Annotated in this window: 126 protein-coding genes, 1 rRNA gene, 1 other RNA gene, 2 pseudogenes, 1 riboswitch and 1 other annotated feature (1 of these 132 only partly in view); of the genes and pseudogenes, 50 read left to right on the top strand and 80 right to left on the bottom strand. The window is 49.2% G+C overall.

The window, feature by feature from the left end; all coding sequences use genetic code 11:
• Window positions 1-3,140: the 5' portion of a BapA/Bap/LapF family large adhesin gene (locus tag OTG14_RS17530; protein ID WP_267215516.1), read on the bottom strand. 6,961 nt of this gene lie to the left of the window's left edge; the window shows 3,140 of its 10,101 coding nt (coding positions 1-3,140); it begins with the start codon at window positions 3,138-3,140; its stop codon lies beyond the left edge, outside the window.
• A 756-nt stretch (window positions 3,141-3,896) separates the two neighbouring features.
• Here OTG14_RS17530 and OTG14_RS17525 point away from each other — a divergent pair.
• From OTG14_RS17525 to OTG14_RS17515, 3 genes are read left to right on the top strand one after another with little or no spacing between them, the layout of a single operon-like run.
• Window positions 3,897-4,424, top strand: coding sequence for a tetratricopeptide repeat protein (locus OTG14_RS17525; RefSeq protein ID WP_024908319.1), 528 nt, complete (start codon window positions 3,897-3,899; stop codon window positions 4,422-4,424).
• Between the two features lie 7 nt (window positions 4,425-4,431).
• The gene (locus tag OTG14_RS17520; protein ID WP_024908320.1) at window positions 4,432-4,962 is read left to right on the top strand and encodes an RNA polymerase sigma factor; all 531 of its coding nucleotides are present in this window, start codon (window positions 4,432-4,434) and stop codon (window positions 4,960-4,962) included.
• The gene (locus tag OTG14_RS17515; protein ID WP_048992703.1) at window positions 4,959-5,750 is read left to right on the top strand and encodes an anti-sigma factor family protein; all 792 of its coding nucleotides are present in this window, start codon (window positions 4,959-4,961) and stop codon (window positions 5,748-5,750) included. The genes OTG14_RS17520 and OTG14_RS17515 overlap by 4 nt, the downstream gene beginning before the upstream one ends.
• Here the strand turns inward: OTG14_RS17515 and OTG14_RS17510 are convergent.
• From OTG14_RS17510 to OTG14_RS17500, 3 genes are all read right to left on the bottom strand, one after another.
• Window positions 5,742-6,299: a YceI family protein gene (locus OTG14_RS17510; protein WP_032645317.1), complete on the bottom strand. Its 558-nt coding sequence runs from the start codon at window positions 6,297-6,299 to the stop codon at window positions 5,742-5,744. The two genes, OTG14_RS17515 and OTG14_RS17510, sit on opposite strands and share 9 nt — an antisense overlap.
• Window positions 6,300-6,367: 68 nt before the next feature.
• Window positions 6,368-6,712 (bottom strand): cupin domain-containing protein, encoded by a 345-nt coding sequence (locus tag OTG14_RS17505; protein ID WP_024908323.1) that lies wholly within the window; start codon window positions 6,710-6,712, stop codon window positions 6,368-6,370.
• 87 nt (window positions 6,713-6,799) lie between these two features.
• A complete protein-coding gene (locus tag OTG14_RS17500; RefSeq protein ID WP_047348115.1) occupies window positions 6,800-7,156 on the bottom strand; it encodes a hypothetical protein in 357 nt (118 codons plus the stop codon).
• Window positions 7,157-7,766: 610 nt separating this feature from the next.
• On the opposite strand from OTG14_RS17500, the gene OTG14_RS17495 reads away from it, so the two are divergent.
• A complete protein-coding gene (locus OTG14_RS17495) occupies window positions 7,767-8,663 on the top strand; it encodes a LysR family transcriptional regulator (protein WP_248272307.1) in 897 nt (298 codons plus the stop codon).
• A gap of 42 nt (window positions 8,664-8,705) precedes the next feature.
• Here the strand turns inward: OTG14_RS17495 and OTG14_RS17490 are convergent, their stop codons facing one another.
• Genes OTG14_RS17490 through OTG14_RS17480 form a run of 3 tightly spaced genes read right to left on the bottom strand, consistent with a single transcriptional unit; the run spans window position 8,706 to window position 11,298 of the window.
• Window positions 8,706-8,852, bottom strand: coding sequence for a DUF2474 domain-containing protein (locus OTG14_RS17490; RefSeq protein WP_179154459.1), 147 nt, complete (start codon window positions 8,850-8,852; stop codon window positions 8,706-8,708).
• A 26-nt stretch (window positions 8,853-8,878) separates the two neighbouring features.
• On the bottom strand, window positions 8,879-9,889 hold the full coding sequence (cydB, locus tag OTG14_RS17485) for a cytochrome d ubiquinol oxidase subunit II (RefSeq protein ID WP_179154460.1): 1,011 nt from the start codon (window positions 9,887-9,889) through the stop codon (window positions 8,879-8,881).
• Window positions 9,889-11,298, bottom strand: a complete 1,410-nt coding sequence (locus tag OTG14_RS17480) for a cytochrome ubiquinol oxidase subunit I (protein WP_179154461.1) — start codon at window positions 11,296-11,298, stop codon at window positions 9,889-9,891. Before OTG14_RS17480 ends, cydB begins: the two co-directional genes overlap by 1 nt.
• Window positions 11,299-11,781: 483 nt before the next feature.
• On the opposite strand from OTG14_RS17480, the gene OTG14_RS17475 reads away from it, so the two are divergent.
• From OTG14_RS17475 to OTG14_RS17460, 4 genes are all read left to right on the top strand, one after another.
• Window positions 11,782-14,094: an FdhF/YdeP family oxidoreductase gene (locus OTG14_RS17475; protein ID WP_267215515.1), complete on the top strand. Its 2,313-nt coding sequence runs from the start codon at window positions 11,782-11,784 to the stop codon at window positions 14,092-14,094.
• Between the two features lie 255 nt (window positions 14,095-14,349).
• Complete coding sequence (locus OTG14_RS17470; RefSeq protein ID WP_267215514.1) at window positions 14,350-14,928, top strand: hypothetical protein; 579 nt, start codon at window positions 14,350-14,352, stop codon at window positions 14,926-14,928.
• Window positions 14,929-14,981: 53 nt separating this feature from the next.
• Entirely contained in the window at window positions 14,982-15,806 is an 825-nt protein-coding gene (gene fdhD / locus OTG14_RS17465) for a formate dehydrogenase accessory sulfurtransferase FdhD (protein ID WP_267215513.1), read from the top strand.
• A gap of 94 nt (window positions 15,807-15,900) precedes the next feature.
• Window positions 15,901-16,122: a hypothetical protein gene (locus tag OTG14_RS17460; protein ID WP_267215512.1), complete on the top strand. Its 222-nt coding sequence runs from the start codon at window positions 15,901-15,903 to the stop codon at window positions 16,120-16,122.
• A gap of 151 nt (window positions 16,123-16,273) precedes the next feature.
• On the opposite strand, the gene OTG14_RS17455 is transcribed toward OTG14_RS17460, so the two are convergent.
• The 9 genes from OTG14_RS17455 to OTG14_RS17415 all read right to left on the bottom strand — a co-directional run bounded on the left by OTG14_RS17455 (window position 16,274) and on the right by OTG14_RS17415 (window position 25,042).
• Entirely contained in the window at window positions 16,274-16,870 is a 597-nt protein-coding gene (locus tag OTG14_RS17455) for a DUF2913 family protein (protein ID WP_267215511.1), read from the bottom strand.
• A 79-nt stretch (window positions 16,871-16,949) separates the two neighbouring features.
• Window positions 16,950-17,402, bottom strand: a complete 453-nt coding sequence (gene moaE / locus OTG14_RS17450; RefSeq protein WP_267215510.1) for a molybdopterin synthase catalytic subunit MoaE — start codon at window positions 17,400-17,402, stop codon at window positions 16,950-16,952.
• Window position 17,403: 1 nt separating this feature from the next.
• A complete protein-coding gene (gene moaD / locus OTG14_RS17445; protein ID WP_267215509.1) occupies window positions 17,404-17,649 on the bottom strand; it encodes a molybdopterin synthase sulfur carrier subunit in 246 nt (81 codons plus the stop codon).
• Window positions 17,642-18,127 (bottom strand): cyclic pyranopterin monophosphate synthase MoaC, encoded by a 486-nt coding sequence (moaC, locus tag OTG14_RS17440; RefSeq protein WP_267215508.1) that lies wholly within the window; start codon window positions 18,125-18,127, stop codon window positions 17,642-17,644. The genes moaD and moaC overlap by 8 nt, the downstream gene beginning before the upstream one ends.
• A 3-nt stretch (window positions 18,128-18,130) precedes the next feature.
• Complete coding sequence (gene moaB / locus OTG14_RS17435; protein WP_024908761.1) at window positions 18,131-18,643, bottom strand: molybdenum cofactor biosynthesis protein B; 513 nt, start codon at window positions 18,641-18,643, stop codon at window positions 18,131-18,133.
• A gap of 24 nt (window positions 18,644-18,667) precedes the next feature.
• Entirely contained in the window at window positions 18,668-19,657 is a 990-nt protein-coding gene (gene moaA / locus OTG14_RS17430) for a GTP 3',8-cyclase MoaA (RefSeq protein WP_267215507.1), read from the bottom strand.
• Window positions 19,645-19,782: riboswitch (molybdenum cofactor riboswitch) on the bottom strand. It overlaps the preceding gene by 13 nt.
• A 297-nt stretch (window positions 19,783-20,079) precedes the next feature.
• Entirely contained in the window at window positions 20,080-20,997 is a 918-nt protein-coding gene (locus OTG14_RS17425; RefSeq protein ID WP_267215506.1) for a bestrophin family protein, read from the bottom strand.
• A 75-nt stretch (window positions 20,998-21,072) separates the two neighbouring features.
• On the bottom strand, window positions 21,073-23,811 hold the full coding sequence (locus OTG14_RS17420) for an ATP-dependent Clp protease ATP-binding subunit (RefSeq protein WP_267215505.1): 2,739 nt from the start codon (window positions 23,809-23,811) through the stop codon (window positions 21,073-21,075).
• An 85-nt stretch (window positions 23,812-23,896) separates the two neighbouring features.
• Complete coding sequence (locus OTG14_RS17415) at window positions 23,897-25,042, bottom strand: mechanosensitive ion channel family protein (protein WP_267215504.1); 1,146 nt, start codon at window positions 25,040-25,042, stop codon at window positions 23,897-23,899.
• Between the two features lie 237 nt (window positions 25,043-25,279).
• Between OTG14_RS17415 and rpoH the strand changes: the two genes are divergently transcribed.
• Window positions 25,280-26,137, top strand: coding sequence for an RNA polymerase sigma factor RpoH (gene rpoH / locus OTG14_RS17410; RefSeq protein WP_267215503.1), 858 nt, complete (start codon window positions 25,280-25,282; stop codon window positions 26,135-26,137).
• A gap of 185 nt (window positions 26,138-26,322) precedes the next feature.
• Here rpoH and OTG14_RS17405 read toward each other — a convergent pair whose 3' ends face one another.
• Window positions 26,323-27,294: a Dyp-type peroxidase gene (locus OTG14_RS17405; RefSeq protein WP_267215502.1), complete on the bottom strand. Its 972-nt coding sequence runs from the start codon at window positions 27,292-27,294 to the stop codon at window positions 26,323-26,325.
• 27 nt (window positions 27,295-27,321) lie between these two features.
• Here OTG14_RS17405 and OTG14_RS23845 point away from each other — a divergent pair, with 27 nt between their 5' ends.
• The 12 genes and pseudogenes from OTG14_RS23845 (at window position 27,322) to OTG14_RS17350 (ending at window position 37,302) form a co-directional block, all read left to right on the top strand.
• Entirely contained in the window at window positions 27,322-27,531 is a 210-nt protein-coding gene (locus OTG14_RS23845; RefSeq protein ID WP_425340245.1) for a glucose-6-phosphate isomerase family protein, read from the top strand.
• Window positions 27,510-27,635 (top strand): annotated as a pseudogene (locus tag OTG14_RS17400) (nucleotidyltransferase domain-containing protein); the annotation flags it as partial. The gene OTG14_RS23845 and the pseudogene OTG14_RS17400, both read left to right, overlap by 22 nt.
• Window positions 27,636-27,817: 182 nt before the next feature.
• On the top strand, window positions 27,818-28,594 hold the full coding sequence (locus tag OTG14_RS17395) for an isocitrate lyase/PEP mutase family protein (protein ID WP_267215501.1): 777 nt from the start codon (window positions 27,818-27,820) through the stop codon (window positions 28,592-28,594).
• Complete coding sequence (locus OTG14_RS17390; RefSeq protein ID WP_267215561.1) at window positions 28,578-29,624, top strand: bifunctional transcriptional activator/DNA repair enzyme AdaA; 1,047 nt, start codon at window positions 28,578-28,580, stop codon at window positions 29,622-29,624. The genes OTG14_RS17395 and OTG14_RS17390 overlap by 17 nt, the downstream gene beginning before the upstream one ends.
• A gap of 437 nt (window positions 29,625-30,061) precedes the next feature.
• A complete protein-coding gene (locus OTG14_RS17385) occupies window positions 30,062-30,907 on the top strand; it encodes a DUF6387 family protein (protein ID WP_001067212.1) in 846 nt (281 codons plus the stop codon).
• 279 nt (window positions 30,908-31,186) lie between these two features.
• Entirely contained in the window at window positions 31,187-31,393 is a 207-nt protein-coding gene (locus OTG14_RS17380; RefSeq protein WP_000795663.1) for a helix-turn-helix transcriptional regulator, read from the top strand.
• A gap of 20 nt (window positions 31,394-31,413) precedes the next feature.
• Window positions 31,414-31,713, top strand: coding sequence for a hypothetical protein (locus OTG14_RS17375; protein ID WP_001019190.1), 300 nt, complete (start codon window positions 31,414-31,416; stop codon window positions 31,711-31,713).
• Window positions 31,714-32,008: 295 nt separating this feature from the next.
• On the top strand, window positions 32,009-33,211 hold the full coding sequence (locus OTG14_RS17370; protein WP_008322898.1) for a tyrosine-type recombinase/integrase: 1,203 nt from the start codon (window positions 32,009-32,011) through the stop codon (window positions 33,209-33,211).
• The gene (locus OTG14_RS17365; RefSeq protein ID WP_047718536.1) at window positions 33,204-34,508 is read left to right on the top strand and encodes a tyrosine-type recombinase/integrase; all 1,305 of its coding nucleotides are present in this window, start codon (window positions 33,204-33,206) and stop codon (window positions 34,506-34,508) included. The genes OTG14_RS17370 and OTG14_RS17365 overlap by 8 nt, the downstream gene beginning before the upstream one ends.
• Window positions 34,505-36,379, top strand: a complete 1,875-nt coding sequence (locus OTG14_RS17360) for a DNA-binding protein (protein WP_049108374.1) — start codon at window positions 34,505-34,507, stop codon at window positions 36,377-36,379. Before OTG14_RS17365 ends, OTG14_RS17360 begins: the two co-directional genes overlap by 4 nt.
• A 14-nt stretch (window positions 36,380-36,393) precedes the next feature.
• On the top strand, window positions 36,394-36,780 hold the full coding sequence (locus OTG14_RS17355) for a hypothetical protein (protein ID WP_001062150.1): 387 nt from the start codon (window positions 36,394-36,396) through the stop codon (window positions 36,778-36,780).
• Window positions 36,781-36,876: 96 nt separating this feature from the next.
• Window positions 36,877-37,302, top strand: a complete 426-nt coding sequence (locus OTG14_RS17350) for a hypothetical protein (RefSeq protein WP_000360018.1) — start codon at window positions 36,877-36,879, stop codon at window positions 37,300-37,302.
• A gap of 50 nt (window positions 37,303-37,352) precedes the next feature.
• Here the strand turns inward: OTG14_RS17350 and OTG14_RS17345 are convergent, their stop codons facing one another.
• From OTG14_RS17345 to OTG14_RS17320, 6 genes are all read right to left on the bottom strand, one after another.
• Window positions 37,353-37,667: a hypothetical protein gene (locus OTG14_RS17345; RefSeq protein ID WP_000708681.1), complete on the bottom strand. Its 315-nt coding sequence runs from the start codon at window positions 37,665-37,667 to the stop codon at window positions 37,353-37,355.
• A gap of 19 nt (window positions 37,668-37,686) precedes the next feature.
• Window positions 37,687-38,073, bottom strand: coding sequence for a hypothetical protein (locus OTG14_RS17340; RefSeq protein WP_001078959.1), 387 nt, complete (start codon window positions 38,071-38,073; stop codon window positions 37,687-37,689).
• Between the two features lie 41 nt (window positions 38,074-38,114).
• Window positions 38,115-38,387 (bottom strand): hypothetical protein, encoded by a 273-nt coding sequence (locus tag OTG14_RS17335; protein ID WP_007666384.1) that lies wholly within the window; start codon window positions 38,385-38,387, stop codon window positions 38,115-38,117.
• A 224-nt stretch (window positions 38,388-38,611) separates the two neighbouring features.
• On the bottom strand, window positions 38,612-39,775 hold the full coding sequence (locus OTG14_RS17330) for a relaxase/mobilization nuclease domain-containing protein (RefSeq protein ID WP_047718530.1): 1,164 nt from the start codon (window positions 39,773-39,775) through the stop codon (window positions 38,612-38,614).
• Entirely contained in the window at window positions 39,744-40,181 is a 438-nt protein-coding gene (locus OTG14_RS17325) for a hypothetical protein (RefSeq protein ID WP_001549549.1), read from the bottom strand. Before OTG14_RS17325 ends, OTG14_RS17330 begins: the two co-directional genes overlap by 32 nt.
• A gap of 407 nt (window positions 40,182-40,588) precedes the next feature.
• Window positions 40,589-41,149, bottom strand: coding sequence for a hypothetical protein (locus OTG14_RS17320; RefSeq protein WP_003845893.1), 561 nt, complete (start codon window positions 41,147-41,149; stop codon window positions 40,589-40,591).
• Window positions 41,150-42,202: 1,053 nt separating this feature from the next.
• Here OTG14_RS17320 and hxsD point away from each other — a divergent pair.
• Genes hxsD through OTG14_RS17295 form a run of 5 tightly spaced genes read left to right on the top strand, consistent with a single transcriptional unit; the run spans window position 42,203 to window position 47,226 of the window.
• Window positions 42,203-42,475, top strand: coding sequence for a His-Xaa-Ser system protein HxsD (gene hxsD, locus OTG14_RS17315; RefSeq protein ID WP_047718528.1), 273 nt, complete (start codon window positions 42,203-42,205; stop codon window positions 42,473-42,475).
• Window positions 42,475-43,863, top strand: coding sequence for a His-Xaa-Ser system radical SAM maturase HxsB (gene hxsB / locus OTG14_RS17310; RefSeq protein WP_047718527.1), 1,389 nt, complete (start codon window positions 42,475-42,477; stop codon window positions 43,861-43,863). Before hxsD ends, hxsB begins: the two co-directional genes overlap by 1 nt.
• The gene (gene hxsC, locus OTG14_RS17305) at window positions 43,856-44,968 is read left to right on the top strand and encodes a His-Xaa-Ser system radical SAM maturase HxsC (protein ID WP_023323122.1); all 1,113 of its coding nucleotides are present in this window, start codon (window positions 43,856-43,858) and stop codon (window positions 44,966-44,968) included. Before hxsB ends, hxsC begins: the two co-directional genes overlap by 8 nt.
• Window positions 44,965-45,600, top strand: a complete 636-nt coding sequence (gene hxsA, locus OTG14_RS17300) for a His-Xaa-Ser repeat protein HxsA (protein ID WP_001624497.1) — start codon at window positions 44,965-44,967, stop codon at window positions 45,598-45,600. Before hxsC ends, hxsA begins: the two co-directional genes overlap by 4 nt.
• An 18-nt stretch (window positions 45,601-45,618) precedes the next feature.
• Window positions 45,619-47,226 carry a TIGR04141 family sporadically distributed protein gene (locus OTG14_RS17295; protein WP_047718521.1) on the top strand — a complete coding sequence of 536 codons (1,608 nt, stop codon included), beginning with the start codon at window positions 45,619-45,621 and terminating at the stop codon, window positions 47,224-47,226.
• Window positions 47,227-47,382: 156 nt separating this feature from the next.
• Here the strand turns inward: OTG14_RS17295 and OTG14_RS17290 are convergent.
• The 7 genes and pseudogenes from OTG14_RS17290 to smpB form a co-directional block, all read right to left on the bottom strand.
• Window positions 47,383-47,607 (bottom strand): annotated as a pseudogene (locus OTG14_RS17290) (integrase); the annotation flags it as partial.
• Window positions 47,608-47,722: 115 nt separating this feature from the next.
• Window positions 47,723-48,619 carry a ParB/RepB/Spo0J family partition protein gene (locus tag OTG14_RS17285; RefSeq protein ID WP_047718520.1) on the bottom strand — a complete coding sequence of 299 codons (897 nt, stop codon included), beginning with the start codon at window positions 48,617-48,619 and terminating at the stop codon, window positions 47,723-47,725.
• On the bottom strand, window positions 48,616-49,512 hold the full coding sequence (locus OTG14_RS17280) for a ParB/RepB/Spo0J family partition protein (protein WP_045351110.1): 897 nt from the start codon (window positions 49,510-49,512) through the stop codon (window positions 48,616-48,618). Before OTG14_RS17280 ends, OTG14_RS17285 begins: the two co-directional genes overlap by 4 nt.
• On the bottom strand, window positions 49,502-51,058 hold the full coding sequence (locus OTG14_RS17275; RefSeq protein ID WP_047718515.1) for a recombinase family protein: 1,557 nt from the start codon (window positions 51,056-51,058) through the stop codon (window positions 49,502-49,504). Before OTG14_RS17275 ends, OTG14_RS17280 begins: the two co-directional genes overlap by 11 nt.
• Before the next feature lie 282 nt (window positions 51,059-51,340).
• Window positions 51,341-52,570, bottom strand: coding sequence for an integrase domain-containing protein (locus OTG14_RS17270; protein ID WP_048249317.1), 1,230 nt, complete (start codon window positions 52,568-52,570; stop codon window positions 51,341-51,343).
• Window positions 52,571-52,734: 164 nt separating this feature from the next.
• Window positions 52,735-53,098: a transfer-messenger RNA gene (gene ssrA / locus OTG14_RS17265) on the bottom strand.
• 89 nt (window positions 53,099-53,187) lie between these two features.
• The gene (gene smpB, locus OTG14_RS17260) at window positions 53,188-53,670 is read right to left on the bottom strand and encodes an SsrA-binding protein SmpB (protein WP_024908331.1); all 483 of its coding nucleotides are present in this window, start codon (window positions 53,668-53,670) and stop codon (window positions 53,188-53,190) included.
• Window positions 53,671-53,826: 156 nt separating this feature from the next.
• Between smpB and OTG14_RS17255 the strand changes: the two genes are divergently transcribed.
• Window positions 53,827-54,264, top strand: a complete 438-nt coding sequence (locus OTG14_RS17255; protein ID WP_024908332.1) for a type II toxin-antitoxin system RatA family toxin — start codon at window positions 53,827-53,829, stop codon at window positions 54,262-54,264.
• A complete protein-coding gene (locus OTG14_RS17250; RefSeq protein WP_023308884.1) occupies window positions 54,254-54,541 on the top strand; it encodes an RnfH family protein in 288 nt (95 codons plus the stop codon). The genes OTG14_RS17255 and OTG14_RS17250 overlap by 11 nt, the downstream gene beginning before the upstream one ends.
• Window positions 54,542-54,644: 103 nt before the next feature.
• Here OTG14_RS17250 and bamE read toward each other — a convergent pair whose 3' ends face one another.
• The 3 genes from bamE to nadK all read right to left on the bottom strand — a co-directional run bounded on the left by bamE (window position 54,645) and on the right by nadK (window position 57,747).
• Window positions 54,645-54,983 (bottom strand): outer membrane protein assembly factor BamE, encoded by a 339-nt coding sequence (gene bamE / locus OTG14_RS17245; protein ID WP_023308883.1) that lies wholly within the window; start codon window positions 54,981-54,983, stop codon window positions 54,645-54,647.
• Between the two features lie 138 nt (window positions 54,984-55,121).
• Complete coding sequence (recN, locus tag OTG14_RS17240; protein WP_090418274.1) at window positions 55,122-56,783, bottom strand: DNA repair protein RecN; 1,662 nt, start codon at window positions 56,781-56,783, stop codon at window positions 55,122-55,124.
• Window positions 56,784-56,868: 85 nt separating this feature from the next.
• Window positions 56,869-57,747 carry an NAD(+) kinase gene (gene nadK, locus OTG14_RS17235; RefSeq protein WP_008502500.1) on the bottom strand — a complete coding sequence of 293 codons (879 nt, stop codon included), beginning with the start codon at window positions 57,745-57,747 and terminating at the stop codon, window positions 56,869-56,871.
• Window positions 57,748-57,869: 122 nt separating this feature from the next.
• Here nadK and grpE point away from each other — a divergent pair, with 122 nt between their 5' ends.
• Window positions 57,870-58,463, top strand: coding sequence for a nucleotide exchange factor GrpE (gene grpE, locus OTG14_RS17230; protein WP_032646909.1), 594 nt, complete (start codon window positions 57,870-57,872; stop codon window positions 58,461-58,463).
• A 52-nt stretch (window positions 58,464-58,515) separates the two neighbouring features.
• Here grpE and OTG14_RS17225 read toward each other — a convergent pair whose 3' ends face one another.
• Window positions 58,516-59,802, bottom strand: a complete 1,287-nt coding sequence (locus tag OTG14_RS17225; protein ID WP_032646908.1) for an HlyC/CorC family transporter — start codon at window positions 59,800-59,802, stop codon at window positions 58,516-58,518.
• 18 nt (window positions 59,803-59,820) lie between these two features.
• A complete protein-coding gene (locus tag OTG14_RS17220; RefSeq protein WP_014884879.1) occupies window positions 59,821-60,612 on the bottom strand; it encodes a cytochrome C assembly family protein in 792 nt (263 codons plus the stop codon).
• 166 nt (window positions 60,613-60,778) lie between these two features.
• Between OTG14_RS17220 and ffh the strand changes: the two genes are divergently transcribed.
• The 5 genes from ffh to rplS all read left to right on the top strand — a co-directional run bounded on the left by ffh (window position 60,779) and on the right by rplS (window position 64,250).
• Window positions 60,779-62,140, top strand: coding sequence for a signal recognition particle protein (gene ffh / locus OTG14_RS17215; protein WP_014884878.1), 1,362 nt, complete (start codon window positions 60,779-60,781; stop codon window positions 62,138-62,140).
• A 116-nt stretch (window positions 62,141-62,256) separates the two neighbouring features.
• Window positions 62,257-62,505 (top strand): 30S ribosomal protein S16, encoded by a 249-nt coding sequence (gene rpsP, locus OTG14_RS17210; protein ID WP_003863133.1) that lies wholly within the window; start codon window positions 62,257-62,259, stop codon window positions 62,503-62,505.
• A 15-nt stretch (window positions 62,506-62,520) separates the two neighbouring features.
• Window positions 62,521-63,060 carry a ribosome maturation factor RimM gene (gene rimM, locus OTG14_RS17205; RefSeq protein WP_032645319.1) on the top strand — a complete coding sequence of 180 codons (540 nt, stop codon included), beginning with the start codon at window positions 62,521-62,523 and terminating at the stop codon, window positions 63,058-63,060.
• Between the two features lie 31 nt (window positions 63,061-63,091).
• Entirely contained in the window at window positions 63,092-63,859 is a 768-nt protein-coding gene (gene trmD, locus OTG14_RS17200) for a tRNA (guanosine(37)-N1)-methyltransferase TrmD (RefSeq protein WP_008502493.1), read from the top strand.
• 43 nt (window positions 63,860-63,902) lie between these two features.
• Complete coding sequence (gene rplS / locus OTG14_RS17195) at window positions 63,903-64,250, top strand: 50S ribosomal protein L19 (RefSeq protein WP_002914145.1); 348 nt, start codon at window positions 63,903-63,905, stop codon at window positions 64,248-64,250.
• A 144-nt stretch (window positions 64,251-64,394) separates the two neighbouring features.
• Here rplS and OTG14_RS17190 read toward each other — a convergent pair whose 3' ends face one another.
• From OTG14_RS17190 to OTG14_RS17065, 26 genes are all read right to left on the bottom strand, one after another.
• Window positions 64,395-64,613, bottom strand: a complete 219-nt coding sequence (locus OTG14_RS17190; protein WP_072056585.1) for a DNA-binding transcriptional regulator — start codon at window positions 64,611-64,613, stop codon at window positions 64,395-64,397.
• Window positions 64,614-64,687: 74 nt separating this feature from the next.
• The gene (locus OTG14_RS17185; protein ID WP_257122593.1) at window positions 64,688-65,857 is read right to left on the bottom strand and encodes a phage late control D family protein; all 1,170 of its coding nucleotides are present in this window, start codon (window positions 65,855-65,857) and stop codon (window positions 64,688-64,690) included.
• The gene (locus OTG14_RS17180) at window positions 65,854-66,339 is read right to left on the bottom strand and encodes a phage tail protein (protein ID WP_257122592.1); all 486 of its coding nucleotides are present in this window, start codon (window positions 66,337-66,339) and stop codon (window positions 65,854-65,856) included. Before OTG14_RS17180 ends, OTG14_RS17185 begins: the two co-directional genes overlap by 4 nt.
• 11 nt (window positions 66,340-66,350) lie before the next feature.
• Window positions 66,351-68,792 carry a phage tail tape measure protein gene (locus tag OTG14_RS17175; RefSeq protein ID WP_267215481.1) on the bottom strand — a complete coding sequence of 814 codons (2,442 nt, stop codon included), beginning with the start codon at window positions 68,790-68,792 and terminating at the stop codon, window positions 66,351-66,353.
• Window positions 68,785-68,904 (bottom strand): GpE family phage tail protein, encoded by a 120-nt coding sequence (locus OTG14_RS17170; protein WP_000763323.1) that lies wholly within the window; start codon window positions 68,902-68,904, stop codon window positions 68,785-68,787. The genes OTG14_RS17175 and OTG14_RS17170 overlap by 8 nt, the downstream gene beginning before the upstream one ends.
• Window positions 68,905-68,936: 32 nt before the next feature.
• The gene (locus OTG14_RS17165) at window positions 68,937-69,272 is read right to left on the bottom strand and encodes a phage tail assembly protein (protein WP_257122590.1); all 336 of its coding nucleotides are present in this window, start codon (window positions 69,270-69,272) and stop codon (window positions 68,937-68,939) included.
• A 63-nt stretch (window positions 69,273-69,335) separates the two neighbouring features.
• Window positions 69,336-69,854: a phage major tail tube protein gene (locus tag OTG14_RS17160; RefSeq protein ID WP_257122589.1), complete on the bottom strand. Its 519-nt coding sequence runs from the start codon at window positions 69,852-69,854 to the stop codon at window positions 69,336-69,338.
• Window positions 69,855-69,869: 15 nt separating this feature from the next.
• The gene (locus tag OTG14_RS17155) at window positions 69,870-71,048 is read right to left on the bottom strand and encodes a phage tail sheath protein (RefSeq protein ID WP_257122588.1); all 1,179 of its coding nucleotides are present in this window, start codon (window positions 71,046-71,048) and stop codon (window positions 69,870-69,872) included.
• Window positions 71,049-71,179: 131 nt separating this feature from the next.
• Window positions 71,180-71,605, bottom strand: a complete 426-nt coding sequence (locus OTG14_RS17150; protein ID WP_257122587.1) for a tail fiber assembly protein — start codon at window positions 71,603-71,605, stop codon at window positions 71,180-71,182.
• 1 nt (window position 71,606) lies between these two features.
• Entirely contained in the window at window positions 71,607-72,785 is a 1,179-nt protein-coding gene (locus tag OTG14_RS17145; RefSeq protein ID WP_267215476.1) for a phage tail protein, read from the bottom strand.
• The gene (locus tag OTG14_RS17140) at window positions 72,782-73,390 is read right to left on the bottom strand and encodes a phage tail protein I (protein ID WP_073001373.1); all 609 of its coding nucleotides are present in this window, start codon (window positions 73,388-73,390) and stop codon (window positions 72,782-72,784) included. The genes OTG14_RS17145 and OTG14_RS17140 overlap by 4 nt, the downstream gene beginning before the upstream one ends.
• A complete protein-coding gene (locus OTG14_RS17135) occupies window positions 73,383-74,291 on the bottom strand; it encodes a baseplate assembly protein (protein ID WP_257122584.1) in 909 nt (302 codons plus the stop codon). Before OTG14_RS17135 ends, OTG14_RS17140 begins: the two co-directional genes overlap by 8 nt.
• A gap of 6 nt (window positions 74,292-74,297) precedes the next feature.
• Complete coding sequence (locus OTG14_RS17130; RefSeq protein WP_257122583.1) at window positions 74,298-74,645, bottom strand: GPW/gp25 family protein; 348 nt, start codon at window positions 74,643-74,645, stop codon at window positions 74,298-74,300.
• Complete coding sequence (locus OTG14_RS17125) at window positions 74,642-75,277, bottom strand: phage baseplate assembly protein V (RefSeq protein WP_267215474.1); 636 nt, start codon at window positions 75,275-75,277, stop codon at window positions 74,642-74,644. The genes OTG14_RS17130 and OTG14_RS17125 overlap by 4 nt, the downstream gene beginning before the upstream one ends.
• Window positions 75,278-75,345: 68 nt before the next feature.
• Window positions 75,346-75,795 (bottom strand): phage virion morphogenesis protein, encoded by a 450-nt coding sequence (locus OTG14_RS17120; RefSeq protein ID WP_257122581.1) that lies wholly within the window; start codon window positions 75,793-75,795, stop codon window positions 75,346-75,348.
• A complete protein-coding gene (locus OTG14_RS17115; protein WP_267215472.1) occupies window positions 75,788-76,255 on the bottom strand; it encodes a phage tail protein in 468 nt (155 codons plus the stop codon). Before OTG14_RS17115 ends, OTG14_RS17120 begins: the two co-directional genes overlap by 8 nt.
• The gene (lysC, locus tag OTG14_RS17110; RefSeq protein WP_229045982.1) at window positions 76,218-76,463 is read right to left on the bottom strand and encodes an Rz1-like lysis system protein LysC; all 246 of its coding nucleotides are present in this window, start codon (window positions 76,461-76,463) and stop codon (window positions 76,218-76,220) included. The genes OTG14_RS17115 and lysC overlap by 38 nt, the downstream gene beginning before the upstream one ends.
• A complete protein-coding gene (gene lysB, locus OTG14_RS17105; RefSeq protein ID WP_182410284.1) occupies window positions 76,363-76,773 on the bottom strand; it encodes an Rz-like lysis system protein LysB in 411 nt (136 codons plus the stop codon). Before lysB ends, lysC begins: the two co-directional genes overlap by 101 nt.
• Window positions 76,773-77,204, bottom strand: coding sequence for a DNZ54_00345 family protein (locus tag OTG14_RS17100; RefSeq protein WP_257122579.1), 432 nt, complete (start codon window positions 77,202-77,204; stop codon window positions 76,773-76,775). The genes lysB and OTG14_RS17100 overlap by 1 nt, the downstream gene beginning before the upstream one ends.
• Entirely contained in the window at window positions 77,201-77,713 is a 513-nt protein-coding gene (locus OTG14_RS17095) for a lysozyme (RefSeq protein ID WP_267215467.1), read from the bottom strand. The genes OTG14_RS17100 and OTG14_RS17095 overlap by 4 nt, the downstream gene beginning before the upstream one ends.
• Window positions 77,697-77,918, bottom strand: coding sequence for a phage holin family protein (locus OTG14_RS17090; RefSeq protein ID WP_001437784.1), 222 nt, complete (start codon window positions 77,916-77,918; stop codon window positions 77,697-77,699). The genes OTG14_RS17095 and OTG14_RS17090 overlap by 17 nt, the downstream gene beginning before the upstream one ends.
• On the bottom strand, window positions 77,909-78,112 hold the full coding sequence (locus OTG14_RS17085; protein WP_267215464.1) for a tail protein X: 204 nt from the start codon (window positions 78,110-78,112) through the stop codon (window positions 77,909-77,911). Before OTG14_RS17085 ends, OTG14_RS17090 begins: the two co-directional genes overlap by 10 nt.
• A complete protein-coding gene (locus OTG14_RS17080; protein WP_267215463.1) occupies window positions 78,112-78,621 on the bottom strand; it encodes a head completion/stabilization protein in 510 nt (169 codons plus the stop codon). Before OTG14_RS17080 ends, OTG14_RS17085 begins: the two co-directional genes overlap by 1 nt.
• Before the next feature lie 93 nt (window positions 78,622-78,714).
• Window positions 78,715-79,464, bottom strand: a complete 750-nt coding sequence (locus OTG14_RS17075; protein ID WP_267215461.1) for a phage terminase small subunit — start codon at window positions 79,462-79,464, stop codon at window positions 78,715-78,717.
• Window positions 79,465-79,468: 4 nt separating this feature from the next.
• Complete coding sequence (locus OTG14_RS17070) at window positions 79,469-80,536, bottom strand: phage major capsid protein, P2 family (RefSeq protein ID WP_257122576.1); 1,068 nt, start codon at window positions 80,534-80,536, stop codon at window positions 79,469-79,471.
• Between the two features lie 75 nt (window positions 80,537-80,611).
• Window positions 80,612-81,466, bottom strand: coding sequence for a GPO family capsid scaffolding protein (locus OTG14_RS17065; protein WP_267215459.1), 855 nt, complete (start codon window positions 81,464-81,466; stop codon window positions 80,612-80,614).
• Between the two features lie 165 nt (window positions 81,467-81,631).
• Here OTG14_RS17065 and OTG14_RS17060 point away from each other — a divergent pair, with 165 nt between their 5' ends.
• The 4 genes from OTG14_RS17060 to OTG14_RS17045 all read left to right on the top strand — a co-directional run bounded on the left by OTG14_RS17060 (window position 81,632) and on the right by OTG14_RS17045 (window position 85,783).
• The gene (locus tag OTG14_RS17060; RefSeq protein ID WP_159126060.1) at window positions 81,632-83,401 is read left to right on the top strand and encodes a terminase ATPase subunit family protein; all 1,770 of its coding nucleotides are present in this window, start codon (window positions 81,632-81,634) and stop codon (window positions 83,399-83,401) included.
• Window positions 83,401-84,447 (top strand): phage portal protein, encoded by a 1,047-nt coding sequence (locus OTG14_RS17055; RefSeq protein WP_072617345.1) that lies wholly within the window; start codon window positions 83,401-83,403, stop codon window positions 84,445-84,447. The genes OTG14_RS17060 and OTG14_RS17055 overlap by 1 nt, the downstream gene beginning before the upstream one ends.
• A gap of 19 nt (window positions 84,448-84,466) precedes the next feature.
• Complete coding sequence (locus OTG14_RS17050) at window positions 84,467-84,667, top strand: hypothetical protein (RefSeq protein WP_257122573.1); 201 nt, start codon at window positions 84,467-84,469, stop codon at window positions 84,665-84,667.
• Between the two features lie 216 nt (window positions 84,668-84,883).
• A complete protein-coding gene (locus OTG14_RS17045; RefSeq protein ID WP_257122572.1) occupies window positions 84,884-85,783 on the top strand; it encodes an SIR2 family protein in 900 nt (299 codons plus the stop codon).
• 66 nt (window positions 85,784-85,849) lie between these two features.
• Here the strand turns inward: OTG14_RS17045 and OTG14_RS17040 are convergent, their stop codons facing one another.
• The 11 genes from OTG14_RS17040 to OTG14_RS16990 form a co-directional block, all read right to left on the bottom strand.
• Window positions 85,850-86,083: a DinI family protein gene (locus tag OTG14_RS17040; protein WP_257122571.1), complete on the bottom strand. Its 234-nt coding sequence runs from the start codon at window positions 86,081-86,083 to the stop codon at window positions 85,850-85,852.
• Window positions 86,084-86,086: 3 nt separating this feature from the next.
• Complete coding sequence (locus OTG14_RS17035) at window positions 86,087-86,269, bottom strand: hypothetical protein (RefSeq protein ID WP_000232650.1); 183 nt, start codon at window positions 86,267-86,269, stop codon at window positions 86,087-86,089.
• A gap of 120 nt (window positions 86,270-86,389) precedes the next feature.
• The gene (locus tag OTG14_RS17030; protein ID WP_267215454.1) at window positions 86,390-88,603 is read right to left on the bottom strand and encodes a replication endonuclease; all 2,214 of its coding nucleotides are present in this window, start codon (window positions 88,601-88,603) and stop codon (window positions 86,390-86,392) included.
• Window positions 88,600-89,430 (bottom strand): hypothetical protein, encoded by an 831-nt coding sequence (locus OTG14_RS17025; RefSeq protein WP_073001341.1) that lies wholly within the window; start codon window positions 89,428-89,430, stop codon window positions 88,600-88,602. Before OTG14_RS17025 ends, OTG14_RS17030 begins: the two co-directional genes overlap by 4 nt.
• Before the next feature lie 3 nt (window positions 89,431-89,433).
• Window positions 89,434-89,712 (bottom strand): DUF5405 family protein, encoded by a 279-nt coding sequence (locus OTG14_RS17020; RefSeq protein ID WP_073001339.1) that lies wholly within the window; start codon window positions 89,710-89,712, stop codon window positions 89,434-89,436.
• Window positions 89,713-89,934 (bottom strand): TraR/DksA family transcriptional regulator, encoded by a 222-nt coding sequence (locus OTG14_RS17015; protein ID WP_073001337.1) that lies wholly within the window; start codon window positions 89,932-89,934, stop codon window positions 89,713-89,715. It lies immediately after the preceding gene.
• A complete protein-coding gene (locus tag OTG14_RS17010; RefSeq protein WP_267215451.1) occupies window positions 89,934-90,161 on the bottom strand; it encodes a DUF2732 domain-containing protein in 228 nt (75 codons plus the stop codon). The genes OTG14_RS17015 and OTG14_RS17010 overlap by 1 nt, the downstream gene beginning before the upstream one ends.
• 67 nt (window positions 90,162-90,228) lie before the next feature.
• Window positions 90,229-90,567 (bottom strand): DUF5347 domain-containing protein, encoded by a 339-nt coding sequence (locus OTG14_RS17005; RefSeq protein WP_000963462.1) that lies wholly within the window; start codon window positions 90,565-90,567, stop codon window positions 90,229-90,231.
• Window positions 90,531-90,731, bottom strand: coding sequence for a phage filamentation protein Fil family protein (locus OTG14_RS17000; protein ID WP_073001335.1), 201 nt, complete (start codon window positions 90,729-90,731; stop codon window positions 90,531-90,533). Before OTG14_RS17000 ends, OTG14_RS17005 begins: the two co-directional genes overlap by 37 nt.
• Before the next feature lie 7 nt (window positions 90,732-90,738).
• Window positions 90,739-91,248 (bottom strand): phage regulatory CII family protein, encoded by a 510-nt coding sequence (locus tag OTG14_RS16995; RefSeq protein WP_023333087.1) that lies wholly within the window; start codon window positions 91,246-91,248, stop codon window positions 90,739-90,741.
• 32 nt (window positions 91,249-91,280) lie between these two features.
• Window positions 91,281-91,652: a Cro/Cl family transcriptional regulator gene (locus OTG14_RS16990; RefSeq protein ID WP_267215447.1), complete on the bottom strand. Its 372-nt coding sequence runs from the start codon at window positions 91,650-91,652 to the stop codon at window positions 91,281-91,283.
• Between the two features lie 120 nt (window positions 91,653-91,772).
• Between OTG14_RS16990 and OTG14_RS16985 the strand changes: the two genes are divergently transcribed.
• From OTG14_RS16985 to OTG14_RS16965, 5 genes are all read left to right on the top strand, one after another.
• Window positions 91,773-92,609 carry a phage repressor protein CI gene (locus OTG14_RS16985; RefSeq protein WP_062856922.1) on the top strand — a complete coding sequence of 279 codons (837 nt, stop codon included), beginning with the start codon at window positions 91,773-91,775 and terminating at the stop codon, window positions 92,607-92,609.
• A gap of 8 nt (window positions 92,610-92,617) precedes the next feature.
• Entirely contained in the window at window positions 92,618-92,956 is a 339-nt protein-coding gene (locus OTG14_RS16980) for a DUF2511 domain-containing protein (RefSeq protein WP_073001333.1), read from the top strand.
• 22 nt (window positions 92,957-92,978) lie between these two features.
• Complete coding sequence (locus OTG14_RS16975) at window positions 92,979-94,028, top strand: site-specific integrase (RefSeq protein WP_073001331.1); 1,050 nt, start codon at window positions 92,979-92,981, stop codon at window positions 94,026-94,028.
• A gap of 228 nt (window positions 94,029-94,256) precedes the next feature.
• On the top strand, window positions 94,257-94,661 hold the full coding sequence (locus OTG14_RS16970; protein ID WP_024908337.1) for a DUF2946 domain-containing protein: 405 nt from the start codon (window positions 94,257-94,259) through the stop codon (window positions 94,659-94,661).
• 39 nt (window positions 94,662-94,700) lie between these two features.
• A complete protein-coding gene (locus OTG14_RS16965) occupies window positions 94,701-96,071 on the top strand; it encodes a PepSY-associated TM helix domain-containing protein (RefSeq protein ID WP_267215444.1) in 1,371 nt (456 codons plus the stop codon).
• Window positions 96,072-96,073: 2 nt separating this feature from the next.
• On the opposite strand, the gene OTG14_RS16960 is transcribed toward OTG14_RS16965, so the two are convergent.
• The 4 genes from OTG14_RS16960 to OTG14_RS16945 form a co-directional block, all read right to left on the bottom strand.
• Window positions 96,074-96,559 (bottom strand): OmpA family protein, encoded by a 486-nt coding sequence (locus OTG14_RS16960; protein ID WP_024908339.1) that lies wholly within the window; start codon window positions 96,557-96,559, stop codon window positions 96,074-96,076.
• A gap of 12 nt (window positions 96,560-96,571) precedes the next feature.
• The gene (dgcN, locus tag OTG14_RS16955) at window positions 96,572-97,792 is read right to left on the bottom strand and encodes a diguanylate cyclase DgcN/YfiN (protein WP_061714603.1); all 1,221 of its coding nucleotides are present in this window, start codon (window positions 97,790-97,792) and stop codon (window positions 96,572-96,574) included.
• The gene (gene yfiR, locus OTG14_RS16950; protein ID WP_244319927.1) at window positions 97,785-98,336 is read right to left on the bottom strand and encodes a regulatory sequestration protein YfiR; all 552 of its coding nucleotides are present in this window, start codon (window positions 98,334-98,336) and stop codon (window positions 97,785-97,787) included. Before yfiR ends, dgcN begins: the two co-directional genes overlap by 8 nt.
• Before the next feature lie 138 nt (window positions 98,337-98,474).
• Window positions 98,475-98,849 carry a DUF2799 domain-containing protein gene (locus OTG14_RS16945; RefSeq protein ID WP_248272278.1) on the bottom strand — a complete coding sequence of 125 codons (375 nt, stop codon included), beginning with the start codon at window positions 98,847-98,849 and terminating at the stop codon, window positions 98,475-98,477.
• 214 nt (window positions 98,850-99,063) lie between these two features.
• Between OTG14_RS16945 and aroF the strand changes: the two genes are divergently transcribed.
• From aroF to OTG14_RS16930, 3 genes are read left to right on the top strand one after another with little or no spacing between them, the layout of a single operon-like run.
• Window positions 99,064-100,134, top strand: coding sequence for a 3-deoxy-7-phosphoheptulonate synthase AroF (aroF, locus tag OTG14_RS16940; protein ID WP_024908343.1), 1,071 nt, complete (start codon window positions 99,064-99,066; stop codon window positions 100,132-100,134).
• An 11-nt stretch (window positions 100,135-100,145) separates the two neighbouring features.
• On the top strand, window positions 100,146-101,267 hold the full coding sequence (gene tyrA, locus OTG14_RS16935; RefSeq protein ID WP_024908344.1) for a bifunctional chorismate mutase/prephenate dehydrogenase: 1,122 nt from the start codon (window positions 100,146-100,148) through the stop codon (window positions 101,265-101,267).
• Window positions 101,268-101,327: 60 nt separating this feature from the next.
• Window positions 101,328-102,200 (top strand): SMP-30/gluconolactonase/LRE family protein, encoded by an 873-nt coding sequence (locus tag OTG14_RS16930; RefSeq protein ID WP_048992676.1) that lies wholly within the window; start codon window positions 101,328-101,330, stop codon window positions 102,198-102,200.
• On the opposite strand, the gene pheA is transcribed toward OTG14_RS16930, so the two are convergent.
• From pheA to bamD, 4 genes are all read right to left on the bottom strand, one after another.
• Entirely contained in the window at window positions 102,197-103,357 is a 1,161-nt protein-coding gene (gene pheA / locus OTG14_RS16925) for a bifunctional chorismate mutase/prephenate dehydratase (protein ID WP_021242003.1), read from the bottom strand. The two genes, OTG14_RS16930 and pheA, sit on opposite strands and share 4 nt — an antisense overlap.
• Window positions 103,358-103,387: 30 nt before the next feature.
• Window positions 103,388-103,513 (bottom strand) — a sequence feature (Phe leader region).
• Complete coding sequence (pheL, locus tag OTG14_RS16920; RefSeq protein WP_100249759.1) at window positions 103,465-103,512, bottom strand: pheA operon leader peptide PheL; 48 nt, start codon at window positions 103,510-103,512, stop codon at window positions 103,465-103,467. (Overlaps the previous feature by 48 nt.)
• A 110-nt stretch (window positions 103,514-103,623) precedes the next feature.
• Window positions 103,624-103,965 carry a ribosome-associated translation inhibitor RaiA gene (gene raiA, locus OTG14_RS16915; protein ID WP_003863162.1) on the bottom strand — a complete coding sequence of 114 codons (342 nt, stop codon included), beginning with the start codon at window positions 103,963-103,965 and terminating at the stop codon, window positions 103,624-103,626.
• A gap of 268 nt (window positions 103,966-104,233) precedes the next feature.
• Window positions 104,234-104,971 (bottom strand): outer membrane protein assembly factor BamD, encoded by a 738-nt coding sequence (gene bamD, locus OTG14_RS16910; protein WP_023308867.1) that lies wholly within the window; start codon window positions 104,969-104,971, stop codon window positions 104,234-104,236.
• A 131-nt stretch (window positions 104,972-105,102) separates the two neighbouring features.
• Between bamD and rluD the strand changes: the two genes are divergently transcribed.
• The 4 genes from rluD to OTG14_RS16890 form a co-directional block, all read left to right on the top strand.
• Complete coding sequence (gene rluD, locus OTG14_RS16905) at window positions 105,103-106,083, top strand: 23S rRNA pseudouridine(1911/1915/1917) synthase RluD (RefSeq protein WP_023308866.1); 981 nt, start codon at window positions 105,103-105,105, stop codon at window positions 106,081-106,083.
• A complete protein-coding gene (gene yfiH / locus OTG14_RS16900; RefSeq protein WP_267215438.1) occupies window positions 106,080-106,811 on the top strand; it encodes a purine nucleoside phosphorylase YfiH in 732 nt (243 codons plus the stop codon). Before rluD ends, yfiH begins: the two co-directional genes overlap by 4 nt.
• A gap of 129 nt (window positions 106,812-106,940) precedes the next feature.
• The gene (clpB, locus tag OTG14_RS16895) at window positions 106,941-109,514 is read left to right on the top strand and encodes an ATP-dependent chaperone ClpB (RefSeq protein WP_024908347.1); all 2,574 of its coding nucleotides are present in this window, start codon (window positions 106,941-106,943) and stop codon (window positions 109,512-109,514) included.
• Window positions 109,515-109,941: 427 nt separating this feature from the next.
• A 16S ribosomal RNA gene (locus tag OTG14_RS16890) occupies window positions 109,942-110,217 on the top strand; the annotation flags it as partial.

The raw sequence follows: 110,217 nt of genomic DNA, 5'->3' as shown, positions 1-110,217 counted from the left end.
TCCACGTTGGTGACGGTCAGGGTGATGTCATAGGTGCCGCCGGGCAGCGGGGATGGCGGCGTCCAGGACCAGTTGCCGGCACTGTCCACGACAGCGTCGCCGATTTTGACGCCGTTGCCGTAGATCGTCACGGTATCGCCCGCCGTGCCGGTACCGCTCAGGGTCGGCGTGGTGTCGCGGGTGATTTCTCCCGGGTTCAGCGGCGTTTGCGTTGTGCCGCCGTCAGGATTGACGGTAATTGCCGGGATATCCGGCGTGGCAGGTGCGACGGTATCCACCGTCAATACAAACGGGCTGGAGATAGTGGTATTGCCGGCGGCATCCGTGGCGTGAACCGTCAGGGAATGCGGGCCGTCGGTGAGCGGGGTGACCGGCGTAAAGCTCCAGCCGCCGCTGCCGTCGAGGGAAGCGGTGCCGAGCAGGGTTGTGCCGTCATAGACGGTGATCACCGCATCCGCCGGAGCGGAGCCCTGCAGCAGCGGCTGGGTGTCGTCGGTGGTATCGCCGCTGGTGAGCGGGCCCTGAACGCCGCCGACGTCATCGGTCACGGTGGCAATGGTGGCAGCCGTTGGCGGTGTGGTATCGACGGTCAGGGTGAAGCCGCTTGACGGCTGGCTGGTGTTGCCCGCCGCATCGGTGGCGACAACGGTAAAGGTATGAGGCCCCTCCCCAAGCGGCACGGTGGGGGTATAGGTCCACACGCCGTTGTTGTCGACCGGGGCCGTGCCAAGAACGGTGCCATCCAGGCGGATGGTGACCGTCGAGCCTGGTTCAGCCGTGCCGTTGAGCGTCGGCGTGGTGTCGTTGGTGCTGTCGTTGGGGTTGAGCGCGCCGAGGCGCTCCGGCACATCATCCAGCACCTGGGTAATAACCGGGGCAGCAGGCGCGACGCTGTCAATTGTCAGCGTCCAGGTGTTGGAGACGCCGCTGGTGTTACCTGCCGCGTCGGTCGAGACGGCGGTCAGGGCGTGCGGACCCTCACCGATTGGCGAGGACGGCGTAAAGGTCCATGCGCCGAGACCATCGGCAACGGTTGTGCCAATTTCAACACCGTCCACGCGCAGGCTGATCGTCGCGTTTGCTTCGGCGGTACCGCTGAGCGTCGGGGTGGCGTCGTTGGTCGTGGCATTTGGGCCGAGTAAGCCAACAATTCCACCGGGCACATCGTCCACGACTTGTGAAATCACCGGGGCGTCAGGTGCCGTCCCGTCGACATTAATTGTCCACGCGGTTGATATTCCGCTCGGGTTACCGGCGGGATCCGTCGCCGTTGCCGTCAGCACGTACGTGCCATCGGTCAGCGGTGTGGGCGGCGTAAAGCTCCACTGGCCAGAGGAGGGAACAACCGTCGTACCGAGGACATCGCTGCCGTTATAAATCGTGATGGTCGAACCCGCCTCGCCCGTTCCGTTCACGGTCGGCGCCCGGTCGTTGGTAATCCCGTTCGGGCCCACGGGGCCTGTGGTGGCCTGCACGTCATCAATCACAGACACGATAATTGGTGCCTGCGGTGGGGTAGTATCCGGTGACGCGGCGGCGGTTGCGGGTCCCGTGTTGCCTGCGGCGTCGGTGGCGTCAGCGGTCAGGATTTCGCCGTTGAGCTTCGGTGGGGTCAGCGGCAGGCTGAAGTTACCCTGGCTATCGGCAACAACGGTACCGAGGGTGACATCGCCTTCACGGATGGTCACCGTGCTGCCTGCTTCCGCGATGCCGCTGATGGTGCCGCCATCATTCGAAACGACGAGGTTTCCAGGGGCTGACGGCGGGGTAGTATCCACAGTAAAGGTGACAGGTGCTGATGCCGTACTCTGGTTTCCGGCCGCATCGGTTTCAGTGACGGTTATGGAGTGTGTCCCGTCCGGCAGCGGAGCGTTTGGCGTAACGCTCCAGGTACCGTTGGGCTGCACCGTCGTTGTGCCAATCGCCACGCCGTTATCATAAATGGTGATGGTTCCACCTGGCTCGCCCGTTCCCGCCAGGAGCGGCAGTGAAGCATCCGTAGGCGCGCCCGACGTAATGGTCCCCCTGATAAGACCTGTATCGTCGGTCAGCACAATCGCGGTCGGGGCGTCCGGCGGAGTAAGATCCACCGTAAGAGTAAACACCGGTGAGGCTGGCCCGGTGTTGCCGGCGGCGTCGGTTGCCTTCACGGTAATCTGGTGAGTGCTTTCACTCAGGTCAACTGACGGGGTAAAGGTCCAGGTGCCGTTGCTGGCGACGATTGCCGTACCAATAGCGACTCCGCCGTCATAAATCGTCACGGTCGAGCCCGCCTCGCCGGTGCCGGTAAGCTGTGGGCGCTGATCGTTGGTGCTGCCGCCGTTGGTCACCGTCCCCGTCTGCGGGGCGATATCGTCGATTACACTGCCAATCGTTGGTGCATCGGGCGCGGTTATGTCCGGCGCGTTGAGCGTTGTGCCCGGGCTGGTATTCCCGGCGTTATCCGTCGCGGTGGCAGTCACCTGCTCGCCGTTGGTCAGCGGTGTTCCGAGGGAGACGGTAAAATTGCCGTCGCTGCCCGTTTTTCCGGTGCCAACGACATTGCCGTTCGCGTCTTTCAGCGTGATAGTGCTGCCCGGTTCGGCGGTACCGGTAACGGTCTTGCCATCTGAAGAGAACTTAATACCGGAAGGTGCATTCGGCGGCGTTGTGTCCGGATCGGCAGGATCGACGGGGGTGTTGGGGTTGGTGCTATTGTTATTACCGCCATCTCCACCACCGCCGCCGGTACTTGCCGCAGCCGCGATACCGCCTGCAGCGACAATGCCGCCGAGGGCCCATGGCCAGAAGGCGGCACCACCGGCATCACTTCCTGACGCCGCAAGCAGTACGTTCGTAGACGCGATAGATTCGTACGTCGCGGCCCCGGCCGGATCTTCAATCCACCATAATGCGCCGTTGCTGTCCTGCAGTACCAGCTGGCTCACGCCCTGCGCGTCCGTGACGTAGAAATTTTTTACAGTGATCACCTCGCCGGAGTGCAGCGTAACCAGCAGATCGTTACCACTTCGCGCGAAGTGGGAGACACTCGCTCGCTCGACGTGAAGCTCAACGATGGAGGAATGGCTCAGCGTGACCTGTGTGCCTTCCATTTTCGTTTCTACGCCAGTAAGTTTCGAGATAACAGAGATTTGGCTCATTTAGTTATTACTCCAGCAGATGTGTCATAAACGGCGAGCAAGACGAGCCATCTCTGCAGAAGGTAAAGGGCGCCCCCGGCGCAGTCGCTGTTATAACGCAGCACTGACCGTTTTTTTAGCGCGCACGATGCCCGCCAGGATTCAGAGTGGCAACATCAGAGCGAATCTAATTTTTTATGAAAGAGAACCGTTTTATTCGTGTTTTATGTTTTGTAAAACCCTGTAATTAATAGAGGAATTATTTTTGAGGATATAAAATTGATATAGACAGAAAACATGGGTTGTGCAAATTAAGCTTTCGCAAATAAGTGCGAAAACAAGGTGGAAGGCATTGGTATATTGATGTTGTCAATAATTATGATGGTGCAATCCTTTGTTTTATATGACTTTAATTTTAGTGTGTAATGTTTTTTTTAGCGTGGTTTACGCACTGCGATAATTGGTAGGGAATGTTTTGAATATAATGTAAAACTATATTGTTTAGGTTTGCTTAATGTTCATTTAAGTTAGGGTAATGTTTTTGATATAAAATATATTATGTCACTTGCACTATAAAATATATTCTTATGCGAGGTTAAAACTCTGCTATTACGCGAAATAATAACGTTAAGGAGAGGATGAGATAACCTGATTTATTTTCATTGGGCTACAACGTCAGCATGATTTTGCGACAGCAAAAAATTTACGGGGAGAATGAATAAAACTCATCAGTCGGACGTTTACTGACGTCACTCCCCACTCACCCTGGAGCTTTATATGAACACGACCTCGTTTCGTTTGATCCCGGTGCTGATTTTTTCCCTGCTGTCCCCACTGGCGCTGGCGATGGGCAATAATAGTACCGAGAGCAAAACGCCCGACTGTCCTGCCGGACAGGTGTATGACAGCGCTACTCAGAAATGCGTGCCGGACAAGAGCAGCAGCCTCAGCGACCAGGACAAAACCAACTATGCGTACCATCTCGCGAAGAAAGGAGAGTACCAGGCGGCGCTGAATCTGCTTGATTCGCTGAAAAATGGCAATACGGCTGAAGCGTGGAACTATCGCGGGTTCGCCACGCGCAAACTTGGCCGTACGGACGAAGGCATTGGTTACTATCAGCGTGCGCTGGCTATCGCCCCGGATTATGCCAAAGCCCGGGAATATCTCGGTGAAGCGTGGATGGTAAAAGGACGTCCTGACCTCGCGAAAGAACAGCTGAAGGTCATTGCCGGTATTTGTGGCCAGTCCTGTGAGGAGTACCGTGACCTGCAGGCCGCCATTAACGGACATCCGGAATCCTGATTTTCTCGTGGAGGGAAAGCCCATCGCTACCAGTGAGGTTCGTCAACAGTTAGCCGCACATCTGTCGCGTCTCTGGCGCTATGGGCTGGTGCTGTCGCGAAACAGGGATATCGCCGAAGAGCTGGTTCAGTCCACCTGCGTGCGTGCGCTTGAAAGGAGCAGCCAGTATACGCCTGGCACGCGCATCGACAGGTGGCTGTTCGCGATACTGCACTCCATCTGGATCTCTGAGCTTCGGGCTCGACACGTGCGTCAGGGACAGGGATTTGTGGCCAGCGACGAGCTTCTGGCACCGGACACCCGCGAACAGGATGAGACGCGTCTGCATTACCTTAAGGTGATGCAGCGCGTCAACACGCTGCCTGAAGCCCAGCGCAACGCGGTATTTTTGGTTTATGTCGAAGGATTTACCTACCAGGAGGCGGCGGACACCCTGGCGGTGCCGATCGGTACCGTGATGAGCCGGCTGGCAACGGCACGGGCGGCGCTTGCCAGGTCCGCTGACGCACTGCCTCCGGTAAAGGAGAAACGCTATTGAACGCGCACCGTTTTGCACCGCCCTATAACGACGACGCTATCGTGGCATGGATAGATGGCGAGATGTGCCGCGCCGACGCGCAGCATTTTGAAGAACAGTTGAAACGTGATGAACGCCTCGCCGGGCGAACCAACGAACTGATGAAAAGCAGCCAGGATTACGCCGGGGCGTTTGCCTCCCTGCTGGATGACGCGCCTCTGGAGACAATGCAGGCGCGTCTGGCTGCTATTCCCGAACCACAGTCCTCCACGGCGCCTGGCGTTAGCAGGCGGTCGCTGATTGCCGCATCGATCAGCTTTTTGATGATCGGCTCCGGGCTGGGCTATCTGCTGCGGCCCGCTTCCGCGCCAGCGGATGAGAACGCCCATATTCGCGACCTCGAAGCGCAATATATGTCCCTGTACAGCGTCGAGACGCTGCTGGATATGGACAGCGCAACGCCGATCCTGCAGCGTGGGCTGGAACGGGCCGCACAGGATATCGGCATAAAGCTGCACATGTCGCAGCTAGTCCTGCAGGGGGCAGAGTTGAAGATGGTGCGAATGCTGCGCTATGAAACCACCTCTATCGCGCAGATTGCCTGGATCAACGCCGACTTCGGCCCGATGGCGCTCTGTATTTCTCCTGTTGACGAGAAGACCAGGGCCTCTCTGCGCCAGGAGCAGCGGCACAGCATGAACCTGGCGTGGTGGCAGGAGGCGGGCTACCAGTTTGTCCTGATTGGTCGCAATCCGCCGTCTCACCTGCGGGGAAATGCGGAGCAGCTACAGCGGCTCATTTCAGGATGACGGCACGTCGTTTGTCTTAATCGCAATGGCGATGGCAATACGATCGTCCACGACCAGCGCAAACTTATCCATCCCGTAGGACGCGCGCGAGATCGCCGTGGTGGCATCCAGGGTGAGGACTTGCGCATGCGGGTCTTTCACCACGGCCTCCAGGAGCACCGGGCGGGCAATGTTACGCACGGTCAGCGTGCCGAACACCCTGAACCGTCCGTCACCCAGGGCGACCACGCGAGAGCTGATGAACTCGATAGTCGGGTAGTGCTCAGAATCAAAAAACATATCGCTTTTCAGCTGCCAGGTAAGCAGCTTGTTTGATGCCACCAGAGTTGCTACGGGAATGGTGACGTGAATATGATCGTCGACGTCGTTTTCCGGGTTGAGCGTCACGGCGCCCGTCACGCCGCTGAACGTCGCCCAGGAGAGGATGCCGCCGAAGGCATGCCACGATAGCCGAATGGCGGTGTTATCGGTGTCGATAATGTAGCTTTTTGGGGCAGCTAATGCCCACGGACAAAACAAAATCAGCACTATCACCAGGCGTCGCAGCATCTCAGGATCTCTTTTAAGGGGGCAGGGAGTAAACGCGTCACCCCCGGGATCTATTCGACTTTTGTGCGTCAGGGTGTTTTAACGATATCCACCGAGATTTCGACGGCGGCGATCGGGCCCCGGTTTTCCAGCCAGTGGACCGTATTATGGTCTTCCGGCCAACCGACGCCGGGACCGTAATCGGTGGCGATACCGTTACGATGATCGGTGATGGTCCCCTCAAGGATAAAAACGGTACCGGGGCGATCGATATGATCGTGCACCGGACCAAAGACCGCGCCGGGGGCGAGCGTCACCCTGCGCATGCGAAGCTGTCGACCGTCCATGCCTGCGATCTCCGGGCCCAGATCGACGATGGAAAGCAGTTCAACGGTAACGCCCTGGGTTTCTGGTGCGGTTTCTTTGTGGCTCATGACGGTGCCCTCCTGAAACAAGTTTAGCCTTCAGGAAGCAGGGTGGGAGGGAATAAAAAAGGCCGCGTATGCGGCCTTTCGAAGGGATTACTCAGTGACTTTCTTTTCCAGCTCGCTGGCACCTTCTTTAGTTTTGTTCCAGCCTTTCTCAGCGCCTTCTTTGGTGGCATCCCACCCTTTCTCGGTGCCTTGTTTGGTTTTATGCCAGGCCTTCTGGGAATCTTCGCTGACCTTGCTGCCAAAGCTTTCGCTTTTACCTTCCGCAGCGTGCTTCTGTTTCAGCTTCAGCTCTTCACCTTTATTCTGCTCTTCGTGCAGTTTTTGCTTCGCCTCGTTGGCGTTTGCGTTCGCCGCAGCGACGGTATCGTCAGTTGCATGTGTGGTCGCAGCAAATACTGGGGAAGCCAGCAGAACGGCAGATAATGCGATAATTGTTTTTTTCATAATATCCTCATTTAACGTTATCGGTTATGAGCGTGATTCAGCATGGCACAGGCGAAGCGGGATGGCTTTAGGAAAAAACTGTAATGAGATCAATGTGCCCTGATGAGGGGGATTTCGCCTGAGGATTATCCAAAGGATAAAAAGCCTATTTCAACAAGGGCGGCGAGGGCCAGGAGAATAAAGATTATGACGGTTATGGGTTTGTACATGTTGGGGTTCCTTCCGGGTTGGGGCGGCTAATCCGTAGCGCTGGGTGGGGTGTTTTTTTTATTCTCCATAGGAGGAGGGGAGGTGTTGTTGATGTTGGTCAAAGGGGAAGGGAGAACAGTGAGAATGGGGCACAAAAAAGCCCGTAGGATATGCATCCTGAACAGCCTTTTAAGCGAAAGAAATTCGGAATGAGCCACCCCGCATCTTTATCTCAGTTATTTGTCTTCAGGCTACGCCTGATGCCCTTTCCGTGAGGATAGATTTTGGTTTCCTGCGTGCAAAGCGAGCAACTTGAAATAATCACGCTACACAAGTAACATTTAAGTAACATTTGCTGTTGCAGCTGGGTTCTGCATCTCGTCCACGAGTCACCAGCGGGCGTCTTTTTCTGGAAACTAAGATGGACATTAAACAACTGAAGTACTTGATCGCGCTTGATCAGACTCGGCATTTTGGCCATGCGGCAACGGCCTGCCATATCACCCAACCAACGCTTTCTATGCGCATTCGCAATCTGGAAGAAGAACTTAATTTAACCTTGATTAAGCGAGGCCAGCGTTTTGAAGGTTTCACCCCGGAAGGGGTGCGTATTCTGGCATGGGCGAGGGCTCTACTGGCAGCATATGATGGGCTTGAGGAAGAAGCAGCGATTTGTCGTGGGCAGATCATTGGTCAGCTTCGTGTGGGTATGGTGCCGCTGGCCAGTCTCAATCCCATGCAGTTGATTAAGCCACTGGCAGATAAATATCCTGAACTGCAGTTCAGTCTGTTGTCTATGACTTCGGAACAAATCATAGACGGAGTGAGCCGTAATCAACTCGATCTCGGAATTTGCTATTTACATCATTTAGATAGCGATTTACTCAATGTGGCGTGGCTACCACAAACGCGGATGGGGTTGCTGCACGATAAGAAACATTTTCAGTTTGACGAATCAATACCCGATTGGGAAACCCTGGCCGAACTGCCGTTGGGTTTCCTGACCAAAGGAATGTACTATCGCGAATCGATAGAGATCAACTTCAAAGCTAAAGGGTTAACACCGAAATATGTCTTTGAGAGCGACTCAACCTTCCAGATCATCCAGGCCGTGCAGGCGGGGCTATGCTGCGCCATTATGCCTCTCAATAATGGGTTAGAAGAACTGGGTGATAATCTGGCTATTCTCCCCATACAAGCAACCGATGTTGATTCGAGGCTGGCACTTCTCATGCGTAACCAGCAACCGATCTCTTCGTTAGCGGAGAGATGCTTTGCCGATGCGCAGGAAATTTTAAGCCAATCTCTTGAGTCTTAGGGATGAAAAAATCGGGCTACCACTGGTAGCCCGAAGAGAACGTTAATGGGTTTTCATTCCAGCTGCGGTCATGAGCAGCTTAAATATCGTCGCAACCACACCCAAAGCCATTACACTGGCCGCCCAGATAATGACCAGCCACATCAATTTTTTCCAGAATGGGCGTGGTGTCTCATCAACGGTTTTCATTGAAGTTTTCTCCAGTGTTATTGCCATTAATGATAACCCTCACCTGTTTTGACTTTCCCTCGGAATACGTAGTAACTCCAGCTGGTGTACATCAGGATGACCGGGATAATCAACAAGCCACCAATCAGCATAAAGCCCTGGCTCTGCGGAGGAGAGGCTGCCTGCCAGATTGTTATTGATGGCGGTATGATATTTGGCCACATACTGATCCCCAGACCGCTGAAACCGAGGAATATCAATCCTAGCGTCAGCATGAAGGGGCCAAAACTTGCCCGACGGTTATAAGCACTACGAACAATACCCCAGCAACAAACGAGAACCAGTAAGGGTACCGGCAGGAAAAAGATGACATTTGGCATGCTGAACCAGCGAGAGGCAATCTCAGGATGAGCCAAAGGAGTCCAGACACTGATAATCGCGATGACGGCTAACAAGGCAATGGTTAAAGGAATGGCGAGCTCTGACATTCGACGATGCAGCGAACCTTCCGTTTTCATAATCAGCCATGTACAGCCGAGCAGAGCATAGGCCAGCACCAGCCCGACCCCACAGAACAGTGGGAAAGGTGCGAGCCAAACCAGAGCAGAGCCGCTGAATGCACGTCCGGAGACACTTAAGCCATTTAATAAGGTCCCAACGGCGACACCCTGACTGAATGTCGCCAGTACAGAACCGACAATAAATGCTTTGTCCCAGAGAGGCCTGTGTTCCGGCGTTGCTTTGAAACGGAATTCGAAAGCCACACCGCGGAAAATAAGGCCAAGTAACATTGCAGTAAGCGGAATACTGAGCGCATCAATGATGACTGCGTAAGCCAGAGGGAATGCGCCGTACAATGCCGCTCCCCCCAGTACCATCCAGGTTTCGTTGCCATCCCATACCGGTGCAACGGTATTCATCATCGTATCGCGATCGACATCGTGTTTATGGAACGGGAATAAAATACCGATCCCCAGATCAAACCCATCCATCACGATGTACATCAACGTTGCGAACACGATGATGACAAACCAGATAATTGACAGATCAATACCCATTATTTGTCTCTCCCACGTGTGACCAGGCTCTCACTGACTGCCGACAGAGGACGGGCAGGTGTGCCATCTGTTGTTTCCTGATGCTCATCAGCATGTACCGGACCTTTCTTGATGAGACGTACGAGGTACATATAACCGACACCAAAGACCGAGGTATAAACAACGATAAAAGCAAGCAGGCTGATAGACATATGTAAATCGCCATGCGAAGAAACGGCATCTCGCGTTCGCTGCACGCCGTAGACAACCCAGGGCTGGCGGCCAATTTCTGTAGTGAACCATCCAGCAAGCAATGCAATCAGCCCTGATGGACCCATGAATAGTGCGAAATAAAGGAACGGCTTAGAAGTATAGAGACGCCCTCTCCAGCGCAGCCAGGCACTGACGACCCCGAGAAGAACCATTAACATCCCTAAACCTGCCATCACGCGGAAAGACCAGAAAATGATGGTCGAGTTAGGACGGTCCTCTTTCGGGAAACTCTTCAGGGCGGGAACCTGCTTATCAAGACTATGCGTAAGGATTATGCTGCCAAGGTAAGGGATCTCGATTTTATACTTCGTTTCTTCTGCGTCCATGTCTGGCAGGCCAAACAGTACCAGAGGGGTTGCCTCCCCAGGTTTATTCTCCCAGTGACCTTCAATCGCAGCAATTTTTGCAGGCTGGTGTTCGAGGGTATTCAGACCATGTGCATCTCCGATAACAGCCTGGATTGGGGAAACAATTAAGGCCATCCACAACGCCATGGAGAACATTTTACGAATGGCTGGCGTATCATTGCCCTTCAACAGATGCCATGCCGCTGACGCTCCGACGAAAAATGCACTTGCCAGGAATGCCGCAGTGGACATATGCATGAGGCGGAACGGGAAGGAGGGGTTAAAGATAATTTTCAGCCAGTCAACGGGTATCACCACACCATTCTCAATGGCATAACCCTGAGGGGTATGCATCCAGCTGTTGGATGACAGGATCCAGAAAGTGGAAAAGAGTGTCCCCAGCGCCACCATACAGGTTGCAAAAAAGTGCAGCCCGCGCCCAACGCGATTCCAGCCAAAGAGCATGACACCAAGGAAACCGGCTTCAAGGAAGAATGCAGTCAGAACTTCATAGGTCAGTAATGGACCGGTGATACTTCCTGCAAACTGAGAGAAACCGCTCCAGTTGGTGCCAAACTGGTAAGCCATGACCAGGCCGGAAACCACCCCCATACCGAAGTTTACGGCAAAAATTTTTGACCAGAAGTGATAGAGCTCCTTGTAAGTGTCATTTCGTGTCTTTAGCCATAATCCTTCGAGCACGGCCAGAAAACTGGCCAGACCAATGGTTATCGCTGGAAAAAGTATGTGGAAGGATACAGTGAATGCAAACTGTATCCTGGCCAAATGGAAGGCATCTAATCCGAACATAGTTCACCTTAACCCCAATAATGCTGCAGGTACTTAATTGTTCCTTAGCAAATGAAAGATTTGCTAAGGAGCTTAGTTTGATGAAAAGCAATCATTTTTTGTATGAAGTGAAAACAATATGCTTGTTTGCGATGTAAGTAACATACTTGCAATTATATTGTTAATTACATGATTAAATATGTCCAATAGGTTGCAAATATGGGGTGATAGATAGAATCAATTACACAAATGTTGAAATTGCGTTATTGTTTTAGGAGTGATGTGTAGCTCATCAGAAAGTATTAATTGAGTTGAGAATTTTTCTTAATAGCAGAATTGGCTGTGTTTTAATTCTGTGAAAAATAAAGGAATAGTGCTTTGGTAAAGCAACAGGATAACGTCCCCGGTCCATCGCGTTAATAACTCCGTGGGTGGTTTTTTTAATCAACTAATAAACGCTCAGTTATAAGAGCGATGAATATTAAGACAATATTGGAGCTAAATATGAAAGTTAAAAAAAGATCTGTTCCCGGAGTTCACCCATACGATGGTCCAGCGGGGGGCTGGGGCGCCCTGAAAGCAACTGCGATTGCGGTACGTACTCAAATGGATACGCTGGAAGCGCCTCCTACATTGTTGCGTACCAACCAGCCGGACGGCTTTGATTGTCCGGGGTGTGCATGGCCTGATAAAGAACATAAATCCACTTTCCAGTTCTGTGAAAACGGTGCTAAGGCTGTCACCTGGGAAGCAACCAGCAAACGTGTAACGCCTGAATTCCTGGCGGCGAACACGGTGGCGAAACTCTTTGAGAAAAATGATTATGAACTGGAAGGATATGGTCGTCTGACCCATCCGCTCGCCTATGACGCAGCCAGTGATACTTTCCGCCCGGTATCATGGGAAGCGGCATTTGCCCGTATTGGGGAGATACTCCGTAGCTTGTCCCCGGAGGAAGTGGAATTTTATACCTCAGGCCGTGCATCCAATGAAGCGGCCTATCTGTTCCAGCTTCTCGCACGTGAATATGGAACGAACAATTTCCCGGATTGTTCGAATATGTGTCACGAAGCCACTAGTGTCGGTCTGCCACAATCCATTGGTATTGGTAAAGGTACGGTTTCTCTCGAAGATTTCGATAGTGCCGAAATGGTTATCTCAATTGGTCATAACCCAGGAACAAACCACCCTCGAATGATGGGTACTCTGCATGAACTTGCCAGAAAAGATGTGCCTATTGTGGTGTTCAACCCGCTTCGTGAAAGAGCGCTGGAACGTTTTGCCGATCCGCAAAGCGTCATTGAAATGGCAACTTACAGCTCCACAAACATTGCGTCATCTTACTACCAGGTAAAAGCTGGCGGGGATGCGGCTGCACTTAAAGGTGTGGCCAAAACGCTGCTTGAAATGCAGGAAGCGAAAGGTGATGTGCTGGATCTGGAATTTATCGAAAAGCATACAGAAGGTTTTAAAGAATTCGCTGATGATCTTAATGCGACCTCCTGGGAATCGATTGAAGCGGAATCCGGACTGAAACAGGCAGATCTTGAGCGTGTAGCCATTGCGTATGATAAATCAAAGGCCACCATCATCACTTACGGTATGGGGATCACTCAGCATAACAAGGGGACGGAGAATGTTCGTCTGATTGTCAACCTGCTGTTGATGAAAGGTAACATTGGTAAGCCTGGTGCGGGTGTATGCCCCCTTCGTGGACATTCCAATGTTCAGGGCAACAGGACTGTGGGGATCACGGAAAAGCCTTCTGAAGAATTTCTGGAAAAGTTGGAAGAAGTCTTCGGATTTGTTCCTCCCAAACATCATGGGCATGATGCCGTTCAGGCAATGCAGTCGATGATTGAGGGTAAGTCAAAAGCCATTATATGCCTCGGTGGTAATTTCGCGGTGGCATTACCGGATCACCGTCGTGGTTTCCCGGCCATGAAAGGTCTGGATCTCAGTGTTCATATCGGAACCAAGTTAAACCGCACGCATTTGTTGGTGTCAAAAGAGACGTTTATTTTGCCTTGCCTCGGTCGCACGGAGCTGGATGTCCAGGAGACCGGTCGTCAGGCTATTACGGTTGAAGACTCTATGTCCATGGTCCATGCTTCTTCCGGCAAACTTAAACCTGCATCAGAGTTTTTACGTTCTGAGCCTGCAATTATCGCGGGTATCGCGGAAGCAACATTGCCTGACACCAAGGTGGAGTGGGCTAATTTAGTCGCTGATTATGACAAGATCCGTGTCCTGATTGAGCAGACGATTCCGGGCTTTGATCATTACAACGAGCGGATAAGAAATCCGGGTGGTTTTCGTATGCCACTTCCACCAACGGAGCGAGTCTGGCCAACGCCGTCAGGGAAAGCGGTATTCTCCGTCTATCATGGCGTGCACGAAAATATTCGTGTAGACGGTAATGATATATTCAGAATGATTACGTTACGCAGTCATGACCAATACAATACGACGATTTATGCAATGGATGACCGTTATCGTGGTATTTTTGGTCGCCGTGATGTTCTGTTTATGAATGAGCAGGACATGGCGGATCAGGGGCTTGAACATGGCGATCGTGTCGATATAGAGACCGCTCTGGATGATTTGCCGGCACCTTTACGCCTGGAAGATATCACCGTTGTTGCTTATAAAATTGCACAAGGATCAGTAGGAGCTTACTATCCTGAGGCAAATGTCCTGGTTCCATTGGATTATATTGACCAGGAATGTGGCACACCGTCTTATAAATCAGTACCGGTAAAAATAACGCTTCGTACTAAAGAGGTGTTAAAAACACCTAATCTTTACGTGAAATAATCTATGAGCCCTCCAGATTATGGAGGGCTTTCTAAAGATGATTTGTCCTGTGCCGGAGTAACGCCAAAAGAGGTGTGGGTATTTTAACTATTCCTCCAATTTTACTGATTACGTTGTATAATTTACAGTGATGTAAATATTATCATGATCAGGCTTCCTGATAATATTTTCTCTCCTGTTGACGTAATTGATAATGTTGCTCGAACCAACCTTCGGCCTGTCTATCCGAGCAGGCCTTTTTTTTGGTAAAAGTAAATGGTCTTAGATTACACTTCTTTTTATATTTCTGCTGGTAGTTATGGAAGACTACTTCGGTACGATGTGATAGCAATGGATTATGAATCGTATTTAGTTAAGGTTTTCGATGAAAAAGACGACGCTGATTCACAGCAAAAAGCTCTCATTAAAATTGATGAATTTATATTAAGACGTAGCGATTTCAATCGCGAATTTGAAAAGAATGGTTTTGAAATATCGTTTAAATACAATCGCGCACCAAGTTTTGAAAGTTATCTCTATGTTAGTTGTCAGATACATAGAGAAAGAATAGAGAGTTCTACGGCGAAAGTTTTCCCCAAAAAAAAGATTACAAAATTGATAAAGAGAAAACCAATGCCTAAAATGCTTGGGGAACAGTCAGTATCATTGCTGATCAATTATTTAGATGTCACTACGCGGTTGCAGAAGAAAATAGAAAGCTTTCAAAGCGAAAAGGATCATGATGTCAGAATTGTTGATATTTGGGATCGTTTGAACGAAAGCGAGAAAAATGAGCTGCTTGCCGCAATCAGAATATTTACTGGGCAGCCTGATAGCGATGAAAATGAGGTTTAGGGTGTAGACGATCTCAATGAGTAAAAGTTATAGTATTCAAAGGTATCATATTAATGCATAAGATAATTTCTGATAACAATGATAACTCGCATGCCTTTCGCAATGTGTCACTCTGGAAGCGAGAAAACCTTTCTTTTGTCCAACAAGATGTTCTGGCAGAAGAGGTACCGGTTGCATTGGTTTATAACGGAATCTCGCATGTCGTAATGATGGCTACACCCAAAGACCTGGAATATTTTGCGCTTGGTTTCTCTTTATCTGAAGGCATCATTGAACAACCGAATGAAATTTATGGTGTAGAGATTGAGCCTGTTTGTAATGGTATTGAAGTCCGGGTAGAGTTGGCCAGCAGATGTTTTATGGCGTTGAAGGAACGTCGACGTTCTCTGGCGGGCAGGACCGGGTGTGGAATATGTGGTGTTGAACAACTCGGCGATATCGGAAAACCACTCATTCCCTTACCTTTTACACAAAAAATAAGTCTCTCTCATCTGGATTTAGCTCTGGGAACATTATCGTTATATCAACCGGTTGGATCTTTAACTGGTTGTACTCATGCTGCTGCGTGGATGTCGACATCGGGAATTCTTGATGGTGGGTATGAAGATGTAGGAAGACATGTGGCACTCGATAAACTACTCGGCAGTCGATCAATGAAGAATGGGGAGTGGCAAAATGGCGCGGCACTGGTTTCCAGTCGGGCTAGCTATGAAATGGTACAGAAAGCTGCTGCATGTGGGGTAGAAATACTTTTCGCTGTCTCTGCAGCAACCTCTCTTGCGGTCGAAGTGGCTGAACGTTGTAACCTTACGCTTGTCGGATTTTGCCGTCCAGGTAAGGCAACCATCTACACGCATCCACAACGACTGACATTATAAAATTCTCTTAATGTCGTATTTGTATGCTACTCAGTTGTATCCTAATCTTTAAATAGATATATGTTATTTTTTATTGTGATAATGGAGGGGTATTTTGTTCACACATGTAACAGTAACACACAATCAACAGAATCGCGGTTTAAGTGAAGATTTTTTTGAAATTGATGAAAAATGGGAGTTATATATTAATTCGCACCACATCGTTGATTTCTATAGAAAGGCCGGGAGTTCTTATACCCTTATTACACTCATCAATGGCGATGTGTATGGAGTTCAACAAACACCAGAAGAATTATATGCTATTTTGAAAGCTTGAGTTGTAAATGTCCTGTCTCATTAGTCTGGTGAGATAATGTTTAGTAAGGTCCTCTTTAGTATTCTGTAAAGAGGTGCTGTGTGTAAATACTAATGGTTCAGGGTATTTTTTTAACTATTCTGAACCATACTTTTTACCTTAAAGGGGGCTTTCAGTCTGGTAGTAGGGTAAAAACCGTGCAACCCTCTGATTTTATGGGGTCTTCTGCTTTAAGCAAGTATTTACTTAACAGTGACTGAATTAACAATGTATTTCCTGCAGCGCTGAGTTGAAGCGGCTTTATGAGCACGCCATGCTTGTTAAATGAATCAGCTAACGCTGCCTGGCCTACATAGATAACAGACTCTGTTATATCGATATTGGGCTGATTTTTTTCTTCACACTCAGGCAGTACATAACCACGCCATCCGTTATCTTTTAACTCGTCGAAGAATTGCGTAAAGCGAAATAAATGGCTGTATTTTTCATTCTCAATTGATTGTATTGCCAGAACACTTGCCGCTTTTTTATATAACTCCGCTTTCTGGCCATAACGTTTTCCCTGATTCAGAAACCAAAGGATATCCTGTGCAAATGGTTTCGAAAATAACTTATACTTTTGGGCGTTTAAAAGCCAGTTCATGATAAACATATGCTCTTGAGAAGGGGTTATGATTTTCCTTTCCTGATGGGCAAGTTTAACAGCGATAATAATACACCACGAAAGATGTGCTAATTCATAGCTGGCGGTATTTTTGTAGCTGATCAAAAGTCTTTCCTTATTGCCAGAAAAGCTAGCAAGAAGTATAAATGTCTAAAAAATCATGTTGCATCCAGTAAATATTTACTCACCAGTGCTCTGCTGCCTGGCGATCGCTATCCCGAGCATCAACCCAGCGATCGCCTTCCGGCGTGGCTTCGCGCTTCCAGAACGGCGCTCTGGTTTTGAGGTAATCCATAATGAATTCCCCTGCCGCAAACGCGCTGCCGCGGTGCGCGCTGGTCACCCCGACGAAGACAATCTCCTCGCCAGGCCACATCTCGCCGATGCGGTGAATTACCGTGATGCGGCCGAGCGGCCAGCGGCCCCGCGCCTCGTCAACAATCTCCGCCAGCGACTTCTCTGTCATGCCGGGATAATGCTCCAGCGTCAGCGCCTTCACGCTGTCGCCGAGGTTGTGGTTGCGCACTTTGCCAGTGAAGGTGACAACTGCGCCGTCTTCATCGCGTTCCGCCAGCCAGCTGTATTCGGTCCCCACGTTAAAACGCCCGGGGCTCACCAGAATTCGGGTGTCAGCCATCTTAGCCCCCCGTTACCGGCGGGAAGAAGGCCACTTCATCCCCTTCGGCCAGCGGGTGGGTGAATTCCACCAGCGTCTGGTTAACGGCGGCCAGCAGCTTGCCTTCCTCCAGCGCCAGCGCCCAGCGGTCGCTCTGTGCCGCGAGATGCGCCCGCAGGGCAGCAACGTTTTCAAAAGACGCATCCAGCGTCAGGCTGTCGGTATTCACCAGCTCGCGCACCTGCGCAAAAAAGAGCACCTTAATCATGGCTGTCCACCTTAAAATCACCGGATTTTCCGCCGCTTTTTGCCAGCAGGCGAACCGGGCCAATCACCATATCTTTCTGCACCGCTTTGCACATGTCGTAGATGGTCAGCGCGGCGACGGAGGCCGCCGTCAGCGCCTCCATCTCCACGCCGGTTTTGCCGGTTAAGCGGCACAGCGATTCAATCCGCACCCGATGGTGCTCCGGCTGCGCCTGCAGGTTCACCTCCACCTTGCTCAGCATCAGCGGATGACATAGTGGAATTAAGTCCCAGGTGCGTTTGGCAGCCTGAATCCCCGCGATGCGCGCGGTGGCAAAGACATCACCCTTGTGATGGCTGCCGTCGATAATCATCGCCAGCGTCTCCGGCAGCATGGTGACGAACGCTTCGGCGCGCGCCTCGCGCACCGTTTCGGCTTTGGCGGAAACATCCACCATATGCGCTTCACCGGCGGCGTTAATGTGGGTCAGTTGTGACATAGCTTATTTCTTTAAATGGGGATGGAAATTACACGGACGGGTACGGGCGTCCAGCTGCGGGGCGATGATATTTTCCCACGCGGTGCGGCAGGCTTTGGTCGAGCCCGGCATGGCGAAAATCAGCGTTTTGTTAGCCACCCCGGCAACGGCGCGCGACTGCAGCGTGGAGGTACCGATCTCTTCAAAGGAGAGCATGCGGAACACCTCGCCGAAGCCTTCCACCTCGCGGTCGAACAGCGGGATAAGCGCTTCGGGGGCCTGATCGCCTGCGGTAAAGCCGGTGCCGCCGGTGATCAGCACCACCTGAACCTCATCGCTGGCGATCCACTGAGAGACCTGCGCGCGAATGGCGTAGCGGTTCTCCTTCACGATCGCTTTATCGACGATGTGATGCCCCGCGTCATGGGCCGCCTCGCGCAGCCAGTGGCCGGAGGTATCATCCTCTTCGCCACGGCGATCGGAAACGGTAAGGATAGCAATGCGTGTCGGGATAAATTCTGCGCTTACCTGACTAATTTTCTGTTTCCTTCTTAAGCCTGATTACCCGCCGATGTAGGACAGGTTCTGAGTAATGCCGGTATTGCCCTGATGCAGGAAATGGGTCTGTTTTTTATGCGTCAGTGCTTCGGTAATCCGGGCTTCCAGTTCGGCCTGTTGCCGGTCATCAACCATCAGGTCCCTCAGGTCTACGCCTCCATCCCCGAACAGACACAGATGCAGTTTGCCCACGGAGGAGACGCGCAGGCGGTTGCAGCTGGCGCAGAAATCTTTCTCGTAAGGCATGATAAGCCCGATTTCCCCTTCGTAATCCGGGTGGCAGAAGACCTGCGCCGGGCCGTCACTGCGCTGGCGGATCTGGTGGATCCAGCCGCGTTTCAGCAGCTCGTCGCGCAGCACCATGCCGGAGATGTGATGGCGGCGGAACAGCTCGCTGCCCTCGCCGGTTTCCATCAGTTCAATAAAACGCAGCTGAATGGGACGGGATTTAATCCACGCCAGGAAGGTATCAAGCTGGTGATGGTTTACATCACGCATCAGCACCGTGTTGACTTTGACTTTTTCGAAGCCGGCCGCAAATGCTGCATCAATACCGTCCATGACCTGCTGGAATTTATCCTGGCCGGTAATGGCATGGAACTGGCGGGCGTCCAGACTGTCCACGCTGACGTTGATGGCGGTTAAGCCCGCATCGCGCCAGATCGCCACGTCGCGCGCCATGCGGTAACCGTTGGTCGTCATCGCAATCTGGCGGATACGTTCGTTTTCACGTACCGCGGCAATGATGTCGGGAAAATCGCGGCGCAGCGAGGGTTCGCCGCCGGTCAGACGCACTTTTTCGGTGCCGAGCTCTGAGAAGGCACGCGTGACGCGGCGCACTTCATCCACGGAGAGAAAGCCGTTATTGGTGACGTTGCCCGGTTTGTAGCCGTCGGGCAGGCAGTAGGTGCAACGGAAATTGCACACATCGGTAATCGACAGACGTAAGTAATAAAACTTACGCGCGAAAGCATCTGTAAGTTGTGAGGTCATATACACTTTTCCAAATACGGGAGGCGTGGTTATTTCTTCCCACACCCTGGCAACAGCGTGGCTGTTACGGCCAGAAAACCATATCTTGCGACACAGGTCTAAAGGCTAGAGTGTTAACTGATAATTTGAGTATAACGCGAAATAAATAAATGCGACATAAAATTACGTTATGTTAATTTTTATATAACGGCTCCGTAAATAACCACCTTGAATTTATGGTTAGTGATAGATTCTATTTATAATGTAATAAGCGCCGCTTACTACCAACATGCTTTCATAATGAATGAAGGGGAGGGCGTTAATGCTCTTAGATTAATTGGAGGGTAATGGTGGTTTTATATGAAGTGAATTTATTTTTTGATTTGGAAAATCATTAGCCCCCTTGTTTATAATAAAGGGGGCTTTCAATTTCTTGATTGTTTCTACGTGAGATTGTAATGACTATTAGGTTGATGAATTGGCGGTAGTGGTTTTTGTTTAGTCATATCCATCAGATTGCGTTCTATTGTATTGCAAATAGCATTGAGGGGTAGGTCATTTGATTCTGTACCAAATGGTTTTTCAAGTTGCTCAGCAAGAGCATCCCATGCCAGAAAAGCATACGATATAAAGACAGAGACAAAGGGGGTCATATAGCGTAAGTCAGTTACCAGTGCGAAAGGCAACAGAGTACAAAACAGATACACTGTTCGTTGCAAAATCAGTGTGTAAGCGAAGGGGACCGGGGTGTTCGCGATCCTTTCACATCCACCCTGTACATGGGATAGTTCATTAATGCTGCTGCTAATGAGGTTAAAGTGAATGTCGCTAATTTGCCCATCTTTATTTATTTTGGCTATTTCTCTGTTAAGTAAAAGTAGTATTTTGTTGGTTGGGTAAGCACTGTTCATGACAGAAAGAAAAACTGATTTTGGCAGGATTCGATACACATCATAAGAAGCTTCATTGTTTCTTAATTGGTTTTTTAAACTCCAGCTAAAGGCTATAAGATAATCACAGATGGTCTTATGCAGATTTTTATCATCCGGGACAAGGTTAATGACAAGGCGCATTATGTTGCGCTGTGCAATTATCATGGTACCCCATAATGCTCTGGCTTCAATGAAACGGCTGTAGGTTGCATTATTCCTGAAGCCTAAGAAAATTGCGATCGCGATACCCAGCAAACTGAATGGTGCAACGGTAAGATGAATCCCTAGTTGCTCATACCACTGGAACAACACAATGGCTACAATCGACATACCTATATTGAGCGAAAGTCGGAAAATGATGCTGGACAAGACAGAACCATGCCAGGTAAATAGACGGATGAACCAGTGTTGTGGTGGACGCACAATCATTAATATGAATCCTTAAACGCTCTTTATTATGAAAGAGCAGGCTCAGGTTTCGAGCCTGCTTTGATTTACTCAAAATCAGTTTTTTGCATTTTCCTGATTTTCATCCACACTGTCATTCTCTTTTTTTACTGGAATTGTTTCATTCTTAAACACGACGGTTTCAGTACTGTCATCGTAACCAATGCTGACCGTATCTCCTGATTTGAGTTGATCGCTGAGGATTTCTTTTGCCAGCCTGGTTTCCACTTCCTGGCGAATCTTACGTTTGAGTTCACGCGCCCCAAAGTCGGGCTGATAACCGACTTCAACCAGATGTTCAATGAGGGAGTCATCGAGTTTGAGTGAAATGTCCTGTGCGGCTGCAGTGCGAGTCAGTCTGTCGAGCTGAATCTGGACAATCAGACGGATGTTCTCCTGCGACAGCGAGTTGAACACAATCACTTCATCGATGCGGTTAAGAAACTCTGGACGGAAATGGCCTTTCAGCAGTTGCATTAGCTCTTCATGCAGGACTTTCGGCGTTTTTTGCTCTTCTTCCGGTAATCCGGCATTAGCCATAATGAGAGCCGAACCAAGGTTACTGGTAGCAATGATGGTGGTATTACTGAAATCAATTACCCGGCCCTTACCGTCGGTTAATCGGCCATCATCGAAAACCTGCAACAGAACGTTGTAAACATCGGGGTGCGCCTTTTCGATCTCGTCGAGCAGTATCACGCTGTATGGACGACGTCGAACTTTTTCAGTCAACTGCCCCCCCTCATCATAACCAACATATCCTGGAGGAGCACCGATCAACCGGGCGACAGTGTGTTTCTCCATATATTCAGACATATCAATACGAATTATGGCCTGTTCATCACCAAATACGGCTTCGGCAATGGCCTTGGCTAATTCCGTTTTCCCCACGCCTGTCGGACCAAGGAACAAGAAGGTTGCAATCGGACGATGGGCCTGTCCCAGACCGGCTCTGGAGAGCCTGACTGCATCGCTGACGGCTGTGACTGCCTGATCCTGCCCAACGACTCTTTGTTTCAGGAGTTCTTCCATATTGAGCAGTTTTTTTCGTTCTTCCTGGGTCAAATCGCTAACGGGTATACCGGTCAGTCTGGAGACCACTTCCGCCACAGCAGCAACAGTCACTTCAAGGGTTTCGGAGCCCGTTTTGTTCTTCCACGCTTCTGTCTGTTGTTCAAGGGATTCCTGCTTAGCGGCAATGTCACTTTCAAAACGTTTCACCTCGTCAAAAAGTTTACGGGAGGAGGCGTAATCTCTTTCACGTTTCAGATGCGCGATTTCAGCCTCAAGCTCCTGAATTGCAACAGGTCGTGAACTGGCACCAATACGAACGCGTGCTGCAGCCTGGTCGATAAGGTCAATGGCCTTATCCGGAAGAAAACGAGACGTTATGTATCGGTCTGATAGCTCAGCAGCTGCAACAAATGCATCATCTTTGAAAGTGACCTGATGGTGGGCTTCAAGTGTGTCTCTGAGTCCACGAAGAATAACAATCGTCTGATCTACTGTTGGCTCTTCAACCAGAACTGGCTGGAAGCGGCGCTCAAGCGCTGCATCTTTTTCGATATGCTTCTGGTACTCATTTAATGTTGTCGCCCCGATTAGGCTAAGTTCTCCGCGTGCCAGAGCAGGCTTCAGGACGTTTGCAATATCGAGCCCACCTTCGCCTCCACCCTGACCCGCACCAACTATGGTATGAAGCTCATCAATAAAGAGAATCAGCTCTCCCTTTTTAGCCGTCACTTCATCAATCAGTTGTTTAGCCCGTTCCTCAAACTCCCCACGATACTTGGCTCCGGCTACCATCGAGTTCATATTGATCTCGACGAGACGTTTATCACGCAGAACTTCAGGCACATCACCTTTGACAATTCGTTGTGCCAGCCCTTCAACGATCGCCGTTTTACCTACACCGGGTTCACCAATGAGTACCGGGTTATTCTTCTTACGGCGAGCCAGAACTTCTATCGTATTTTCAATCTCTTGTGCACGCCCGAGGACTGGATCCAGCTTACCAGCTCGCGCCATTTCAGTGAGGTCCCGACCAAATTTATCAAGGTTTGGCGTACCGGTAGGGGTATCAACACGGCCATCTTCGGCGCCTTTACCTACGATTTTCACAACTTTCTGGCGAATTGCCTCGGGAGAGATCCCATATTTCTTGAGTAATGCACCCGCTACGCTATCGGGAACTTCACTCAGGCCGATCAGTAAATGTTCTGGTCCTATATAAGAATGCCCTAGTTCACGGGATGCCTGAAACGCGTACATGAACGCTTTTTTAAGGCGGGGCGATATTGACAGGTCACCAGGTGCGCTACCGGTCTCAGTTGCGCCACTATAAGCATTCTGATCGATATAGCTTTTAATATCGTCCGGGGATATTTTCAGGTCTTTAAACAATGCGGTACAGACGTCAGCATCAGAAAGTACGTACAGAAGATGTTCCGTATCCAGTTCGCTACGATTAAGCTGATGAGCTTTTTCTGCCGCTCGCTGTAACAATTCCAGTGACTGCTTACTGAATGCTTCCGTTGTATCGACCGACTCACGTGGTACTTCACCAAAAATTCCCTCGTCATCATTATCGCGAGGGCTATTGCCAAAACCATTGAAGAAGCCAGAGAGCCCACCTCTTCCCAGCAATGAGTCGAAGGGGTTCATGATGTTCTGATGTCGCATTAGCTGGCGGTAATCATAATCACAGATATCAATTGTCTTACGTTGACCATTCTGAACCACGGTGACGCGGCTGGTAGCCGGTCTTGCCTGACAAATATCACACAATGCGGGCATATTTCGCCTCCTGATTAAAAAATGGGTGCTCCGTAAAAGCCCCGTTTTTAAGCGTAGCAGAAGGCAAATCTGCCGTTATGGCTGGCTATGAAACATCATGTATCTTTAAATTAAAGAATGGCACAATGCTAATGAGATAGGACATGATTTCTGTTTGTAACTGCTCATACGCCATCCACTCCGTAAACGATGTAAAAGCATAAAATTCAACAGGTAAACCATAAACCGTGGGTTGTAACTGACGGACCATCAATGTCATCTGCTGACAGATAGCATCATGTTGACGTAAATACGCACAGGCATATTGCTGGAAAAGCTCAACGTTAGTATGGGCATTGCTTTCCATCTCCGTCAGTTGAGGTAAAGATGGATTTCCAGTAATGGCCTGTTTTTCTTCAGGGTTAATATATTTAATCGTTTTAATATCAATATTAATCGTGCGTTGAAAGCGTCTGGCATTATGCTCAATCATATAACGCCAGTTTTTGAATGCCCCTGAAACCAGGGTGTAAGTGGGTATTGTCGTAATGGTATTGTCAAAGTTGAGTACTTTGACCGTCGTTAACCCAATATCCTGAACAGTTCCATTCGCACCCAGTTGGTCAAGTTCAATCCAGTCTCCAGGTCGCAACATATCATTCGCAGAAAGCTGTATGCCCGCAACCAGGCCAAGGAGCGGATCTTTAAACACTAACAGTAATACCGCTGCCACAGCGCTCAGTCCACTGAGTAAGATAAGCGGTGACTTATTCAATAGTAATGAAATCAACAAAATAGCGTAAACTACAGCGCCTGTTAGCTTAAGGCTCTGTTCGATACCCCGATAAGGTAACCCACTGAGTTTATTGCTGCTTTTGTAAAGTTCGCAGCCAACATCTATAAATGAATAAAATGCCAGCAAGGCAAAGGTAAGCACCCACAGTCGTGCCCCCAGGAGTATAAAATCCAGTATTTTATTTTCAGGTGATATCACCAGAGACAGCTGTGCTGTCAGCACTATGCCTTGCAGGGTTAATACTGTGTAACGGAACAGATGATGGTGAGTAATGATCTGCAGTCGGGATGACCGAAGTTGCTCTGCTTTTCTGTCCAGAAAGGGAAGTACCACATAGTGTGCGATGCAGTGCAGGAGGATAAAGATAACTATCACCCGAATGACGGGTATATCACTGTGCAGTAGGGTGCTTAGTGCATTCTGAAAAAAATTAGGGTCTTTGATTGCTTGTATCATTTTCTGGTTGTTCTGGCCTATGGCTTCATCGAAGCTGCGATTTTATAGTAAATATCTTGCCCATAGAATCCTTTTGATTGATGAGTGGGTCATAATAAAACGTTTATTATCAGATGGATATTTAATGTATAAAAAATCCACATTCAAATATGAACTTGTGGATAAGTTTGTTGTCGAAACTCCGTATTACTGTAATAGCCCGGCATAGTGAATATGTCACTTATAGCGAGGATCTGAATGACGAAAGAAATGACTAACTTAGCGTTAGCACCTGTTGGCAATCTGGAGACCTACATTCGAGCAGCGTACTCATGTCCCATGTTGTCACAAGAGGAAGAACAACGTTTAGCCAGCAACCTGCAAAAAAATGATGATCTTGACGCAGCAAAACACCTGATACTTTCGCATCTGCGTTTTGTGATTCATATCGCAAGACAGTATTCTGGTTACGGTTTACCGCAAGCCGATTTAATTCAGGAAGGAAATGTCGGTCTGATGAAGGCGGTGCGACGTTTTAACCCGGACGTTGGTGTCCGACTGGTTTCGTTCGCGGTTCACTGGATCAAGTCTGAAATTCATGAGTATGTATTGCGTAACTGGCGCATTGTGAGAGTTGCTACAACTAAAGCGCAAAGAAAATTATTCTTCAACCTGCGCAAAACTAAACAACGACTCGGCTGGTTTAAGCAGGATGAAGTGGACATGGTCGCCCAGGAGCTGGGGGTTTCGGTAAAAGACGTCCAGGAAATGGAGTCCCGCATGTCAGCACAGGACATGGCCTACGATATATACCCGGATGATGAATCAGATAACCATCGGCCTGTTTCTCCTTCGCTCTACTTGCAGGATAAATCCTCGGATTTTGCCGGAATGATTGAAGAGGATAACTGGGAGAGTCAGGCATCAGACCGTCTGGTTGTCGCAATGGATACCCTGGACCTGAGAAGCCAGGAGATCATCCGGGCACGCTGGCTTGACGACGAAAATAAAGCCACACTAAATGAACTGGCGGAACGCTACGGTATATCAGCAGAACGTGTAAGACAGCTCGAAAACAACGCCATGAAGAAATTACGCATGGCGATTGACATATAACACTTGATGTTCTGGTGACGGCCATAAAAACGGGGCGTGTCATTTGCGAAAAAAACACTACACGAATGATATGGCAGCAGGGCTGCTGATGTCGCAGCCCTGAACGTTAACCGTTGTTGCAAACAAAACTCTTCTGTATGACTCAGTTGACCGACCGCCATAGCTGGCCGGCATCCTTATTACTGTTAGCCCTCGGTCTTGTGGCTGGGCTCTGGTTGGGGTTCGACGCTATCAAGAAAACTGGACGTCGGAATAAAAAATAACGCTCCGGTAATCGCACGGCTGACATCCAGGATCCGGTCATAGTTACCCGGTGGATTGCCAATGAACATGTTCTCCAGCATGCGCTCAATACGTTCAGGTTTCCTGGAGTAACCGATAAAGTAGGTTCCGAACTCGCCTTTGCCGGGGTCGCCAAAGGGCATGTTATCACGCAGGATATCAACGTCTTCGCCATCTTCTTCAATACTGGTCAGCACGTTATGAGCGTAGCTGGGTTTATCTGCATCCTTCAGCTCAACATCCGATAGCTTTTCGCGGCCAATGATTTTTTCCTGCTGTTCAACAGGAATGGCTTTCCATTTATCAAGATCGTGCAGGTATTTCTGAATAATGACATAACTTCCGCCAGAAAATGCCCCATCCTCATCACCTATCAATGTCGCATCCACCGCGCTCTGAGCGACCGGGTTTTCAGTACCATCAACAAAACCAAGTAGATCTCGATTATCGAAATAACGGAATCCCTGTACGGAATCAACAACGGAAACAGAATTTCCAAGGTCCGATAGTATCCGGGTGGCTAATTCGAAGCAGAGATCCATACGGTTTGCCCGGATATGAAATAACAAATCTCCGGCCGTAGAAGGTGCATGATGGACGCCATTGATCTCACGGAAGGTATGCAAATATTTAGGTTTAGCATCCCCAAAAAGGCGACGCCATCCTTCCTCCCCGAATCCCAACACACAAGACAGGCCACCATCAGCTATACGAAACCCTACCCCTCTGACAAGGGAGGATAGTGTTGCACAGAACGTGCGTACGGTAGTTTCAGCAGCGGTACCGGGGTTAAGGGTCACAACCAGGAATATGGCTGCACTAGTAAGTTTCTCATCTACAGCCTGGGAAACTGATTGCGAAAATGGACAGGCCACCTGAACTCCTTGAAATGCATAGGTTATATGGAATCGTTATCATTTGATGATCAAATGAAGATTTTTATGAGCATACATTATGCGCACCTAAGGCTACGTTCAACCGGGAAACAATGTTTACGATGTTTATCGCGGGCTCAGTTTTGCGGAGGAGCAGAAACGGCTTGCTGCATCGTGCCGCTGAATTACGGCTACTGCTCCATCAATATCGGCGATGGGCCGCTTATGCGGTGGTGAAACTGGGAAGGGGAGAACTCTTTGAAGCGCCAGGCATACTGGCATTCTTCCGAAAGCAAGTTCAGGGACCTATGCTGTACCGTCGAGCAAATCTACCGCAACGTAGGGGCAGCCCGTTGGGCGGTCCTTGCCTTGCTGAAAGCCGGAACCCGAGCCTGAAAGATTTTGGTCTGTTCCGCACCCGAGTTCAGACGATGTTTGCTAAAAAAATGGTCGTCTGAATTTCGGTTGTGAGGTTCTTACTGAGTGCTTAGATTCATTTTCAATCTATCGAGAGGATATGAATATGAACTTTGCAGAACGCCACTATCAGCATGAGCCTCTTCTTATCGCCAACGTCTGGGATGCCGCCAGTGCTGTCGCAGCGCAAAAAGCAGGCTACCAGGTTCTGGGAACGTCCAGTGCAGCTATAGCGTCCACACTGGGATATGACGACGGCCAGGGAATGCCGTTTGATGAGTTATTTTATATGGTCACCCGGATCCGGGCTGTCAGCAACCTGCCATTGAGCGTTGACATGGAAGCAGGGTATGGTGATTCAGCCGAAGAGATAGCAGACAATCTGCGGCGCCTTGCTCAGACAGGCGTCGCAGGCGTGAACCTCGAAGACAGCCGAGTCATAAACGGGGTTCGTCAGCTTGACGATGCCTCTGATTTTTCCCGTAACCTGAGAGCAGTGTGCAATATGCTGAGAAGGGAAGATTATCATCTGTTTCTGAATATCCGGACTGACACGTACCTGCTCGGGCATGAAGACGCGTTGCAGGAGACGATATTAAGGGGTCAACGCTATAAAGCTGCAGGTGCCGACGGCCTTTTTGTTCCCTGCCTGACGTCAGAGAAAGACATTAGCCTCATAGCAGAGGCAACGGGATTGCCCCTGAATGTCATGTGTATGCCCGATCTACCGTCATTCGACAGGCTGAAACGGGCCGGGGCAAGCCGCATTTCACTGGGCAATTTTGTTCATTCAGCGATGCAGTCAACGTTGACTGATGTCATGCATGCGATCCGAGCGCGTCAGACGTTTGAAGGACTTTTTAGTGATGAAAATAACCGATAAGAATTTATGCGATATCTGGTATCAGGCATTACTTGAACGTTCTTCAGAATATACTGGCGTGTTTTTTGTTGGCGTCAAAACCACTGGCGTATTCTGCATTTCGGTATGCCGGGCGCGAAAGCCCAAACGCGAAAATGTCGAATTTTATAAAGATGCCAAATCTGCCCTGGCGGCTGGCTTTCGTCCCTGTAAGGTCTGCAGGCCCGCTGAAAATGCGCACAGCGCGCCATTATTCGTTGAGCAGGCGCTTGCGCTTGTCAGGCGCGATATTAAATCCCGTGTAGCAGACGCGGAGCTTCGTCAGCATGGCATCAGCCCGGAGCGGGTAAGACGCTGGTTCCTGCAACATCACGGCATCACTTTTCAGGCTTTCCAGCGAATGCAGCGGGTGAACGTTGCCCTGCAGGAGCTGAAAAGCGGACGAGCGGCGACTGACGTTGCGCTGGACAATGGCTATGAATCCCTTAGCGGCTTTGGTTACACCTACAAGCGGCTTACTGGCGCAGCGCCGACTCAGGCAACCCAGGTGATAGTCATTCACCGGTTTACCACGACGCTTGGACCGATGTTTGTCTGCGCGACAGAGCAGGGAGTCTGTCTGCTGGAGTTTACCGATCGCCGGATGTTGGAAACAGAATTCCGCGATATACAGCGTTTATTTAACGCCAGAATCGTCACCGGTGAAAACAACCATACCCGACAGACAGTAAAAGAGGTCGGCGAGTATTTTGCCGGAACGCGCCGACAGTTTGATCTCGCTTTAGATGCTCCGGGTAGTTATTTTCAACAATCCGTCTGGCATGCGTTGCGCGCTGTTCCCTATGGACAGACCTCATACTATCAGGCCATTTCACTACGGCTTAATAAGCCAAATGCTGTGCGCGCCGTCGCTGCAGCTAACGGTGCCAACCGGATTGCGATTGTGATTCCCTGTCACAGGATAATTGGAAAAGATGGCGCGATGACAGGTTATGGAGGGGGGATTTCACGCAAAGAATGGCTCATTGAGCATGAGAGAAATAATGTTTAATGGCGTGATGTTTCTGTGTCGCCGGGAAATTTTATGAACTTCGCGGGACATATTGAGGGTACAAAAAAGCCCGCAGGGCTTGCGCCATGCGGGCTTTCAGGACTTCATCAGTCGACTCTGGTGATCGCCGATGGAGAATTTTGGTGGGCTGGCGTCCCTGTAATTAGCCATTCATTCCATTGATTTTTAATGGTATTTATACTTTGAATTTTATGTGTGGTTCTAAAAAGGAACCATAAATCGTAATGGTATGGGTTATCACGATTAGCGGATTGGAGAATTGTATCAAAAGGAAACAAATTCTTCAGTTCAACTCCCTGCTAGTAGCTGAACTGTGCAAGCAGGATCTGCTTTTCACCGATTAGTGAATGCGGTAGTTTTTCAGCGAAACTGAATTCTATCCGTAGGGCAGTACCAGCATAGGTGGAGAATGGATTTTGAACAACTGGTCACCAGAGCACACAAAAGACATCAAGAGTTGGTTTAAGATTGATACATATCGCAAATTTGAAGACCTCTCATTGCTCCAGTTTTACCATGAGATATGGGCTCGTAACTTGTTCTTTAAGGAGTATCGGGAAGAGTTTGAGAGCAGAACTCTTATGGGTTACTTCTCAAAAATTTTCAGTGGCAATCCTTTTTTAATTGAAGAAGGGCAACTGGGATACATGACTCCTGCCAATAAACTTTTTCAGCCTCCCCATTTTTTTCTAACAACTCTTGATCGCCTTGCTGAAACGAGCATCATTGCTATGCAACGCGGAGGTTTTGTTTGGGATGGTGATGACAATTATTCAATAAACAGAGATCTTCGGGAAGAATCACTTTCAGATATTATGCCAGATCAGTTTTCACGAACAGTCATGTTCGAGATTGATTTGGCAAGTGGCACAGACGAAGAGATTGCAGAGTCGCTTAAAGCTGCATTACCGCAGTGGCGTAAAATCAAAGGTATCGAACCAGATCCTTTAGAATCAGTTCGCTTTGGGTATGGAACTATCAAGAAACTCATCAGTTATCGTGTGATACCTATGCTGGATATCCTGGTGTGGGCAGCCGTTAAAAAAATCCGTGTCTCTGACGACAGGTTATCCAGACTGCTATATACAGACGATGACGAAGAAAGCGAAATGAGGCAGTCTAGCCAAATCAAAGATACCGACAGGCCTTTGGCTCTTAAATCCTGCACAACTGACTTTATCCGACAATTCCATTACTTCATGAACAAAAATAGCCATTTGAAGCAAATGAAAGTCTCTGATGTAATGAAACTATCTGATTAGAATTACATTTATAACTATTTGTTTTAATTGTTAAAATTAACTAAAGGCATCATTGTGAATGGTGCTTTTTTTGCGATTTTTACTTTAAACCGGGCATTTTGACACTTGCTATAAAACGAGGGAATTTCAGCTACTCTCAAGTTCCCCTTTTCTGTACGGCACCAACTTCGAGAAAACCATCCTGCATAGCTACGAAGAACCTCCGCTTCAGGAGCTTCGCTCTTTTCTTTTCCCAACTGTTCGTATAGTGACTTCACCGCAACGACAAGGGATAACGAAATGAAAAATCAAGCAACCCGCCTAATACGATTACCAGAAGTTCTCGAACGAACTGGCTACGGAAAAGCCTGGATATATCGTCTGATCAACGATGGTAAGTTTCCTGCTCCTGTCAAAATTGGAAGTCGTGCAGTAGCTTTCGTTGAAAGTGAGATTGATACCTGGATTCAGTCTGTTATCGAAACAAGTCGAAATAATGTTGCTTAATTGAACTTAGGAGTGATTTTATGAATATCGAAGAATTTGTAAGCGAAGAAAACCATATGTGCAATTTATGCGGAGATCTTTTTTACAAGATCTTTGACCAAGAAGTGATTTATGACTTACCTAATAACGAGTTTAATAAAGAAATCATTTACTGGCTCAGTCAGTACCTTGTAGGAAATCTGAGAGAACCTTTAGACTCGATCTCTGAGCTTAATGCTTGCAAACAGATATATGTTTACGAGACCTGGTTATCTCTAATTAAATGTCCTGATGAATTGAAACTCCTAGCGAAGCGGATAATTTTATATCTAATGGATTAAGAGCTTTTTATGAAAATGTAAAGTTTGGCTGCATAATTTATCTTAAAACTTTACAGAATAACTTACATTATTTTGGTTGCCGTTTATTAGCAAGGCAGTGAGATAGTTTTCGAAGTATTAGGTGTACATAATATTAACTAGATCTACCAGATGATAATTTGACAAGAATAATCGTCTATCTCACTGTTTTAATTTAAATAAATATCTTAATCGAACCAAATAAATTTGTAAATCTACGAAATGCTTATTATTAATATATTGGAATTATACTTTTTGTAAAGTTTAGGAGGAAAATATGTGCAGTATTTGTGTGGATTCTTTTATGTTCGAAAATGGTGAGAGATATTGTCATGTTGTAAATAAAGATACTGGTGAGCCATTGTATTATCCAAACTTGTATATAACAACACAAGTCAGGAATCGGTCAGAGTCTATATCAACAATGAAGGTTATCGCTGGGAGCATTTCATTGTTATATCGATTCTTTATGAGAAAAAATATCAATATTGATGAAAGAATTCAGAAAAGGATATTTCTGGCTCCTCATGAAATTGAAGATTTGATCGAATTCACTTCATTCAATTTTCGAGATGGCGAGAATGATAATTTTAGAAGTTCAAATGTCAAAAAACCAACTAAGTACTTTCGGATAACAACCATAGCTAACTATCTGGAATGGCTGTGCAAAATACATCTTTCTCATACAGGACAGAAGGATACTCTCAAATATATTTTAGATTTCATTAACAACATAAAACGAAAGAAACCGAGAAATAATGATAAATATAATATGGATATAGAAAAAAGTTTAAATAATGAACAATTGGATTCTTTGTTTAGCATTCTTGCACCGGGTAGCAAATTAAATCCTTTTTCAGAAAAAGTGCAAAAAAGAAACAATCTAATATTCCTGCTATTACACTGCTTTGGCCTGAGAGCAGGTGAACTTTTGAATCTGCGAATTGGTGATATAGATTTTGCAGAATCGACAATTGCAATAAGAAGAAGAGCAAATGATAAAACAGATCCGCGAGTGTATCAGCCTTTAGTTAAAACTTGTGAGAGGAAATTAATTGCTGATAAAAAGCTCATGTTTGAAATTTCAGATTATATTCTGAATGATCGAAGAAACATAAAAAATTCTAACAAACATGATTTCCTGTTTATTACTTATAAGGAAGGAAAAACTCAAGGGCAACCTATTTCATTTTCTTCATATCACAAAGTGGTGAGTGTTGTTCGTCAATCCTCCTCACTTCTAGGGGGATTGACAGGTCACAAACTCAGACATACATGGAATTATGAGTTTTCGAAAGCAATAGACAAGAATCAGGACATATCCGATGAAAAAGAGCAACAAATCCGTTCTTATCTCATGGGATGGCGACCGGGTTCAGAAACTTCAATGATTTATAATCGCAGGCATATTTATGAGCTATCGAAAAAAACTGCACTTGAACAACAAGAGCAACTATTCAAAGGAGAATTTGATGAATAATTTAATTAAAAATAAATCTGATAAAATGTCTTTGCATGAACATAAAATCGTCAGTTCGATTGAAAATAACGGAATCAATCTTACAAACTTAATATGTGCTATGAACGAAAATTTGGTTTGTGGGTTTGTATATACAGTACAATATTATTTTAATAGCTACAGCTATTTGTATGTGAAAAATATTGTTAGAAATATGGAGAGTCTTATCCGTAAACTATCTCCTACTCATATTGATGATAAGGTTCTAATTGAATATCAAAATAAGAAATTATCAAAAGCCTCAGCATCATTTCGCGTTTTACGACCATTTTTGATTAAATGGTTTGAGTTAGGATATCCGGGAATAGATGAAAGTGCGGTAGAACTGTTAAAGCATTTGGACCTAAAAATAAAAAAATCTGGTCAGTCTGTGCTTCAAGATGATCCAACAGAGGGACCATTAAATAAAGAAGAACATACTTCTTTGATTAAGGCTATGAATCATGCATATAGAAAAGGTGAACTGTCACTGCCACATTATGCAATATCACTATTGATCAGTCTTACAGGTAGAAGACCTCAGCAGTTAGTTATGTTGAAATATAAAGACCTTCTTCAAAAGAACTTAGATAATGGCAAAGTAGAATATGTAATTTCAGTGCCACGAGTAAAACAACGGGGTAAAGAACTACGATATCGAGAACTTGCAATAATATCAGAGGTTGCATCAATTGTTCAATTGCAAGCTAATCAATCAGTGAAACTTGTTGAGCAAGCTCTTGGAAAAACTCTTGATGATTATTCTAAACGAGAAGTTCCTATTTTCTTAAATGAGGAAAAACTCTTAGATTTATCCATAACAGGTTCAATTCTTCTGGAATATAATAAATTATATGCGAAGCCTACAATTGCTAATGTAGCATTGAAAAGTATTGTTAATAATGGGAATGTAATATCCAACCGTACCGGTTCGATACTAAATATTACTCCTCGTAGGCTTCGTTATACAATAGCAACTATGCTGGCTAAGAATGGGCATAATGTTAATACTATAGCTGAATTATTGGATCATTCATCTACTTCAAGTGCGGGGATTTATATTAAAAATCATGCTGACAGTGTTGAAAGGATTGATTCCGCTGTTTCAGAACAATTGTCATTTGTCGCTGATATTTTTATGAACGGAATCAAATCGAAAAAGAGTAGTCATTTCAAATTTTTTTCTTCAAGTAGATGCCAGAGTCAGAATTCAGGATTTCCTTGCAATCAATGTATGTTTTTTATTCCGATTGATCGCAGTGAGGTGAATCAACTATGAATAATATTATTTTGTTCAAATCAAAAAAACATATTCTTGTAGAAGAAAATTATAATGAGTTCATAAAATTTTGTCGCTATCAACTGTCCGGACTAACCCAAACTCAGGATTGGGAGCAGTATGCCTGGAAAGGATATGTCACATTTAGAAAAATAGGGATTGGAAATAAAATCTTTGATTCCATTGATGCAATGCACGAAGATTATATCAATTTTGCGAAAGCATATATCAGATATCAACACACATTGAAACCATTAAAAAATTATGGGGTTATTATGATGGCCTTGCGATGTCTCGAACAGGCCCTTTTGCAGGTTCAGAACACTGGTCTCATTTATAATGTTACAGCCGTTGTTTTCGATGAGGCAATGCAGATCGGGAGTAAATATTTTGAAGGTAACGTTTTGGCTAAATGTGGAATACAGCTTGAAAAAATATCAAAGTTTCTGTGTGAACATAATCTTGTGAAGTCAGGATATATCTCATGGAAAAACCATGTAAAACAGAAAGTCAAAAACAATTATCTTACTGAGATTGAGGATTATCACCGAAGCGATAAGTTACCAGATGAAGAAGCATTGCTCGCTATTGCTGATATTTTTTCTCAAAATGATGAGTTACTGAGTCCAAGGGATAAGTTCACCAGTTCAGTATTTGCACTTCTACTTTGTTGTCCGAGCAGAATTTCTGAAATTTTAGCCTTACCTGCTGATTGTGAGATTACACAAATAGATGGCAAGGGTATCGAAAGATATGGTTTGAGATTTTATTCGGTAAAAGGGTATGGCCCTAATATCAAATGGATTCCACGGGTTATGATACCAGTTGCAAAGAAAGCGATTAGAAGATTACTTTCCTTATCACAAAATGCAAGAGCACTTGCTCACTGGTGCGAAAAGTACCCGGATAAATTTTACCGACATGAGCTTTGCCCAACAGTTGATGAAAAAGCTAAATTGACCGTTGTACAAGTTTGCCATGCACTGGGGTATAATTTATTTGATCATAAATCATGTGTTTTAAAAATTAAAAGAACGAGTTTGGATGGTGGGAAAAGTTTCTTAAACCACAATGATTACAACTATTCATTGAGTAATTTGTGGGAAATTATTAGTTCTAATTTTAGCAGAGATTTTCCATGGTATGATAAAGAAAAATCCATAAAATTTAGTAATGCTTTATGCTTGCTCAATACTGATCAATTTTCTTTATCAAGAATGACTTCAATTTTCACATTTTACAAACCTACTAAAAGTTTCTTTTTCAGTGACATACAAAGAAAAAAAAGCTATGAGATGAATTATAAAAATATATTTTCCCGATATGGATATTATGATGATGAAGGTAAACCACTACTTATTCGCTCACACCAGCCACGGCACCTTTTAAACACAATAGCCCATTATGGTGAAATGTCTGAACTGGATATAGCTAAATGGTCTGGTCGTATCAATGCGAATCAGAACAGAGTTTATAACCATGTGTCGGAAGAAGATATGTTAGATAAAATCAAAGCTATTAAATTGAATAGGAGTAATTACTGTCAAAGGGAGTCAATACCCACAAATGAATTGACAATTGATTTTGATAACCTTAATCAAGGTGCAATACACTTAACTGAATTTGGTTACTGTGTACATAACTATTTAATCAAGCCTTGTGCAAAAATTAATCATCTTATTGAATGTGATAATGAAACACCGGACATTAACTCAGTAGATAGAATTAGACTGCAATCTGTCCGAGGGAAAGTAATGCAATTAAAGAGAATAACTCAGATCGCTTATGAAAATGGTGATTATGGTGCAGACAAATGGTTGCAACACCACAAAAAAAATTTGGAAAGAATTAATAAACTATTGAATAATTGAAACAGGAGATGCATATGGCAAAACATTTAAACAGGAGTGAAATAAAGGCAATTAAACACATTATACTGACTTGGGACGGTAAAATCACATGGAGCGATTTATGTGAATCAGTTTATAAGAATCTAAACAGAACTATCACAAGGCAATCTCTAAGTGCTCATGATGAAGTTGTTGAAGCATATAGAACAAAGAAAAATTTGTCTAATTTGAAAAAATCTGGCCTTAAAAAGCCAGCTAACTTAACGATTGCGGCACAACAAATAATAAATCTTAAAGCCGAAAATGAAATGTTAAAAAAACAGAACAATAGATACAAAGAGCAGTTTAGCTATTGGCAGTATAATGCTTATAGACATGGTCTCACTATGGAACAATTGAATAGACCATTTAATAAAAAATAATAGTTGATAGGTTACACCTATTGACAAGTTAAATAAATACGATAAATATAAATATATGGTCAGGATGACTATTTCAATTATGCAAGGATGCATTTTATGGACAAAAACATCATCAATTCAGAGTTTACTCTGGAAGAGCAACTTATCATTATAATTGATAAATATATCTCAAAACGGTACCAGCCCGGAGATAAAAGTTTCTCATATCAACTTTACTTAATTTTTGTGGGATACCATTTAAAATATTTTTACCCTAAAAGGATTTATTCCAAATCCAATCGTAATATTGATAACATAATGACTATGTTTAGCTCGGTATACAAAAGTCTGACAAGCAATCTTCTACAACGATTAAATAACAAAGAAGGAGTTATTAGGGAACTAAACTCGCTTGTTAATTACATAGATAACAATCAAGAAAAAGCAGAGGAAATCTATGCTACTGTCAGAGCACAATATGAAATGAAAGTAATTGAGAAAGAGTTAACCCATGAAGTTCGCGTAAGAACCGTCAGGTTATAGGCAATAAAAAGCCCCTAAGCAGGGGCTAAAAGACTTCTTGATATAGGCTACTACTGAACTTCTTTCCAGACACCATCAGATTTGATTAGTTTTACTGGTTTTGTTTGTTTCATATTACTAATAGAGGCATCGACAATGCAGTTATAAACATTGTTTGCTTCTTCTGTGCAACTAACTTTCTTCACGTAATCGATTCTTAAAAGATCTTTTTCTGTAACTCTTGAATCAAGAGCTTTCATACTTGTATTTGTTCTATCTACAACACTTTTGAAAACATTGTATATATCGTCTTGCGATGGTTCATTGTTACATGCGGTTAGAAGGAAGGTGGTAATGATAACTGTGATAATTGAGTATATTTTCATTTTCTTATCCAAAAAACAATTAATTAAGAATGCCAGTTTTGGTGTTGTTATTGTCAGAGGAAAAAGTCCATTTACTTACAGTCTCTCCCTTGAAGTCGATTTCAAGAGTTTTAGACTGAGTTTGGGAACCGCCAGTAAACAGCCCCACAACAGGAATGAAAGTCGTTGCATTGAACTGATTGTTAGACATGAAATATTTCCATTGCTCATTTCCGTCATCGAGTGTGGTTCTTGTATCAGGCTCACCTAACTTAGTGAGTAATTCCGTCTTAGTTGTTTTGTTTTTAATGATCTTTGACTGGAGGCTTTGTGGTGTTTCGTTTTTAAGGTTCTGGTTCCCTGATGTTGAACAGCCAGAAAGCAGGAAGACAATAATAAAAAAAGAGGACGTTATAAATCGGTTCATTTACTTTCTCATTTTATGTTTGCGGTTGTGTGAAATTAATTTCACCGTATAAAAACAACTCTGTCTGCATACATTCTTTTGATTTTATAGATAAGAATAATGATGCTTACGAAAAACGTAATGACTGATACAAGAGTGCTGCCGGTCCACGAAAATGCTAACCACGCGAGACCAAATGCCACGAATTGAAACAGGAATGCCACACTGAGCGGGCTTTCACCGTAAGCGACCTTTGCATGACAGCCTTTGCAAATCCGCACACCATGAGGACTTTGTGTAAAGCAGAACGGGCACTTTATTGTTTCGTTTTCCATAGCTATCCCAATCTGGAAGATTAAATGGTGCGTTTACAGAGATTCTCGATGACCGACTCGCTTTAGTAAAATTGCTTGTACCGATCGATGGTTGTTTCTTGATAGTTGAAATCTATCATTAATAGTTTATTGATCTGTAATAACGATCAATATTTTCTTGACTAAACACAAATCTATTACTAGAGAATAGAGTGTGGTTACGAAAGGTGTTTACAACTAGCTGTCTATAAACGAATTTTTCTCGCCTTTTTTAAAGGTTGGATTACATGAATTTTTGAGAAGTGTGTGTGGGTTTTGTGAAGAATGGACTTCCCATAGCTTCTGAGAAGCTCTGCGAGCCTTCTGAGAAATGGAATCCAGCCGATAAGCCTGAGATGCTTTTGCTGTTGTACTGAGTTTTTTTGAAGAATCTTTTCTACGATTTCGTTTCTTCTGTCTTCTTTGAGTCGTAGTTCGAGTTCAGCAATTTTTTCACTTATGCTTTCCTTTGAAATATCCGTTGTTGAAACATCTTTTGCAGGAGCAGGAGCAGGAGCAGGAGCAGGAGCAGGAGCAGGAGCAGGGATAACTCCCTTTGTTGTTCGCAGAGCTTCTAAGTGATCTGGGTTGTAGTTAAGCTGCTTTTGAAGATTTACCCAAGAGTATGCCTTTCCAAGTTTGGATGCCTTGAAAGCGATATCGCGGTATTCGAATGAGAAGCCGTTCATCTTACCGGTAGAAGCAATGTTAGCCGTCCAGCCGACTTCAGCTTCTTCCAGTCGTTTTATAAAAGTTAAAAGATCAGGTGTATCTGCCAAACTTTTATCAAGTATCTGTTGTAGAGCTTCTTTAGGGGAGGGAAGGCCAGTCCGTTCTGCAAGCATCTGTTCATTACGGGAAACTTTTCTTCGCTTCTGTTGCTTTGGTGTAATGGAAGGGGCTGGCTTGGTCACTGTCAGACCGTGAGCGATTTCGAGTTCACTAATGATCCGTGTGCTGATAAGGTTTTCATTCCTACCCAAGTAGAGCTTCCCTCCATTGAGGTCTATGCGACTTGCGATAATGTGTATGTGCTGACCAGCCGGATCGTCATGAAGCACATAGCAACGAACATGAGTATCACTGAATCCCATTCTCTTCATGTAGTCGTCAGCTATCCTTGCCCATTGGTCATTCGATAATGATTCACCATCAGGTAAGCGAAGCGAGTTGTGCCAAACTGGTTTTGCGACATCCTGGCGAAGATGCTTGGTGCTATCGAACTCTGCAATCATTTCATGGGCGGTGTCACCCAGCATATTGCCCCCGATTACGACTGGATCGCATTTATGATGTGCTCCCGGTTTCAATGCGTATTGGACCACACCAGCAAAGTTCTTACCCCTGCGAATCTTCCGCATACCCTTCATTCGGGAGGCTCCATATACTGTCACTTAAAAGATTCGTGCGAAGCTCTTCCAGTTGTCGCTTCACAGCGAACAATTCAGTATGGGTAAGCTGACTGTCCTTGCTTTTACAATCTATATGGGTCGCAATTCGATTTAGCTTTTGCGATATATCAGTTAAAGCTTTCCAGGCTTTGGTATTAATCGTTGGTATAACAGGAGGCAACTTTTGAAGGGAAGCCATGCGAAGCCACTCGCCTTTTTTATAAGAGCCTCGCTTTATATTAAGGAGTTGCAGTTCTTCAACATTCAATCGGACACTGACACAATAGCTTCTTACTGCTTCTGAAGGAATTTTACTTTTATTAAAACTACCACGGCGGGAAGTTTTGGATAGATCTATATCATCGCTATAATTTATCTTATGCATATAAACTCCATTTTGTATGATATTAATTAGTTAGCATAATCCATATGCTTTATATATCACTTATATAACGAATGAGTTTTTTGTCAATCTATAGGATGGATTGTTTTGATTTCTTTTATTGTCTGACTGAAAGGAAGCAAGAAAAGCAAGAGCTTTATAGAACGGTGCAACCGCTTCTATAAATTAGCTCTTGCTTTTTATGGATGGGGTATTGACAATACGTGAAAAAAAATTATAGGTATATATGAAAGTTAATTTAGCATGAGGAGTCGGATATGCATTTTTTTTGTTAATGGCGGTGTTTAGTTTATTTAATTTGCTAGGGTATTTATTACCATTTATTAAACCAACAGTTTTTGTGTTTGATATATTCATAATGCTATTAGGAATGATCGGTCTTTTGTTTTTTAGGAAGGATTTTGATGATTTTTAGAATGGTTTTCTTTGATGTTGCGTAATAAAACTATCTCGTTGGATATATTAGATATTAACTCTTCCTTTGTATTGTGTTTTTTATTGAATTCGATTTTTTTCTCTAAATAAAATTCCATAGCCGATATGAAAAATTTAGCAAATGAGCATAGTAAGATGAGAGATTTGAATAAAGCTAATGTGTGAATGTCAATGGCTTTTTCTATTAATGTTATAAGGTCATTAGAGTTTTGCTCATAAGTTTTATAAACGACAATTGACGCAGAGAAAAATAACACGCAGTCGTTCAATGATTTTATGGATTTACCTATTTTTTTAAAAAATATTGAAATCAATAAACCACCCAGGAATAAACAAGTGAAAAGAATGTCTTCTTTATTTATTGTTATCATTGAGCTTGTAAAGTTTAAAATCTTTGGATCAAATTTATCAATGAGAAATTTTATGATGACATTTATTAAGAGTAGAAATAATACGAGCAAAGAGATTTCTAACGATAATTTTTTATAAAAAAGTAGTCTTAATGATGATTTCATTTAAAACCCTCTGTATTTTTGAATATCCATTATGATAAAAGAATGTTTTGGTTCTGACTGATGTTTAAAACTTATATCGTATTTATTTCACAGAATTAATATCGCGTCGCGATTTTTCAACGCTTAATGATTAGTATATATACTTATACGGGTAAGGCTCATGTTTAATTCTCCAGTTGACAGTTTTTTTTATTTTTAGGTAGTAAATGTGTAAGGTATAATTTCAATTAATAAAAATCCCTTAAAGAATAAAAGATTTTTATTTGCAGCCATAAACAAACTTTAAAATTCTGTTTACGTCTGTAATGTAGTTTACATATTCATCTTCAGTTTTTCAAGAGAAAGGCCACTTAGGTGGCCTTCAATGGGACTGCTTATGCATATTGTGTTAACTTCCAGGTTACGGCTTTACCATCATATGGAGGGAAGCGGTTTCCTTTTGCTATTGGTGCAGTTGTTGATGGTGTCCCTACAACAGTCCACACTCCACTCTCAGGGCAACTCTCGCCAGTTCTCCCGGTAGTGCCCAATGGTGCTTTTGCCATTACGGAATCTCCATGTCATATGTGTTTAGCTATGTGTGTCGAAATTTAGCAGCGTGACGATTATATGGCGGTTACATACTTTGGTTTATTAAGAATTTATTATTTTTGAGAGGTGAATCGATTAAATTATATTGATATATTATGCATTGTGTTTCATATATTTAAAGTTTTGACATTGGTATTTGTCATGCAATATACAAATATGCAGTTATTAACTGTTAACTTTACCTATCGAACCCATTTTATCTCACCCACTTATGTATGCCATATGTAGATCATTACATTGAAAGTAAATATTTAGTCATATAATTCAATTTGATAATTACATCTTATGAGTACAGCTGCATCATGTGAGTGCGTGATTCGATTAATTTTAGTTGAACTGAATCTTAGAATTTTGACATACTCAGTAACATGTTTTGAAAAGTGTTATATCATTAATCTATAAGAAAAAACCCAAATGGAATAAGTTTCTTTCCGTTATTATTTCTTTTGTAAGGTAATAGTGATGTGGGAAAAGATATTACAAAAAAATCTTTATTCTGAATGGGTTATCCGAAACACCCTATACTGGATGACTTCTGTAAGCCCATGGAAACTTGAAGAAAACATATCCTCGTGGATTATCTTCTTTGAGATAGGTGGTCCTGAATGTGAGTTTGAATTCGCAAGGTTGTTAAACGATTTTAGCCTCCGTGAGAAACTTCACCATCAAACTGGTCAGTTGCGTGATGCCATCATCAGCAAGGTTCTCCGAAGCATAGATGACAGGCTTGCATAATGAAACTCATGCCTTTTAACTTCGACAGGATGCCTGACGGCCGGGTATTCATCAGTAACCTCGCTGGCTTTCATCATTTTTTAGGAGAGCAGGAATTTCTCGATCTGGTAAACGGTCACATCAGTCAAGAACAGTCCTCATCGCTTGAAAGCAAACTTTTCATTTGCGGAGATGAATCTTCCTCCGTTACCCCTTATGCACTAAGTTCGGCTTTTGCCAAACGACTCATGAATGAACTGGCGATCAGGCCAATCTTCATGATTGTACCTACTCTTCGGTGTGATCATACTTGCAAATATTGCCAGGTCAGTAGGGCATCGGTCACCGCTGATGGTTATGACCTCAATCCTGAACTGATACCGCAAATTGTCAGCACCATTAAGAAACTAGGTACACCTCCCTACAAGATAGAAGTACAGGGCGGTGAACCACTTCTCAGGTTCGATCTTGTTCAGTCAATCTATCACGAGTGTGAGATTTCATTGGGTAGTGATGCTTTTGAAATGGTGATTGCTACAAGTCTGTCATTACTCGATGAAAGCATTCTCTCATGGGTTAAAGAGCGGAATATCACCTTCTCGGTCTCGCTCGATGGGATTGAAGCTGTCCATAACAAGAATCGCATCCTTACTGACTTTCAAGCTCATAACAAAGCAGTAACTGGTATTCGGAAAATCACAGAAGAACTTGGCGCAAACCGGGTAGCTACGGTTACCACAGTTACTAAGGAGCTGACTAAAGAGCCAGCTTCCATAGTAGATGCTCATTTGTCTCTGGGTCTTACAGACATGTTTATCAGGCCTGTTAGTCCTTATGGGTTTGCTCAGAAGCAGAGCTTCACTTTTTCAATGCCAGAGTATTTTGCTTTTTATAAAGAGTTGATGCAGGAAGTGTTGATTCAGAATGAAAAGGGAATACCTGTCATTGAGCACTCGGCTGCTATTCATCTCAAGCGAATTTTCAATCCAGGCTTCAGTGGTTATGCAGATCTAAAATCGCCAAGCGGAGTTGTGCTGAACTGCATCCTGTTCAATTATGACGGTAAAGTCTACGGTAGTGATGAAAGTCGTATGCTTCAGAAAGTAAACCCGGAAGCAGATTTCAGTGCAGGAGAGTTTGCCTCACTCTCATTCAGTAGCAACGAATACTACCGTTCCGCTCTCTCATCTTCATTTAACTTCGCCATGCCAGGTTGTGACACCTGTGCATACCAGCCTTTCTGTGGAGCAGATCCTTGCCAGAACATTAGTGTTCATGGCGAACCTGTTGGTGACAAGAGTCGTTCTACTTTCTGCCAGTATCACAAAGGCATGTTCCGCTTCCTTCTGAATGAAATCTCTCAGGATGGACCGATGGCAAAGATGCTTAAAGGGTGGGCTTATGTCTGAGGTGCTGAGAAACGACATTTTCAGATTTACGGCAGATCTGCCAGTTCAGCAAGGTTTCTATCGCTTGTGCAAATCTAAGCCCGAAAATCCTCAATTCTATCTGCCAAATTTACTGGTCAGTGAAACTCAACTTGATTCCAGACTTCCTGCATATTTTGCAGACTTCGTTGTGAGCACTGATCTTTTCAATTCCATAGAAGATGGTGATATAGGGATTGTTAATAATGGCAACATGATTAGGGTGATTTTGTCACGGAGAGCAAACCATAACACTGTTCTGGTAACTGAAAGGTGCAACAACCGTTGCCTTTTTTGTTCTCAGCCTCCTAAGACAGGAAACGATGACTGGCTTCTTAACCAGTCAGCACTTGCCATCGCCTCTTTCTCCCTGAATGGTGTAGTAGGAGTGAGTGGGGGAGAACCTCTACTGTATGGCGAAGATTTCTTGCAATTTCTTGACTTCATAATCGAAAACTCACCTGAGACAGCTTTGCATGTTTTGACCAATGGACGAAAGTTTGCAGATGTCAGTTTTACTCAACAGATGAAAGAGCGAAGCGAAAAGCTCAAAATAACTTTCGGTATTCCGCTTTATTCTTCAAGGTCGTCAGTTCATGACTATCTGGTTGGAAGCGAAGGGGCATTTGATGAGACAGTTATGGGGCTTATCAATGCCGGTAACTCAGGGATCAACATTGAGTTAAGAATCATTCCGACACTGGCTAACTATATGGAACTGGACAAAATCATAGAGTTCGCTGGTCGCGTGTTTTCCAATATCAACCAGATTTCTCTTATGGGCTTAGAATCTATCGGCTGGGCACGTAAAAACTGGTCATCAATCTTCATTGAGCATGATAGCTATAGTGAGAAAATTCTCTCTGCCATAGGAACAGCACAAAGGTCAGGCATCACCCTAACAATCTTCAATTACCCATTGTGCCATCTTCCTGAAAGAGCTTGGGGATTTGCTACTCAGTCAATTTCTGACTGGAAAAATTACTACCCCAAAGAATGTGATGAATGTACTCAGAAGTCTTCCTGTGCTGGTTATTTCAGTTCATCAAAAGGCCGTTTTCATCAACCACCGAGACCAATTTTATGAAAAAATTTAATTTCGCTGCTCTGCTTCCGGGATTTTTAGCACTCAATAATTCTGTATGGGCAAGTGATTCCTCCACTGGTGCAAGTGATTTGCCCGGTATGACTCTTAATGAGCATGATTTAGTTATAGCTCCACTTAACACGGAAGTACCTTTCTACATTGCAGGGCATCGTAGTCATAGCTCCCATCGAAGCCATAGTTCTCATAGATCTTCGTCTGGTGGTGGGTACTATGGTGGAAGCACTCCTTATTATCCTAAAACATACAGTTCACCAAGCTCATCAGGCTCATCCACTTCAGGTACAAATTCGCCATCGTCTTCTTCATCTGTTCGTTCGCTTCGCTCTAATGACACCGATGCCTCTACGACCACAAACTCTGCTGGAATGAATGGAACTACTCGTGCAAGTAGTGGGCTGGCTTCTGATACTGAAAAGCGTAAGCGTTTGATCATGCGAGTGCAGTTCGCATTACTGGATAAAGGGTTTTATAACGGCAATATAGACGGAAGTATGGGGCCTGCGACACGAACTGCTATCAAAAATTACAGAGTTGCATATGGGCTTCCTACTCCAGTAAGAGAAACATTAGATGCTCAGTTATTGAACTCTTTGAATATACTGGCTCGTTAAAATGTTAGGTAAAATAGAATGAAGATAAAACTCTCTATTTATAAAACAAAAAGGTTTAGCGATGCTATTGATCAGGTTTTGAATTTGGAAAGGGTCAAAAGACCTGTTGAATTCGAGATGGAGGATGCACGAGCATATCTATATGTAAAGGAGTACATGGACCCAAAACCTCCTGAATGGACCACCTTTTTTATGGGCCAAAATCCTGGCATAGAACCTGATTTCTTCGGTATGAATAGTAGCACAGGAGCAGTATTAGTTATTGAAGCTAACAATTCCAGATATCTTATTCCCTTTGGAACCGGTCATCACTTAATCAATGATGGCAGCATTGTCAAAGGATTTGGGCTTAAAACAACTCTTAATAGTATAGAACATAAAAAAATTCGCAGTTTAGATAAAGGCAGTCACAACGAAACGAACCTGTTAACTCGCAGTCAGAGCAGTAAAGAAGTCGATATATACAACCTAAAAATAGATTCTGAGATGGATATTCTCACAACTCTCACAGGCACTTCGACAGAAGATATTTTAGGAAGTAAAATTACTGGCAAAGATGCTTTTGTGATCATGCCGGATATTGAATTGAAGGCTATTCCAGCACTGTTGACCAAAATAGACTCTATTTACTTATTACCTCTTCCTGAAGAATTCGAATGGGTTAACAATATCAAGGAGGCTGATGAACAAGAAGTTGAGATATTGGATTCGCTTTTGATTGATCGGATAAAGGAAAAAGACTTCAATGATTTATGGCTTGGAGAGCCAGAAATAATTGACTGGGAAAATCAAATAGGCTATTGCTTTGATAAGAGACAAAGATTCATTCATGAAACCTTATCAATATACCATGTTTGTGATTATTTTGATGGTAAGAAAACTGAAGTAACTGTTGATGAACTCAAAAAAAATTACCTGCATGTTTTGAATGCCGATTTTGAATCGATAAAAAAATGGTCTTTATATAGGTGCCTCTATGCCGAGATAAAAGAAGGTGATCAGAACTATATTCTTCGAGACTCTATATGGTATGTTGCAGATAGGAATTTTGTATCGACTATTGATGATGAAATGAAAAAAATAATTCATTATGAGGAGTCGGATAAATTCCCTGTATATTCATATAAACGAGAGGAGGATTATAATAAAAAACTTTGCCAAGATGATAATTCCTTTACACACATGGATCAGAAATTCATTCATCATGGTGGTGGTAAAAGTAAGATTGAATTTTGTGATCTTATCAGAGGTCAATCAGATTTTATCCATGTAAAATATTATACTGGTTCGCAAAGTATGAGCCATCTTTTTTCACAAGGATTTATAGGTTCTGAACTTTTTATAAGTGACTCTGAATTTCGAGGCAAACTTAATGAGAAACTACCTGCTCATATAAAATTAGCCGATCATATAAATAGACCAGATGCTAAAAAATATAAACTAGTTTTCGCCATAGCTTCTAATAAAAATCTTCCCGAAGATTTACCTTTGTTTTCTAAAGTAAACTTGAAAAATTTCCACAAGAGTATTACCAATTTTGGGTATGAGGTCAGGATCTGCAAAATTGCTGTGGACCCAGATATTTATAAAAAGAAGCTATGTAAACCACAAAAGAACAAGCTTTAAATAAATTTTTCAATGCCAGAGACGTTTGCCAGTTCATGCAGAAAATCGCTTTTGTAAGTTACAGCCCATGTATCTTGGTTTAGAACAAAGTGGTGTCAAAAAAGGTTTATGTCTTGGTGGATAAGGGGCTGGGAGATTTAACCCCTTATAGAGTTGTTATGCCGCAATAGCTTTAAATTTTTGAGCAATGACATAATCACTCCACCACTGCATGAGAATCACTCGTTCTGCCAGATATTCCGGGCGATTGTAAGCTGCAATTATTTCATCTTTCTTCGAGTGGGCAAGGGCCGCTTCTAAGACACCAGTCCTGAACTTACCAGATTCGTCTGTCGCCGTTCTCACAATAGATCTCATTCTATTAACCATAAGTTCACCTCCTTAAACCGTTCGAATGATTACGGCTTATACTGCCTACTTATGCTAATATCTAAGAGAAGCCATTATGGTTGTGTAAGTATACTTCATGGTTTATTTCGGATATATAAAACCATACCTATGACTGGCTGTTTTCAGCAAGAGTCTTCTCATCTAAAGAATTAATTTTCGAAATTCTTTTTAACTCATTAAGATAATCAACCTCGTTTTCCAAGAACCAATGAAGAACTTTAGAGTTACCCAGTAATTTATTAATATATGACTGGATTATCACGAATTTCAACATATCTGAACCATACTCGGTTTGAAGTTTTTTTGTTTCTTCCGAAGTTGTTGCCATTTCCTGTTCCAGACGAAGTATGGTTTTTTTTATGTCCTTTTTATAGGGAGTGTTTTTCCCTTTATTTACTATCATTGATGCCGGTGTAGCATCCAAGATGCTCATTGCAAATTTTTTACTATAATTATCAAAATTAATCATTGTACCGACTGCTTCAATTTGACGAATTGGCTTCATTTTCCTCAAAACATCAAATGTAGCCTTAGGTATAGGTTTATCAGAAAGTTTCGCAATTACACTTGGATCTATACCGTTCATCACATTAGCTTTATCTTTTATAGCATCAATAGATATTCCCAAAGCAGCACTAAGTTTTTCAATTGAAACTTTTGCCAAGGACTTGATTATCATTCTATGTTCTTCAACTACATTTATATGATTGACTTGTTTGTTAGGAGTGAACGCATCATCTATGCTCGAAAGTAAACATGGAGCTTTTTCTATGCCTAAGTCTTTTAAAGCCTCAACCCTCAAATGGCCATCGAGTATCTTAATGGCATCTTTATCTTTGTCATAGAACACTATTATTGGTTCAATAATACCTAAGCTTTCAATAGAGGTAACTATTTGATGATATTTATGACTTAACTTTACATTTTCTAACAATTCCTTAGAGGGAATTAACTTGTTAGTTTCTAAATAAATAAAATTGTCGCCAAAACGTATCTGAATCATTTTGATGCCTCTTTGTTTATTGGATTGAGGATTTGAGATGGCAGTTCTGATAGATTCTCTTGTTCAAGTAAATTTTGAAAGCTTTTATTCATCATTATGATGTTAAAAATCTCATTTACTATCAGTAAATTAGTTTTTATAAATTTAGAGTTGTTATAAACAGATTTATGTTCAGCGATACTATTTTCATAAAGCCCAATTAACTCCTCAGCAGTCATTCTTTTTGATGGTTTGTGATAATAAAACCCGGCTGCTTTTGCACCTTTATTCCCAATTGTTCGCTGATTTAGAATGTGTTTTATCTTTATAATGTCCCGGCTTTTAATTAATTTTTTATCATATGCTTCGGTAAGAATATCTTGAGCTTCTTCAGTTTCACATCTTGCAAATTGCACTGCAAGATATAGAGGCAAATTCCCCCGTTCGACTGCAGAGAGAAGTTTATGCTCTCCCTTATCAAGAAGCATATTTATACTGCTCACCCAGTTCGATGAATACCCAGTAATCTCACTTATTTCGGAGTCTGAAAGTCCTCTGATTTTCATATCTTTTATTACCTGTAATAACTCATTGGAACGTGGTCTCCTCCTTGCAATGTTTTCAACTAAACTCATAACGTAAGCATCTTCTTCTGATACATCTCTTATAATTGCTGGAATAATGGTTTCACCTAATGCAACGAGAGCCTCTATTCTCCCTTGACCACAAATTAAAGCATATTTGAAATCGTCTTCATCAATCGCTCTCACGCTTATAGGCTTGCTTAATCCTCTTTTTTTTATGCTTTCCTTAATTTCTTCATGCACTACCTTATTTCTAGTTCTTGGGTTAAGGAATTTTATTTTTGCAATCTCAATTTGTATTATTGGGAATTCATTTGTTTCAGGCAGCATATAGTTCCCTCACTTTCATGCGAGTAATAATTTGTAGAAGTTTATCCAGATTATCAAATCTATAGAGATCTAATCGAATGTTGTTTGTTTCCGTCATGCACATTTTACTATATTCGTTTTCTATCTTTGGTATGATATAAAAATCAAGAGGCGAAATATTTTGTGAATCCATTCGTATAACAATTGTTATGTCTGCTTTCTGTGAGTTATCAAACCGGACCTTCCATCTAAGTTTACCTGATTTCATATGTATGCATTTAGTAATAAGGACGGAAATTAAAAGCTCATCATTGATGTAAAGCATTGGGGCATATTTATATTCGTCTATATAGCAGTTACTTTTTAAAATCCTCCCCTTAAAATCCTCAATTATACCTGAGTAAAATGATCTTAGTGCTTCATTTATTTGGAGATAACTGTAATCATGTTCTGGCTTATAACCAATCAAAGTATATGCTCTTAAAAGACCACCAAATCGGGTTCTGTAAACAGAAGATGAAGGGCCTGTATCATCTTCATCAATGATAAATCCTGATAGTTTTCCATTAGATTCCAATTTTTGTTTTAGCTTTTCTAAAAGCTCTTCATTAGTCAAATGTATGGATCGGAGCTGAATTATATCTTGAGCTTTATTATATTTTTTCTTTGAAATAATGGGTTTATATGCTTTGTCACATCTAACCCATTCATGTTTGGGGTTTTTTACAAGTCTACTTTTTAGTTTAGATGAGGTTTTGTTATATATGTTGTTTCCAATATATTTTTCATTTGTCAAGATTTGATGTATTTTTGCACGAGTCCATAATGTTCCATTTTCTGCAGGTATATTCTGTTCATTTAATCTCTCAGCAATAATGAATTCTGGTACGTTATAATCTATAAAGAGATCATAGATTCTATTTACAATTTTTATCTCATTTTTGGGGCCCGGAATTAATATTACTCTATCTGTTTGAATACTCTTTCTTTTGCGGAAACTCAATATTTCTTTAGCTATGCCATTTTCATCTACTAAAAGACGTCTCAGCCCATAACCAGCCATGCCGCCTTGATGATAACCAAGCTTTATTAAATTTACTTGTCCTATAAATACCTTTTCTGATAAATTCCTGCTGTGATATGCAGCACTAGATCTTTTTATATTCAGTATTACAGAAGACTCTAAAGGGAAATCTTTAGTGGGTATAGGTTCAGAACAGTATATAAGGTCTACACCGTTTCTCTCAAATAGAAAGGAATAATATGCAGCTTCATCACTGTTTTGAAAACGACCAAAACGACTCACATCATAAAATAATACAGCCTGTATATCTATTTTCTTTTGTTCTACATCACTAAGTAACTGCTGCAAAGAATGCCTGCCTACGATACTGACTCCGCTCTTACCTGCATCATCGTAGGTATAAGCGATTTCCATATTGTTCTTTTCAGCATAATCTTTGATGTATTCGGACTGATTATGTAAAGAATATTGCTGATGGTCGGTAGACATCCTCAAGTACTGTGCGACTCTAACTTTATGATTTTTATCATTTTCGCTAGCCATGCACGAAACCTCATGGATGATTCAATACAATGTAGAGGATAAAATTGATCAATTTTTAACCAAATTCAACTCTTTTATCATCGATTAGAGCGAATTTGGTAAATCTTCGAGGTGTATGATAATCGAGAAGAGATGTGAATTATTTAGCTGATATGACCTACAGCTTTCGTTATGTGGACTCAAGGTCCCCATTTGTGAATGGCTATGCTTAGTCCACATAGGTTAATGGTGTGATTATTAATTCTTTAACTAAATCAAGATAGTTAACCCATCATGGGAGATTTATGCGGCAATAACTTTGCATTTTTGAGACGAAACATAGTCACTCCACCATTGCATGAGAACCACCCGTTCAGTGAGATACTCTGCACGATTGTAGGCTGCAATGATTTCATCTTTCTTCGAGTGGGCAAGGGCGGCTTCTAAGACATCAGTTCTAAACTTGCCAGACTCCTCAGCAGCCGTTCTAGCAATGGATCGCATACCGTGAGCTACAAGCTCACCTCCGAAGCCCATACGGATTATGGCCGCATTGGCTGTTTGTTCATGCATGTGATTGAGTGGAGCTTTGATACTGGGGAAAACCCACTCTCTACGTCCGCTGATGGCTTTCATTGAATCCAAGACTCGCAAAGCTTCTTTACTTAGTGGAACTTTGTGAGGCTTCTTCATTTTCATGAACTCCGCCGGAATGTTCCACATTGAGTTGTCAGTATCTATATCGGCCCATCTGGTGCGAACAGCCTCACCAGGACGAACCCAAGTTAGTAACTGCCATTCAATCAGCAATCGTGTCTCCATACGGACTGAGGCGTTGTTTAACACTGTAAGGAAGCGGGGGAGTTCGGTTGGGGGCAGGGCTGGCATGTTCTGTTTCTTCGGCTTACTAAATCTCTGGGCAAGATTGTCAGCCGGATTGAATTCTATGAGTTCTTCTGTTGCTGCATAGCGGAAAACTTCATTCAGGCGGGATATGATGCGGCGAAGTGTTTCAAGGACACCTCGTTTTTCTATGGGGTCTAAATGCTGTTTAAGCATTTTAGGGCGAATCTCCTTAATGGGGGTATCACCCAACGTTGGAAAGATATTTCTTTCTAGGCTTCGCCAGATGTCGTTAGCATGATCCTGGGAGATGCCTGACGTTTTGACTTTCTCATCAAGCCACTTCTTGGCTACTGCTTGAAATGTATGTTCCGTTGCATCTTTTAGGGCATTGGCTTTCTGGGTGTTATGAACTTGTGGGTCTATATCATTTGCAAGCAACGACAAGTATTCATCACGTAAAGCTCGTGCCTTAGCAAGTGTAAGATGAGGATAGGTTCCTAAGCTCACCTTAGTTCGCTTTTTGGTCACAGGCACTGCATATCTGAAATACCAATTTTTCTTCCCTCCCTTCGCCAGGGGAGCGATTCGCAGGAGCAAACCATCGCCGTCAAAAAGGTTAACCTCTTTCTCGGCAGGTTTGGTGCTTTTGATTTCAGTGTCAGTGAGCTTCTTAGCGATTTTTGCCATTTGGGACCCTCGATTTTTGGACCCTTCTTAGTGGGTCCTATTCAGGGTGCCATAACTCATAGTTCTCAGCAATTCTCACTGGACGACAATAGACGTAAAAAAGCCCGCAGAGCTTGTGCTGTGCGGGCTTAGTAGACTTCATTGTACTTCAAACAACTAAAAAGTGGTGGAGCTGGCGGGAGTTGAACCCGCGTCCGAAATTTCTACATCCTCGGTACTACATGCTTAGTTTGTCTTTACATTCGCACGCCAGCTGCGGACAGACACGCCACTAACGAACTAGCCTGATTAGTTTTAACGCTTCAACCCCAGGCAGGGCTTCCACGCGATCTCTTTTGGGTTTGACCTCTCTTTGATCCCCGTCTTAAGAGCGGAAGCTAGGGAGAGAGGGCTCAGAGCAGGTTATTAAGCTGCTAAAGCGTAGTTTTCGTCGTTTGCGACTATTTTTTTGCGGCTTTTAACGAGGCAAACCGCCCCTCGGCATGCACCTTGGGTTTCGCAAATCCCGTCGAATCCAGAATCAGCCCCAATAGTGTTGAACTAAGTATACCAGATTTCACTTCCTGGATACCAGCCCGGAACGCTAACTTATTGAATAGTACAATAAGTGTGCAGAATCAACGTCCTGCGTTTTTCATGATGCGCGCTTTGTCGAGCTGCCATTCGCGCTCTTTCAGGTCAGTACGTTTGTCGTGCTGTTTTTTACCCTTCGCGACGCCAATTTTCACTTTGCACCAGGCGTTTTTCCAGTACAGCGACAGGGCGACCACGGTGAAACCTTCACGGTTGATGCGTCCGTAGAGGGATTCCAGCTCACGCTTGTTCAGCAGCAGCTTGCGGGTGCGCGTAGGGTCACACACGTAGTGTGAGGAGGCGACGGTCAGCGGCGTAAAGTTCGCGCCGAACAGGAAGGCTTCGCCATCTTTCAGGATCACGTAGCTATCGCCGATGTTGGCTTTCCCGGCGCGCAGCGATTTTACTTCCCAGCCCTGCAACGCAAGGCCAGCTTCGAATTCTTCTTCAATGAAATACTCGTGGCGAGCACGCTTGTTGAGCGCAATGGTCGCCGAGCCTGGTTTATGTGCTTTTTTCTTCGTCATAAGTGTCGTAAAGCCGTCGGTAATCTGATTTCAAATAGTCACCTCATTGCGTCCTGTGAGGTCTAACGCGCTATCTTAGCACGAGATGAGGCTTAGCGTTTTTTTAACAGGTGATAAATGTTATTATTTGTCCGTTGTGTGACCATGGGAAATGCTATGCCTCAGATTAGCCGTACTGCGCTTGTGCCTTACAGCGCGGAACAAATGTATCAGTTAGTGAACGATGTTCAGTCTTATCCAGAATTTATTCCGGGATGCACCGGGAGCCGCGTTCTGGAGTCCGGGCCGACGCAGATGACCGCGGCGGTGGATGTCTCTAAAGCGGGGATCAGCAAGACGTTCACCACCCGCAATACGCTGACCAGCAATCAGAGTATTTTGATGCATCTGGTGGATGGTCCGTTTAAAACCCTGATGGGAGGCTGGAAGTTTACGCCGCTGAGCGCTGACGCCTGCCGCATTGAGTTCCAGCTGGATTTTGAATTTACCAATAAGCTGATTGAGCTGGCGTTTGGCCGCATCTTTAAAGAGCTAGCTTCCAATATGGTTCAGGCGTTCACCACCCGCGCCAAAGAGGTTTACAGTGTCGCATAAGATTGCTGTAGAAGTGGTGTACGCGCTGCCGGAGAAGCAGTATCTGCAGCGCGTGACGCTGGAAGAGGGGGCAACCGTTGAGGCGGCTATCCGCGCGTCCGGCATCCTTGAGCTTCGCAGCGATATCGACCTGGCGAAAAATAAGGTCGGGATTTACAGCCGTCCGGTGAAGCTGGGTGATGTGCTGAAAGAGGGCGACCGGGTAGAGATTTATCGTCCGCTGATTGCCGACCCGAAAGAGCTGCGTCGTCAGCGTGCGGAGAAGGCGGGTAAGTAGCGTGTTTTCCCCTCACCCTGACCCTCTCCCCAAAGGGGCGAGGGGATAAAAGAAATACAAAAAAGGTGCTCAATGAGCACCTTTTTGCATTTCTGACTTCTGATTATTTGGTCAGGGCAGGCTTGTTGTCGATGTTGGTCAACACACCGGCGCTGCTGAAGGTCAGCGTCAGGGTCTGCTGGGTCGCATCTTCGTGGCCCGGCTTCTGACGGAATACATAGAACCAGGTGTTAGTGCCGAACGGATCGGACATCATCGGGGTTCCCAGTGTATAAGCGACCTGCTGTTGTGTCATCCCCACGCGGATTTTGGACACATCGTTAGGGGTAAGGTAGTTCCCCTGGTTGATGTCAGGACGGTAAACCACTTTCTCCAGAGTGGAACAGCCTGCGGTCAACATCAGAAGAACCGCTGCGGCAGCGGTCAGCATTTTACAACGCATAGTGATTTGATTCCTTTTCGGGCCCGAGCAGAACGCGGCTCATATGTAATATGCCGATGATAATAGACCTTGCCCCACTTTGAAACCGGTCTGGCGGCGTTTTTGTTGTTCTGTATGACCCTGAGATCCCGAAAAAGTTTATGCCGCCAGCAGTTCTTTCGCGTTCGCGAGCGTGTTACGCGTGACTTCGCTGCCGCCGAGCAGGCGTGCCAGCTCCTGCAGGCGCGCACGTTTATCCAGCGGCTTCATGTGTGTTTCAGTCATTTCACCGTCGGTTTCTTTACTGACGATAAAGTGGTGATGACCACAGCCCGCGACCTGCGGCAGGTGGGTGACACACATCACCTGCGTTGATTCGCCGAGCTGGCGCAGCAGTTTACCCACCACCGCCGCCGTTGGGCCGCTGATGCCGACATCCACTTCATCGAAAATCAGCGCCGGGGTGTCCATTTTACGCGCGGTAATCACCTGAATCGCCAGCGCAATACGCGACAGTTCACCGCCGGAGGCCACTTTGGAGATAGCCTGCAGCGGCTGACCCGGGTTGGTGGTGACGCGGAACTCGATGCGGTCCGCACCTTCCGCCGTCAGGTGGTTCTCTTCAAAGCGGACATCAATGGTGAATACACCGTGCGGCATCGCCAGCGTGTGCATGCTGTCGGTGATGTGCTGGCTTAGCTCCTGGGCGTAATGCTGACGGATTTCATGCAGCTTTTGCGCTGTCGCCAGGGCCTGTTCATGGTGCAGGTTCACCGCCAGAGAGAGGGTTTCCTGCGAATCAGCCTGATCGTCAAGCTGCTGCTGCTCTTCCAGCAGAGACTGATAGTAGCCCGGCAGCTCTTCCGGCGTGACGTGGTGCTTGCGCGCCAGTGAAATCTGACGGGAGATACGTTGCTCCAGCTCAAACAGACGGTTCGGGTCGAGATCCAGACGTTCACAGTAGTGGCGCAGTTCGTCACTGGCTTCGGAGATCTGAATAGCCGCTTCTTCCAGCATATCCAGGACGCCTGAAAGTTTGCTGTCCATGCCGACCAGTTCGGTAATCAACTGGCGGACGTTATACAGCTGTCCTTGCAGGTTCACGTCTTCGCCATCCGCCAGCAGGTTAAGCGCATTCTGGCTGGTTGAGAGCAGGTGACCGCTGTTCGCCAGGCGTTTGTACTCTTCGTCGATTTGCTCAAACTCACCCGGCTGCGGGTTGAATTCGTTCAGCTCTTTAAGCTGGTACGCCAGCAGCTCCGCACGTGCGGCGCGCTCCTGGCTTTGCTGCTGGTGCTGGGCAAGTTCACGGCAGCTCTGATGCCACTGGCGATAGTGTTCCGCCATAAGCTGAGTAAGCGCGTACTCACCCGCATAGCCATCCAGCAGCGCTTTCTGCTGTTCGGGTTTGACGAGTTGCTGATGCGCATGTTGACCGTGGATCTGGATAAGCAACTGGCCGAGTTCACGGAGCTGGGAAAGGGGGACCGCCGTGCCGTTGATAAAACCGCGGGAACGACCGTCGCTGCTGATGACGCGGCGGAGTAAACACTCACGTCCATCTTCAAGCTGGTTCTGTTCCAGCCAGCGCTGGGCGGCAGGGGTGTCTTTCAGGGAGAAACGGGCGCACAGGTCGGCACGGTTGGCGCCCATGCGCACCATATCGCCCTCTGCGCGGCCGCCAAGGCACAAGCCGAGGGCATCAATGGCAATGGATTTACCTGCACCGGTTTCCCCGGTGATCGCCGTCATGCCGCTGTGGAAATCGATCTCAAGCTCACGAACAATGGCAAAGTTGCTGATGGTCAGTTGTGCCAGCATAATTGTTTTCCTGTATGAAAAACCATAACTGTGTTTCCATACAGTATAAACTGGTTTTATATACAGTAAAGTACTGGATGCAGAATCAGAACAATTTTTTTGACCAGCCAAGCTTCGAGCTTAATGTATTGAAATAGCTGTAATCTTTCGGATGAATCAGATTCAGGTGGTAATCACACCGGCGAATAAGCACATCTTCACCTTCCTGGATCGGCAGCGCTATCTGGCTGTCGCAGCTGATCTCCAGGTCGTTACGGCGGTGTGAGAAGCGCAGACGGATCGTGCTGTCGCCGTTGATGACCAGCGGGCGGGCGGAGAGCGTGTGCGGGAACATCGGCACCAGGGTAATGGCGTCCAGAGAGGGGGTCAGGATCGGGCCGCCGGCAGAAAGCGAGTAGGCGGTTGAGCCGGTCGGGGTGGAGATAATCAGCCCGTCAGAACGCTGGGAGAAGGCAAAGATTTCGTCGATATAGACTTCGAACTCGATCATGTGCGCCACTTTACCGGGGTGAAGGACCACCTCGTTAATCGCGGTGCTGATGCGCTTCTGGCAGTCCTGCTGGCACACCTGCGCTTCCAGTAAAAAGCGTTTTTCACTGATATAGTGGCCTTCCAGCACGTCGGCCAGCTGCTGTTGCGCATTGTCCGGGTCAAGGTCGGTTAAAAAGCCGAGATTGCCACGGTTGATGCCGATGACCTTAATGTCATAGCGCGCCAGCGTGCGGGCCGCGCCGAGCATGTTGCCGTCGCCGCCCACCACCACGGCGAGATCGGCCTGTTGGCCTATTTCCGCCAGCGTGCCGGTTTTGACGCTCTTCAGCTGCAGCTCCTGAGCAATCTGCTGCTCGACCATCACTTCATAGCCTTTGCTACACAACCAGCGATACAACATTTCATGTGTCGTTAGTGCGGTAGGGTGACGCGGATGCCCGACGATCCCAATACACCTGAAATGATTATTCATTTTCTGGAGGTCCTTGTGCCTGATGAATGATGACAATCTGTCTTGTTCCCTTGAATCCCGGAAACTGATCCCCATAATAAGCGAAGTTAGCGAGATGAATGCAGAAAAACGCGGAGAAATTCATGAGTAGTAAAGAACAGAAAACGCCTGAGGGGCAAGCCCCTGAAGAAATTATCACGGAACAGCACGATGAAGTTGAGGCTGTAGAGCCAGACGCATCTGCTGAGCAGGTGGACCCGCGCGATGAAAAAATTGCGAATCTGGAAGCCCAGCTGGTAGAAGCACAGAATCGCGAACGCGATGGTGTTCTGCGCATCAAGGCGGAAATGGAAAACCTGCGTCGCCGTACCGAGCAGGACGTTGAGAAGGCGCATAAATTTGCGCTGGAGAAATTCGTCAACGAACTGCTGCCGGTAATCGATAGCCTCGATCGCGCGCTGGAAGTGGCTGACAAAGCAAATCCGGACAACGCGGCAATGATCGAAGGTATCGAACTGACGCTGAAATCCATGCTCGACGTGGTGCGTAAGTTTGGCGTGGAAGTAATTGCCGATACCGACGTTCCGCTGGATCCAAACGTTCACCAGGCGATTGCGATGGTTGAATCTGAAGAGATTGAAGCCGGTAAAGTGCTGGGCGTGATGCAGAAAGGTTACACCCTGAACGGCCGTACCATTCGCGCGGCGATGGTGACCGTGGCGAAAGCGAAAGCGTAATTCGCTATCCGTAGTGCCGGGTAGCGGCGTTCGCCTTACCCGGCCTACAACCTTACTCAGCGATACTTTCGCGCAGGGGTTTAACGGGCAGGACTTTCACCTGCTTAATCATATTGTCCTGCACGTCCAGGATATCAATATCGTACTGCTCAATGCGCACCCGCGTGCCCGCCGCCGGGATCTCTTCCAGCGCTTCCAGAATCATCCCGTTAATGGTCCGAGCCTCATCTTCCGGCAAATGCCAGTTAAAGGCTTTGTTGAGTTCGCGAATGTTCGCGCTGCCGTCAATCAGCACCGAGCCGTCGTTTTGCGGGGTGACCTCTTCCGCGAGGGAAGGCGACATTGAGGTGGTAAAGTCCCCGACAATCTCTTCCAGAATATCTTCGACCGTCACCAGCCCCTGAATATCGCCGTACTCGTTGACCACCAGGCCAACCTTCTTCTTGTTACGCTGGAATTTCACCAGCTGCGTGCTGAGGGGGGTTCCTTCCGGCACGTAGTAAATTTCGTCGGCGGCGCGCAGCATTACCTCTTTGGTGAACTCTTTTTTCTCGGTCATCAGACGGTAGGCTTCGCGCACGCGCAGCATGCTGATGGCGTCATCCAGCGAGTCGCGGTACAGCACAATGCGCCCGTGCGGGGAGTGCGTCAGCTGGCGAACGATGGCTTTCCAGTCGTCATTGATGTCGATACCGACGATTTCGTTACGCGGCACCATGATGTCGTTCACGCTCACCTTTTCCAGATCCAGCACCGACAGGAGCATGTCCTGATTGCGCCGGGAGATCTGCGAGCGGGATTCATGCACGATGGTGCGAAGCTCTTCTTTGCTGAGCGCGCTGCTGATGGTGACGTCGGCTTTGATTCCCACCATCCGCATCAGGACGCGCGTCACCATGTTCAGCAGCCAGACCAGCGGCATCATCAGGATCTGCAGCGGTGCCAGCAGGAAGCTGCTCGGGTAGGCGACTTTCTCAGGGTAAAGCGCGGCGATGGTTTTCGGCAGCACTTCGGCAAACACCAGCACCACGAACGTCAGCACGCCGGTGGCAATCGCCACCCCGGCGTTGCCGTACAGGCGCATCCCGACGATGGTGCCGAGGGCAGAGGCCAGAATGTTGACGAGGTTGTTGCCGATGAGCACCAGGCTTATCAGGCGATCCGGCTTGCGGAGCAGTTTTTCAACGCGACGTGCGGCGCGGTTACCCTGTTTAGCACGATGACGTAACCGGTAGCGGTTTAAGGTCATCATGCCGGTTTCCGAGCCGGAGAAATAGGCGGAGATGACCACCATGACGATCAGCGTAACGATCAGCGTGGTGGTAGAGATGTGTTCCAGGGGGAACTCCTTTGTTTCTTAGCCAGCAAATTGCTGTATGAAGCGGCTGCCAAAATAGGCAAGGGTGAGAATGCCCGCACCCGCGACGTTGAACCAGACCACGCGACGACCGCGCCAGCCTTCATGATAATGGCCCCATAACAGGACAATATAGACAAACCACGCGATGATGGAGAGTACCGCTTTATCGATATTCTCCACGCTGAACAGGTTCTTCATGTAAAACAGGCCCGTGCAGAGCGTCAGCGTCAGCAGCACCACCCCCACCTGGGTGATGTGGAACATCTTGCGCTCAATGACCATCAGCGGCGGCATTTCATGGTTAAAGGCCAGCTTTTTGTTTTTCAGCTGATAGTCAATCCAGGCGAGCTGCATGGCGTAAAGCGCGGCGATGATCAGCGTCGCGTAGGCAAAGAGCGACAGGCCGATATGCACCAGCATCCCCGGGGTAGCCTCCAGATGCGTAATAAACTCATTAGGCATAAAGGTAGCGAGGGCCAGATTGATCAGCGCAAAGGTGTAGACAATAGGCAGCAGCAGCCAGCCGCGATTTTTAGACGCGACGATGGTCATCACCGTACAGATCATCAGGCTGACCAGCGAGCCGACGTTGAGGACGCTCAGGTTTTGCACGCTGCCGTCGCCGGGAATGATGCGTGATTCCAGCGCAAAGGCGTGGCTAATCAGTGCGATGACCGCAGAAAGAATAGCCATGCGCCGCCAGCCGCTGTTTTTTTGCAGCAGTCCGGGAACGATCAGCGCGAGGCTGACAGAGTAGGCAACAAGGGCGATCAGTGCGAAAACAGGCATATAGGCATCGACAGTTGTCTTAATAAGAAAGAGAAGCAGTATAACGTTACGTGACGCCTGCTCCAACCGTTGCATAACAACAAAGGCGCCTTCATGTTATACTCCGGCAAAATTCTGTGTATGTGTCGCCCATGGCGGCCCAACGTTTCTACTCAGGCGAGAGACAATGTTTGATAATTTAACCGATCGTTTGTCGCGCACGCTGCGCAACATCAGCGGCCGCGGACGCCTTACTGAAGAGAACATCAAGGAAACGCTGCGCGAAGTGCGCATGGCGCTGCTGGAAGCAGACGTCGCGTTGCCGGTTGTTCGTGATTTTATCAACCGCGTAAAAGAGAAGGCGGTTGGTCATGAAGTTAACAAGAGCCTGACCCCGGGTCAGGAGTTCGTCAAAATCGTTCGTAATGAACTGGTTTCGGCGATGGGCGAAGAGAACCAGGTGCTTAACCTGGCGGCTCAGCCACCGGCCGTGGTGCTGATGGCGGGCCTGCAGGGTGCGGGTAAAACCACCAGCGTCGGTAAGCTGGGTAAGTTCCTGCGTGAAAAGCACAAGAAGAAAGTGCTGGTGGTCTCTGCGGACGTCTATCGCCCGGCGGCGATCAAACAGCTGGAAACCCTGGCAGAGCAGGTTGGCGTGGATTTCTTCCCGTCCGACGTGGCGCAGAAGCCTGTCGACATCGTTAACGCCGCGCTGAAAGAGGCGAAGCTGAAATTCTATGACGTGCTGCTGGTGGATACCGCCGGTCGTCTGCACGTCGACGAAGCGATGATGGACGAGATCAAGCAGGTGCATGCCTCTATCAACCCGGTAGAGACCCTGTTCGTTGTCGACGCCATGACCGGTCAGGATGCGGCGAATACCGCGAAAGCGTTTAACGAAGCGCTGCCGTTAACCGGCGTGGTGCTGACCAAAGTGGACGGTGACGCCCGCGGCGGTGCGGCGCTCTCGATTCGTCACATCACCGGTAAGCCGATTAAATTCCTCGGCGTGGGCGAAAAAACCGAAGCGCTGGAGCCGTTCCACCCGGACCGTATCGCCTCCCGTATCCTCGGCATGGGCGACGTGCTGTCGCTGATCGAAGATATCGAGAGCAAGGTTGACCGCGCGCAGGCCGAGAAGCTGGCCAGCAAGCTGAAAAAAGGTGACGGTTTCGATCTCACCGACTTCCTTGAGCAATTGCGTCAGATGAAAAACATGGGCGGCATGGCCAGCCTGATGGGCAAACTGCCGGGCATGGGCCAGATCCCTGACAACGTGAAAGCGCAGATGGATGACAAGGTGCTGGTGCGTATGGAGGCGATCATCAACTCGATGACCCTCAAAGAACGCGCTAACCCGGATATCATCAAAGGTTCCCGTAAACGCCGTATCGCAGCCGGTTGCGGCATGCAGGTGCAGGACGTTAACCGCCTTCTGAAACAGTTCGACGACATGCAGCGCATGATGAAGAAAATGAAGAAAGGCGGCATGGCGAAGATGATGCGCGGCATGAAAGGGATGATGCCTCCCGGTTTTCCAGGGCGTTAATCGCTTTTGAGATTGCTTTTTGCCCGAAAATGAGTAAAATTTTCGGGCTTTTAATATGACACCCGGGCTCCGTTCCTCGATGGGGCCCGGTTGTTTTATTCACACAAGAGGATGTTATGGTAACTATTCGTTTAGCACGTCACGGCGCTAAAAAGCGTCCGTTCTACCAGGTTGTTGTGACTGACAGCCGTAATGCACGCAACGGTCGCTTCATCGAGCGCGTTGGTTTCTTCAACCCACTGGCCGCTGGCGCAGAAGAAGAAACTCGTCTGGATCTGGATCGTATCGCTCACTGGGTTGGCCAGGGCGCTACTGTTTCCGATCGCGTTGCTACGCTGATCAAAGCAGCAAACAAAGCAGCTTAATCTGTCACGGTGGTCATGATGAGCAATAAAGTACCTGTTGAACCGATCGTATTGGGAAAAATGGGTTCTTGCTACGGTATCCGTGGTTGGCTCAGAGTGTTTTCCTCCACTGAAGACGCTGATAGCATTTTTGATTACCAGCCCTGGTTTATCCAGAAAGGCGGTAAGTGGGAAGAGGTCGAGCTGGAAAGCTGGCGTCACCACAATCAGGACATCATCATCAAGCTGAAAGGCGTTGACGATCGTGATGCCGCGAATGCGCTGACTAATTGTGAAATTGTCGTGGATTCGTCGCAGTTGCCACAGCTGGAAGAGGGCGACTACTACTGGAAAGACCTTATGGGTTGCCAGGTAGTCACTACCGAAGGCTACAGCCTGGGGAAAGTCATCGATATGATGGAAACCGGGTCAAATGACGTTCTCGTCATTAAGGCAAACCTGAAAGATGCATTTGGCATCAAGGAGCGGTTGGTCCCGTTCCTCGATGGACAGGTTATCAAGAAAGTCGATCTCACTACTCAAACCATTGAAGTAGATTGGGATCCTGGTTTTTAAATTCTCCGGATAAACGGTAAAAGACGGCGCTATGTGGATTGGCATAATTAGCCTGTTTCCTGAAATGTTCCGCGCGATTACCGATTACGGGGTAACTGGCCGGGCAGTAAAGAATGGCCTGCTGAGCATCCAGAGCTGGAGTCCTCGTGACTTTACTCATGACCGGCACCGTACCGTGGACGATCGTCCTTACGGCGGCGGACCGGGGATGCTAATGATGGTGCAACCCTTACGGGACGCCATTCACACAGCAAAAGCCGCGGCAGGTGAAGGCGCAAAGGTGATTTATCTGTCACCTCAGGGACGCAAGCTTGATCAAGCGGGCGTGAGCGAACTGGCGACGAATCAAAAGCTGATTCTGGTCTGTGGGCGCTACGAAGGGATAGATGAGCGCGTAATTCAAACCGAGATTGACGAAGAATGGTCTATCGGCGATTACGTTCTCAGCGGTGGTGAGTTACCGGCAATGACGCTGATTGACTCCGTCGCCCGGTTTATTCCGGGTGTTCTGGGCCATGAAGCTTCGGCAACGGAAGATTCCTTTGCTGACGGGTTGCTGGACTGTCCACACTATACTCGTCCTGAAGTGTTAGAAGGGATGGAGGTCCCGGCAGTGTTACTGTCTGGAAACCATGCCGAGATACGTCGCTGGCGTTTGAAGCAGTCGCTGGGCCGAACCTGGCTTAGAAGACCTGAACTTCTGGAAAACCTGGCTCTGACTGAAGAGCAAGCAAAGTTGCTGGCCGAGTTCAAAACTGAACACGCGCAACAGCAGCATGAACATGATGGGAATGCGTAATACGCTCCCGAATATCAGTTTACCCAGGATAAGAGATTAAATTATGAGCAACATTATTAAGCAACTTGAACAAGAGCAGATGAAGCAGGACGTACCTTCCTTCCGTCCAGGTGACACCGTGGAAGTGAAAGTATGGGTTGTTGAAGGTTCCAAAAAACGTCTGCAGGCATTCGAGGGCGTGGTTATCGCTATTCGTAACCGCGGTCTGCACTCTGCATTCACTGTTCGTAAAATTTCCAACGGCGAAGGCGTTGAGCGTGTCTTCCAGACTCACTCTCCGGTAGTTGACAGCATTGCTGTTAAACGTCGTGGTGCTGTACGTAAAGCTAAACTGTACTACCTGCGTGAGCGTACTGGTAAGTCTGCTCGTATTAAAGAGCGTCTGAACTAATAACGCGCTTTCGCAACATCCGAAAGCTTGTAGAAAACAAGGGGTTAGCGTAATGCTAACCCCTTTTTTATTGGCGGTGGCGGCAAATTGGCGACGGAGTTTTACTTGATGGCGGCAGAAGTAAAAAAACCTGCCGAAGCAGGTTTAAAGCCAAAGTTGCTGTTGCTGGTTTCTTACAGGATGGGGCGGGGCAGGCTCAACAGCTCCCGGCTTCATGATGAATCTCGATAGCGTCTCAAAAGTTATAAACGTGCAGCCACAATTAATGTTTTGGCACTGATGATAACGCTCTTTCGTTTCGGTACTAAGGTATCTGCTAGTGCGAGCATGAGCGGCGTTCTGGCATAACGGGCAATGCATCATAATTTTTCCCCTGCTGGCGTGTCTGAGGGAATAATATACTTTCAGTTTGCATTTGCAAGTTAAGGTTTGCTTTATCATTCCTCGTCTTCCTCTGAGCTGTACTCTACGTCAGAAAGCTTAACCTCAAGCTCTAAGCCCGTCGTGAAGCCACTATTACTCAGATTGTGAGTTACCTTACTGATTAACCAAGATTGCTCATCTATGACGCGCTTAAAGCCTGACACGCGCACTGGTGTCTCAGGGAATAAATCAGCCCTACCAAGCGCCATCGTAATTGAAAACTCCGCAACACCTCTCTGCAGCTTATCCCACTTAGCCTGAGCTGCGCGCATCGCCTGCGCCTTTGATGCGTAGACCGTCGTCAGAGCCAGCACGTTATCAGCTTCACCGGCCATATACTCACCCTCACGCGCTTCTGGTTCTTTTTTGGCCTTTGTCTTTTTGCTGACCGGCTTTGCTTTCGGGTGCTCCAGTGCGCGCAAGTGCTTCTCTTTTGGCTTACGTTTCAGCGTCACTTTTTGCTTTTGCGGCTTCGGGTCTTTGGTGTGCAACCATTTTGCTGTTACGCCGGTGTAAGCCCCACGGTCAGCAATGGCAAACTGATGACGGTCACCATCGCTGCGGGTCAGGGTCATTTGCGGTACGGGCTTGCCGCTGGCCGTTATTGCACTACCGGCTTTCAGAAACAGGAGCTTCCCCGCTTTCACTGACACAGCTGCCCCATTGCGGTCAGCAAGTCGGGTCAGAAATACGGCGTCTGACTCCTGCGACTGGTCGATATGCGGTACCGGTATTTTTTTCAGTGAATCCGCGACACTGGCCGTCAGTTTATTGCGCTTTGCAATGGTGCTGACCAGCTCACCGAGCGTGGTGTCATGCCATGACTCTTCACGCCGTGAATTGAGCGTTCCGCGAAAGTCTGCACTACGCGCACGGATGGTCAGGGTATCAGGCGCGCCCCGGTGCTCAATCTCATCGACCGTGAAATCACCCTTATTCAGAAGCGCCGAACCCTGCCAGCCAAGCCACAGCGTCAGCACCGCCCCACGCAGGGGTAACTCGACTTTGCCGTCAGTGTCGTCGAGCTCAATGTCGAGCTGGTCAGCCTCAAATCCCCTGTTGTCGGTCATGGTGAGAGAAATCAGCCGGTCACTAAAATTGCTGGTAATATCCTGGCTATTCAGCGTCAGCATGAATGCCGGTGCAAGGCTGGCACCGGCATCAATAGTCATGCCTGTAATCATACGGACAGCCCTCCGAGCACGCCCTGCAGCTTATCGGTCAGATTTCCGGCAGAGCCGAGAAGGTCGCTGGCCTGCTTATTCAGGTCTCCAAACATCGCCGTCAGTGATTCGTCGACCCGCTTTAGCGAAAGAGTGAAATCAATCTTTCTGGCTGCACCGTCACTGAAAAACTCAGCGTGCGTGGTCGACACCTTATCGACGATATACATCCCGAGAATATTCCCGGTGCCCTCAATCAACGGCCACGCTCTACCCTCGTTAGCCATCACCTCTACAACCTTTAGTGAGATCCATCCTCCAGTTATAGCGGGGTACAGTGTGCCCGAAAGCTGTATCGACGTTTCCCCCTCGCCGAGAAACTGATACGCAGGCGGTTTACCAACCCGGTCATTAGACGCCCAGCGGTAATCTTTAGAGTGTTGCATCGACTGATAAGGCAGGGTGCGACGTTCAAATACAAACATGCCAAGAGCAAGCATCATAATCAGCCTCCTTAATCGTGCATCATGCTGGCGCGGGCTTTCGCTCGCTTTTCACGTTCATATTTTTCTAATGCATCCTGCAACTGATTCCCTAGTTGACCGCCCGGAGCCCCATTGCCCGGCAGGTTGATTTGATAGGTTGGGCTGCTCTGGTCAACATAGGTACGGCCAGCCGGTGCGGTAACTGGCTGGTAAGCCTGATAACCGCCATATGTACTGGTTGCCGGGATGTAGGAATTACCCTTTGTGGCGGCGTTGGTTTTGGCGGCAGTCTGGTCGAGATTATTGGATTCTTTGTTGATGACGCCTAGCTTTTCGAGAAGCCAGTCGACCCCGCTACGCAGCGTGTTAAATGCTTTTACTGGTGCCATGAAAGCATCTACCAGCGCCTGTCCAAATGCGACACCTGCATTTTTGCAGCTATCAAGGGTTTCTTTCGTTGAGTGCACAGGTTCAATGAGGTCTTTGAACCATTGCCACGCCGCTTTTAGCTTATCGCCAAGCCAGTCAAAAACAGGTTTTAACGGTGCAAATAGTTCAGTGGCAGGTGCAAATGCACTTTTCAACCCCTCAACAACACCAGAAAAAAACGCGCTGATTGGTTCCCAATATTTGCGGATGAGTAATGCCCCGGCCACAATCGCAGCGACAAGAGCAACAATTGGCCAAGTGAGTGCACCGATTGCGGTCATAATGGCTCCACCCACAACGCTAAAAATAGTCCCCAAAGCTCCAGCGCCCGCGATAATGGCATTAATACCCGTAACAACCGGCCAGGCTGCGAGGCCAATACCGCCAATGATACCAATCAGAGCGAGCGCCCCTCCGGCAATGATGCCGATAGTTTCCGCCAGCCCCTTGTTATTTTTTATCCAGCCGTCCAGCTTTAACACATACTCTGTGGCTGTTTTGGTGAGCTTTCGCAGAGAGCCCTCTTGCTGGTCAAAAAGGTCAGTACCGACCGCCTCATAAGCAGACTGGAACTCTTTAAAATCACCGCCGAGGTTATCCTGCATAACCTTGACCAGTTCCTCGGTTTTGCCGTCTGAAGCTTTCAGTGCGGCGGTTAGTTGGTCGAGCTTGCCGCTGGCCGCTGCAGCCATCAGCACATTAGCTGATGAGCTGGCCTCTTCGCCGAATATCGTTTTCATGTATTCGGCTTGCTGCCCGGTTCCGAGATTGTTGCGCTTAAAACTGGCCTGCATTTCTTTCAGGATGGTAAATATTGGTCGCGTATTGCCTTTGCTGTCTGAAGTTTTAACGCCCAGCTCTTTGAGGGCATCCCATGCCTTGCCGGTCGGAGCCTGCAGACGACTTAATACCGCACGGCTCCCGGTACCAGCCATCGAGCCTGTGATTTTTGCATCATGCAGAGCGCCCACCATTGCGGCGGTTTCTTCAATGCTGACACCGGCATTTTTTGCCACCGGCGCGGCATATGTCATCGCATCACTGAGGCCGTCAAAGTCGGCGGCTGTTTTGTTCATTACCGTAGACAGTACATCGCCAATATGCGAAACCTTGTCATTGGAAAGCTGAAACGCCGAGCGCATTCCCATCAGTAACGCTGCGTTTTCTTCCATTGTACGACGGTTAGCAAGTGCCATATTCAGAGTAACTGGCGTTGTTGCCTGAATTGCGGCGGCATCCCCACCGCCTTTTGCGATAATAATCTGCGCACTGGCAGCATCGTCGGCAGAGGCGGCAGTATTGTCGCCGAGCTGGCGCGCCTGTTTGCGTAGCGCCTCCATTTCTGGCGATTGTTTATCGACCCCGAGCACGGCCTGCAGTTCGGAGTTTTTCTGCGCAAAGTCATAACCGGGCGTCAGTAATTTAACCCCGACCATCGTTCCCGCTGTCGCGATACCTACCCCGGCAGCACCTGCAGCGGCCATGTTACCGGCAAGCTCCTTGCCTGATTTATATCGCTCTTTCACCCGGCCTAATTTCGCCTGCTGTGCACTGACGCGCGCCAGTGCCTCACGCTGGCGGTTAAGCTGTGCCGTCGTTTCGCTGATAGAGGTTTTGAGCCGACGCTCATCGGCAGACAGGGTGCGGGTATTAATACCGGCCTGCATCAGCTCGGAGCGCTGTCGTTGTACCGACGTTCTCAGACTGTTGTATTTCGTTTGCAGCTCAGAGGCGGCACGCTTTGCTGCTTCGAGTGCCTGCGCCTGCGCCCGGGTCGGACTGGTGGTGTTTTTAAACTGCACGGCCAGCTCACCAGCTTCGCGTTTCGCCTTATCAAGAGCCTGCCCGGTTACGGCCAGTTGCGCGCTTGCCTTACGAAAGCCGTCGATTTTCGATGCCTGACCATTCAGGTCACGCAGCCCCTTTTGTGTGTCGCGAATATCACCCGAGAGGGTTTTACTCGCAGTCTGAATGGATTTAAGCGGTCGAGTCGCTTGGTCGACCGCTTTCAGCAATACCTCAAGCCTCAGGTTATTACTCATTGTGGTTTCCGCTACGCTGCAGCGCCTTTTCGCGCCATGTGATGAGCTCGGTCAGGCTCAGGGAATAGAGCTCTGATGGCGGCCAGTGGAAAATCACCGCGATATCCGCCATCAGGTCATCGGTCGAAAGGTCGGGTGGGAAATCTACTCCGCCGAAGCCGGTGACAAAAAACCAATCACCTTAGCGGCCAGCGACAGCATATCGGGCAGGTTCATCGCGGTCAGTTCCTGCGTGGTAAGCGCGGGATAGGTCATGCGGGGCAGGACTTTAATCAGCGCATCGACCTCAGACTGCGCCACCGCTGCCAGACTGACACCGCGCAGGGTACCGGCGTTCGGCTCAATCAGGGTGACTTTATCAATCGTCTGACCGGCGCGCTTAATCGGCTTGTCGAGGGTCACGACGTTCGGGTTTGCGGTGTCAATTTCATTGCCAGCCGTATCAACAAATTCAGCGGTTTTACGTAGTGCTTTTGCCATGATGTTTTTCTCTGCTCTGAAAGGGGAGTAATAACCGGCCAGCAGTGCCGACCGGTCAGGGAATTAAAGCCCGATTGCGCGGCGGTGCTGTTCCAGACGGTCGACGCCGTTCACCTTCTCGACCATGTTGACGGTGTCGATTTCGATGATGTCGCTACCATCAATCGTGAGGCGGTAATAGGTGCAGACGGTCGACAGTTTGGTCGAGGTGTTTTCACCCTGCTTATTCTCGCCGCCGTCGATTTCTTTATGACGGCCACGCATGACCACCTCGACCGCCACAATTTCGCCGGTATCGTCGCGCTGGTAGGATCCAGCAAAACGCAGCGGCACTGCATCAGCGCCCGGCGCGGCGTATTGCGCCCATAGCGCCACATCAGGCATGCCACCGACAGACCACTCGACGGTTAACGCATCATCGTCGAGACCGAGGTCAATTGCCGCCGCGCCGTTCATACCGCCGCCGCGATAGTTTTCGAGCTTGCGGGTCAGCTTCGGTAGCGTCACGGATTCAACAACGCCCATGTAGCTGAGGCCGTCATTGAACATGTTCAGGTATTTGAGTTTGCGGGGTAGTGCCATGTTGTTTCAGGCTCCTTAGCTGTTGACCGATTCGGCCAGATTCACCAGATATTTATCGGTGATACGCTGGCGCAGGGTCAGGCTTTCCAGTGGTGGAACCGGCGTATAGTCGTAGTCGATATACAGTTTCCCGGCCTTGAGGGTTTCCTTATCGTTCGATTCCTCGTCGAACCAGCATTCGCCGTCCACGATGTAGCCGTTAGATTTCAGCTCGCGGAATTTGGCATTAATGCCGTCGACAATGTCACGGATGAGCGATGCGGTGATGGGCTTATCGACCGCCCACATGTGCGCCTCGGCCATCGTGTCGGCCAGCACCTGCGCGGTGCGAGTGTAGTTCTCAAACAGGAACAGCGGGTCATCAGAGCAGGTGCGGTTACCCCAAAAGCGGAAACCATCTTTGCGCACCAGCGTCGTGACCCCGGCCTCGTTGAGCAGGTCAGCATCGGTGCCGGATGCCTGCAAATCCCAAAACACTGAGGCACTGATGCCGGTGACACCCTGCACGCCGACGTTAGACAGGGTTTTATGCCAGCCGACAGTCTGGTCGATGTAGGCGCGCAGGCCGATCGCACGAGCGGTGGCGTAGGCTGTTGCGGTGGCGTTAGTGGTGGTATCCCATGCGAGGAAATCAGGCCAGATGACCATCAGCTCGCGCTGACTGAAATTCTCACGATACGCCATCGCCTCGGAAATGGTCTTACAGCCCCATGCGCTGACATAGCCAAATGCGCGCAGGCTGATACAGACCGACGCGAGTGCGACAGCAACCTCTTTGGTATCGAGACCCGGCACGCCGAGAATACGCGGCTTAACACCGGTGACTGCTTCGGCAGTCAACAGAGCTTTGATACCGGTGTATTTACCGTTCTCATCCGTACCACCGATGATGTTAGAAATGGTCTGCGCTTCGGCGTCTTCTCCGGTACCTTCGGCAACGCGCACGACAACAGTGACGGGTTTTGACTGGTCGGCGATAGCCTGCAGGGAAGCAGACAACGTGCCTTTTTTACCGGCTTTCGCAATGGCGCTCTGCACATTGGTAATCAGTACCGGCTCGTTGAGGGGGAATGTCGCGGCATCTGCATCGCTGGCCGTGCAGACCATGCCGACGATTGCGGTTGCGACAGTGGAAATGACGCGGGTGCCGTCGTTAATCTCAAGCACCTGCACGCCGTGGTGAAAATCACTCATCCGGTTAACTCCGTGGTTAGTGGGCGAGTGTTATTGTCCTGGCTGGTCTGGTGAGGGGCTATTTGTCGGCGATGGGTGGCGGATGGCACATAAACAAACCGTAAAAAAGACGGGCATCAGCCCGCCTCGATTTACTCCGGTTTAACCGGCCATTCGATATCTGGAGCGATGGACGTATCTAAGGCTTCGAGCTCATCAAGATAGTCTAACCACTCGTTGTATTGACTTTTTTCCGTGTCTTTCAGCCTGCCAATTGCGGCCTTGCCCGGCCACTGCTTACTGTTTATGTATTCGTTAGTCTGGTCAATCAGCGATTGTTTCTCTGCATCCGCAATAGCAACCAGTTGTTCATGAGTCGGGGGAGGAATATCAACCCATACAGGATAACCATCATCACCCGCAACACTCATTTTTCCCACTGGTGGTTTCTGAAACTCTGCAAATGTTTCTTCGTCGATTTCTATGTCAGACTCAGGCCATAGTCCCTTTGCAATGTAACTTTCTTTTAATGCAACAGGATAAAAGGCATTAGTTTTAGCATCGTAAATATATTTCATGTTATTTCCCTACCGCTATCCAGTTACACCCAGCATTTACGCCATTAGTTCGTGAACTCATAAAATAAGCCCAGTTGACTGCCTGAGGCGTAACAGCAAAGCTAGGACAATCATTTGACGAACCAGAGGCCTGATCAAAAGATGTGGTGACTTTGTAACCCATCTGAGTAAAAGGAATCGGAAATGAAATCGCTGTTGGTGAGCCAAGAGTCCCTACAACTGCCGTTCCTTCCTGAATAATGGTTCCGTCAGGGAAACGCACCCATCCTGATCCAGATGTAAATTCGCTATGCTGTACGGCGTTAACGATACGACTATCATTACCCGCTGCTACGGTATTCGCAGTTGTACCGACATCGCGCGTAGCTGAATTACCCAGTCCAAGGTTAGTACGTGCTCCAGATGCATCTTTAGCACCTGTCCCTCCGGATGCTAATTGCAGTGCAATATTCCCCGCCGGGGAATTTATCGAATATGCGCCCCAAATGCCGTTTTGCACAAAAATATATGATTTCCGGTCCGGGGACCAGATACGGGTTTCGCTGGGGTCCTGGTCCAATCTTTCTATATGGAGGTTTTTTAGAACCTCACCAACCAAACCGGCGTCAGCCATTTCTTTTAATGCGTTCGCAATTATCAGGTATTGCGCATGTGGATTTTTATCCTCGACATGCTTTTTCATCAAATCATCAGCATAGGCTTTCACCTCGATAACCTTGTCGTCAACGTACTGCCGCGTTGCCAGCACGACCGACGGGTCGATTTTCAGGGTGATTGCCGATGTGCTCGATACAATCAGAATCATGCGGATGGTCTGCGTGCGGCCGCTTCCCTCCTGCAGTTGCGGCTTGTAGGTCTCCGGGCAGTTTGCCACGGCAATCAGAATCCCCTCATCATCGTAGAGACCTATCTCTCGGATCCAGAAACCACCCTCACTCTCGGGAATAATCTGTTCCGCGATAATCTGGCTGGTATTGGCCGGGTCTACTGTAAGCAGGTTCAGCGGCGCAATGCGCTTCTGGTTAATGAGCTTCGTCTGCGCCGGGTCAGGGGTCGGTAGCGTACCATTCGCATCACCGACGGCCATCTGCGTCAGGTTGAGTTTGGTACCGAGTGCCGCCGCGTTCGCCAGCCGCGCCGCGCCCTGATTGGTCAGAATGGCAAAATATTTTGCGGTCATGCGTTCACTCTCAGGTTATCAATCAAATGGATGGCCGAGGCCGGGTAATATTCACCGCCGACGACAATTTCCTCGGGGGTGTATGGGTAAACGGTCAGCGCGTCGCCGTCGTAACATCCCGCGCCGACATACAGCTCGCCGGTCGTACTCAGGCTGATAGCCAGCCCTGTCAGGTGACGACTCGCCGGTTTAGCGTCTTCAATCAGGCGCTCAAGCTCCTGATACATTTCGTCAGTGATGCCACTGTCGAGCACACCGACAACGAGGCGGAATGTTCCGGGCTCCTCGTCGAGCTGCCACCACTCGCGCACCTCAATCAGAAAACCGAGCGGTTCAACCACCCGACGCAATGCACTGATGGTGCCTTTGTGCTGATGGACGAAAAACGACGACGCACAGACGCTGCGCTTTGTCGCCTCCGGCCATTTCTCATCCCACCGGTCAACCGACAGCGCCCACGCCAGATACGGCAGCAGGTTTACCGGGCAGGTGCGCCAGTTCCACAAAGTGCGCAGCGGTACCGGCACGCGCTGAATCTCAGAGAGTGCGGCAGCGGCGGCAACTTCCAGCGGCGACGAGCCAACGGGTAACAGCCGGTCACTCATCCGAGCCCCCGATAGCTATCAGGTACTCGGTACAGTTCGACGCCTGCGACTTACTCAGCACAATGTCGGCCTGCGGTGATGCCAGCTCGACACGCTGCACCCCCTCAACATGCAGCGCCGCGTAAATGGCCGACAGACGGATATCACGCCCGAGGCGGTGCTGCGCGCTGATGTAGCTCTGCAGCTTCTGCTCTGATGCCTGCCTGATGGGCTCAGATTCGGGGCCGGGGTAAACATAGAGCGTCGCGTCAATCTGGTACGGCACAATCTCGGCTGACTGGACGGTTACCCTGTCAGCCACCGGTCGCACATCTTCGGCGTTCAGTGCTTTTTCAACGATTGCCAGTAACTCAGGGCTTGCTGTGCCGTCACCCTCTCGGGATAGCACGGTAATCGTCACGCAAGCTGGCGACGGGCTGGCGACCGAAACGTCAGCGACCCGCCCGTCGGCGCTGCGACCGTGATACTCATAAGCGCCGACCGGACCCGCTACGCTTAAACCCTCAAAAGCTTGTTGTGTGCGCAGTCGCAGGTCAGTATCGGATTCCATAACGGCAGGCGTTGGCGGTATGGTTGTGTCATCCGCCGGGGTGATAGTCAGGCGCTCGGTATTGTTGTTCCCGGCCACGACGTCGAGGTCGTTACCGGCGGAATAGGCCAGCGTTACCGCCTGCGCGGCTTCGTTCACACGCTGACGCCAGATAACTTCACGGTAGGCGTTTTCCTGCAGCAGCTTAACAATCGGCTCCGACTCAAGTGCCAGCGTCCGGGCAATGGCCTCCTGCTGGTCTTCGGGATAGAGCGAAATCAGCGTCGCAATACGTTCCGCAAGGATGGTTTCATAGTCCAGTTCCTCAACCACATCGGGAACGGGTAACTGACTCAGGTCAACGGTTGCCATAGTGATTTAACTCAGTGAAACAGTGGTTGAAACTGACGCACCGGTATCGGTACGCATCCCGGTAATATCGACATACATCTCGCCAGCGTCGCCGGTCTCAAAGCTGACAGAGGTAAGCCTGATGCGCGGTTCCCACTTCTGGATCGCCGAAAAGCACGCCACCATAATCTGCAGCCTGAGCGCCGGGTTTTGCGGCATATCAATCAGCGCCGATAGAAGCGAGCCATATTCACGACGCATCACCCGCGAGCCGACCGGCGTCAGCAGAATATCGCGCATGCTCTGGCTGATATGCTCAGTGTCGCTGATGCCAAGGCCGGTATTTCGGTTCATACCCTGATAACGCGCTGTCATATCGGTGCTCCCGTTTGCCCGCCGCTGTCGCCGGGGTGTTTATGGGTGTGGAGCACCTTGCCATTAGATGACAGAGACCCGCCGGTATGCTCAATGTTGCCTTTCATCGTGCCGCCCTTTTGCACCTCAAGCGTTGCCGTCGTCAGCTTATTGGTGCAAATCACCTCAGGGGTGTCGAGAGTGATACTGGTCGAGGCTTTCACCATTACCATCGGCACGGTTGCGGTGATGGACTCCGATGCCGTCACGTCAGCCGTTTTTATGCCGCTGACCGTCAGCGCGCCGGTTTCGGGCTCGTACTCAATGACCGCACCATCAGGGAAAGCCACATGCCACGCATCCGCCGAGGCAGACGGGGCGGGGTTATCGTCGGAGAAAATACCCGGCAGCACGAAAGCGGTATCAAGCTCGCCACCGATTGCCAGCAGCAGAACCTGCTCACCGACCGAGGGAGCCCACCACGTCCGCGAACGACCGGCGCGGGTGGTCAGCCAGTTCAGCCATGTAGTCTGGATCCCGCCGCTTTGTACGCGGCACAGCCCCTGCACGGTATCAACCTCAGTCACCACACCTGAGCGGATGAGGTTGCGAATTGCGCGCGCGAGCTCCTGTATCGTGGATAACGTATTCATAGTGCAAGGATGCCTCTGGTCTGGAGTCGCGCCAATTCGCGCGGCTCCGGTGGTGGTTCACACAATATTTATTTGCCGATGTGCCTGATAATGACGTCTTCAATCATCTGCTCATCGTCGCGGATGAAACCGAGCAGCGGGCGCGCCTCGTACTGCACATCCCGGCTGTTGCGGTTTGGCCGGTCTTTGAGGCCGTACTGATGAACCCGCGCCATGCGCTGCACCTTGCCGGTAAACTCCACCACCGCCGCACTATCGCTGCCTTTGGCTTTCATAAAGCGGCTAGTGCGCAGTTTGGCGAACATTTCACGTTTAATCCGACCTTTCTTGCTCCGCACCGGCTGGCGCTTTCTTGCCGCATACGGGGTGCCGTCGGGTGCCTGCTGGCGCTTGATGCGCTGTTGCTGACTGGTACGCAGCTTTTTCGCTATCTCAGCCGCCATTTGCCGACGCGCCGCCGGTGACAGGCTGGCAATCAGACCGGCAAGACGTTCCTGCAGCGCGGTTAAATCACTCATCCCACTGACTCACTAACTCACCGTTTGCATACATAGCAACCGGGCGCGTTACCGTCTCAGGCAGCGGCGGCTCAGGGGCATAGCTGACATGCAGCGCGCCGTCGGCCTCTTTGACGAGCGTGCGCTCGGTGAGCCTCAGGCTGATACTGATATCGAGCGAATCGTCGTTATTGATATCAATAATCCAGGTGAATCCTTTTTCCCGCCCGTCGTCGGTGGTCATAATGTCCGGCTGATGTTCACGCAGCCACGCCTGCACCGGCACGAATATCAAATCGAGGTCGCCGGTGAAGTCGGTCACCACCACGTTAAGCACGTACACCTTTTCGAACGACAGCGAGCTCGCCAGCCGGGAATCGGTATGGCCGTTGTCGGCAAACAGTCGCAGCATATCGGGGTTATTCCTGAGCTGCGGCACGGCGTTAATCAGCGCTTTGCGCAGGCTTTTGTGCTTCTGCATCGAGTTCATCCTGACAGTGTTTGACGGTTTTGACCTGCAACGCGCAGGCGGTCAGCGCGCCCTCAAGACGGCGGATATCCGCGCTCAGGTCGCCATTGGTTTTCGGGTCACTTCCCGGCATCGGGCAAAGGCTCACCCTCGGGCATCCGCTGACCACAATCACCGGCGCTGGCGCAGGCGGCGCGGGTGTGCAGCCGACGCACAACATCAGGTAAAGCAGCGTTATACCAGCGGCGAAAGGCTTCATTTTCATTAAGTAACCTCGTTATCGTCTGCTCGCGGCGGCTGGCTTCCTCGCTGGCCTTTGCGAGCTGTTCGCGCAGTGCCACCTGCGCAGATTCATTACGTCTGGCAAGCTGACCGGCAACACTGAGCTGATTTTTTAGCATGCCAATCGTCGTCTTTTGTTCGCTCGCGACACGGTTTGCCGTCTCAAAGGAGCGGGATAAATTGCCGTTCTCATGGCGCAACCACAGCAGCCCAAGCACAGCCAGCACCAGCGCAGAAGCCAGAAACATCACAATGACTCTGGACACAGACCAGCCCCCTCAATGCGCTGGCGGTAGGTCTCGCGAACGGCCTTAAAGGTCAGCATACAAATCAGGTAAATCAGAGCCGTAAGGATCCAGCCAGCCCCAAGCAGACAGCCCGTGGTAACAGAGAAAATAATGAGAGACCATGCCCGACGACCCTGAGAGGGCTTACGGCAAAAGACGGCGCGGAATACCTTCATCAGGTCTGGATTGACGGGAATACTTTTGCCCGTATTTCGCAGCCAGTGCTCATAAGCAACCACCCCGGCGAGGCTCGCCGTAATGCAGATAAAACTGCCAAACAGCGCCCATGCGGCAACAAAGTTGACGGCGGCGCTTTGCGGCGATGCCAGCCCCCAAAGCAGTACCAGTGCCAGCAGGGCATCGAAAATCAGGGAACGTAAATATTTTTTCATTGTGTTACTCCTTTCATGCAATACGCCAGTTCCCGCGCGCGGCGGTTTTCCAGCCCTTTGTTTTTGGTGCCATTGACGTACACCCAGCGGGTAAGCTGGTCGCATGCCTGCCACCACTGATGACGCTTGATGTAAGAGACCAGCGTCGAGCGACAGGCCGCGCCGGTACCGACGTTAAAAGAGAAACTGACCAGCGCGTCGTAAACCGGCTGCGGCATGGTGACCGGCACGTAGACCGCGAGGCGGCGCTCGGTATTCAGCACGTCAGCGACCAGATTTGCCGCCGCTTCGCGCTCGGTGATATCGCGTTTCGGTACCACCCCGGCAGTGTGGCCGATGCCTGACGTCCACACGCCCGCGCTGCACTGGTAAGGTGTCAGGCGACACCCTTCGAGGTCGGCAATCAGCGCCAGACCGTCAGGCGAGGTATTCAGCAGACGAAAATCAGGCATCAGTGCCGCCAGCGCCAGCACTGCGGCCACACTGCAACGTTTAACGATTGAGCTCACGGGTCACCCCTTTGTCGATTCCCATTTCGGTCAGGTAACGAAAGGTTTTGCGCCGGTACCAGAAATTCACCGCCGCCGTAAAAATGGCGCACAGACTACCTACATACAGCGCCAGCTTTTCGGGTGACATTGCCCCGAAATACGCCAGACCCACGGCCAGCCAGTAGGCGATAAACGTGGTGATTTTTTCCATACTCAGTCCCATAGGTTCAGGGTCTCCGCCGTAGGTGAGGTTTCAACGTCGGGCAGGTCAATCACCGTGCCATGCGGCAGAATGACGCCCAGCTCAGACAGACCGGGATTAGCCTGCAGCACCGTCTCGACCACGTTCTCAGTGCGCCCGTAATACCGGGCGCAAAGCGCGTCGAGGGTGTCGCCCTGCATCGCGTAGACTTTCATCAGAGCTGACCCACGATGCAGCGCGGCTTATCCTGCAGGCGCGAGACCGACCAGCGCATATCCCGCCACAGGTCATCAATGGTGGTTTCGAGGCTGTCGGCTTTTTTGTCACCCTTGCCGGTGGCCTCAACCCCGCGATAACGCTCATACAGGGTGGCGGTCGCCATCGCCGTCACGGCGCTGAGGTAGTGGAAAATGCGCACATTCTCGCCGTCGATTTCCTCGGCGTCAGGCACGTCGGCCAGTGTCTTAAACCCTGCGGCAATCTGGCGCAGCCGGTAGTCGTAAAGCTCCGCATTGGTTTCCGCCATGCCAGTCTTGATGGCGTTGCGCAGGCGCGCATCGGAAACCGTCTGCTCAAGGCGCATCAGCTCGCGCACCCGCTTCGGATCCACATCAGGGAAAAAGAACGTGTTTTTAATCACTGCGTCGCCCGTCTCCGGTGCGGGAATCACCACGCCCGGTACGTCCTGCGGTTCGTCGGGCTGATTCAGTATTACTGTCGTCATGACAACCTCATTAGGTTGGGCGGTGGACGCCGGTCGCCGTCAGGGTCAAAACCCTCTTTGACAGGCGTGCCGCCCGGCTCGGGGAGCGTTCAGTTAACCGGCGGTTTTTACCGCCTTTGGTGGACGCCCGCGCTTTGCCGCCGGTTTGGTGGCAGGTTTGCGCGTGCGCGGTTTAGTCGTTTTACGGGGCGCGGCATCGGGCTTAGGCTTCAATGCCCGCTCCAGTCGCTCAATCTCTTTGCGCACACCGGCATTGCGGTCGAGCTGCATTGCGCGCTGAAACTGTGCCAGCGCTTCGGCGTCCTGACCGGCATCGCGCAGGGTCAGGCCAGTCACCTTATGCAGACTAGCGCGCACCATATCGGGAACGTCAGCACCGTCGGTCAGGCTGAGGGTGGTCAGCAGTAATGCGAGGTCGACAGGCTCACCGGCATCGCGCAGGCGCAGCGTGGCAAGCGCCACCTCCTCAACCAGCATGTAAGGCGTGGTTCGTCGATGGTCAGAGGTGAGGCCGTATTTCAGCGCGTAGGGCGCAATCTCCAGCGCGCCAGCAACGTCACCGGCATCGAGTCGCCACAGCATGACGGTCATCAGAATGTCATCCTGTGCGCCACGGCCATCAGCCAGCACACCGGCGACCCACGGCGCGTAGAACGGCAGCAGCTCGCGCTTTTTCGCGGCTTTCAGTTCGTTTGAACGGATGGTTTTCAACGTGCGGCGGTCATCGGCCAGCTTTACCAGCATCTGCTCATAGGCGGTTGCGTGGCGCAGCGGGGCTTTTTCCCGCTGCGCGGCTTGAGAGGCCGAGACCCGCATCATGTGACGCTGTGCGGGGCTCGTCATAGGTTTACTCTCCGCTTTCCGGTGCTGCAGGTGCGGTGAAATCGCCCAGGGTGATGTTTTCCAGCAGACACCCGGCGGCATACGCCTCAATCACATAGTCGATGTTCATCGACTCGTAGTTTTCCACGCGGTCTTTTTTCGGGTTCTCATCAATGCTGCGGCGGTGGCTCTCATCCATGAAGTAGATAGAGAGATTTTCCAGCGTGGTCACGAATACCGCATTCGCCGGGAAGTACGGCACGCGCACGGCTGGCAGGTTGCCGATGCGCTTCTGGCTGATGATGATATCCGCCGCAAGCGACTCGGTGTTTTCCTGCTGTTTGTTGACCAGTGGGAAATATTTGTCAGCCAGCAGCTTACGGCCAACGATGGCAACGAGTTTCGGGTCATCCTGATAAATCTCGTCAATCAGGGTGTTGGTACCGTCCATCACCAGCGCGTCGAGGTTCTCATAGTCGCCGTTTTTGCCAACGCGAATCACGTCAGAAATAACGGTACCGTCCTCAGCGGTGATTTTGCTCATCACGCGCGCCGGGGCTTCGTTGCGGTACTTCTGCAGCCAGCCGACGGCCACATCCTGCAGCATCGGGTTTTTGCTGCGGTCTGAGGTATCAGCGCGGGTGGTACCGTTGAACCCGGCCATGATGAAATCCAGTGCCTGACGCTGGACAATGGCGTCGCGGATGCGGCGCTGGAAGTCCTGAAAACGGGCCCACAGGTCGAGGCGTTTATAGGTCAGGTGGAAGTCAAAGTTAATCTGATTGCACTCGTACTTGTTGGACTCAAGCGCGGTGAAATCTGCGGTCTGGCGCTCTTTGTCGCCCGAAGTGTCGGTCGTGCTGGCGATGGTGCCGGTCACACCGACGCCGATTTTCTCGCCCTTCATTTCTGCGACCGGCAGAATGTTAATCATCTGCAAAAATGCGGATGACGCCTGCACGGTGTTCATCAGCGTTTGCGTGACGGACGGCTCGACGGTGAATTTTTTGCTGACGTCATCAACGCTGATGCCGTTCAGTTTGGCGAGCTGGGTCAGATAGGCATTGAACTTAAAACGGGTTTCCTGACGCATAGTATTTCCTGTTTGAATTAATCGGTTAGTCACAGCATCGGGCGGGGTTACCGCCCGGTTTCGGTCTGCGGTTTATCAGCAGTCGGTCAGCAGCTCATCGCCGCCACCACCGCTGGCTTTTGTGCGTCGCGGCTGGCTGAAACTTTCGGTTTTGTCGAGGGTGGTTTTCAGGGCGGAAAATGCCTGGCTGGTTTCGTCAACTTTGCCAGTCAGTTCCTGTTTGAAAGTGGTAAACGCGGTTTCCATATCGGAAATGCGCTTATCCTGCGCGGTCAGATTGGTCTGCACATGCTCGCTGACGGTGGTCACCGCTTCATGCACATCATTCAGGCGCGCATCGTCGCTGACCTGCTTACGGCTGAAAATGGCTTTCACCTTATCGGCCAGGCTGTTGAGCACCGTGTCGGGAACGTCTTCAAATTCCAGCTCGGCCAGCGTGGCGGCGGAAAAGACGTTTTCAGGGTTGGCCTTAAAGCGCTGCAGAGGGTTGTGCTTCGCGTTCCGGCAGAATTCGAGGTATTCAGTGCCGAGGCTCGCCGGGTCATCGGTGACCGCAAGGCCAACGAGGTAGCATTTGCCGGTATTGGCAAAGTTCGGCTGAATTTCCATTGAGGTGTAGACCTTCTGCGCGGCTTTATTCATCGCGATAAGGTCATCGGTCGGGGTGATTTTAGCGAACAACGCCCATTTGCTGTTTAGCGCAGAATCGTCGTCAATCTTCTCGGCTTTCAGTTCGACCACATCGCCATAACGCTTGAATACGCCATCGGGCAGCAGGCCGCGCAGGTGTTCGAGGTTGATACGGCAACCGTAGACGCGCGGGTCGTAGGCTTCGGCCATTTCCTGAATATCGCTGGCGCTGATAATGCGCCCGTCGCAGGTATCACCCTCGACGCCGATGCGAAAGAACTTTGAGACTTTTTTTGCCATTGTCAGGAGTCCTGAGGTTGGGGTTACTGGTCAACGCCAGTTTCCAGACTCAGGGCACACCAGACCACCAGTGACGACTGGACAACAGCCCACACAACAGCACCTTAGCGAATCACTGACGGCCATTAAGTAGCCTTGCCCTGAATCCACTACGGCGAGGCATCAATGACCATTTCCACCGATACAACCTTGTTGCATGACCCGCGACGGCAGGCATCGCTGCTGTACTGGCAGGGCTTTTCCGTGCCACAGATTGCCGAAATGCTGCAGGTCAAGCGCCCGACCGTGCAGAGCTGGAAGCAGCGCGACGGCTGGGACGGTATCGCACCGATTTCCCGCGTCGAAAGCAGCCTTGAGGCGCGCCTGATTCAGCTCATCGCCAAGCCGCAAAAGTCAGGCGGCGATTTCAAAGAAATTGACCTGCTCGGGCGGCAGATTGAGCGGCTGGCGCGCGTTAACCGCTACAGCCAGACCGGCAACGAGGTTGACCTTAACCCCAATGTTGCCAACCGCAACAAGGGCGAGCGTAAGAAGCCGAAAAAGAACTTTTTCAGCGATGAAGCTATCGAGAAACTGGAGGAACTATTTTTCGACCAGTCTTTCGAGTACCAGTTGCAGTGGTACCGCGCAGGGCTGGCGCACCGTATTCGCGATATTCTCAAATCCCGCCAGATTGGCGCGACGTTCTATTTCTCCCGCGAGGCGCTGCTGCGCGCGCTCAAGACCGGCCACAACCAGATATTTCTGTCGGCCAGTAAAACGCAGGCTTACGTGTTCCGCGAATACATCATCCAGTTTGCGCGGCTGGTCGACGTCGACCTGACCGGCGACCCGATTGTCATCGGCAATAACGGCGCAAAGCTGATTTTTCTCGGTACCAATTCCAACACCGCGCAGAGCCATAACGGCGACCTGTATGTCGATGAAATATTCTGGATCCCGAATTTTCAGAAGCTACGCAAAGTCGCGTCGGGCATGGCCTCGCAGAAGCACCTGCGCTCAACCTACTTTTCGACACCTTCCACGCTGGCGCACGGCGCTTACCCCTTCTGGTCGGGCGAGCTGTTCAACAAGGGGCGCAGCCGTATTGCCGACCGCATCGAAATCGACATCAGTCACACCGCGCTCGCCGGTGGCCAGCTATGCGACGATGGCCAGTGGCGGCAGATTGTCACCATTGAGGATGCCCTTGCCGGTGGCTGCACCCTGTTCGACCTCGACCAGCTCAAACGCGAAAACAGTGATGAGGACTTTAAGAACCTGTTTATGTGCGAGTTTGTCGACGATAAAGCGTCGGTATTCCCGTTCGAGGAGCTGCAGCGCTGCATGGTCGACGTGATGGAAGAATGGGAGGACTTTGCCCCGTTCGCCGACCATCCGTTCGGCTCGCGACCTGTCTGGATTGGCTACGACCCCTCACACACCGGCGACAGTGCCGGGTGCGTCGTACTCGCGCCGCCGGTGGTCTCGGGTGGCAAGTTCCGCATGCTGGAGCGTCACCAGTGGAAAGGTATGGACTTTGCCGCTCAGGCCGAGGGCATCCGCAAACTGACGGAGAAATACAACGTCGAATACATCGGCATAGACGCAACCGGCCTCGGTCTCGGCGTGTTCCAGTTGGTGCGCTCATTCTACCCGGCGGCACGAGGCATCCGTTACACACCTGAGATGAAAACCGCAATGGTGCTCAAGGCAAAAGACACCATTCGCCGCGGCTGTCTGGAGTACGACGCCGGGGCAACCGACGTCACGCAGTCGTTTATGTCCATTCGCAAAACCATGACCAGCAGCGGGCGCAGCGCTACCTACGAGGCCAGCCGCACCGAGGAAGCCAGTCACGCCGATATCGCATGGGCGACCATGCACGCCCTGTTAAACGAACCGCTTTCCGCCGGTAGCGGCATGCAGCCTAAATCTATTCTGGAGTTCAACTAATGGGTAAGCAAAAATCCCGCAAGGCCGCTGCGCAGAAGGCCAGCAAGCCACAACACCTGACCGCCAGCGCACCGCCAAAAACAACAGCTTTCACCTTCGGCGAGCCGGTGCCGGTACTCGATAAGCGCGATATTCTGGATTACGTCGAGTGTATCAGTAACGGCAAATGGTACGAGCCGCCGGTCAGCTTCTCCGGGCTGGCAAAGAGCCTGCGCTCTGCTGTACATCACAGCTCACCGATTTACGTTAAGCGCAACGTGCTCGCGAGCACCTACATTCCGCACCCGTTGCTGTCCCGTCAGGATTTCAGCCGCTTTGCGCTCGACTATCTGGTATTCGGCAACGCCTTTCTTGAGCAGCGCCACAGCGTCACCGGCCAGTTAATCAAGCTGCTGGCCTCACCGGCCAAATACACCCGGCGCGGGGTCGACGATTCTATATTCTGGTTTGTGGAAAACTTCACGCTGCCGCATGAGTTCGCGCCTGATACCGTGTTTCACCTGCTGGAGCCCGACATTAATCAGGAGATTTACGGCCTGCCCGAATATCTTAGCGCGCTTAATTCCGCCTGGCTGAATGAATCCGCGACGCTGTTCCGTCGAAAGTATTACCAGAACGGCGCGCACGCTGGTTACATCATGTATGTGACCGACCCGGCGCAAAGCGCGACCGACGTCGAATCGCTACGCGAGGCGATGCGCAACTCGAAAGGGCTCGGTAACTTTAAGAACCTGTTTTTCTACGCTCCCGGCGGAAAACCGGACGGTATCAAAATCGTGCCACTGAGCGAGGTCGCCACAAAGGATGACTTTTTCAACATCAAGAAAGCCAGCGCCGCCGACCTGATGGACGCGCATCGCGTACCGTTCCAGCTCATGGGCGGCAAGCCCGAGAATATCGGCTCACTCGGTGACGTTGAGAAGGTGGCAAAGGTATTTGTGCGTAACGAGCTGTCACCCCTGCAGGACAGGTTCAGGGAGGTAAACGACTGGCTCGGCATGGAGGTCATCAGGTTCAAAGAGTACACCCTCGACAACCCGGAATAATCCACCTCAAGCCGCCAGCATGGCGGCTTTTTCATACCCCGCCACCATCACGCCTCAGACGCGCCACGCGTGCACGACCACACCAGACCACCCACGAGCCGACGACAATCGCGGCAGCGCCATCACGACGCGCTCAGACGATAATTTTTATTATTACGCACCACCGCTGGCGCGCAATGCTTTCCCCGCCACGCCTGCCCGCTTTATGGGGCGGTTTTAATGCAGTTGCATGAACCACAAAAACCTCATCAAGCCTAGCAGGTCGAACAATTTACAACCCGATTATGCACATGCGTTTTCATGCAGCCTAGGCATGCAAGCAAGTTTTCCCGTATTTACGCGACCAACATTTAAAAAAAGCACCCTACCTTAACTGCTTTATCGCGCATGAATGGGTAATATGAATCGCATAACCTGCAATTGATAAGGAAACGAAATGGGAGCGTTAATTTTATTAGGTGCTGGGGCTAGTTTTGGCAGTGGCCCTTGTGTTGGAGGGCAACCTCCATTGGGAGGCGCTTTAATAGACGAAATGAGAAAAGAAGGTGGTATCTCAACGACAATACAGGGCGAAATGCTTGAGCTTTTCAGGAATGATCCAGAAAAGGCCATGATAAGGTTTTTCGAAGAAAGAAACAGTGACGTCACTGCTCTGTTAAAAGAAATGGCTATAGCATTGGCAAGATTCAGCATAAAAAAGGGTAATTTTTATCTTAAGCTCATAGCTATGATAAAGAAAAAAAAGAATATTTATCTGGCTACAACTAACTATGACCTGCTCATCGAGCAAGCTATATGGTCACATCGCATAAATGTACAGTACCGTACCGATAATCGCATTCCCAACAGTATGTCTCTGTTAAAGATACACGGCTCATGTAATTTCATTCCTGCAGGTATAGCCACAGGAGTTAGTTTTCGGCACGCCCCAGGCGCTGGAGGTGCATTAACTGATGGTGACATAAAAATCTATAACGACCAGGAAGAAATTATTAATTATTGTAAGAGTGATACGTCGTTAGCTCCTGCAGTAGCCATGTACCATCCAGAAAAAACAGTTATTCATTGCCCCAGTATTGTTAATCTGCAACAGCAACAGTTTAAAGAAAAAGTTAAAACCGCTAATAAAATTATAGTCATCGGTCTTAAAATAAATCCAGATGACCATCACATATGGGATGAATTAAAAGAAACTAAAGCTGATATATACATCGTTGATAAACAGAGGTTGCCAGTTATGGAATGGAAAAAACAAATAGCCAAACAGAACGTTTTTTATTTATCAGATACTTTTGAAAACTCCCTTAAGCAAATAGAACGACTTTTGAGACGCTAACGCCTCGGGGGCTCGTTGTTCAACCCCGCCAGCACTGAAAGCGAGTTTCAGCACCGGCGACGTTTATCAATGCAGCCAGGTATCGTCCTCCCATACCTGCTGCATGATTTCCATTACTCGTTTTTTATCTTCGTCCAGTTTTAAACCGCTTAGCTCAACGCCATTTGCAGAACCCTTGCGAATGCGGATAGCGGTCTTAGGGTAGATAGGTTGAAGATTTCGGTACAGCTCAGCCTCAAGTGCATCCAACGTGGCCTGACTAATTTTTTGTTCTTTATCCAACGTGATATTGATTCTCATAATCTAATCAGCCTTATAAAAAATATCATCTTCGGTTTCGTTATTTTCACTGTTTGCTAGGTCTGCAATGAGAGTGAGCGCGAGCTTTAAGTCTGATGGCTTGCAGTTTGCAATCAGAGATACCTCGGCAATAAATTGCACACAAGCCCACTTTTGCTGTGTTCGGCTGAAATGTTCGCCAACCATGAAATCCCTCCCATAGGGTTACTGTATATTTATACAGTAGCACGTATTGGCAAAAGATGGGAAGAAAAAAAACGAATAGGGCGATTGCCGTATGTACATGATATGGATGAATATTAACGGTTAGATTTTCGTTGCCATTTCCGCTAAAGCTGTAACACGTCTAAGGATTTTTCGAGCTTGCGCCTGATGTGAAGGGGTAGCCGTAAAGATTTCACCTTTTGACGTTCCGCGCACCCATCGTCCGTTAAAACAACTTTTACCACCTGCTATAAGGTGCAGGGCTTCGCCCTGACTGATAGTGATGCCGGTCGTCAGGTGTATCTCGTCGATAGTTTTCGTTATAGCTGCTGTTTGCTCATCCGTTCCGTGAGTGAATTTTCGCCGTGCTGCTGGCTTTTGTTTCCTCAGTCGGTTTGTCAGCTCTCGTCTTTCACGCCGACTAAGCGGTTTTGTTAAATCCAGTATCTGTGGATCGCTTTCGCTTCCCGTACAGTTATTGACAGAACTCCGAGAGGGCGCAGGAGCGCCCTTAACGTCAACGGCCAAATCAACGGCACGCTTCGGAACAATTTTCCACTGCGTGAGCCGGGTCAAAATCGGGGTGCCGGCACCGATAGCGGAATCGTATACGCCACGGATGCAGACGGTTTCCTCGCCGTACTGGTTAAACCCGGTGCGCGGCTCGTACAGCGTTCTCACCTGCAAATCATCGCGACGAACAAACGGACCACCCTGCGCATTAACGTAGCCAGCCCAATCACCGGCGTCGGCGGCATCATGGACGGCTGCAAACTCAACGCTTAGACCGTGCGCGGTCTCTGTGTCAGCGAGACGACGCAACTCACGGTAGACCGTCACCGGCGCACCGCCGATAAACTGAAACTGACGGATGTGCCAGCGCGCCGCCCATGCTGAAACGGCTGGAGCTGTCTCTTTCAGCAGCTCACCGCTTTCGTCATCGGTTTCACCATCGAGAGCATAGCCGTCGATGTTTTTTGAAATGTATTTAGCAACATAGCCGGTAGCGCTGCCCTTTTCCGGGTCGATGGCTTCGGCATGAAAGCGCGCCTTTTTGGCTTTGTCGCTTCTCAGTTCGTGGTGGTCTTCATCCCACGCATAATCACGAATGATGAGGCGCACGCGCTCAACGTCTTCCGGCAGCATGAACATAAGCATGTGCCAGTGAGGCGTGCCGTCGTGATGAGGCTCGGCAACACGGATGCCGAAAATGCGGATTTCTTCCCGGTGCAGTTTGGCGCGAATGCGCGCCCAAAGTCCGGTGAGATAACTTTGTGTGTCCGACGGGCTGGCTCCGTTCCATTTGCTGTTACGGTAGCCTGCTTGAGTGGTGGCGTGATATTTAGACGGCGCGGTTAGGGTGTAAAACTCCCCGACATAACCGAGCTCATTGCAGATATTTTCAAACCCACGGATGCGGGTCATCAGCTCGCAGCGGCGTATCGCAGGGTTAGCGACAGAACCGTCGTATTTTTCAATCAAGCTGATGCGGTTGCCGTCTTCGTCTTCGAGATCCAGCCCCTTGAGAAATTCACGCGTGCGGCGCTTTTGCTCGCGCCAGTCTGTCACGCAGTTTTTACTCGCGTAGGCGTGGCGTTTCTTGCTGACGTTGCCGACTGCAATTTGCAAATGTTCGCGCCATGACGCCGCAATACGGCGCAGACGGCCACGCCACCAAACCTCATTAAACATGCGCATTACTGCCGGTGCTATCTCATCCTGACCGACATACTTTTTTGTCACTCGCTCCCAATGCGGCGGGGTAACGTTAAATTGCAGTGAAATAAAACCGGCGCGCATATACCAGGTGTACAGCGTTTTGAGCTCGCTAACCCCGGCGTCATCAATGTCAGCCAGTTCAGAGCGAATGAAATTAGCGATATCAGCGGCTAGCAGGTCAATATCGGCACGCGACATATCAGGCAGGCGGTTATATCTGGCAACCATATTGACCATACGTGACGCCAGATATTGCATGAGTTCAGTATCGAAATGACCGCCGAAAACGGCGGCTGACACTTTACTGTCGATGCCCGCGCACTCGTATTTTTTTGCGACCAGTTCCAGACGCGGCAATGCCTTTTTGCAAAAGCTGATTAAAAAAGCATTGGCTCGTTGACTGCCCTGATTTTGCTCCAGCACCGCAGCGGTGCGGTATACATCAAAACGCACGCACTCAGGCTGCAGAGAAAGCACCTTTCTCGCATGCAGCAATGCCGCGAACATACGATCGCGTCGGTGTTGCTCTTCGTAAGTGAGATATGGGCTCGCTATGGCCTGCTTAGGTTTATTCCACGCGTAAACATAGTTTGTCATGCGATAGCTAACTCCAATTGATGTGGAGCCAGCCCTTTTGATTGCCACTCTGAAATTGACGGGGGGGTTACTGCCTCAATGGTATTTTTGAGAATGGCGCAGCGGCGTTTAAGTATTACCGCTTTAAGTTCTATTTCTGAAAGGTTCCTCGAATAATCCGCGTCACGAATTACCTTTGTGAGCTCAGGATATTTAACTTCGAATTTTGGTACATTGCAGGCTAGATTAGTGCTATCCGCAGTCGCCAACGGATAGTTCCCCAGCACACGGCCATCAAGCATACGCAGTCCGTGTACCTGTGTTGCGAAATTATGTTTACAGTAAATTGTTTCAAACGCTTCTGACATTCTGCGATGCCAGAGCTGGGTTCTGATTGTTGCGTACTCACCTGACGACCCAAAGCACACTCGCGGCCACTCCCGGCAAAGTTCAACCAGACGGTGCAGTGATTCATGCAAATGCCAAACTGGCGCAGCTTTTTCTTTGAAACAGCGTGGCAACCTCGCGATAAGCGCGTCATTGTCAGCCTCACCACCTTCAACCACATCAGGTATGACAAAAAATGACAGCTTAGGGTGGTGATAATGAGGAATTAGCCACTGATAGAATTGCTGCCAGTCAATTACAAGGCCGCGTTTCCAGGCAGAAAAAGCTCCATTGTCTATAGCAACAGAGATAGCGTATTTAACTGATGCAGCTAATTGGTCAGGGCGTGCATACGATACAAATGCGCCAGCACCGTTTACCGCAATACGGTGAACGTTACCGGCGTCACCCCATACAGGTGTTCCGTGGTAATGAATAACGTCTGCCACGCCCTTAACCATATGTTATTTCGCAGTCTCAGTACGAAAGGCTGACTCACATAACATCCCCAATCGCTCAATTTCGGACGCAATATCATTCAGAGTTTGAAGCTCCGAATTATGGATGTAGTGATGTGCCAGACCGGAAATAAGCTGGTTAATCTTCGGGTAATAGCCGATAGTGTCGAGCCATTCCTCACCAACTTTTTTCCCGGATTGAGCGACTTTTTTTTCATTCAGGATGAATTGATACTGGTCGCTGGTAATAACCCATTTGTCACCTACTTCAATACGGATAGCCATTTAAACGCCCCTGTAGTGTTTGTGTTTGAGTTCCGCGATTTGCTGACATGTCACGCAAAATGCCACTCCCGGAATCGCGATGCGGCGAGCTTCCGGGATTGGTGCGTCACATTCTTCGCAGATGAAACGAGAGGGCGCAGCGATACGGCTGCGCGCGTTGCTGATGTGGCGCTCGCGGTCTTCCTGCTCACGCTGTTGTGCTAAATCCATTGCGTCGGCCATTAGTGCAGCTCCTGTGATTCATTCTCAAAGCGGGTTGCTTCACGGCGCAGCAGTTCGGCGACTTCGATGCCGCTCATACCCTCTTTGGTGATGTGGATAGCCAGCGCCTCAAGACGCATGGAAACGGCGAGAGCTCGGTCTTTACGCTCTTCTTTTTTGGCATCGGTCAGCAGTACGGCCAGTGCATCGCTATCGGTGTGAAAGCTGCGGGTTTCGGTATTACGCATAATTGACTCTCCTGATTTCGGGCAATAAGAAGCCCGGCGGGTTTACGCCATTAAATTTCTGTGTGGATTAATTCGGCATGGTTAGCCGTTTTGGAAATAAGCTCACCACTGCACGAAAATGATTCATCGCTGTAATCAATGCTTTTTTCTCGTCAGTAGTCAGCTCACTTAATTCGAGCTCATGACGAGCCGCCGGTATTTTTGCCAGAAAGAAAATAGCGGCCAGCGCCCGAGTATTTTCTTCAAATTGTGGATCGCGTTTATCGCGCATATCATCGACAAAACGCTCAACCTCTTTCCAGCTATCACCCCAATATCTCGCACGCAATTCAGCTATGTGGTTGAGACCAGCCAGACGCTCGCCCGCCTTTAGTGGAACATTCGCGGAAACAGCTTCGATAGCCATGATTTCCCCTGTTTTTTGGTGGACAGGTCAGCCAGTAAATCAGCCTGCGAGCGGCTCGGGTGCCAGCGCTTGCCGTCCTTACCTGCGATCCAGCCGTGGCCGAAGTGCATGCCAGGACTTTGCTTAACGAGCAGAGACGCGAATGACGGTTCATTTTTCAGCATGAGCACCTCAAATCAGACCGAATGACGCGCCAATACCGCTCATGGTATCGACAACACTCGTCATTGCTGGATTGGTCTGCAAACGCGCATGCAGCGCCAGTGCCGACAAAGACAACATGCGAATACCAGAGTTAACGCTTTCAATCATGGTGTGCTTACGGGCAGAGGTCAGTCGCTCATCAGAGACCGCGCCGCTCGCCAGTTCTCCCAGCTCACGCATAGCACGCATGACGTAGGACTGCAGTTTGTCTTTCGCCAGTTCGTTGACCGGTACACATGGCAGGCAATGAATCTGAGCCAAAAAACCATCAACTAAGGCTGAGTCTTCGGTCAGGTCTGTCAGCAGCCATAACTCAGGTGGGGTGAGCTGGTGAGGCTGTTCCGGGTTGAGCTTGTTACGTAACGTCTGAACATTCATTCCCGCACGTTCGGCAAGCTTCGCCATGTTGTGACGTTGAGCGAAAGCACGACACGCATCGTCATAATGGGGATGTTTGGAAATCTGAAAATCAAACATGGTTAAGTTCCCTCTAACTTGCATAATCAAATTCAGTTAAGAGCGGTGCGCTGGTCGATGTAGCGACAATCGATCGCTTGTTGAGTCAGTTTGTCGCGCCATGCTTTTACGTTTACGAGGGTGCGGCTTCGTTTACCGGCTTCCTCTTTGTTGGAAAAGTCTTTGGTCGGAGCTTTAAGAAGAATGCCCTCATCAAGCCATTGCCAGACCAGACGCTCGCTAACGCCGCGAGTGGCGGCAAAATCTTTCACTGTCATGGTGTCGGACATTGCAGAGCGAATCATTGTCTGCAGGGCTGGCAGCATTGCTGTAACGATGGCGTCAAACTGAGTCGGGTCTAACAGCGCAGTTTGATTTTGTGAGTTTTGCGAGTCGTGCGTCGAGATTGATTTTGCATCTGACATATCGCATTATCTCCTGTTGATTGTAGTGAACTGCATTGATGTGCATCGTGGTTGATAAACGTCACTTTAGTTCGCGAAATTTAATTTTGCAATGGCAAAAATTAATTTTGGTGGCGAGACATGGCTAAATTTGGAGACGGGGCAGCACCAGCTATCGAAAGAATCCTTTCGGCTTATGGACTTAGCTCGCAGAAAGAGCTTGGCGAAAAACTTGGGATTTATGCCAACAACATAAGCAGTTGGCTTGCCAGAGATAGCGTGCCGGGCAATGTGTTTGTTGAATGTGCTATCGAAACGGGCGCAGATATTGGATGGTTAGTAACGGGTGAACTTGCAAAAGCAAACTCTCCACATACGACCCTCAAGGGTAAAGAGCTGTATGAAGAGGTCATGGCTTCAGGGGGTAAAGCTGTTCTAAGACGAATCCTTGATGCTTACGGTTTTTCTATGCAAAAAGAGCTTGGTGATTTACTCGGTATATCATCAGGAACGATTAGCACATGGGTACGCCGTGATTTTTTCCCCGGTGATGTAGTTGTTACTTGTGCTCTTGATACCGGTGTTTCGCTGGAATGGTTAGCAACCGGCAAAGGGCAAATGCGCGCTAACAAGGAAGCGGCCATATCAAATTACTCAATTAAAAAATCCCGCCTTGAATCTGGCGAACTTAAGGACGCTGGCGCATGGTATCCAGACCCCTCAATGATACCGTCTGACTCTGAGGAATTGATTTTTGTTGAAGGAGTAGGTTCCTCTTGGCTTGTCGACCGTTCGGCTTCGAACATAAGTAATGGGCGTTGGTTAATTGATATCGACGGCGCTCTTGATGTTTTTGATGTAATTCGTCTGCCCGGCGGGAAAGTCAGGTTGACTAATAAGTCTGCTGAATTTGAATGCAATATTTCAGATATTACTCCTGCCGGAGCTGTAGTGCTTACTTTGGAAAAACACGTTTAAGGGAACTCATGAAACGTAAACTATTTTTAGCTTTATTTCTGACCATTTCTTTTGGGGCTTCATCCGCCGAAAAATCAAAGGATTTAGATGGGGCTAAGTTTGGTGAAGACTGGCCGCTAACTTTTGAAAAAGCTTCGGTTTCTTGTGTTAACGGTCGATATGCCTTTGTGTACGACAAAGCAACAGATGACCGTTACCCATTGAACGGCCTAGCGATTAGCGGCGTTAAGTCTGGAAAGCTTGAGGGGAGCGATATTGATGCTGTTTGGAAGGATAGCCCGTATTACAAAGGAGTGAAAATACCTTTGGATCCGGTAATGGATGCTGCAACAGCGCTTTGTGAATAATTAGCATTGCCTCGGTGAAATCATGACTGTAAGTAAGCAAAAAAATGGCAAATGGTTATGCGAACTCTACCCAAATGGACGAGAAGGGCGGCGTATACGTCGGCATTTCAATACAAAAGGTGAGGCCGAGGCATTCGAAACATTTACGAAGAATGAAAGTGAGGACAAGCCTTGGCTCGGCAAGAAAGAAGATCGCCGACGCTTAAGCGAGTTGATTCAACTCTGGCATAACCTGCACGGACAGGCTTTAGTCGCCAGTAAGTCGCGGTTAGCAAAGCTGCAAATTGTGTGTAACGGTTTGGGCGACCCAATTGCATCCCGCTTTACCGCTAAAGATTGGGCTCATTACCGCGACCGTCGACTCCGTGGTGAAATAGACAACGGATATCATAAAGACCCGGCGAAATGGGTCGCCAAACCCATAACCGTGAATCGTGAGCAGCAATATCTTATAGCTGTGTTTAATGAGCTGCGGCGGTTAGGGGAGTGGAGTTTACCCAACCCACTGGAAGGGGTGCGCGTATTCAAAGAAGCCGAGAAAGAAATGTCCTGGCTAACTCTTTCTCAAATCCCTGAGCTGTTTCGAGCCTGCGAGCAATACGGCAAAGAGGATCTCACGATGATTGTCAAAGTCTGTCTTGCAACCGGCGCAAGATGGGGGGAGGCTGAGAGATTGACGCGGCCTCAACTCTCTCCCTGCAAACTGACTTTCACAAAAACCAAAGGTATGAAAAATCGCACCGTTCCCATTCCTAAATGGTTGTATGACGAGCTAGCCGAACGTCAGGGCAGAATGTTCAAGCCCTGCTATCAGGAGTTTAAAAAGATGCTCAAACTCACGAATATCGAGCTAACTGAAGGGCAAAAGACGCATGTCCTTAGGCATACATTTGGTGCGCATTTTATGATGAACGGCGGAAACATACTGGTACTGCAGAAAATCCTCGGACATTCCAACATTCGCGAAACAATGAGATACGCGCACTTTGCTCCTGACCATTTAGAGCAAGCCGTCTCTCTCAATCCTCTTTCTCTCTATGTTGGCGACAATATGGCGGCAGAGGTTGCATAACACTACAATTCGCTGCATTAAAAATTAACTTAACTAGTTGTTTTTTAAGGTAAGTGTATGTTTTTGAAGGGGTGTTATTAGGAGCGTCTGAACTAAGATTCGCTTAAGCGACATCCTGTTAGAAAGGGCTGGCCGAAAGGCTGGCCCTTTTTTTATCCCATCGCACCTCTCGCGTTAACCCTTTTGTCATAAATCATTTACAATGCTTGCCTCTTGAATGGAGGGGAAGTGGATAACGTACTGCATCAGCCTGACCGGAAACGCGCAGCGGCATTGACCGCGCTGTTCGCGATCCTGCTGATCGTGGTAGCACCGCTTATCTCCGTCTCGTTGCAGAAAGATCCCATGAGCGCCATGCCGGGCATGCATCATGACATGAGCATGATGTCGATGGACGAGCATCACGGCGATATGCCGCACACGATGCCTGTCGACCATGCTGAAGCGTGCGGCTACTGCGTGCTGTTAGCGCATGTCCCTGGCGTGATGCTGGCGCTCATCATCCTGCTCAGCGTGGTGCTGCAGAGGCTTCGCGTTAAGCCGCCGCGTCAGGCGGTCAACCACTGGCACTTCTTCCCCTGGCTTTACCCTGATACCCGCGCGCCGCCGCGACAGTCTGCTTTTTCCCTTTAAAAACAAAATCGATAACTTTTTGCCTTAAAAAGGAAAAGTATGACTACCTGCACTCCGCGCGCGGCATGGGGAAACCTGCTGCGTCGTCTCCATTTCTACGTCGGGCTGTTTGTCGGCCCGTTTATCTTCTTCGCCGCGCTGACCGGGACGCTATATGTGGCGACCCCGCAGCTGGAAAACGCACTCTACCGGCACGCGCTCCACACGGATTCCGTGGGTGAGCCGCAGCCTCTGGCAGAACAAATCGCCGTGGCGGAAAAAACCGTTGGATCAGATTTACGTTTGCACGCCGTGCGTCCGGGGCTGGTTGAGGGCGAAACCACCCGCGTGATGTTCGCTGACCCGAAACTTGGGCCATCGGAGAACCGGGCTATCTTTATCGATCCGGTGAGCCTGGCGGTGCTGGGAGATCTGACGGTATACGGCACCAGCGGGATTTTACCCCTGCGTCAGACCATTGATTACCTGCATACCTCTCTGCTGCTGGGCGACATTGGGCGCCTTTACAGCGAGCTTGCGGCCTCGTGGATGTGGGTTGCCGCGCTGGGCGGTGTTGCCCTGTGGTTTTATACCCGACCCAAACGGCGGATCAACAATCGCTTCCAGAACCGGCGTCGGGTGCACGTGACGCTGGGCTGGGTTCTGCTGGGTGGAATGCTGCTGTTCTCGGCAACCGGCCTGACCTGGTCCCAGTGGGCTGGCGGGAACGTGGATAAGCTGCGGGCAGAGATGAACTGGCTCACCCCGCAGGTGAACACGACGCTATCCGGCCAACATGAGGTTATGGATGAACATGCCGAACATCGCGGTCATCACGGTGGGATGATGATGCCGGAAATGGCGATGGATTTGACGCAGTTTGACAAAGTGCTAAGCGCGGCGCGTAAAGCGGGGATTGATGCCAACAGGCTGGAGATCCGCCCGGCGAAAACGATGGATCGTGCCTGGACCGTGACGGAAATCGATCGCAGCTGGCCGACCCAGGTCGATGCCGTTGCGGTTGATCCTTCGACGATGCAGGTTCTGGACAGAACCCGATTCGAGGATTTCCCGCTAATGGCAAAACTGACCCGCTGGGGCGTGGATTTCCATATGGGGATCTTGTTCGGCCTGGCAAATCAGCTGCTGCTCGTGGCGTTTGGTCTTGCCCTGTGCGTGCTCATTATCTGGGGATACCGGATGTGGTGGATGCGTCGTCCTGCGCAATCGGCAGTGAGTCCGGTACAAACGCTTTGTCAGAGCTGGCTGGCGCTGTCAGGATGGGGAAGAGGCGTTACGGTGGTAACCAGCGTACTGTTGGGGCTGGCCCTGCCGGTCATGGGCGCGAGTCTGGCGCTGTTTGTTCTGGTGGACTGGCTGCGCTGGCGAGCGGCAACCAGGGTGACGCTCGCCGAATCATCCGCTAAATAACCCTATGGCGTGCTGATAACCACTGCGACGCGGCGGTTTTCAGCGCGCCCTTGTGGGGTACTGTTACTCGCAACCGGGTATTTTTGACCTAATCCCCGCGTGGTGAGATTGCTGCGCGGGATATTTGCACCCTTAGCCCAGGCTTCGGCCACCGCATTGGCGCGTTTTAACGACAGCGCTTCGTTGTAGCTTTCTTCCCCGTAGTTATCCGTGTGACCGTCCATTCGCGCGTGGTTCAGCCCGGTTTCCGCCAGGCGAGAGGCCATGGACTGGATCTGTGTTTCACTTTCCGGGCGCAGCCTGGCGTCATTTTTATCAAACAGGATGGTGTCCGATATGCCAAGCGACCAGTCACCGTTCAGTTCGTTAAAACCGTAAGACTTCATCGCCGCAATTTGCTCAGGAGTGAATTTGCCTTCCGGCGGCGACTGACAGCCTGCCAGAATCAGTGAGGCCAGTACTATTGGCGCGAAGTAACGTTTTAACATAGAATTTCCTTTCTAACTTATTGTTTTCGTACGCTGGTTTTTAACCTGGTACATGTTGCGGTCAGCCCTCTCCAGTAATGCTTCCACGGAAGCATTTTCCCACGCCAGAGCAAAGCCAATGCTGAGTGACATCGATGCTTTTTGTCCGTTATGAAGATCAAACGGACGGATAAACTGCTGCGAAAGCGCAGCACAAATGTGTTGAACCTCAAGCTCAGAGTGCACGCCGTACAGCACCATGGCGAATTCGTCACCGCCAAGCCGGTATGCCTGGTGACGTTTGTCGCCAAACTCCATCATCCTGCTGGCGACTTCAATCAGCACGCAGTCTCCTGCCGCGTGTCCCCAGGTGTCGTTAATAAACTTAAAATTATCACCGTCGAGGAAGAGCAGGGCCGAGTTTGTTTTGGCTGAAGGGTCGTTCATTAAGGCTGCAATGCTGTTACGAAATGCCGCACGGTTGGCAAGACCGGTAAGCGGGTCGTGCATGGCGGTACGCAACAGCTGGGCGTTTTTCGCCTGCAGCTTGAGCTGCCACTCTTCCATTTCATCCAGAAGACTGTTGAAGTCCTCGCCAAACTGGTGAAATTCTTCGATACGGCCATCTTTCACCCGGCGGGAGAAGTTGCGGTTCGTGCGTACGTCATGCACGACGTCGGTAATGTTCTGCAGGGCCGTAACCATCCCATGATGCAAAGACTGGGTAATGATGAGCGCGACGACGGCGGCAAAGAGAATGCAGCCGGTCAGAACGGCAAACGACATCCAGATGAAATGGCTGATCAGACTGTCACGCGCGGTAAGGCGAATTTCGCCGATCGTTAAGCCGTTATGCATGATGGGCTGCGCAACCGGTACGGGGAAAAGCCAGCGGCTGACCAGTGCACCCAGCGTGTCGTTGTTATCTTCCGGGTTCCAGGACCAGTAGGCGAACCGCTTTTTATGCGCGTTAATCACCTCGGCCACGGCAAACTGCCCCTGTTTGCCCAGGGCGGCAAGCGTTTCGCTGGCCGCGAGCGAGTCGTTGAAAACCAGCGAGGCTTCCAGGCTGTGGCTCATTGTGGCGCCGGTTAATTCGAGATTCTTTTGCGCGTATTGTTTTAAGGTTACGACGGAGGCAAAACAGAGCAACAGCCATATTAACGTCATGGTGATAATGACGCTTATCATGCTGTTTCGCCTCAATGTTCTTTTAAACGTCGGACGTGATGTTGAAGTGAAATCTTTATCCATGCTGCTTATTCCGTGCCAGCATTAATACATCCGGATTGACTCTTACGCCACTGCGCGTCAATGCATCCAGGTTGACGGAAAACCGTACCTGGCCGCGATCGATCATCAGGCAAAAGGCACTGCCAATTACACATTCCGGATTTTGCTCTGAGATTAATAGCAACGCTCTGCCCTGATATTGACTTATTAATTCAAGTTGTTTTGCCGGTGATTCAGATCCGAAATAAATCGCATCGCACGTCGCGGCCAGGGCTTCCCGATCGTTACGTACAATAACGGGGGTATAAGGTAACTCGTTGTGCCCTTCGTCGCCGCTGAGGGCATGCGTATAGTGAGAAGTGGCGTAGACGCAGAGTTTAGGTTGCCCGGTAAGTGACGGCCATCGCGTATAGCTCACAATGCCTGAGACAATTGAGCGTACCGATTTATCCGTTTCCGTAAGTGCGCCTGCCGTCGTTGGGCCCACCATAAGGAACAGCATTAACACCAGAGTGAGTCGGAATAAAGAGATCAAGAATGAATTTCTCACCAGAATCCGCCACATCGCTCCGGAAATAGACGTCCTTAAGAGTTGTGGGCAGAATATCATTGTTTATCAGATCCGTCATTATGTCAGAAATAGCATGAGGCCAACCTAAGCTAAATCCTACTGTTGTGTATTTTCCGGTGGATAAAAACAGACTTAATTGAGTCTGCTGGAGCGCATACCTTCATCCATTCCTTTTTGCCATGACGCACGCAGTTTTGTCGCGTTTTCGACAGTATCGCAACTGGCAGGGAAAGATTTGCCCGCTACTCCCCAGGCGTGAATAAACCCTTCTTCGCAGACTCTCTTCTGACCATCGGCATAGCCGCGAAGATATTCACTACGATCGACATGCGTGTCGTTAAAACTATCGGCCAGGGCCTGGTTATCTTTAACCGGCAGGCCATTCATGGCGTCTTCTTTACCGGCATCAAACCAGGATGGGCTGGTCCAGTCGGGCTGGAAGGTGTAAGGATTGATCTGACAGCCCGTTAAAAACAGCGACAACAGCGCGAGAGCAATTGAACGCATAGCCATTCTCCTTTTTTCTTCAGCATAGCCTGGCTAAAGAGAATTCGTCTGTAATTTAAACTTTACGTTTTTATCGGCTGATTTTTGCAATAAATTGGCTTGTGTAAACTAATGTGTACGTATTTTGGATTGAAATGTTTACTTTTTATGGTATCGTGGTTTCACCTCTTTGAGGAAAACAACTATCGCAAACGAGCTTTACAGGATCGCCATCATGCAAAAAGACGCGCTGAACAACGTACATATCACTGACGAACAGGTTTTAATTACCCCGGATCAACTGAAAGCAGAATTTCCGCTTAGCGTCGCGCAGGAGGCTCAGATTGAGCACTCTCGCCAGACCATTTCTGACATTATCGCCGGCCGCGATCCGCGCCTGCTGGTGGTATGCGGTCCTTGCTCCATTCACGATCCTGAAACCGCCATTGAGTACGCTCGTCGATTTAAAACATTAGCGGAGGAGGTCAGCGATAGCCTCTATCTGGTGATGCGCGTCTATTTTGAGAAGCCACGTACTACCGTCGGCTGGAAAGGGTTGATTAACGATCCGCACATGGATGGCTCGTTTGATGTGGAAGCAGGTCTGAAGATTGCGCGTCGCCTGCTGGTGGAGCTGGTCAGCATGGGGCTGCCGCTGGCAACCGAAGCGCTGGATCCTAATAGTCCTCAATACCTGGGCGATCTGTTCAGCTGGTCCGCGATTGGCGCGCGTACCACGGAATCGCAAACCCACCGCGAGATGGCGTCGGGCCTGTCGATGCCGGTTGGTTTTAAAAACGGTACCGATGGCAGCCTGGCGACGGCGATCAACGCCATGCGTGCTGCCGCCATGCCGCACCGTTTTGTCGGTATCAACCAGGCGGGCCAGGTATGCCTCCTGCAAACGCAGGGCAACCCCGATGGCCATGTGATCCTGCGCGGCGGGAAAGCCCCGAACTACAGCCCGGCGGACGTGGCGCAGTGTGAAAAAGAGATGGAGCAGGCGGGACTGCGCCCGGCACTGATGGTAGATTGCAGTCATGGTAATTCGAATAAAGATTACCGTCGCCAGCCAGCGGTTGCGGAATCCGTGGTCGCACAGATCAAAGATGGCAATCGTTCGATTATCGGTCTGATGATTGAGAGCAATATTCATGAAGGCAATCAGTCGTCTGAACAACCGCGCAGTGCCATGAAGCACGGCGTCTCCGTGACGGATGCCTGCATCAGCTGGGAGACCACCGATGCGCTGCTGCGTGAGATCCACAAAGATTTGAACGGCCAGCTGGCGACGCGTCTGGCTTAAGAGGTTTAGTTATGGTTGCTGAATTGACCGCACTGCGCGATCAAATTGATGAAGTGGATAAGGCGCTGCTGGATCTGCTGGCGCGCCGTATGGCGCTGGTTGCCGAAGTGGGTGAGGTGAAAAGCAAATACGGCTTGCCGATTTACGTCCCGGAGCGCGAAGCCTCCATGCTGGCCTCCCGTCGCAAAGAGGCGCAGGCGCTGGGCGTTTCGCCGGACCTGATAGAAGATGTTCTGCGTCGCGTGATGCGGGAGTCCTATTCCAGCGAAAACGACAAGGGTTTTAAAACTCTCTGCCCGTCCCTGCGTCCGGTGGTGATTGTCGGTGGTGCAGGGCAGATGGGGCGTCTGTTTGAAAAAATGCTGACGCTGTCTGGCTATCAGGTGCGCATTCTGGAAAAAGAGGACTGGGCGCAGGCACCGGAACTCATGAAAGATGCCGGGATGGTTATCGTCAGCGTGCCGATCCACGTGACGGAGCAGATCATCGAAAAGCTGCCTCCTTTGCCGAAAGATTGCATCCTGGTGGATCTGGCCTCTGTCAAAAATGGTCCGCTACAGGCCATGCTGGCTGCACATACCGGCCCGGTGCTGGGCCTGCACCCAATGTTTGGCCCGGACAGCGGCAGCCTGGCTAAGCAGGTGGTGGTTTACTGCGATGGCCGTCAGCCGGAAGCCTATCAGTGGTTCCTGGAACAGATTCAGGTATGGGGTGCGCGACTGCACCGCATCAGCGCGGTCGAGCACGATCAGAACATGGCGTTCATTCAGGCGCTGCGCCACTTTGCGACGTTTGCCTACGGCCTGCATCTGGCGGAAGAGAACGTGCAGCTTGAACAACTGCTGGCACTCTCTTCACCGATCTATCGTCTGGAGCTGGCGATGGTCGGCCGCCTGTTCGCGCAGGATCCGCAGCTTTACGCGGACATTATTATGTCCTCCGAGAACAACCTGGCGCTGATCAAGCGCTACTATCAGCGCTTTGGGGAAGCCATTACGCTGCTGGAGCACGGAGACAAGCAGGCGTTTATCGACAGCTTCCGCAAGGTCGAGCACTGGTTTGGCGATTACGCGCAGCGTTTCCAGAGTGAGAGCCGGACGCTGTTGCGCCAGGCAAATGACAGTCGCCAGTAATGCGATGATGTATATACTGAAAGCCAGCATTGCTGGCTTTTTTCATTTTGGGGAACTGTCATGGCCGAACCGCAGCTGCTGTTGAATTACACCGGGCATTTGCCTGAATGCCCGACGTGGAGCGCCGACGAGCACGCGCTCTACTGGGCCGATATTCTGGAAGGAGAGATCCACCGCTACCATCTGCCGACGGCGGAACACACCGTGCTTTCTTTCCACGAGGAGGTGGGCTGTTTCGCGCTGCGCGAGCGCGGCGGGTTTATCGTCGCCATGCGCAATGGCATCTGGCTTGCCGATAAGCATGGCCTTCTGCAGCGCAAGGTGTGCGACAACCCCTCTAACCCGCAGCTGGCGCGTTTTAACGATGGGGGTACCGACCATCAGGGCCGGTTCTATGCGGGCACGTTCTGGGGGCCGGGAGATTACAACGGCGCCCTGCTGATGCGCATCGACAACGACCTGACGCCGAAGGTGATCCAGTGCGATATTCACGGGCACAACGGCTTAGCGTTTAGCCCGGATAAGCAGTGGATGTTTACCTCAGACACGCCAAACGGTGTGATTTACCGTACGCCGCTTGATGAGCAGGGCGAACCCGGCAGGCGCGAGGTGTTTCGTCAGTTTAAAGAGGGCGAAGGGATACCAGACGGCGCGGCGATGGACGTGGATGGCTGCTACTGGAGCGCGCTGTTTGACGGCTGGCGCATCGCGCGTTTTTCACCGCAAGGGGAGCAACTGGAAGAATACCGCATGCCGGTACGTTGCCCGACGATGGTTTGCTTTGGCGGCGATGATATGAAAACGCTGTTTATTACCACCACGCGGGAAAATATGGATGCGGAGGAGGTGGCGAAATATCCGCTCTCCGGCGCCATCTTCACCCTGCCGGTTAACGTGGCAGGGATGAAGAAAAGCCGTTTTATCGAACGTTAGATCGGATCGACCGGCACCACGTTTTCGCTCGGATAGCAGCCCAGCACTTTCATGGAACGCGTGATCTCGCCCAGCTCGCGCAGGGCTTTCTGCATGGAAGCAGATTCCAGGTTGGCCTGGATATCGAGGTAGAACATTTCTTCCCACGGGTTACCGTGGATTGGGCGCGATTCCAGCCGGGTCATGATCAGGTTGTGATTACGCAGTACCAGCAGGGCTTCAACCAGCGCACCGGCCTGTTGGCCGGTGGCCATCAGCAGCGTGGTTTTGGCCGGTACCTGGTCAGACACATTGATTGCCTTGCGGGCCAGCACCACGAAGCGGGTAATGTTTTGCGTCTGGTTTGCCAGGTTGCGTTCCAGCACCTGTAAACCATACAGCGCGCCGCCCGCTTCGCTGCCGAGCGCCGCGACGGTGGGAGAGTTCGCCTGGGCGACTTTTTCCATCGCCGCCGAGGTGCTTTCGGTGTACTCAATTTTCCAGTTCGGATAGCGGTTCAGGAACTGGCTGCACTGCTGGAACGGCTGCGGGTGGCTGTAGACGGTTTCGATCGTGTTCAGGTCCGTTGAACCGGAGACCAGCACGCAGTGATCGATAGGGATCGTCAGCTCGCCGACCAGCGACAGGCTGGTGTGCTGCAGCAAGTCGTAGACGTCGTTGATGGCGCCGGAGCTGGTGTTTTCAATCGGCACCACGGCGTAATCCGCCTGGCCGGTTTCGACCTGGTTAAAAATGTCGGCAAACTTCGCACAGCCGCTCTCAATAAACTCTTCGAAATGGCGTGCGGCATACTGACGTGCGGCCAGGTGAGAATAAGAGCCCTTGGGCCCGAGGAAGGCGATACGCGCAGAATGCGGATTGGTTTTATTGAGATGCTGCTGGAGTAGCGCTTGCTGGGTGAGAACGGAATCTTCGATGATGAGCTGGAACAACCGGGTAATGTAGTGGGCATCGAGGTGATGCGCTTTGCCGAGCTGAATGAGACGTTCCAGCAGATCCCGCTCGCGGTCGATATCACGGACCGGACGATGGGAGTCCAGCTTGGCTTTGCCCACTTCAACGGCAAGGGCGCGGCGTTCGGCCAGCAGCGCCAGCAGTTTCTCATCCAGCGCGCTGATTTTTACGCGCAGATCCAGTAACGGGTTTTCCGGTGTCATAGTGTTGCCTGTCTCATTTTATCGTTATCAATAAAAAAGGCCCCCCGGTGTGGGAGGCCTTGTTGTTCGTCTTCGCATTCTTTATCACACGACGAAACGCCTCCCGTTCAGGGGAAGGTAAAAAAGAATGCGAAGAAGAACGGCGTAAGTTTCATAAAGTCATCCTGTGAGTGATACCGTTAAAGTACCCGTACTGTTTTCACCCTGTCAATAAAAAACAAAAAACGCGCCCGAAGGCGCGTTGGCGGTACACTCAATTTAAAGGATTACTCTTCTTCAACTTCTTCCGCGAAGCTGGCGTCTTTCACCGATGTTGCGGCGCGACGGGCTTCACCTTTGTGTTGCACTTTATTGAGCTGCCGTTCCAGCTTGTTGATCAAATCGTTAATAGCGGTGTACATATCCTCGTGTTTTGCGCTGGCGACCAGATGGCCGTTTGGAGTATTGATAGTTGCGTCAGCGATGAAACCCTGCGGCTCCTTGGACAGGATGATATGTGGATTAATCAAATGTGTTTGCCATTTATCCAGTTTGGCGAGACGGTCTGCGACGTGCTGGCGAATTGCCGGAGTAATTTCCATTTGTTTACTGGTAATGTTCATTGTCATAAATTTTACCTCTTGTCTTTCCGTCTTGGTGATTCCAGCATACCCGACCTAATGTCAAAATGTGTGATTTAGATCACGTTATTTTGTCGGTTTTTGTCAGGGAATCTTTTTTGTGAGGCAGGGCAGGAAGAGGTGAGATTTACCTTGTAGAAGGCATAAATTGGGGCCATAGTTGACAGGATGTGTTGAGGCTAGCGCGCTTCAGCGACGCTCAGAAACGAATAAAAAAACGGCAGCCCGAAGGCTGCCGTTTTGCATTGAGGCAAAATCAGGTGTTGCTGCTGTTCGCGGCGATGATTTTCGCCACTTTTTCAGCCTGAGCGGTCATCTGCATCTGACGGTAAGCATTTTCCATCAGCTTCAGGCCGTCACGCGTTGCCTGAGTATCCGGGTAATCACGCAGCATACCTTCTACGCGGTTAACCACGGCAACCCATGCGCCACGGCGGGTATAGTATTCCGCCACGGAGTATTCATATTTCGCCAGACGATCTTTCAGGAACACCAGACGCTTGGTGGCGTCGGTCACGTACTGACTGTTCGGATAGCCGCGCACCAGTTTGGAGAAGTCATTGAAGGCATCACGCGCATGCTGTGGGTCACGGTCGGAACGATCCACGCCGAAGAAGCCCTGCAGCGCACTGTCGTCCAGCGCCATGTTGGTAAGACCGCGCATGTACATCACGTAGTCGATGTTAGGATGAGTCGGGTTCAGACGCATGAAACGATCGATGGTTGCCTGAGCCAGCGGCAGATCGGCATTTTTATAGTATGCGTAGATGAGATCTAACTGTACCTGCTGCGAATACGGACCAAATGGATAGCGATTATCCAACGCTTCCAGTTGCGTTATCGCCTGTTTCCAGTTACCGTCCTGCAACTTTTGTTGTGCAGTCGCATAGATTTCATTCGGCGGATTGTCAGGGACCTGTTCATTTGAACCGGAGCAGCCCACCAAAGCCAGGCTCAACGTGGCCGCTGCCACCAGATATTTCATGCGCGTCATGACGTTTTGACTTTCCTCAAATGTTTGTCCGGGAGAAACTCTGTTCCTGCTCCCGATTAAGACCAGCTACAATAGCACACTATATTAAACGGCAAAGCCGTAAAACCCAACGTTAAACGAAGAAGCAGTTTATGGCACAACGAGTAGAACTCACCGCAACAGTCTCCGAAAATCAGCTCGGTCAACGCTTAGATCAGGCTTTGGCCGAATTGTTCCCTGATTATTCGCGTTCACGCATAAAAGAATGGATCCTTGACCAGCGCGTGCTGGTAAACGGCAAGATCTGGGACAAACCAAAAGAGAAAGTGTTAGGTGGGGAAGCTGTCGCCATCAATGCTGAAATCGAAGAGGAAATCCGCTTCGAGCCGCAGGATATCCCACTGGACATCGTCTATGAAGATGATGACATTCTGGTGATCAACAAGCCGCGAGACCTGGTTGTTCATCCGGGCGCGGGGAACCCTGACGGTACGGTACTTAACGCACTTCTCCATTACTATCCACCGATTGCGGATGTCCCGCGCGCGGGCATCGTGCACCGTCTGGATAAAGACACCACGGGTTTGATGGTGGTGGCGAAGACCGTTCCTGCTCAGACACGTCTGGTGGAGTCGCTGCAGCTGCGCGAAATCACCCGTGAGTATGAAGCGGTAGCCATTGGGCATATGACCTCTGGCGGAACGGTGGAGGAGCCTATCAGCCGTCACCCAACCAAGCGTACCCATATGTCGGTGCATCCGATGGGTAAACCGGCGGTGACGCACTATCGCATTATGGAACACTTCCGTATTCATACGCGCCTGCGTCTGCGTCTGGAAACCGGGCGTACTCACCAGATCCGCGTGCATATGGCTCACATTACCCATCCGCTGGTGGGCGATCAGGTCTACGGTGGCCGTCCGCGTCCGCCTAAAGGCGCATCGGATGAGTTCATCAGCGTATTGCGTAAATTCGATCGTCAGGCGCTGCACGCGACCATGCTGCGTCTTTACCATCCTATCACCGGCATTCAGATGGAGTGGCATGCGCCTATCCCTCAGGATATGGTGGATCTTATTGACGCCATGCGTGCTGATTTCGAAGAACATAAGGATCAAGTGGACTGGTTATGACCAAACTGATTGTCCCGGAGTGGCCATTGCCTGCTGGCGTGGCTGCCTGCAGTTCAACCCGCACTGGCGGTGTTAGCCAGGGCGCGTGGGAGTCATTGAACCTCGGTGTGCACTGTGGTGACAACCTGGAACACGTGGAAGAGAACCGCAGGCGTCTGTTTGCTGCGGGGAACTTGCCGTCGAAGCCGGTCTGGCTGGAACAGGTTCACGGCAAGGCGGTGCTGAAGTTGACGGGAGAACCCTATGCTTCTAAACGCGCTGATGCCTCTTACAGCAATACTCCGGGAACCGTTTGTGCCGTAATGACCGCCGATTGTCTGCCAGTGCTGTTCTGCAACCGTGCAGGTACCGAGGTGGCTGCAGCACACGCGGGCTGGCGTGGACTGTGTGAAGGCGTGCTGGAAGAAACCGTCGCCTGTTTTAAGGATGAGCCCGCCAATATTATGGCCTGGCTTGGCCCGGCCATTGGTCCTCGCGCTTTTGAAGTGGGCCCAGAGGTCCGCGACGCCTTTATGGATAAAGATCCGCAAGCGGTGGACGCCTTCCTGCCTTCTGGAGATAAATATCTGGCCGATATTTACCAGCTTGCGCGTCAGCGTTTGAATAACGTGGGCGTAACGCAGATCTCCGGCGGCGATCGCTGCACATTCACCGAAAAGGGTGATTTTTTCTCTTATCGCCGCGACAAGACCACTGGTCGTATGGCAAGTTTTATTTGGCTGATATAACCTAAAGAATCAAGACGATCCGGTACGTGCCGTTTTCTTTTCACATAATTCAGGTCATTAACCTTGAATAATTGAGGGATGACCTCATTTAATCTCCAGTAGCAAATTTGACCTGTTATGGGAGGAGTTATGCGTCTGGATCGTCTTACTAATAAATTCCAGCTTGCTCTCGCCGATGCCCAGTCCCTCGCACTGGGGCACGACAACCAATTTATCGAACCTCTTCATTTAATGAGCGCCTTGCTGAATCAGGAAGGGGGATCGGTACGTCCTTTATTAACGTCCGCTGGCATTAATGCTGGCCAGTTACGCACCGCTATCGATCAGGCGCTGAGCCGTTTGCCGCAGGTCGAAGGGACCGGCGGCGACGTTCAGCCGTCGCAGGATCTGGTGCGCGTGCTGAACCTTTGCGACAAGCTGGCGCAAAAACGTGGGGACAACTTTATTTCGTCAGAGCTATTTGTTCTGGCGGCGCTTGAATCACGCGGTACCTTGACCGACCTGCTGAAATCTGCCGGTGCGACCACCGCCAATGTGACTCAGGCGATTGAGAAAATGCGCGGAGGTGAAAGCGTGAACGATCAGGGAGCCGAAGACCAACGTCAGGCTTTGAAGAAATTTACGGTCGATCTGACCGAGCGTGCTGAACAGGGCAAACTTGACCCGGTTATCGGCCGTGATGAAGAAATCCGCCGTACCATTCAGGTACTGCAGCGTCGTACCAAGAACAACCCGGTGCTGATTGGTGAACCGGGTGTCGGTAAAACCGCCATTGTTGAAGGGCTGGCGCAGCGTATTGTGAACGGTGAAGTGCCGGAAGGCCTGAAGGGCCGCCGCGTGCTGGCGCTGGACATGGGCGCGCTGGTGGCCGGTGCGAAATACCGCGGCGAGTTCGAAGAGCGTCTGAAAGGCGTGCTTAACGACCTGGCGAAGCAGGAAGGCAACGTTATCCTGTTTATCGATGAACTGCACACCATGGTTGGCGCGGGTAAGGCAGACGGCGCGATGGATGCCGGGAACATGCTGAAACCTGCGCTGGCGCGCGGTGAGCTTCACTGCGTCGGCGCTACTACGCTGGATGAGTACCGTCAGTACATTGAGAAAGATGCTGCGCTGGAACGTCGTTTCCAGAAAGTGTTTGTTGCTGAACCAAGCGTTGAAGATACCATCGCGATCCTGCGTGGTCTGAAAGAGCGCTATGAACTGCACCACCACGTGCAGATCACTGACCCGGCCATCGTTGCGGCAGCGACGCTTTCTCATCGTTATATCGCTGACCGTCAGCTGCCGGATAAAGCGATCGACCTGATTGATGAGGCGGCGTCGAGCATTCGTATGCAGATTGACTCGAAACCGGAAGAGTTGGACCGGCTTGACCGACGCATCATTCAGCTCAAGCTGGAACAGCAGGCGCTGAAGAAAGAGTCTGATGAAGCCAGTAAGAAACGCCTCGATATGCTCAATGAAGAACTGGACGATAAAGAGCGCCAGTATTCTGAGCTGGAAGAAGAGTGGAAAGCCGAGAAAGCATCCCTTTCCGGTACGCAGACCATTAAAGCTGAACTTGAACAGGCAAAAATTGCCATTGAGCAGGCTCGCCGTGTCGGCGATTTGGCGCGGATGTCTGAACTGCAGTACGGCAAAATTCCTGAGCTGGAAAAACAGCTTGAGATAGCGACGCAGTCAGAAGGGAAAACGATGCGTCTGTTACGTAATAAGGTGACGGATGCAGAAATCGCGGAAGTGCTTGCTCGCTGGACCGGTATTCCGGTGGCGCGCATGCTGGAAGGCGAGCGTGAAAAACTGCTGCGCATGGAGAACGATCTCCACAATCGTGTGATTGGTCAGAACGAAGCGGTTGAAGCGGTATCGAACGCTATTCGCCGTAGCCGTGCGGGGCTTTCCGATCCTAATCGTCCAATCGGTTCGTTCCTGTTCCTGGGGCCAACCGGTGTCGGTAAAACCGAGCTGTGTAAAGCGCTGGCTAACTTTATGTTCGACAGCGACGACGCGATGGTGCGTATCGACATGTCCGAGTTTATGGAGAAACACTCCGTCTCACGTCTGGTCGGTGCGCCTCCGGGATATGTCGGTTATGAAGAAGGCGGTTACCTGACGGAAGCGGTGCGTCGTCGTCCTTATTCCGTCATCCTGCTGGATGAGGTGGAAAAAGCGCATCCGGATGTGTTCAACATCCTGCTTCAGGTGCTGGACGATGGTCGTCTGACCGACGGGCAGGGGAGAACGGTCGACTTCCGTAATACGGTTGTCATTATGACCTCGAACCTGGGTTCCGATTTGATTCAGGAACGTTTCGGTGAACTGGACTACAGCCATATGAAGGATTTGGTGCTGGGTGTAGTAAGCCATAACTTCCGTCCGGAGTTCATCAACCGTATTGATGAAGTGGTGGTATTCCATCCTCTGGGTGAGAAACACATTGCGTCGATTGCGCAGATCCAGCTGCAGCGTCTGTACAAACGTCTGGAAGAGCGTGGATATGAAATTCACATCTCCGACGATGCGCTGAAGCTGCTGAGTAAGAATGGTTACGATCCGGTGTACGGTGCGCGTCCATTGAAACGCGCTATCCAGCAGCAGATCGAAAACCCGCTGGCGCAGCAGATCCTCTCCGGGGAGCTGGTTCCAGGCAAAGTTATCCGTCTGGAAGCCAACGACGATCGCATCGTGGCAGTGCAGTAAGTCACAAAACGCAAAAACGAGCCGCTTGCGGCTCGTTTTTGTTTAAAAACCAGGCGAAAATTGAGGTCTGGAGTCGGTTTTGCCTGGAAAGTGAGCGGTCAGTAAATAAATTTCACTTTATCCTTGCAGGTTCAGAATTACTCCCTATAATGCGCCTCCACTGACACGGAACAACGGCACACACGCCGCCGGGTCAGCAGAGAAAAGCGAAAATAAACGCTTGACTCTGAAGCGGGAAAGCGTAATATGCACACCCCGCGCCGCAGCGAAAACGAAGCGGCACTGCTCTTTAACAATTTATCAGACAATCTGTGTGGGCACTCAAAGTGACATGGATTCTTAACGTCCTCGGACGAAAAATGAATACCAAGTCTCTGAGTGAACATACGTAATTCATTACGAAGTTTAATTCACGAGCATCAAACTTAAATTGAAGAGTTTGATCATGGCTCAGATTGAACGCTGGCGGCAGGCCTAACACATGCAAGTCGAGCGGTAGCACAGGGAGCTTGCTCCTGGGTGACGAGCGGCGGACGGGTGAGTAATGTCTGGGAAACTGCCTGATGGAGGGGGATAACTACTGGAAACGGTAGCTAATACCGCATAATGTCGCAAGACCAAAGAGGGGGACCTTCGGGCCTCTTGCCATCAGATGTGCCCAGATGGGATTAGCTAGTAGGTGGGGTAACGGCTCACCTAGGCG

It is taken from the genome of Enterobacter pseudoroggenkampii, from assembly GCF_026420145.1.
In the GTDB taxonomy this organism is placed as follows: Bacteria; Pseudomonadota; Gammaproteobacteria; order Enterobacterales; family Enterobacteriaceae; genus Enterobacter; species Enterobacter pseudoroggenkampii.
This window is presented reverse-complemented; position numbering and strand designations above follow the sequence as displayed.

What these genes read in the sequence shown, in the direction of transcription:
- OTG14_RS17525 (WP_024908319.1), top strand. Translation starts at nt 3,897, where the DNA reads ATGAACACGACCTCGTTTCGTTTGATCCCGGTGCTGATTTTTTCCCTG.
- OTG14_RS17510 (WP_032645317.1), bottom strand. Translation starts at nt 6,299, where the DNA reads ATGCTGCGACGCCTGGTGATAGTGCTGATTTTGTTTTGTCCGTGGGCA.
- OTG14_RS17505 (WP_024908323.1), bottom strand. Translation starts at nt 6,712, where the DNA reads ATGAGCCACAAAGAAACCGCACCAGAAACCCAGGGCGTTACCGTTGAA.
- OTG14_RS17500 (WP_047348115.1), bottom strand. Translation starts at nt 7,156, where the DNA reads ATGAAAAAAACAATTATCGCATTATCTGCCGTTCTGCTGGCTTCCCCA.
- OTG14_RS17495 (WP_248272307.1), top strand. Translation starts at nt 7,767, where the DNA reads ATGGACATTAAACAACTGAAGTACTTGATCGCGCTTGATCAGACTCGG.
- OTG14_RS17490 (WP_179154459.1), bottom strand. Translation starts at nt 8,852, where the DNA reads ATGAAAACCGTTGATGAGACACCACGCCCATTCTGGAAAAAATTGATG.
- cydB (WP_179154460.1), bottom strand. Translation starts at nt 9,889, where the DNA reads ATGGGTATTGATCTGTCAATTATCTGGTTTGTCATCATCGTGTTCGCA.
- OTG14_RS17480 (WP_179154461.1), bottom strand. Translation starts at nt 11,298, where the DNA reads ATGTTCGGATTAGATGCCTTCCATTTGGCCAGGATACAGTTTGCATTC.
- OTG14_RS17475 (WP_267215515.1), top strand. Translation starts at nt 11,782, where the DNA reads ATGAAAGTTAAAAAAAGATCTGTTCCCGGAGTTCACCCATACGATGGT.
- OTG14_RS17470 (WP_267215514.1), top strand. Translation starts at nt 14,350, where the DNA reads ATGGTCTTAGATTACACTTCTTTTTATATTTCTGCTGGTAGTTATGGA.
- fdhD (WP_267215513.1), top strand. Translation starts at nt 14,982, where the DNA reads ATGCATAAGATAATTTCTGATAACAATGATAACTCGCATGCCTTTCGC.
- moaE (WP_267215510.1), bottom strand. Translation starts at nt 17,402, where the DNA reads ATGGCTGACACCCGAATTCTGGTGAGCCCCGGGCGTTTTAACGTGGGG.
- moaD (WP_267215509.1), bottom strand. Translation starts at nt 17,649, where the DNA reads ATGATTAAGGTGCTCTTTTTTGCGCAGGTGCGCGAGCTGGTGAATACC.
- moaC (WP_267215508.1), bottom strand. Translation starts at nt 18,127, where the DNA reads ATGTCACAACTGACCCACATTAACGCCGCCGGTGAAGCGCATATGGTG.
- moaA (WP_267215507.1), bottom strand. Translation starts at nt 19,657, where the DNA reads ATGACCTCACAACTTACAGATGCTTTCGCGCGTAAGTTTTATTACTTA.
- OTG14_RS17425 (WP_267215506.1), bottom strand. Translation starts at nt 20,997, where the DNA reads ATGATTGTGCGTCCACCACAACACTGGTTCATCCGTCTATTTACCTGG.
- OTG14_RS17420 (WP_267215505.1), bottom strand. Translation starts at nt 23,811, where the DNA reads ATGCCCGCATTGTGTGATATTTGTCAGGCAAGACCGGCTACCAGCCGC.
- OTG14_RS17415 (WP_267215504.1), bottom strand. Translation starts at nt 25,042, where the DNA reads ATGATACAAGCAATCAAAGACCCTAATTTTTTTCAGAATGCACTAAGC.
- rpoH (WP_267215503.1), top strand. Translation starts at nt 25,280, where the DNA reads ATGACGAAAGAAATGACTAACTTAGCGTTAGCACCTGTTGGCAATCTG.
- OTG14_RS23845 (WP_425340245.1), top strand. Translation starts at nt 27,322, where the DNA reads ATGGAATCGTTATCATTTGATGATCAAATGAAGATTTTTATGAGCATA.
- OTG14_RS17395 (WP_267215501.1), top strand. Translation starts at nt 27,818, where the DNA reads ATGAACTTTGCAGAACGCCACTATCAGCATGAGCCTCTTCTTATCGCC.
- OTG14_RS17390 (WP_267215561.1), top strand. Translation starts at nt 28,578, where the DNA reads ATGAAAATAACCGATAAGAATTTATGCGATATCTGGTATCAGGCATTA.
- OTG14_RS17380 (WP_000795663.1), top strand. Translation starts at nt 31,187, where the DNA reads ATGAAAAATCAAGCAACCCGCCTAATACGATTACCAGAAGTTCTCGAA.
- OTG14_RS17375 (WP_001019190.1), top strand. Translation starts at nt 31,414, where the DNA reads ATGAATATCGAAGAATTTGTAAGCGAAGAAAACCATATGTGCAATTTA.
- OTG14_RS17370 (WP_008322898.1), top strand. Translation starts at nt 32,009, where the DNA reads ATGTGCAGTATTTGTGTGGATTCTTTTATGTTCGAAAATGGTGAGAGA.
- OTG14_RS17365 (WP_047718536.1), top strand. Translation starts at nt 33,204, where the DNA reads ATGAATAATTTAATTAAAAATAAATCTGATAAAATGTCTTTGCATGAA.
- OTG14_RS17360 (WP_049108374.1), top strand. Translation starts at nt 34,505, where the DNA reads ATGAATAATATTATTTTGTTCAAATCAAAAAAACATATTCTTGTAGAA.
- OTG14_RS17355 (WP_001062150.1), top strand. Translation starts at nt 36,394, where the DNA reads ATGGCAAAACATTTAAACAGGAGTGAAATAAAGGCAATTAAACACATT.
- OTG14_RS17350 (WP_000360018.1), top strand. Translation starts at nt 36,877, where the DNA reads ATGGACAAAAACATCATCAATTCAGAGTTTACTCTGGAAGAGCAACTT.
- OTG14_RS17345 (WP_000708681.1), bottom strand. Translation starts at nt 37,667, where the DNA reads ATGAAAATATACTCAATTATCACAGTTATCATTACCACCTTCCTTCTA.
- OTG14_RS17340 (WP_001078959.1), bottom strand. Translation starts at nt 38,073, where the DNA reads ATGAACCGATTTATAACGTCCTCTTTTTTTATTATTGTCTTCCTGCTT.
- OTG14_RS17335 (WP_007666384.1), bottom strand. Translation starts at nt 38,387, where the DNA reads ATGGAAAACGAAACAATAAAGTGCCCGTTCTGCTTTACACAAAGTCCT.
- OTG14_RS17330 (WP_047718530.1), bottom strand. Translation starts at nt 39,775, where the DNA reads ATGAAGGGTATGCGGAAGATTCGCAGGGGTAAGAACTTTGCTGGTGTG.
- OTG14_RS17325 (WP_001549549.1), bottom strand. Translation starts at nt 40,181, where the DNA reads ATGCATAAGATAAATTATAGCGATGATATAGATCTATCCAAAACTTCC.
- OTG14_RS17320 (WP_003845893.1), bottom strand. Translation starts at nt 41,149, where the DNA reads ATGAAATCATCATTAAGACTACTTTTTTATAAAAAATTATCGTTAGAA.
- hxsD (WP_047718528.1), top strand. Translation starts at nt 42,203, where the DNA reads ATGTGGGAAAAGATATTACAAAAAAATCTTTATTCTGAATGGGTTATC.
- hxsB (WP_047718527.1), top strand. Translation starts at nt 42,475, where the DNA reads ATGAAACTCATGCCTTTTAACTTCGACAGGATGCCTGACGGCCGGGTA.
- hxsC (WP_023323122.1), top strand. Translation starts at nt 43,856, where the DNA reads ATGTCTGAGGTGCTGAGAAACGACATTTTCAGATTTACGGCAGATCTG.
- hxsA (WP_001624497.1), top strand. Translation starts at nt 44,965, where the DNA reads ATGAAAAAATTTAATTTCGCTGCTCTGCTTCCGGGATTTTTAGCACTC.
- OTG14_RS17295 (WP_047718521.1), top strand. Translation starts at nt 45,619, where the DNA reads ATGAAGATAAAACTCTCTATTTATAAAACAAAAAGGTTTAGCGATGCT.
- OTG14_RS17285 (WP_047718520.1), bottom strand. Translation starts at nt 48,619, where the DNA reads ATGATTCAGATACGTTTTGGCGACAATTTTATTTATTTAGAAACTAAC.
- OTG14_RS17280 (WP_045351110.1), bottom strand. Translation starts at nt 49,512, where the DNA reads ATGCTGCCTGAAACAAATGAATTCCCAATAATACAAATTGAGATTGCA.
- OTG14_RS17275 (WP_047718515.1), bottom strand. Translation starts at nt 51,058, where the DNA reads ATGGCTAGCGAAAATGATAAAAATCATAAAGTTAGAGTCGCACAGTAC.
- OTG14_RS17270 (WP_048249317.1), bottom strand. Translation starts at nt 52,570, where the DNA reads ATGGCAAAAATCGCTAAGAAGCTCACTGACACTGAAATCAAAAGCACC.
- smpB (WP_024908331.1), bottom strand. Translation starts at nt 53,670, where the DNA reads ATGACGAAGAAAAAAGCACATAAACCAGGCTCGGCGACCATTGCGCTC.
- OTG14_RS17255 (WP_024908332.1), top strand. Translation starts at nt 53,827, where the DNA reads ATGCCTCAGATTAGCCGTACTGCGCTTGTGCCTTACAGCGCGGAACAA.
- bamE (WP_023308883.1), bottom strand. Translation starts at nt 54,983, where the DNA reads ATGCGTTGTAAAATGCTGACCGCTGCCGCAGCGGTTCTTCTGATGTTG.
- recN (WP_090418274.1), bottom strand. Translation starts at nt 56,783, where the DNA reads ATGCTGGCACAACTGACCATCAGCAACTTTGCCATTGTTCGTGAGCTT.
- nadK (WP_008502500.1), bottom strand. Translation starts at nt 57,747, where the DNA reads ATGAATAATCATTTCAGGTGTATTGGGATCGTCGGGCATCCGCGTCAC.
- grpE (WP_032646909.1), top strand. Translation starts at nt 57,870, where the DNA reads ATGAGTAGTAAAGAACAGAAAACGCCTGAGGGGCAAGCCCCTGAAGAA.
- OTG14_RS17220 (WP_014884879.1), bottom strand. Translation starts at nt 60,612, where the DNA reads ATGCCTGTTTTCGCACTGATCGCCCTTGTTGCCTACTCTGTCAGCCTC.
- ffh (WP_014884878.1), top strand. Translation starts at nt 60,779, where the DNA reads ATGTTTGATAATTTAACCGATCGTTTGTCGCGCACGCTGCGCAACATC.
- rpsP (WP_003863133.1), top strand. Translation starts at nt 62,257, where the DNA reads ATGGTAACTATTCGTTTAGCACGTCACGGCGCTAAAAAGCGTCCGTTC.
- rimM (WP_032645319.1), top strand. Translation starts at nt 62,521, where the DNA reads ATGATGAGCAATAAAGTACCTGTTGAACCGATCGTATTGGGAAAAATG.
- trmD (WP_008502493.1), top strand. Translation starts at nt 63,092, where the DNA reads ATGTGGATTGGCATAATTAGCCTGTTTCCTGAAATGTTCCGCGCGATT.
- rplS (WP_002914145.1), top strand. Translation starts at nt 63,903, where the DNA reads ATGAGCAACATTATTAAGCAACTTGAACAAGAGCAGATGAAGCAGGAC.
- OTG14_RS17190 (WP_072056585.1), bottom strand. Translation starts at nt 64,613, where the DNA reads ATGATGCATTGCCCGTTATGCCAGAACGCCGCTCATGCTCGCACTAGC.
- OTG14_RS17185 (WP_257122593.1), bottom strand. Translation starts at nt 65,857, where the DNA reads ATGATTACAGGCATGACTATTGATGCCGGTGCCAGCCTTGCACCGGCA.
- OTG14_RS17180 (WP_257122592.1), bottom strand. Translation starts at nt 66,339, where the DNA reads ATGATGCTTGCTCTTGGCATGTTTGTATTTGAACGTCGCACCCTGCCT.
- OTG14_RS17175 (WP_267215481.1), bottom strand. Translation starts at nt 68,792, where the DNA reads ATGAGTAATAACCTGAGGCTTGAGGTATTGCTGAAAGCGGTCGACCAA.
- OTG14_RS17170 (WP_000763323.1), bottom strand. Translation starts at nt 68,904, where the DNA reads ATGGCGGATATCGCGGTGATTTTCCACTGGCCGCCATCAGAGCTCTAT.
- OTG14_RS17165 (WP_257122590.1), bottom strand. Translation starts at nt 69,272, where the DNA reads ATGGCAAAAGCACTACGTAAAACCGCTGAATTTGTTGATACGGCTGGC.
- OTG14_RS17160 (WP_257122589.1), bottom strand. Translation starts at nt 69,854, where the DNA reads ATGGCACTACCCCGCAAACTCAAATACCTGAACATGTTCAATGACGGC.
- OTG14_RS17155 (WP_257122588.1), bottom strand. Translation starts at nt 71,048, where the DNA reads ATGAGTGATTTTCACCACGGCGTGCAGGTGCTTGAGATTAACGACGGC.
- OTG14_RS17150 (WP_257122587.1), bottom strand. Translation starts at nt 71,605, where the DNA reads ATGAAATATATTTACGATGCTAAAACTAATGCCTTTTATCCTGTTGCA.
- OTG14_RS17145 (WP_267215476.1), bottom strand. Translation starts at nt 72,785, where the DNA reads ATGACCGCAAAATATTTTGCCATTCTGACCAATCAGGGCGCGGCGCGG.
- OTG14_RS17140 (WP_073001373.1), bottom strand. Translation starts at nt 73,390, where the DNA reads ATGAGTGACCGGCTGTTACCCGTTGGCTCGTCGCCGCTGGAAGTTGCC.
- OTG14_RS17135 (WP_257122584.1), bottom strand. Translation starts at nt 74,291, where the DNA reads ATGGCAACCGTTGACCTGAGTCAGTTACCCGTTCCCGATGTGGTTGAG.
- OTG14_RS17130 (WP_257122583.1), bottom strand. Translation starts at nt 74,645, where the DNA reads ATGACAGCGCGTTATCAGGGTATGAACCGAAATACCGGCCTTGGCATC.
- OTG14_RS17125 (WP_267215474.1), bottom strand. Translation starts at nt 75,277, where the DNA reads ATGAATACGTTATCCACGATACAGGAGCTCGCGCGCGCAATTCGCAAC.
- OTG14_RS17120 (WP_257122581.1), bottom strand. Translation starts at nt 75,795, where the DNA reads ATGAGTGATTTAACCGCGCTGCAGGAACGTCTTGCCGGTCTGATTGCC.
- OTG14_RS17115 (WP_267215472.1), bottom strand. Translation starts at nt 76,255, where the DNA reads ATGCAGAAGCACAAAAGCCTGCGCAAAGCGCTGATTAACGCCGTGCCG.
- lysC (WP_229045982.1), bottom strand. Translation starts at nt 76,463, where the DNA reads ATGTTGTGCGTCGGCTGCACACCCGCGCCGCCTGCGCCAGCGCCGGTG.
- lysB (WP_182410284.1), bottom strand. Translation starts at nt 76,773, where the DNA reads ATGTTTCTGGCTTCTGCGCTGGTGCTGGCTGTGCTTGGGCTGCTGTGG.
- OTG14_RS17100 (WP_257122579.1), bottom strand. Translation starts at nt 77,204, where the DNA reads ATGAAAAAATATTTACGTTCCCTGATTTTCGATGCCCTGCTGGCACTG.
- OTG14_RS17090 (WP_001437784.1), bottom strand. Translation starts at nt 77,918, where the DNA reads ATGGGACTGAGTATGGAAAAAATCACCACGTTTATCGCCTACTGGCTG.
- OTG14_RS17085 (WP_267215464.1), bottom strand. Translation starts at nt 78,112, where the DNA reads ATGAAAGTCTACGCGATGCAGGGCGACACCCTCGACGCGCTTTGCGCC.
- OTG14_RS17080 (WP_267215463.1), bottom strand. Translation starts at nt 78,621, where the DNA reads ATGACGACAGTAATACTGAATCAGCCCGACGAACCGCAGGACGTACCG.
- OTG14_RS17075 (WP_267215461.1), bottom strand. Translation starts at nt 79,464, where the DNA reads ATGACGAGCCCCGCACAGCGTCACATGATGCGGGTCTCGGCCTCTCAA.
- OTG14_RS17070 (WP_257122576.1), bottom strand. Translation starts at nt 80,536, where the DNA reads ATGCGTCAGGAAACCCGTTTTAAGTTCAATGCCTATCTGACCCAGCTC.
- OTG14_RS17065 (WP_267215459.1), bottom strand. Translation starts at nt 81,466, where the DNA reads ATGGCAAAAAAAGTCTCAAAGTTCTTTCGCATCGGCGTCGAGGGTGAT.
- OTG14_RS17060 (WP_159126060.1), top strand. Translation starts at nt 81,632, where the DNA reads ATGACCATTTCCACCGATACAACCTTGTTGCATGACCCGCGACGGCAG.
- OTG14_RS17055 (WP_072617345.1), top strand. Translation starts at nt 83,401, where the DNA reads ATGGGTAAGCAAAAATCCCGCAAGGCCGCTGCGCAGAAGGCCAGCAAG.
- OTG14_RS17050 (WP_257122573.1), top strand. Translation starts at nt 84,467, where the DNA reads ATGGCGGCTTTTTCATACCCCGCCACCATCACGCCTCAGACGCGCCAC.
- OTG14_RS17045 (WP_257122572.1), top strand. Translation starts at nt 84,884, where the DNA reads ATGGGAGCGTTAATTTTATTAGGTGCTGGGGCTAGTTTTGGCAGTGGC.
- OTG14_RS17040 (WP_257122571.1), bottom strand. Translation starts at nt 86,083, where the DNA reads ATGAGAATCAATATCACGTTGGATAAAGAACAAAAAATTAGTCAGGCC.
- OTG14_RS17035 (WP_000232650.1), bottom strand. Translation starts at nt 86,269, where the DNA reads ATGGTTGGCGAACATTTCAGCCGAACACAGCAAAAGTGGGCTTGTGTG.
- OTG14_RS17030 (WP_267215454.1), bottom strand. Translation starts at nt 88,603, where the DNA reads ATGACAAACTATGTTTACGCGTGGAATAAACCTAAGCAGGCCATAGCG.
- OTG14_RS17025 (WP_073001341.1), bottom strand. Translation starts at nt 89,430, where the DNA reads ATGGTTAAGGGCGTGGCAGACGTTATTCATTACCACGGAACACCTGTA.
- OTG14_RS17020 (WP_073001339.1), bottom strand. Translation starts at nt 89,712, where the DNA reads ATGGCTATCCGTATTGAAGTAGGTGACAAATGGGTTATTACCAGCGAC.
- OTG14_RS17015 (WP_073001337.1), bottom strand. Translation starts at nt 89,934, where the DNA reads ATGGCCGACGCAATGGATTTAGCACAACAGCGTGAGCAGGAAGACCGC.
- OTG14_RS17010 (WP_267215451.1), bottom strand. Translation starts at nt 90,161, where the DNA reads ATGCGTAATACCGAAACCCGCAGCTTTCACACCGATAGCGATGCACTG.
- OTG14_RS17005 (WP_000963462.1), bottom strand. Translation starts at nt 90,567, where the DNA reads ATGGCTATCGAAGCTGTTTCCGCGAATGTTCCACTAAAGGCGGGCGAG.
- OTG14_RS17000 (WP_073001335.1), bottom strand. Translation starts at nt 90,731, where the DNA reads ATGCTGAAAAATGAACCGTCATTCGCGTCTCTGCTCGTTAAGCAAAGT.
- OTG14_RS16995 (WP_023333087.1), bottom strand. Translation starts at nt 91,248, where the DNA reads ATGTTTGATTTTCAGATTTCCAAACATCCCCATTATGACGATGCGTGT.
- OTG14_RS16990 (WP_267215447.1), bottom strand. Translation starts at nt 91,652, where the DNA reads ATGTCAGATGCAAAATCAATCTCGACGCACGACTCGCAAAACTCACAA.
- OTG14_RS16985 (WP_062856922.1), top strand. Translation starts at nt 91,773, where the DNA reads ATGGCTAAATTTGGAGACGGGGCAGCACCAGCTATCGAAAGAATCCTT.
- OTG14_RS16980 (WP_073001333.1), top strand. Translation starts at nt 92,618, where the DNA reads ATGAAACGTAAACTATTTTTAGCTTTATTTCTGACCATTTCTTTTGGG.
- OTG14_RS16975 (WP_073001331.1), top strand. Translation starts at nt 92,979, where the DNA reads ATGACTGTAAGTAAGCAAAAAAATGGCAAATGGTTATGCGAACTCTAC.
- OTG14_RS16965 (WP_267215444.1), top strand. Translation starts at nt 94,701, where the DNA reads ATGACTACCTGCACTCCGCGCGCGGCATGGGGAAACCTGCTGCGTCGT.
- OTG14_RS16960 (WP_024908339.1), bottom strand. Translation starts at nt 96,559, where the DNA reads ATGTTAAAACGTTACTTCGCGCCAATAGTACTGGCCTCACTGATTCTG.
- dgcN (WP_061714603.1), bottom strand. Translation starts at nt 97,792, where the DNA reads ATGGATAAAGATTTCACTTCAACATCACGTCCGACGTTTAAAAGAACA.
- yfiR (WP_244319927.1), bottom strand. Translation starts at nt 98,336, where the DNA reads ATGTGGCGGATTCTGGTGAGAAATTCATTCTTGATCTCTTTATTCCGA.
- OTG14_RS16945 (WP_248272278.1), bottom strand. Translation starts at nt 98,849, where the DNA reads ATGCGTTCAATTGCTCTCGCGCTGTTGTCGCTGTTTTTAACGGGCTGT.
- aroF (WP_024908343.1), top strand. Translation starts at nt 99,064, where the DNA reads ATGCAAAAAGACGCGCTGAACAACGTACATATCACTGACGAACAGGTT.
- tyrA (WP_024908344.1), top strand. Translation starts at nt 100,146, where the DNA reads ATGGTTGCTGAATTGACCGCACTGCGCGATCAAATTGATGAAGTGGAT.
- OTG14_RS16930 (WP_048992676.1), top strand. Translation starts at nt 101,328, where the DNA reads ATGGCCGAACCGCAGCTGCTGTTGAATTACACCGGGCATTTGCCTGAA.
- pheA (WP_021242003.1), bottom strand. Translation starts at nt 103,357, where the DNA reads ATGACACCGGAAAACCCGTTACTGGATCTGCGCGTAAAAATCAGCGCG.
- raiA (WP_003863162.1), bottom strand. Translation starts at nt 103,965, where the DNA reads ATGACAATGAACATTACCAGTAAACAAATGGAAATTACTCCGGCAATT.
- bamD (WP_023308867.1), bottom strand. Translation starts at nt 104,971, where the DNA reads ATGACGCGCATGAAATATCTGGTGGCAGCGGCCACGTTGAGCCTGGCT.
- rluD (WP_023308866.1), top strand. Translation starts at nt 105,103, where the DNA reads ATGGCACAACGAGTAGAACTCACCGCAACAGTCTCCGAAAATCAGCTC.
- yfiH (WP_267215438.1), top strand. Translation starts at nt 106,080, where the DNA reads ATGACCAAACTGATTGTCCCGGAGTGGCCATTGCCTGCTGGCGTGGCT.
- clpB (WP_024908347.1), top strand. Translation starts at nt 106,941, where the DNA reads ATGCGTCTGGATCGTCTTACTAATAAATTCCAGCTTGCTCTCGCCGAT.